Below are 115,343 nucleotides of genomic sequence, written 5' to 3' on the forward strand. Positions count from 1 at the left end.
AACCTTACCGACGCTTGACCTGCCATGCGATCAGGGCGCGTCGATCGCCAGCAAGCAAAGCCTCTGTATTCGGCCGCCAGCCATGGACGACTAACAATTCGGATCAAATCCGAGAGGTCACAAATGAGTGACAAATATGACTCGAACCGCGAGTGGCTGCCGGTGATCATGGCTGGTAGCAGGCACAATGGAGGGTGTGAAAAGCACGAAACGGGCAGTGCTGGGGGATGGCGCAAAAATGAAATCGAAGATGGTCATCGCGGTTTTGGCCACGGGCGCCCTGTTTCTGAGCGCGTGCACCGGGGTCAGCGATCAATCGGCGCCCAGCACGGCCGGTTCACTTTCGAGAGATGCCAGCACTTCCAGCGTCTCGGCATCCTCAGCTGCTACCGTTCCAGCCCTGCGGCCTACCGCGCCGGGAGCGTCGTCGGTGACCGCTTCGGCATCATCAACCACCACGGCATCATCAACTCCCCCTGCCACGCCGACCTCCTCTAGCCCGGCGGCCCCTGCGACCCCGCCGGTGCAATGGTCTTTCTCGCCCGCAGCAGATGCCGTAGATATCTCCCCGGTCGAGCCGGTGGTGGTGTCCGTTGCGGCGGGGTCGTTGGTGGCGGTGACCATGACCAATCCGAACGGCATAGCGGTGGAAGGCGTGCTGGCGGCCGATTCGTTGTCCTGGAAATCGACGACGCCGCTGGGTTACGGGAAGACGTACGCAATCGCCGCGGTGGCTGTTGACGCGGGTGGAGTTCAGGTGCCGCAGGCGTATAGCTTCAGCACCCTGACCCCCCGCAACAAGGCGCTCACCACCGCCTTCCCCACCGACGGAATGACGGTCGGTGTGGGCCAACCCATCGCACTATTTTTTGATGAGGGCATTGCAGACAAAGCTGGGGTTGAGAAGTTGATCTCGATCACCTCTGCTCCGGCGAACGTGGTCGGCGCCTTCTATTGGATGTCCGACAGGCAAGTGAACTGGCGGCCCCAGGAATACTGGCCCGCGGGCACGGCGGTCGAGGTTGCGGTTACTACCTATGGCAGGGACTTGGGCAATGGCATCTACGGCCAGGCTGATAAAAAATTCTCCTTCACCATCGGCCAGTCGAAGATCGCCACGGTGGATAACAACACTCACATGATGACGGTGAGCGTCGACGGCGCGGTGGTGAAAGAGATGCCGGTCTCGTTAGGCACCAACAAGTACCCGACCTACAACGGTGTCCACGTGGTAGCCGAGGCCTACGACAAGAAGATCATGGATTCATCAACCTGGGGATTGGTGGGAGCCGGGGCGTACCGAACAGAGGTTTTGTACGCGACGCGCATCTCTTCGTCGGGAGAGTTTGTCCACGCCGCACCGTGGTCGGTCTGGGCACAGGGCTCAGAGAACGTGTCCCACGGTTGCGTGAACGTCTCGACCGAAAATGCGCTCTGGTTCTACGAGAACTTTGGCTTTGGCGACATCGTCGATATCCGCAATACGGTTGGCCCGCCGCTGCAGGTCTGGGATGGCTACGGGGACTGGAACGTGCCGTGGGAAACCTACAGCCAAGGCGGCTTTCGCAGCTAGAGGCGCGGCTGCTCGGGGGTAGGCCGGTGGGGGATCAAGGCCCTGGGAAACTAGAATGATGAGTAGCGCGGGCCAGCCCGCCAGCGCCCACGCCAGAGATGGAATCCGATGAGCCTGACCTTGCCCGGTGAAGTACCCAATGTGGAACTACGAGATGGAAACCACATACCCCAGTTAGGGTTTGGCGTCTGGCAGATTCCCGATGACGAGGCGCAGGGTGTGGTGGAAACCGCCTTGGAAGTGGGGTACCGACACATCGACACCGCAGCTGTTTACGGCAACGAAGCGGGGGTGGGTCGAGCGCTGCGCCACTCGGGAATTGACCGTTCGGATGTTTTTGTCACCACGAAATTACGAAATATCAACCAGGGATATGACGAGGCAATGCGTGCCTTTGACGTCAGCGCCACCAAGCTGGGGATCGATGTCGTGGACCTGTATCTGATTCACTGGCCCCGGCCCGCTCACGATCTGTATGTCGACTCGTGGAAGGCGCTCGTCCGTCTTCAGGAAGAGGGACGAATCCGGTCAATTGGCGTGTCCAATTTCCACCAGTCGCATCTGGAAAAAGTGATCGCCGAAACGGGCATCACACCCGCTATCGATCAGATCGAGCTGCATCCCTACCTTCAGCAGCAGGCGATGCGGGAGTTCAATGCGGCCCACGGAATTGTGACCGAGGCGTGGTCACCGCTAGGGCAATGCAAGGGCCTGCTGGATGACCCCATCCTCACCGACATTGCCCGTAGAAACGGCGTGACAGCTGCCCAAACCGTTCTTAGCTGGCAACTCTGGCTCGGGAATGTGGTGATTCCGAAATCGGTGACGCCATCGCGCATCGAAGAAAACTTTGCTGCTGTTGCTGTCAATCTGCAGACCGCCGATCTGGCCGCTATCGGCAAGCTGGATCGTGGCCTCCGTTACGGCTTCGACCCCGAGATCGCTGAACACGACTGAGCCGAACACGACTGAGCCGAACACGACTGAGCCGAACACGACTGAGCCGAACACGACTGAGCCGTGGGGGCGCAGGCGCTACCGGGCAAGCTTCGTTGCCATCTGAATCAAATCTCGGCCGGGGCCGGACGGAGGTGTCGCCGTTCCCACCCACACCGCACGCAACGACCGCCGCAAACCCAGCCCCGCGATCTCCACGCTGACTAATCTGCCCGCTGCGACATCATCAGCAACGGCCAGTTCAGACAGCACCGCGGGGCCAGCGCCAGCCAGCACCGCAGCGCGCACGGCCGCGCTGGAGGATAGTTCGACGCCGGGGGTTGCGATTTCGATCCCTTCGCCGTGCGCAGCCGCCCACTCGTTGAGCGCGGTCACAAACGCATCACGCGTACCGGATCCACTTTCGCGCCATACCAGGGCGGTCGACGCCAACTGTCGTACCGTCAGAGCGTGCGCTGCCAGCGTCCACGGGTGGTCTGGCCGCACCACAAGCAATAGTTGGTCGAGCGCAACCACTGTGGACCGCAGCCCGGCAGGGAGACCGGGGCTCTCGATGAAGCCAATATCTGCTTCGCCGCACAAGACGGAGCGACACACTGCTGCGCTATTCTGTGCCGTCAATCGCACTCTCGTGGCGAGAAGTCCCAACCGCTGCTGGGATTCACTGAGCGCAACAAGCCACCGTGGCACCAGGTGCTCGGCCAGCGTTAAGCTGGCGGCGACATGCAGTTCAACCGCACGATCGGTGCGCAGGCTCATGATGGCTACGTCAAGCTGCTGTGCCACCTGTACCAGCGTGGACGACCATTGCGCCAATAGGACGCCAGATTCGGTAAGCGTTGAGCCGTGGCTCCCACGGGCGATAAGGGAAAGTCCGACGCGAGTTTCGAGCGCGCGCAGGCGCTGGCTTGCAGCCTGTTGGCTGATCCCCATGGCAGCTGCGGCTCCATTAATGGAGCCAGAACTGGCTACTGCCAGCAGAAGTTGCAGGCTGGGTACATCAGGAACTCGCGGGGAAAGCGGCACCGGTGCAGCGTACCGGGAACCTGGCGCGAGCATCGCTGCTGCCCGGACCGTCAGACCGGGATGAGACGGCTGACGCTAGGCCAATTTACCGACGATTACACGCAATGCGGCAAGCGCATAGCTCCCGAGAGTGGTTGGTGCGGATGATAATTCGGCCCCGTCCGCAGACACGGTGATGGCTACGCCATTGACGACCGTCACCGCGTACCCCACCGCCACTGCGGTAACAGCGCTCGTGCCGGCGAACCGGGTGGCGGGGAAGCCGGCGACACTTTCGTCGCTGGTGGTCACGTCGTCCAACGACAGTGACTGCGCGGTCACCATGGTCGCGATAGCAGCAGTCGGCGCGAGATTTGCCAGGTCGCCGCCCAAGTAGGTCTTGACAGACTCTGCCGTGATGGTCAGCCCGTAGCTGCCGGTGGCAGTGGTGTAGAGGCAGGCCCTCGTGCTGCCAATACTGATATCGCTTGCGCTATCGAAGTTTCCGGCCCCGATCGCGGTGGTGACGTCCGAGGGGGAGATGAGGCTACAGATGTTGCTGATGACGGCTGTGGACGCAGCGGGCGGCGGTCCAGAGGCTGAGGTGGGTGACTGAGCTGCACTGGATGACTCCGCTGCACTGGATGACTGCACTGGGACATCTGGCGGCGCCGTGATGCTCTCGCGTCCCGCGGCACTCGGGGCGGTTTGAGGCGAGATGTCCTCTAGCGCGGCAGGTGTCGTCATTTCAGCATCCGTCGACGCCCGGCCGAGCTCTGGAGGCTTCGAGGTGTCGCTGGCCGCGACAGACGGTACGGCGGTCATCGCAGTGTCAGCGGAAGGCGGCGCCTCGTCGGGTGTGGAGCAGCCCGCGAGCCAGGCGATGCAGCAGCCCGCCACCAGAGCAAAAACCTTCGTGCGGCCGACTGGCTGCATGTGCTAGCCCACCTTCGCGGCCGCCACGCCAGCGACAGCGATCGCGGGGCCTGCCAGGCTTGCCGGATCGACGTTCAATCCTTGACCGTCAAAAGTGACGACGATAACGGTAGCGCCGGACAGGAAAGAGATCGAGGCGTTTGGTGCGGTAGTGATGCTGTGGCCCGTAGTTTGCGCCGCCGGTATGGACCCCACCAGAATTTCTTTACTCATGGGATCACCGACGGTCAGTTCTTGGGCTGAAATGAAAGTGGCGACGGCTTCCTTCGGTGAAGCGGTTGCGACCTCGCCGCCGAGGTACCCCTGTGCGGGCTCGGCGGCGATGCTGATGGCAGATAGATTGGCGCCGGCGCCATAGATGCAATGTGGCATCTCTTCGCTGCCGATATCGGTGGCGTTCAGAAAGACATATTCACCGGTCACTGCGGAAACTTCAGCGGGGGTGATGAGCCCGCATAACCCTGTGGTGTCAACAACTGTGCCTGAGCCACCCGAGTCTGCGGAGCCAGCATCAGGGACTTGAACTGTTTGCGCGGGCGCGGCGTCCGGCGCTCCAGGCTGGGCGGAATCGACGGTCGGATCCGCTGGGGCCGCGCTGGCGGCGGCCGGACTTGCTGCGCTCGCGCCAGGGGCGGCGGTGGCACTGCCGGGGCTGTCCGAGGAACACGCGCTTGCTGCGAGAATTACCGCGGTACAAAAGGCTGTAAGGGCGATGCGGCCACGGGCGGGCGAGTGGCGGCGTGGAAGCTGCGTCATGAGGTCCTCGGTCTTCAGGCGTGAGGGTACGGGTCAGGGTCACGGCGACCGGCAACCAGTGTGTTTGACACTTTAAGTGACGTCCCGTGTACTGAGAGCGAATTGCAAAAAAAACTTTGCTGACAAGTCGAGCGGAATACCGCAGGTTTCCTGTAGGTCAGCCTGAGCTGGGTGTTCGAGTTCCTCGCAGACTCCAGCGTCAGCGACAATATGCGGGTAGCCGCCGCCTCGAACGACGCCACGGTGTTGTGAAGGCGCGCTGTTCACCACGCGTTGCACACGAAGAAATGAGAACGGCATGAGCACCTCGGGCGGTAATAAGGCAATCTTCGCTGCGTTGGCGGCGAACTTGGGTATTGCCGTCTTCAAATTCGTGGCCTTCTTATTCTCTGGCTCCTCGTCCATGCTCGGGGAGTCCATCCACTCGCTCGCCGACTCGGGCAATCAGGTACTCCTGCTGGTCGGCGGCAAGCGGGCCAAGCGCGCACCCACCCCGTTACACCCGTTCGGCTACGGTCGCGAGCGCTATGTCTACGCCTTCATCGTTGCCATCGTGTTGTTTTCAGTCGGTGGCTTGTTTTCGCTCTACGAGGGCATCCACAAAATTCAGCACCCTGAGCCGCTGGACAGGGTATGGATCCCGATCGCCGTATTGCTCGGAGCCATTGTGCTAGAGGGGTTTTCGTTCCGCACAGCGATCAAAGAGTCGAATTTGGTTCGCGGCAACGTGACGTGGTGGCAGTTTATTCGGCGCGCGAAAGCGCCCGAGTTACCCGTCATTTTGTTGGAGGATTTCGCAGCTTTGATCGGTCTGCTTCTCGCGTTGATCGGTGTAAGTGCAGCGGCCATCACCGGCAACGGCATCTTTGACGGCATTGGCACGGCCTTTATCGGGCTGCTGCTGGTGCTCGTGGCCATCGTCCTTGCCGTGGAGACGAAGTCGCTACTGCTCGGCGAAGGTGCCTCGAATGCGGACGTGAAGACCATTACCGATGCGGCCGAGGCCGGCGACTCGATCGAAAAGGTCATCCATATGCAGACCCTCTATCTCGGCCCGGACGAGCTGCTGGTGGCGATGAAAGTCGGTGTGCACTCCAGTGACACCGCTGCCGACATCGCCAGTGCCGTCAACGAAGTCGAAGCACGGGTGCGGGCGGCCGTGCCGATCGTCACGGCCCTGTATGTGGAGCCCGACATCTTTGACGCGCGCCATCGACCAACACTGCGTGCCCGGACACAGCCGCCTGCGACTGGGAGCCACTAATAGGGGCTGGTAGCCCATAAAAAACGGCGGTCCTTGTCAGGGACCGCCGTTTTTAAGTAGTTCGAAGCGATATCAGCCGTTAATGAGTCCGGCGGTGTGGCTCTTCGCGCGCTCGAAACGTGCGGTCACATCCGCCCAGTTGATGACGCTCCACCAAGCGGTGACGTAGTCAGCCTTCACATTCTGGTACTGCAGGTAGAAGGCGTGCTCCCACATGTCCAGCATCAGCAGAGGAACCTGGCCGAACGGAATGTTGCCCTGCTGATCGAACAGCTGGAACAGGTTAAGTCGCTGGCCCAGGGTGTCCCACGCGAGCACCGACCAGCCGGAGCCCTGGATGGCGTTGGCGTTGGCGCTGAACTGCTTCTTAAATCCGTCGAACGAACCGAAATACTCGTCGATGGCCGCTCCCAGTTCGCCATCGGCCTTGTCGCCGCCGCCAGCGGCCAAGTTTTGCCAGAAGACCGAGTGGTTGATGTGGCCACCGAGGTGAAACGCGAGGTTTTTCTCGAGGAGGTTGATGGTGGCAAAAGATTCCTTCTCCCGAGCCTCGGCAAGCTGCTCGAGCGCGGTGTTCGCGCCGGTCACGTAGGCGGCATGGTGCTTGTCGTGGTGCAGTTCCATGATCTTGCCGGAGATGAACGGCTCCAGCGCTGCATAGTCGTAGGGGAGTTCGGGAAGTGTGTATGGCGCCATGAAAATGATCTCCTTGGGCACGTTGATGGTGCGTTCGACTGACATTTTGAGCCTATACCGCGGTGGTGTGGGTCAGGCGGGGGCAGTGCCTACCCCCAGGTGGGGATCCAGATCCGCGCGGTGAGCTCGGCATTGGTGAGCGGATCGCCATTCAGGATGGGCCACATGAAAATGAAGTTTGCGACCACCACGGCCACATACAGGCAGACAATTGCCAGCGAGAGTGCGCGGCGCTCTACGCCCGCTTTTCGCTGGCCAAGCACATCGCCGAGAACGAGGGCGATCGTGATGATCAGGAATGGCGCGACGGGCGTCATATAGAAGAAATACATCTGCCGATCGAGGTTGAAGAACCAGGGGAGGTAGCCGGCGGCGTACGCCCCCACCGCTGCCGCATAGCGCCAGTCTTGCCTGCCGATAATTTTCCACAGCGCCCAGAACAGCACCGGTAGCGAGAGCCACCACATAGCCGGGGTACCGACGAGGAAGATGCGCTTGGCACAGTCGGCCACCCCGTTACAGCCCGTGGCGTCTGCGCCGCCGCTCACGTAGTACAGGACTGGCCTGGTGCTCATGGGCCACGACCACGGCTTGGATTCCCATGGGTGACGACTCGCAAACACCGCCGGTGTCACCAGCTTTGAGTGAAATTGGAGCATCTCCAGCTGCCACTTGGCCCACGACGTCAGGGCATTGCCCGTCAAGTGCCTGGCCCACGCGGTTTCGGAGGCGAACCACGCCCACCAGCTCCCGAGGTACACGGCGACCGGCACCACGGCCATGGACCACAGCGCGGGCACGAGGTCCCGGCGCACGACGGCCCGCGTCGAACGTGAGATGCCCGCGGACCGGCGCGCGCTGATGTCCCAGATCACGGTGATGACGCCAAAGGCGGCCACCCAGTAAATACCTGACCACTTGACGCCGGTGGCGCAGCCGAACATGACCCCGGCAGCGAAACGCCACCAGCGTGCTCCCACCCGGGGGCCGAATTTCGTCAGGGCAATGCTGCCGTCTTCCACAGCCTGCGCGAGCCGGGTTTTCATCAGATCGCGGTCGGCAACGATGCACGCGAAGCCGGCAACGACGAAGACGGCCTGGATCATGTCCAGGAGGCCGGTGCGCGATTGGACGTGCGATACGCCGTCGCAGATCAGCAGGATGCCGGCGAGGCCGCCGATCAGGGTCGAGCGCGTCATGCGGCGGACGACGCGGATCACCAGGAATACGCAGATCACCCCTGCCACCGCGGTGGCAAAGCGCCAGCCGAAGGCGTTGTAGCCAAACAGCTTTTCGCCAATGGCGATGATTTGTTTGCCCAGCGGCGGGTGGACCACCACGGGGTAGGCGTAGTTGTCTTCGTAGCCGCCGTTGGTCAAGACCTGGAAGGAGTTCAGTGCGTAATACTTTTCGTCGAAAATGGGGGTTCCGCCATCGGTCCGAAAACCCAGCTGCCAGAACCTGACGAGGACGGCAACCAGAGTCAGGACGCCGGTGACGATCCAGCCGCGACCCACGTCGGTGGGCATGTCGTCATGCCGGACCTTCGCTGCGCCGACGGGAGGCTCTAGTGCTGGCATTTGCCCAATCGCGACTACTCCGAAGGCCGGGTCGGTGGCCTCGCCCTCCGGTTGATCCGCGCTCAGTCCGTCGCCATCGGAATTGGCAGGTGCCGCGCCGAGGAGATCGGGATCGGCGGCGCAGGGAGCAACGGTCATAGTCAAGATCGTAGGGTGAACGGCGTGACTACTGGCGCCGAAACTACTGACCCCTCGCAAAAGCGTGGCGAACTGGTCCTAGCCGGGACGCCGTTAGGGCGGGTAAGCGATGCCTCCCAAGGCTTGAAAAATGCCTTGGAATCAGCGGATCTGATTGCCGCTGAAGACACGAGACGGTTACTCAGACTTGCCGCGGACCTTGGGATAACTCTGACTGCCAAGGTGGTGTCGTTCTACGAGGCGGTCGAGGAAATCCGAACCCCGATGCTTGTCGAGCGGATAGCCGGCGGCGCGCAGGTGGTGTTGGTGACAGATGCGGGAATGCCATCGGTGTCCGACCCCGGATACCGATTGGTCGCCGCTGTGGCAGCCGCCGGATTGCACGTGACAAGCGTTCCGGGGCCGAGCGCCGTAATCACCGCTTTGGCGTTGTCGGGTCTGCCAAGTGATCGCTTCACCTTCGAGGGTTTCCCGCCGCGTAAACCCGGCGAACGCAGACGTGCCCTCGGCGAGCTATCCGGCGAACTGCGGACGATGGTTTTTTTCGAGTCGGTGCACCGCATCGGCGAGTCCTTGGACGCGATGGTTGAGGCGTTCGGTGCTGCACGCCCCGCGGCGCTGTGTCGAGAGCTGACGAAGACTTATGAACAGGTACGGCGGGGAACCCTGGGCGAGCTCGCGACGTGGGCCGCAGAGGGGTTGCGCGGTGAAATCACCGTGGTGGTCGCCGGTGCCAGTGGCGACGTCGTGACCCAGCCCGCCGATGACGATCTTGCTGCCCAGGTTGATGCGCTGGTCGGTGGCGGCCGAACACGCCGGGACGCCGTTGACGAGGTAGCGGCGCGGCACGGGCTCAATCGCCGAACGGTCTACGCAGCTGCTACCGCCGCGAAAGCCGGACCCGGCAGCGCTGCTGCGGGCTACGGTGAACACGGAACTGCAAATTGTTGAAGGCCGGCCCAGAGGGTTCCCGGCACCGATTGATCTGAGGCGACTACCGATGTCTGAATTAAAAGCTCAACTGCGCGCGGACCTTACGGCGGCGATGAAAGCCCGCGACGAACTCACCAAGGCAACACTTCGCATGGTGATTTCGGCCATCACCAACGAAGAGGTCTCCGGCGCCACCGCCCGCGAGCTCACCGACCCCGAGGTGATGATCGTTTTAGCTCGCGAGGTCAAGAAGCGCAAGGAATCTGCCGAGGCCTTTTCCGCTGCGGGCCGCACCGAGTTGGCGGCGCGCGAGGTCGCGGAGTCTTCCGTGATCCAGGCCTACCTGCCCGCGCAATTGAGCGATGAGGCGTTGTCCGGACTGGTCGATGCTGCCGTGGCGGAAGTCGCCGAGCAGAGCGGCGGCGCGGTCACCATGAAACAGATGGGGCAGGTCATCAAAGCGGTCCAGGCACGAGCTGCTGGCCAGGCAGACGGCGGCCGTGTCTCCGGCGCGGTGAAAGCCGCGCTCGCCAAGATCTGATTTGCTCCTGCCCAGCAAGCCCACCCCGCATCCCGCCCAAGGAGTTGGTAATTTCCATGACCGCAGACCACAGAACTGAAAACGCAAAACTCGCCGACATCGGCGTTACCGGCCTTGCCGTCATGGGGTCAAATTTGGCCCGTAACTTCGCCAGCAAAGGCTTCGTTACCGCAGTTCATAACAGGACGAGCGCCAAAACGCGGGCACTGATTGAGCAGCACGGTGGCGACGGCGAATTCATCGCCAGCGAAACGACCGCAGACTTCGTGGCCTCGCTCGCCGTCCCACGAAAGATCATCATCATGGTGAAGGCCGGCGCCCCCACGGACGCCGTCATTGACGAACTTTCCGCCTTGCTGGAGCCGGGCGACATCTTGGTCGACGGCGGAAACTCGCAGTTCCTCGACACGCGTCGCCGCGAGGAAACCGCGCGCGAAAAGGGCATTCACTTTGTGGGCAGCGGGATCTCGGGCGGCGAGGAAGGTGCGTTGCTCGGTCCCTCGATCATGCCTGGCGGTTCGGCGCAGGCCTACGAGTCCCTGGGGCCGATCTTGGAGAAGATCTCCGCCCACGTCGACGGCGTCCCATGCTGCACCCACGTGGGTACCGATGGCGCCGGCCATTTCGTGAAGATGATCCACAACGGCATCGAATACGCCGACATGCAGTTGATCGCGGAGGCCTATCAGTTGCTCCGTACCGCTGCCGGCTTGACCCCGGTGGAGATCGCCGACGTCTTCGCAGAGTGGAATACCGGCGAACTCGAATCGTTCCTCGTGGAGATCACCGCGCAGGTGTTGCGCCAAGTGGACGCCGAAACAGGCTCCCCACTGGTCGATGTCATCCTTGATGCCGCGGGCCAGAAGGGCACCGGCACGTGGACGGTGCAGACCGCGTTGAATCTGGGCGTTCCGGTGTCCGGTATCGCCGAAGCGGTGTTTGCCCGCGGGCTCTCCTCGGCAGCGCACCAGCGTGCCGGAGCGCAGAAGATCGGCTTACCCGGCCCCAGCAGCCCCTGGGTCGTCGAAGACAAGGACGCGTTCATCGAGCAGGTGCGGTTGGCGCTGTACGCCTCCAAACTGGTGGCCTACGCGCAGGGCTTCGACGTCATCGCAGCGGGAGCTAAGGAGTACGGCTGGGATATCGACAATGGCGCCATGGCTCGCATCTGGCGCGGCGGCTGCATCATCCGTGCGGTGTTCCTCAACCGCATCACCGAGGCTTTTGACGAAGATGCGAGTCTGCTGTCTCTCCTTTTCGCGCCGTACTTCACGGAAGTGATGACGCGGGCGCAGGACGCCTGGCGCGCCGTGGTCGCTGGCAGTGCGCTCTCCGGCATTGCGACGCCGGGCTTCTCGTCGTCGCTGGCCTATTACGACGGACTCCGCGCAGAGCGCTTGCCGGCCTCCGTGATTCAGGGTCAACGCGATTTCTTCGGCGCCCACACTTACAAGCGCGTCGACAAGGAGGGCACCTTCCACACGCTGTGGTCGGGCGATAAATCTGAGGTCGAGGCCTCTTAGAACTAGCGGGCCCCGCCTGTCGAAGCAGCGGTCTCGGCAGGTGGGGACCAGCCAAGTTTGGGTACTCGGGGGTAGTCACCGACGACTAAACTCCGATCCATGACTCATGTACTTACCGCGGTGGCATGGCCCTATGCCAACGGCCCTCGGCATATTGGCCACGTTTCCGGATTCGGTGTTCCGTCCGATGTCTTCTCCCGCTACCAGCGGATGATCGGCAACGAGGTGTTGATGGTCTCCGGAACCGACGAGCATGGCACGCCGATTCTGGTGCAGGCCGACGCCGAAGGCGTGACTCCGAAACAGCTTGCGGACCGCTACAACCGCGTCATCGTCGAGGATCTGCAGAGTCTGGGTCTGTCCTACGACCTGTTCACCCGCACCACCACCACCAACCACTACGCCGTGGTCCAAGAGCTCTTCCGGACGGTGCACCGCAACGGCTATTTCGTCGCGCAGACAACGATGTCGGCTATTTCGCCCTCCACCGGGCGCACACTTCCCGACCGCTACGTCGAAGGCACCTGCCCCATTTGCGGCTATGCCGGCGCCCGCGGCGATCAGTGCGACAACTGCGGCAACCAACTCGACGCCATCGACTTGATTAACCCACGGTCCAAGATCAACGGCGAGGTGCCCAAGTTTGTGGAAAGCGAGCACTTCTTCCTCGACCTGCCCGCATTGGCGCAGGCGCTGGGGGAGTGGCTGCACACCAGGACCGACTGGCGTCCCAACGTGCTGAAGTTCTCGATGAACTTGCTGGCCGATATCAGGCCGCGGGCTATGACGCGCGACATCGACTGGGGCATACCGGTTCCGCTGGATGGCTGGCGCGATCGCGGCGACAAGAAACTCTATGTGTGGTTCGATGCCGTCATCGGCTATCTGTCGGCTTCTATCGAGTGGGCGCGCCGCTACGGCGTCGACGCCGACGAGTGGAAGCTGTGGTGGGAGAACAAAGATGCCCACCAGTACTACTTCATGGGCAAGGACAACATCACCTTTCACTCGCAGATCTGGCCTGCGGAGCTCCTGGCGTACAACGGGAAGGGTTCGCGCGGCGGGCAACCCGGGCCGCTGGGTGCACTCGATTTACCGACCGAGATCGTGTCGAGCGAATACCTGACGATGAGTGGCTCAAAGTTCTCCACCTCCCGGCAAAACGTCATCTACGTTGGCGATTTTTTGAAAGAGTTCGGACCGGATGCGTTGCGGTACTTCATTTCTGTCGCTGGCCCAGAGAACCAGGACAGCGATTTCACCTGGGACGAGTTTGTTCGCAGAACCAATTCCGAGCTAGCCAACGAGTGGGGCAACCTGGTCAACCGGTCGGTGTCAATGGCGCACAAGAACTTTGGGCAGATCCCAGCAATGGTGAATCCCACCGACCTCGATGTTGAGCTACTGCGTGCCTCCGAGCAGGCTTTCGCCACTGTGGGAGATCTGTTGGCGCGCAACCGCTTCCGCGCAGCGACTACCGAGGCGATGCGGGTTGTTGGCCTGGCCAACCGCTATTTATCCGAGACCGAACCATGGAAGCTTGGCGGGGATACCGAACGACAGGGCACGGTGCTGCACGCCGCACTGCAGGTGGTCGATGACGTCAAGACGCTCCTCACGCCATTCCTGCCACATTCTTCGCAGAAGATTTTCGAAACGCTGGGCGGCGAAGGAGTGTGGGCGGCCCAGCCGCGGATCGACGAGGTCGAAGATCTGGGCGACGAGATCGAAGGTGAGATGGGTTTCGAGGGCGGCAGCTACCCCGTCATCACCGGCGACTACAAAAACCAACAGGCCATCTGGAATCGTCGGGGCATCACCACTGGCGCGCCGCTGGCGAAGCCCAGCCCGTTGTTTGCCAAGCTCGAGCCGAGCCTTGGCGAAGACGGCCCCGAATGGGCGCCGATCGTCAAGGGCTGACGATGTCGATACCAGCGTCGGCGGATTCAGCTCGGGGCGTTCCGTTGCCTACCGAACCCGGCATTGACACTCGCAAGGCCGCCGACCCACCGGCGCCGTTAGAGTGCGAGATCATTGATGCCCACACACATCTCGATGCCTGTGGGTGTGTCTCCGCTGACGATATTGCGGCAGTGATGGACCGAGCGAAATCAGTCGGCGTCGTTGGCGCCGTGACCGTCGCGGACGACCTCGACTCCGCAATCTGGGCCGCGTGGGCAGCGACGCAGCACCCGAATGTCTACGCGGCGATCGGCTTACACCCCACCAGGGCAGACATGCTGGATACTGCAGCAAGGTCAACGCTGGAGAAGCTCGCTTGCCAACCCAAAGTGGTCGCTATCGGGGAGACAGGCCTGGACTATTACTGGGACGCAGCCGATCGCGCCGCGCAGCGGGAGGCATTCGCCTGGCATATCGACCTGGCAAAGCGCAATCAGAAACCGTTGATGATCCACGACCGCGAGGCCCATGACGATGTGCTGGAAATTCTGCGGGCTGAGGGCGCACCGGACGTGGTGATCTTCCACTGCTTTTCGGGAGATGCGGCGATGGCGCGGGTCTGCGTCGACAAGGGCTACATTTTGTCCTTCGCTGGTCCCGTGTCGTTCAAGAATTCTCGTGATCTGCAGGAAGCGGCGACGCTCATTCCGCCGGCGCAGATGATGCTGGAGACGGACGCGCCCTTCCTCACACCCCACCCTCAGCGGGGCAGGCGCAACGAACCGTACGCGTTGCCGTACACACTGCGGGCAGTGGCAGCACTTCGTAATGTGGATGAGAACGAGCTGGGTGCAGCTGTGATTGCGACCACCCGCCGGGTGTACGGGCTGGGCGGTTCTGAGCGGGGATAGCCAGCGAAGCGGACTCTCCGGGTAGTCCACAAGAGGGAAATTTCTCTCATTGCGGGATCAGCTGTTGCGGTCGCTGGACCTGGCCGTTACCGTCTTGTAATAACCGCCGGGATAGCGCGATCCGGTGCATCTGGAAATTTCCAGCAAAGCTTCGTGAAAGATCACCACCCAGTGGCGGGGGCCCTGGAGGGTGAATCACGTAGTCGGCTGGGAATGTTCCACCTCTGATTCTGCTCATAGGAACCAGCTCTGCTGGCCCCCTCTGCGTTGAGATGAGGCGCTCACTGCGATGCACCAGCCGCTTGCTCGGAGACATCAAGGCATGGATGTGAATTGACTTCTTACGCAGGAACCCCCGACAACCTCGATCCTCACCAAGATCTTGGTAACGAGCTTTTTGCAGGCACCGAGAATGTGCCGGCTGATCAGACACAAGAATTTCAGGCTGGCGTTGGCGCCGATCTAGCGACTGACGTTTCGGACGCTGACGTTTCAGACGCTGACGAGATGATTGAGGATGCGTCCGAATCCGAAGCGGTGGTCGCTGCCGAGCAGGACGGCCAAGTGAGTCCGGCACTCGCCGCTGGAGCGGTGGCCACCCTCGCACCCGTGAAGAAAAGCACACTCCGCAAGCCATGGGTCATTGCAGCCGCGGTATTGGTTCTGGCCCTGGCTAGCGTGGGCGGGACGCTGCTTGCCATGACCAAGAGCGTGACGATTAGCGTCGACGGGCAAGACCAATCGATCACGACGTTGTCCGGCTCCGTGAACGGCGCCCTCGAAGCCGCCGGTATTGCAGTTGCCGAGCATGACAGCTTGGCTCCGGCTGGCGAAGAGACTATTGCTGACGGATCCAAAATTGTGTTGAACAAGGGTCGCCTTCTTACCCTGACCATCGACGGCAAGCAGGTCCAGGTCTGGACCACCGCTCGCACCGTTGACGATGCGCTGGCACAACTAGGGCGAAACGCCGGCGACTACCAGCTTTCGGCAGATCGCTCGCGCGCCATCCCGCTCGACGGCCTCGCCGTCTCGGGCGACACCTTGCACGCCGTCACCATCGCCGATCGTGGCACCGCTAAGTCCATCACCACACCGGCGAAGACGGTTGCCGATGTACTCAAGGCGCAGAAGATCACGCTGGGTGCGAATGATCGGATCACCCCGGCGCTCGGTACCGCCATCAGCAGTTCTACCAAGATCAGCATTATTACGCTGCCGACCGTCACCATTACCGACGGAACAACTGCAGGTGCCCCGGCCGCATCAGAGGCAAAGGATGTCGCAGGCCTGTTGTCCGCAGCTGGCATCACCCTCGGCGCCGAGGACACGATCACTCCCGCGGTGGACACTCCGCTCACCGAGGGCCTTCAGGTTGCGATCACTCGCATTGCCACCACCCAGGTAGTAGTGGCAGAACCGATCGCGCAGCCAGCTGACGAGAGCGTGGACGACGAGACCTTGACCAAGGGCACCACCAAGGTCAAGCAAGCCGGTAAGGCTGGCGAAGCGGCTGTGACCTACAACGTCACCACCACCAACGGCGCTGAGACGGCTCGTGTCGAGGCCTCTCGCACCGTCACCACCGAAGCTTTGCCAACCATCACAAGTGTGGGGACCAAGGTGGTCGTAGCTCCGGCCCCAGTGCGCGTCGCCGCCTCGGCACCAGCCGCAGCAGCTTCTGCACCGGCAGCGTCTGAGCCGGCAGCGTCTTCTAACACTGGCGCCGCTCCGCAGAGTGCGAGCAGCTCGGGTGTCAACTGGGACGGCGTTGCAAAGTGCGAATCCACCAATAACTGGTCGATCAACACCGGTAATGGGTACTACGGCGGCCTGCAGTTCGACATCCGGACGTGGTTGGGTGCCGGTGGCGGACAGTACGCACCGCGTGCAGACCTAGCCACGCGCGAACAGCAGATTGCTATCGCGGACGTGCTGTACTCGCAGCGTGGCCTCCAGCCGTGGGCTTGCGGCTACGCAGGCTAGCAGCTCATTGAGTAATCGCTTCATCGCGGCGGGGCTCGGCATCATCCTGAGGGAGATGCCGGGCCCCGCCGTTTTTTATCCCATCCGCGGAATCTTTCGAAACAGAAGCTGTCGGGCGGTGCACACTTCGAACTTGCTAGCACTCTGGCGGAGCCGTTATGATTTTGTAATACAGCCGGGATGGGGAAGTCCTGGGTGCAGGTCGACGTGGTGCCACGGATTTTTGGGCATCCATCGACGATCTCGAAGGGTTGCATAGGCTAGGCGCAACCGGACCGAGCGCGCCCACCTCTGCTCGGAATCAGAAATGACCTGGAGCACCGTGACCCTGCCTGACCAGCACTCGAACACCCCTGCGGCGCAGGCTGCCCCGTCGCTCGAGGGCGCAGACATCGCAACGACGTCTCCGGTAGCGAAGCCCTTTTGGCGCCGCCTCCGCAAACCTGCTTTGATCAGCGCGGCAGCACTCACCCTGTTACTCGGCGCGGGCGCCGGCACGGTGATGGCGATGACGAAGACCGTCACGATCACCGTGGATGGCGAGTCCCAGCAGGTCAAGACCCTCGCGGGATCTGTGACAGGCGCGCTGCAAGCGGCGGGCCTGACGGTCGCCGAGCATGATTCCCTAGCCCCCTCCTCCGATGTCGCCATTACCGACGGATCCGCGATTGCCATTAACCGGGGCCGGGAGCTGACGCTGACGATCGATGGCAAATCGGTGACCGTGTGGACGACCGCAAAGACAGTTGACCAGGCAATGGCGGAGATCGGGCGATACCCGGACGACTACAAGCTTTCGGCTGACCGATCCAGGCCGATCCCGCTGGATGGCCTCAGCGTCACCGCGCAAACATTCCATGCGGTAAGCACCGTGGACGGTGCAGGGGTGGCAAAAAATTATCGGACCGTAGCAACCACTGTGGGAGCCCTGCTGGCCGAGCAGGGCATCGCGTTAGGTCCACTCGACACCGTCACCCCCGCGGCCACCAGTGCGCTGACGGACGGCATCACGGTCCAGGTGACCAGGACAACGAAGTCGCGGGTCGTTGTCTCAGAAGCTCTTCCGCAACTCCCCGACAGCACCGTGGACGCACCGGATCTAGCCGTCGGCACCAACGAGGTAATCGCCACCGGCGCAGCAGGGAGCACTGATGTCACCTTTGAAATCACGTCGGTGAACGGTAAGGAAACGAGCCGCACCGAAGTTTCCCGCGCCACCACGTTGGAGCCCACAGGAACCGTCACCAAGGTGGGTAGCAAACTGCCGTACGAAGAGGTCGGCAAGAGAGTCTTCTTCCACGACACGGAGTTCGGGGTCAACTGGGACGGGCTCGCGATGTGCGAATCCACGAACAACCCCAAGGCCGTCGATCCGACAGGCTCCTGGTACGGCATGTTCCAGTTTGATTTCGCCACCTGGGCGACGGTTGGTGGATCGGGTAACCCGGCTGACGCGCCAGCGACAGAGCAACTGATGCGCGCCAAATTGCTCTACCAGTCCCGCGGTCTAGAGCCGTGGCTATGTGGATGGGCTGCCTAAGTCGAGGGTGATCATTGCTGATTTTCGCCGGGAGTGCCGGTGCGTGTCAGGATATCTTGCGTGACAGATCCCAGCCTTAGCGCCCCGGTTTCCCTCCTCGGCGCCAGCAGGATCCGGGAGCTAGCCACGGAGCTAGACCTCAAGCCCACGAAGTCGCTCGGCCAAAACTTCGTGCATGACGCGAATACCGTTCGACGTATCGTTGCCAGCGCTCAATTGCGGCCCGAGGATGTGGCGCTCGAGGTCGGTCCCGGGCTGGGCTCCCTCACCCTGGCGTTAGTTGAGGCGTGCCGCGCCGTCAGTGTGGTGGAGATTGACCCCCGGCTCGCAGCGCGCCTCCCCGCTACGGTGCTAGAGCTCGCCCCGCAGTACGTGGACCGACTCCATGTGGTGCTCGCTGACGCTCTCGCGGTCAAGGCCGAGCAGTTCCCCGAACCCCCCACCGCGATGGTGGCAAACCTGCCGTACAACGTGTCGGTGCCCGTGTTACTACACCTGCTCTCGGAACTGCCATCGATACGGCGGGTGCTGGTGATGGTGCAAGCCGAGGTGGCAGACCGCCTCGTCGCCGGTCCAGGTTCGAAAACCTATGGCAGTCCTTCGGTGAAGACCGCCTGGTACGGCGTCGCCAAGCGCGCGGGTTCGATCGGACGGAACGTGTTCTGGCCAGCACCGAATGTCGACTCGGCGCTGGTGGCGTTCGATCGTCATACGACACCGACCGACGGTGACCGGCTGGCGGTCTTCAAGGTGGTGGACGCCGCATTCGCGCAGCGGCGCAAGACTTTACGGGCCGCTCTCTCCGGTTGGGCCGGGTCGCCCGCACGCTCCGAGGAGATTCTCCGCGCCGCCGGCGTCGACCCGGGAGCCCGCGGCGAAACACTCGACTTTCGAGCATTCAGGGCTATTGCACAGGCGGCCCAGAAGTGACACCCGGCAGCGTGCGCGTGCGCGTTCCAGCGAAGATCAACCTCCACCTGGGGGTCGGCGAGGTTCGGCCCGACGGTTTCCACGAACTTGTCACCGTCTTCCATGCTGTCGACCTGTATGACAAGTTGACAGTGGCTAACGGCAAAGGTCTTCGCGTGCGCACCGTCGGCATTGCCGGCGCGCCAGCGGATGGCGACAACCTCGCGGGCCGAGCAGCCTTGCTGTTGGCCGCCCACGCTGGAATCCCCTGCGACGTGCGGATCGAGATTGTCAAGACCATCCCGATCGCTGGCGGGATGGCCGGAGGCAGCGCCGATGCGGCTGCAGCACTGCTGGGTTGCGCCCAGTTGTGGAATCTGGAGCTAACCCGTGCTGAGCTGGCCGGGTTCGCGGCCGAACTCGGAAGCGATGTACCGTTTGCGTTGACTGGCGGCACGGCGGTGGGGACGGGCCGAGGCGAGCTCATTGCTCCCGTGCTTGGTAAACACCCGCTGCATTGGGTCCTCGCGATATCGGACGGTGGGCTTTCCACTCCTGCCGTCTTCGCGGAGTTGGACCGGTTACGCGCTGCTGGCGATGTGCCGCGGGTGGGCGGCGTCACAGCGCTACTGGCCGCGCTTGTCTCCGGTGATCCTGGACTGCTGGCGAGCCACCTCGGCAACGATATGCAAGCCGCCGCGGTGTCGCTGCAACCGCACCTACGCCGCGTGCTGTTCGCCGGAACCCAAGAGGGCGCGCTCGCGAGCATCGTGTCCGGCTCGGGCCCCACGGTCGCCATGCTGTGCAGAAGTGCGGAGCATGCTGCCGAGGTGGGAATAAACATTGCGGGCCTGGGTATTTGCAAATCGGTCCGAGTGGTGTCCGGACCGGCGCCCGGCGCCCGGATCATCAGCGATAATGAGAAGTCAGCTTAGATCTGCCGGTGCACCTAGCCGCCAGCAATCACCGTTTCACAACCAAAGGATCTCCTTTTCCGATGGCCACCGCCGCCAATCTCGTCAACCTTGAAGCCGTCACCGTGAACCTCGTTCACCGAACGTTGCTCGACCGCATTTCGCTTGGCGTTCAAACGGGCGACCGAATTGGCGTTCTCGGACTGAATGGCTCGGGCAAAACCACGCTGTTGCAGGTGCTGGCAGGCCTCAAGCAACCCGACTCCGGCCGGGTCGCCACCGGTCGTGGAACTCGCGTGGAGGTGGTCACCCAGAAGTCGGCGCTGGCCCCCGGAAGTACCGTCAAGGACATCGCATTGGGATCTTTCGGCGACGCCGAACACGCTTGGGCGTCGGACTCGTCGGTGCGCTCCGTGCTCGACGGCCTGGGGTTGGGCGGTATTGGTTTGGATTCGCCCGTCGACAGCCTGTCCGGTGGTGAACGCCGCCGTGTTGCTCTGGCGGCTGCCCTGGTAACGGATGCAGACCTGCTCATCCTTGACGAACCCACCAACCACCTCGACATCGAAGGTGTTGCTTGGCTTGCGTCGCACCTGGTGGCGAGGAAGGGCGCTCTCGTGGTCGTCACCCACGATCGGTGGTTCCTCGATGCGGTGGCAACGCTGACGTGGGAAGTGGTGGACGGGGACGTCCACATTCGCGAAGGTGGTTACTCCGACTGGGTTTTCGCCCGCGCGGAGCGGCTGCGCCTTTCCGACGCTGCGGAGGAGCGCCGACAGAACCTGGCGCGCAAGGAACTCGCGTGGCTGCGCCGGGGTGCGCCGGCCCGTACATCCAAGCCGAAGTACCGCATCGAAGCAGCCGAAGTGCTGATCGCCGATGTGCCCCCGCCGCGAAACACCGTGGAACTGCAGGCGTTTGCCCGACGACGTCTCGGCAAGGACGTACTGGACGCCGAGGGTATTACCGCGGGCGTCATCGCGTTGGACGGCAATGAGCGCATCCTGCTCGATGACGTGACGTGGCTGATTGGCCCGGGTGATCGTTTCGGGATCGTCGGGGTCAACGGTTCCGGAAAGTCCACACTGCTGAAGGTCCTGCTGGGATTGCATCCGACCAAGTCCGGGATTATCAAACGTGGCCAGACCGTGCGGATCGGGTATTTGTCGCAGGAGGTGCACGAACTCCCCACCCAGATGCGGCTGATCGAGGCTGTCACCGAAGTGGCCAGAATGGTCAACCTCGGCGGCAAGGATCTGACGGCCGGGCAGCTGTGTGAAAGGTTCGGTTTCACCAACGAGCAGCAGTGGACCAGGGTCGGGGAGCTCTCGGGTGGGGAGCGCAGGCGCCTGCAAATGCTGCGCATTCTGATGGACGAGCCAAATGTGCTTGTTCTCGATGAGCCCACCAACGACCTCGACACCGACACACTGTTGGCGTTGGAGGATCTGCTGGACGCGTGGCCCGGAACACTGCTTGTTGTTTCGCACGATCGGTACCTGATCGAGCGCGTCTGCGACAACGTCGTGGCACTCATGGGCGACGGCAAGATCAGCCAGCTGGTCGGCGGGGTCGAAGAATATCTGCGACGCCGCGAGGGCATGGCTGGGATGCAGGTGCGCGTGTCCGCGGGGGCGGCGCCGGAACCTGCGGGCCCAGGGCTGGATGCAGCCGCAAAGCGGTTGCTGCGCAAGGATCTTCAAAAGCTGGAGAAACGTCTGGAGTCGCTGGATCGCAAAGAAACTGAGTTACTCGGAAAGCTGGCCGTGGTGGGCGCTGACTACGCCAAGGCGGCCGAGCTGAACGCGGAACTCGCGCTCACCCGCACTGGCAAGGACGAGACGGAAATCGAGTGGATGGCAGTGTCGGAACAGTTGGAGAGCGACTGACCCAGTTGCGGGGGAGCGTGGGCGCTAGTAGGTGAGGCTGACGAGTCGGTCAATGTCTGCCCGCAGCGGCGACGACGTACTTGCGCCCCGCACCGTGGTGGCCAGTGCGCCCGCGCAGCACGCGAAGCGCACCGCCTGGAGGGGCGATTGCCCTTCCGCCCACGCCACGGCGAACGCACCAGCAAACCCGTCGCCGGCGCCGGTGGTGTCAATGGGATCGATATCGGGCACCGGAACCTGAAACGCTGCGCCGTCAGGTCCGCGGTACCGCGCCCCGGCGCCGCCCAGGGTGACAATGACGTGTGCGACGTGGTCAGCGGCGCTGCCGATCTCTCGCGCTTCACCCTCGTTGACGATCAAAATTGTGGTGGCGGCGAGCAGTTCCGCGGATAAGTTCTGCATCGGTGACGGGTTGAGAAGTACTGGGACGCCTGCGGTCTGAGCGGCTTGCGCTGCGGCGACCACCGTCGTCATTGGGATTTCTAGTTGGCAGACCAGCATGGCCGAAGAGGCAATGGCGGCGGTGTCGCTGTCTGCGAGACTGGTCATGGCGAAGTTTGCGCCGGGCACCACGACGATGGTGTTTTCCGCGCTTTTGTTGACGGCAATGGCTGCGATGCCACTCGGACCGGGCGCTGTGCGCAGCAGGCTGCAATCCACCCCGGCAGCGTGAAGGTTGGATCGAAGTTCGGCGGCGAAACCATCAGAACCGACCGCCCCGATGAAGGTGACGGCGCCCCCGGCCTTAGCTGCAGCAATGGCCTGGTTGCTTCCTTTGCCGCCGGGAATCGTCTGGAAACTGTTACCCAGTAGCGTCTCTCCGGGTTCGGGCAGTGCATCGGTTGTCACCACCAAGTCCATGTTGACGCTGCCCACCACGGCGATAGCGGGGGCGGTGGGGGGAGGGGTCGTCATGGGATTTCGCTCCGGGGCTGGTGGGGACGCTCTGGATGTGCTGATGTGGGTTCAGCCCAAGAAGCGGAACCCCGCACCTATCCCATCACGCCCACGCTGCGGTCTCGCACCCGCAGTCTCCCGCCCCTACCCCGCAACCACACGCCCCTACCCCGCAGCCACACGCCAATACCCCGCCGTCTCCCGCCCCTACCTCGCCGAGCGGTGGCCTATGACGCATTTGCCTGCCCCATACTCGCGATAGCCCACCGCTCGGCGAACGAAGACGGCGACCGAGCTCGGCAGACGAAGTCGGCGAATCTCGGGCGACAAGGCACCGCTCGGCGAAAGGAAGCCTCCGGGTGCGCCCCGCGCACCCGGATAGGCCCCGCGCGATGAGACGCAGGGCAGGGCCTTGCGGCCATTAAAGTAATCGGTATGAGCACCTTCATCTCCGCGATCTACTCCGCTGCCGCCGGGGGAGCGGGCATCGTCACCGGGGAGCCGCGTGCCGCCCTTCGCACCTCGTGGGCAGATATCCACGAACTGGCGCTCCGGGGAGCAGCCGCGTTGGTGGCCGACGGTGTGAAGCCCGGCGAGGCCGTCGCTATCTTGGCGGCCGATCCGCTGGAAGTGGCGCCTGCCGTGCAAGCTGTCTGGCTCGCCGGCGGGTCGGTGACGATGTTGCATCAGCCGACGGCGCGGACTGATCTGGGCAAGTACGCTGCCGGTACCCTGCAGGTGCTGAAGGTGATCAAGGCCAGTCGGGTAATTGTGGGGGAGCAGTTCTCCGACGTCGCCCAGATGCTCGACGGCACCGGTGTGCGGGGCTTGCTCGCAGCCGACATCGCTAGTCACCCGGAGCGTTTGGCCTCACCGGTGGAAGTGGACGAGGACGCGACGGCGCTGCTGCAGCTGACGTCGGGCTCGACCGCTGCGCCCAAAGCCGTTCGTATCTCGCATCGCAACGCCTGGGACAACCTGACCGCACTCGCTCGACGCGCCCAGGTCGACCCCGCCACGGATGTTTTCGTCTCGTGGTTACCGCTGTTCCACGATATGGGGATGGTCGGTTTCCTGACCCTGCCGATGGTGATGGGGTTGGAACTGGTCAAGGTGACACCGATCGACTTTTTGCGGTCGCCGCTGCTGTGGTTCGAGCTGATCTCCAAATACGGCGGGACACACACGGCTGCACCGAATTTTGCATACGCCCTGGCTGCCAGGGTGCTTGCCAATGCGGAAAACCTGGACCTTTCGTCATTGCGCTTCGCATTCAACGGAGCCGAGCCAATCGACGTCGACACGGTCGACCGGTTCTTGGCCGCCGGAGCGCATCTGGGGTTGCCCTCAACCGCAATGGTCCCGGCTTATGGAATGGCCGAGACAACCTTGGGCGTGAGCATTCACGTTGTGGGACAACCCGTGCGTGTGGACATCATCGACGCGCACGAATTGGAACAGAACCGACGCGCTGTTCCGGCGCAGCCGGGGTTGGCCCCTGACGGGACCGAGACCACCCGATCGTTTCCAACATTGGGACCGCCACTCGACGGCCTGGAGGTCCAGGCCCGGGATGACGACGGCAACATATTGGGCGAGCGCGAAGTCGGCACATTGTTTATCCGGGGAGTAGCTGTCACCGACACCTACTTGACAGGGGACGGGGCTCTGCCGACGCAGGGCAGCGACGGGTGGCTCGACTCCGGCGACCTCGGATACCTCACAGATTCCCTGGTGGTGGTATGTGGCCGTGTCAAAGACGTCATCATCATGGGCGGCCGCAACATCTATCCGACCGATATCGAGCGCGTGGCCGCGGGGGTGGATGGTGTTCGCGCTGGCAACGCCATCGCTGTCCGGTGGACAGCGCCAAGTGGTCGGGAATCCTTTGCGGTGGCAGTGGAATCACGGCTGGCCGAGGATCCGGAGCAGGTTGAGCGCATGGCGCGCGAGATTCGGACCGCGGTCACCACAGCGATCGGTGTCCGGCCGGCGCAGGTGCGCGTGTTGCCCGTGGGGTCGATTCCGAAAACGCCGTCCGGCAAGCTTCGCAGAGCGGCCGGGGTCGCGCTGATCGACTGACGACTCAGGATCAGGTCCCGTGCACCTTGTTCTGAGCGTCGACAAGACCCAGTTGCACAAGGTCTTCGACGGCATCCGCGGCGAAGGCTAACTCGAGGTCAAGTTCCTTGCGCTCGGCGGCCGAGAAATCTTTCAGCACATAGTCTGCCGGGTCTTGACGCCCCGGCGGGCGACCGATCCCGAACCTGACCCGTGCGTATTCCTTCGAAGCCAAACTGGCCGAGATCGACTTCAGGCCGTTGTGTCCGCCCTCGCCGCCGCCAGCCTTGAGCCGGATGGTGCCAAAGGGAAGGTCCAACTCGTCGTGGATAACGATGACGTCGGCGACGCCGACCTTGTAGAACCGCGCCAGCGCTGCGGTGGCGCCGCCCGAGAGGTTCATGTACGACTTGGGTTTCGCGACGACGACGCGATTACCACCGAGCCGTCCCTCGCAGATGTCGGCCCCGGACTTGTGAGACTTGAAGGGGGAGCCGATGCGGGATGCCAACAGCGCTGCCGCCATAAAGCCGACGTTGTGTCGATTCCCGGCGTAACCGGGTCCAGGGTTCCCGAGGCCGATAATCAGGGACAGTTCGCTGGGCATGGGGTCCTTAGAAGATCAGGGATAACCACAGCGGGGCGTGCCCGAGCCGGATGTCCGGACCGAGCACACCCCGTTAGGAAAAAAAGATCAGGCTTCTTCGGCAGGGGCTTCGGGAGCAGCGAGATCGGTCTCGCCTTCCATGTCCTCGGCTGTCGGCGCTGCGGAGACCGCGACGACGAGGGCTTCGGGATCGCCAGCCAATGTTGCGCCCGCGGGCAGCTCGATCTGGCCAGCGAGGATCTGGGTGCCAGCCTCGAGGCCTTCGATGGACACTTCGATGCTGTCCGGAATATTGAGCGCTTCGACTTCGATTGAGAGGGTGGTCTGGTCGGTAAGGACCAAGGTTCCAGCCGCTGCTTCGCCGGTTACGTTGACGGAGATGTCAACGGTAACCTTCTCGCCCTTGCGGACGAGGATGAGGTCGACATGCTCGACGTAGTCGCGTAGCGGGTGCCGGATGACGGACTTCGGCAGCGCCAACTCGTCGCCGCCATCAATACCCAAGGTCATGACGGTGTTAGCGCCGCCACGGATGGCGCGGCCGAACTCGCGTGCGTTGAGTGCGAAGTGGCGGGGCTCGCTGCCGTGGCCGTAGAGGACTGCGGGAATTTTGCCGTCGCGGCGGGTGCGACGCGAGGCGCCCTTGCCGAACTCGGTGCGGACTTCAGCGGTAAGGCGAACTTCGGACATCGGTTATCTCCTATGCGAGAGGCCTCTCGGGGTGAATCCCCTGGGGTGGGCCTGCTGGGGTGGATCTTTGGCTCAACCTCGACGAACGGCACGGGGAGCGAATCCACCCTGTCGATAACGGCTAACCCAGTACTGGATTGCCCTCGCCGAGGTACTGCCACGACATTACCGCAGCGGTGTTGATCGGCCAAAACCGTTCGGTAAGCCCACGTGTGGCAAGCTCGCATCCGGTGCCAGCTGACTGCGGCGAGGCTCGTCTTGATCCCGAGAAGGCGCCACCTGGGAAAGGGGAGCACTGCAATGTTGTGCCAGTTGACGCTGGACCGTACCGGTCCGACCCCCCTCTACCTCCAGCTCGCACGGTTTTTCGAAGAACTGATCGCTCGCGGGGAGCTTGTGCCGGGTGAGCGCATCGATACCGAAGTCGTGATTGCTCAGACGCTCGGGCTTTCCAGGCCGACGGTGGCCCGGGCTATCAATGAGTTGGTAGACAAGGGATTATTGCTGCGCCGCAGGGGATTTGGGACCGAAGTGAGCAACGCGGTGGAACACCGCGAGGTGGAACTCACCAGCCTGTTTGAAGACTTGGTGCGGAACGGCCGCAAACCTCGCACGCAGGTGCTGGCGATCGAATGCGATGTGCGCAACCCCAAGGCTGCGCTGCTGCTGGGGCTTGATTCGGACTGCCCACTGGTACACCTGAAGCGCTTGCGGCTGGCCGAGAATCAGCCCATTGCGGTAATGGACAATTGGCTGCCGATGTCGTTTGCGGACCTTACGCAGGCGCAACTCACCGAGGACGGTCTGTACGGCGTGTTGCGGGCCAGAGGTTCGGGGCCAGCGATGGCGCGCCAGCAGATCGGGGCCAAAGCAGCGGGGGTGGAGGAAGCGCGTTTGCTCCAGGTACGTCGCGGAACCCCGTTGATGACGATGATGTCGCGGGCCTATGACGCGTCAGGCGCGGTGGTCGAGTGCGGGCGCCACGTGTACCGAGCAGATGTGTACTCGATCGAAGTGATGGTGCAATCCGATCGGACGTAAGGGGGGACCAGTACTACGGGACCAGTTGCTTCAGTGCACCGACGAACGCCTCGACATCGGCGGTTGTGGTGTCCCACGAACACATCCAGCGGACCTCGCCGGTAGCCATATCCCAGTCGTAGAAACGGAAATGCTCACGCAGCTTGTCGGGTACCCCCGCTGGCAAAATTGCAAATACCGCATTGGCCTGCGGCTGCCGCGTGATGGTGACGCCTTCGATGCCATCGACGGCATCTGCCAGGTGGCGCGCCATCGAGTTGGCGTGCTGGGCGGATCGCAGCCACAGGTCGCCTTCCAAGAGGGCAATGAACTCTGCGGAGATGAACCGCATCTTTGACGCCAGTTGCATGTTCATTTTGCGCAGGAATTTGAGGCCACTTGATGCGCCAGGGTTGAGCACCAGAATGGTCTCCCCGAACAGCAGGCCGTTCTTGGTGCCGCCGAAGGACAACACGTCGACGCCGGCGTCGGTGGTGAATGCCCGCAGCGGAACACCAAGGGCAGCAGCGGCATTGGCGATCCGGGAACCGTCCATGTGGACGGTGAGGCCCAACGAATGTGCGTGTTCGCAGATTGCCGTTACCTCGGCCACGGAGTACAGGGTGCCGAGTTCGGTGGACTGGGTAATCGAAACCACCTGCGGCTGTGCGCGATGCTCGTCGCCGAATCCCCAAGCCTGGGCATCGATCAGCTCCGGAGTCAGCTTCCCGTCCAGGGTGGGCACCGTCAGAAGTTTGATGCCGGCCACCCTCTCGGGAGCCGCGTTTTCGTCGGTGTTGATGTGTGCGGTTTCAGCGCACACCACTGCGCCCCAGGGCGACAATAACGATTGCAGCGAAAGAACATTCGCGCCGGTGCCGTTGAAGACCGGGAACGCCTCTGCCTGGGCGCCGAAGTGGGCGCCAAAGATCTCTTGTAACCGTGCCGTGTACACATCGGCGCCGTAAGCCACTTGGTGGCCACCGTTGGCGGCCCCGATGGCAGCGAGAACCTCCGGATGGACGCCCGCGTAATTATCGGATGCGAAGCCGCGCTCTTGGTCGTTATGCAGTTTCTTCACAGGGTGAATCCTTCCATCAGAGCCGCCTCCGGTTTACCGGATTGGGAGCCTGACCGGTGAGCAGGAGCTTCGCAGTTCTGAATGCGGTGTTCCGTGAGCAGAATGCGGTGTTCCGTGAGCAAAAGGTCAGGAAATGAGCGAAATGGCGGCGCCGTTAAGTTCGGCTGCGGGGCGAGACCATAAACCGACCACGGTTCGGGCCAATTCGCGGGTGTCGGTGAAGCCCGGAAACGACTTCTCTGGCTGCGCGTGGCGGTCAGCCTCCGTGACGAGCGCCTTGATCACCAGCGTGAGCGCCGCAGCAGTTTGTTCCGTCGGAGCCGTTCGGTGTCCAGATTGTGCAAGCCGGAACGAATCGGCCACGGCGCCCATCCACGCCTGCGCCGCCGCCTTCGCCGCTGCGTAGTTCGCGTTGCCAGCGGTGGGGGCTGCCGCGGCGGTGGCTCCGACAATGACGACGCGGGCCGAATCCGAATGCAGGAGTGCAGTGTGGAACGCTCTGGTGACGTTTCGCAGGGTAGCGACAAGCGCAGTGACCAGAAATTCCCAGTCGGCGTCGCTCTGGCCGACCAACCCGCCGCCTCCTCGCCATCCACCAACGAGGTGGATCACTCCGTCGACGGGGCCGATGCTGTCGGCCAGAGCGGTGACGGCAGCGAAATCTGCCAAATCGCAGACCTGGGTGGTGAGGAGCGGATGCCGGACCTGCAAGTCGGCTAATCGAGATACGTCCGACGCGACAGCAATCACAGACGCGCCGTTGTCGATCAACTCAGCACAGACTGCCTGCCCCGCAACCCCTGTCGCGCCCGTCACGACAACCACCCGGCCGGCGACCGGCGTGCCACGGGTGGGCGAGCCTGCTGGCGCGGTGATCATCCGGTGATCCCAGCGGTGGATTCGACTACGCCTGCGAGCTTGCGGGACAACGCTTCGTAGAACATGGACAGCGGGAACTCGTCCGGCAGCACGGCGTCCGTCAACCCCTTGGGCGGGCCATCGAACGGGAGCGCTGCGGGACCCTGCGCCCACGTCGAGGCTGGGTTGGGGGTCAACACGGTGGCAACCAGCTCGTACGCAGCAAGCCAATGGGACGTTTTCGGCCGGTCGATGGAGCGCCAATACAGATCTTCGATGCGGCGACCCAGTTCGAGCACTGCCTCGGTGACGTTTTCCCAATCAATGCTCAGGCGGTTGTCGGTCCAGTGCAGCACGTGATGCTGATGCATCCAGGCGAAGAGCAGCTGCCCGCCCAGCCCGTCGTAGTTACGCACCCGGCTGCCGGTGATCGCAAAGCGGAAGATGCGGTCGAAGATGATTGCGTACTGCACGAGCCGGGCGTGCGGCACGCCAGAAGCTTCGAGCTTGACCGATTCCTTGAATGCCGTCAGATCGCAGCGCAGTTCCTCCAGCGAGTAGAGGAAGTAAGGCATCCGCTGCTTGATCATGAACGGGTCGAAGGGCAGGTCGCCGTGCATGTGGGTGCGGTCGTGGATCAGGTCCCACATCACGAAGGTCTCTACCGCCAACTGCTGATCCTCCAGCAACCGCGCGGCGTCCGGTGGCAGTGCCAACCGGGTGGTTGCGGCGGCAGAGCTGATGACGGTCCGGAATCTGGCGGCCTCGCGGTCTGCGAAGATTCCGCCCCACGTGAAGGTCGGGACCTCGCGCATGGCAATGGTTTCCGGGAATAGGACCGCGGAGTTGGTGTCGTAACCGGCGGTGAAATCCAGGAACCGGATGGGGACGAAAAGCTTGTTGGAGTAGTCGCCGGCTTCCAGCTCGGCGATGAACTCGGGCCACACCACGTCGAGCAGAACAGCTTCGAAAAGCCTGTCGGGGCTGCCATTTTGGGTGTACATCGGGAAGACTACGACGTGTTGTAGGCCGTCAACGCGATGCTGTTCGGGGTGGAACGCGAGAAGCGAATCCAAGAAGTCCGGGACGGTAAATCCACCGTCAGCCCACCGCGCGAAATCTGCGACCAAAGCGTGCAGGTAGTCGGCGTCGTGCGGGAAGGAGGGAGAGAGCAGCTCGATTTCGGCGGTGATGGCGGTGACCGCGGCTGCTGCCCCTTCGTGGTCGGACGGGACGGAACCGTCTGAGATCTGGAAGGTGCGGAGCACCGTGACGGCGGCTTTGAGGCGGCGCCAGCCTTCGTGGTGGGCATTGACCACGCCCGGGCTGGCAGCGCCTTCGTGAGTGCCGCCGCCGCGGGCTGCCCAGGTCACCGCGTTGAAGATGAGCTGTGTTGCGGAGTCATCACTCTCGGCTTCCGGATCAACAGCAAGGACGGCTACGCGGCCGGATCCAAGAGTGCCTATCGCGCCAGCAACAGATCCCGGGGTCTGCCCGGTTCCCGCCCCGCGCAGGATCGCGGCGCTGCCGGAGCCAGTGGCCAGTGTTGCAGTTGCCCGTAGGCGAGCGGGGCTGACTTTGGCGAGCAGATTCTGATTGAACGGCGCGACGAACCGCAGGGGAGCGGTCTCGTTATCGGCGTCCACAAGTCCGGCGCTGACAGCGGAGTCCGAGCCGAGCGGGCCGATCTCGATGTCAGCCAATGTGGCAACCGCGGTTGCGGCGGCATTGATAGCCGCCCCTCCCACGACGACCATCCCCACGCCACTCGTCACCAATTCCCGAAGGCCGTCAAGGTCTGGGTCACCGGGCATCACCACAATGACGTCAGCGTCAATTGCCGACGTCACGACCGGGTAGCCCCTGGCGAGCAGCATGCTGCGCACGCCTTCGGTGCCGTTTCCTCCAACGCGGGGATGGGCGAACATCACCTTCGGGAAAACGGCGCTGTGGTTCGTCATCTGATCATCTCCTCGTTACAGAAATCCACCTTCGGAACACTTCGAATTGTGGAATGGGTGGTGCTGAAATTTCGCGGCAAGTCGACAAGATTCGCCAGGGAATCTCTACTGTACCGGAAATTATGCGGCGAAATCTTCCTTGTGCCATAGATTATGCTGTACGACGGATCTGATCACGACCGCAAAAAGCCCCGGGGCGCGGACGTCTCGGGGCTTTGTCGCGGGAGAGGCGCTGCTACTCCAGGTCAAACAGCGACGTGACAGATCCATCCTCGAACACTTGGCCAATGGCGGCCGCGATCAGCGGCGCAATGGAGAGCACCGTCAGCTGCGGGAAGTAGTGCTCGGGGGGGATGAAGAGGGTATTGGTGAGGACGACCTCGCTGGCGCCGCAGGTAGCGAGGCGTTCGGCGGCCGGATCGGAGAGGACCCCATGGGTAGCGGCGATGACGACGTCTTTGGCGCCGGCCTCAAAAAGCCGGGTAGCTGCTTTGGCGATGGTCCCGCCGGTATCAATCATGTCGTCGACCAGAATGCAGAGCCGCCCTTCGACCTCACCGACGACGCGGTTGGCAACCACCTGGTTCGGTTGGTGTGGATCGCGGGTTTTGTGGATGAAGGCAACGGGGGTACCGCCGAGGCGCGCCGCCCACTTCTCCGCCGTGCGGACACGACCGGAATCCGGCGAAACCACCGAGATCTGCTGACCGACGTATTTGGTAGCGATGTAGTCGCCGAGCAACGGTTGCGCCACCAAATGGTCGACGGGCCCATCAAAGAATCCCTGAATCTGGTCGGTGTGCAGATCGACGGCCATTACCCGGGACGCACCAGCGGTTTTGAGTAAATCGGCGATGAGGCGAGCGGAAATCGGCTCGCGGCCGCGGTGCTTTTTGTCTTGACGCGCGTACGGGTAGAACGGGAGCACAACGGTAATCCGCTTGGCAGAGGCGCGCTTGAGAGCATCGATCATCAGCAGCGTCTCCATCACCCACTTGTTCAACGGCGCGCCACACGACTGAATCAAAAACGCGTCAGAGCCGCGAACCGACTCGTTCGAGCGAACGAAGATCTCGCCGTTGGCGAAGTCGTATGCCGTTTGTTCGGTGACGTCGACGCCCAAATGCTCGGCGATTTCGTCGGCGAGCTGGGGAAAGCCCCGCCCCGAGAACAGCATCAGGTTCTTCCGAGTGTTAATCGAAATATGGTTCACGCTGGGGCGTCCTCTCCAGGCACTGCGGTGGCATCAAGGGTGACATTCGGATCTAGGGCGCCGGCTGCGCGGGCTGACTTGGCCATCGGTGTGTCCGGATGACGCCGCAATACCCACGCTTGGCTCGCAGTTTGCCGACTGCGCGCTATCCCGAGGTCGCCGGGCTGCACGCTCTCACTGATCGCGGAGCCAGCCGCGGTGTAAGCGCCGTCCCCGATGGTGACGGGGGCGATCAGCGTGGTGTGGGTCCCGACGAAAGCTCGCGCTCCGACGACGGTCGGGTACTTGTGGACGCCGTCGTAATTCGCCGTAATGGTCCCGGCTCCAATATTGGAATCGGCGCCGATCGTGGCATCACCAATATAAGAAAGGTGCGGCACTTTGGAGCCAGCCCCGATCGTGGTGTTCTTGACCTCAACGAACGCGCCGACCTTTGACCCGGCGCCGAGCACCGCGCCCGGCCTGAGGAAGGAGAACGGGCCAACGGAAGCGCCGGCTCCGATCACCGCGCCGGTGGCTTGGGTCCGCACGATGGTGGCGCCGTCTTCGACAATGCACGCCGAAAGTGTCGTGTCGGGCCCGATGACGCAGTGCGAGCCAATCACCGTCCCAGCCTCCAGACAGGTGTGGGGTTTGATCTGGGTGTCGGGGCCGATCTGGACGCCCGCATGTATCCACGTAGTGGCCGGATCCAGGATGGTGACACCGCTGAGCTGTGCCCGACGAACTAAGCGCTCATTGAGTTGACGAGCCATCTCGGCGAGTTGAACGCGATCGTTCACCCCCTCGGTTTCCGCGGCATCGTCGGCGACCAGCGCTCCCACCTTCCGGCCGTCGCCGCGCGCGATGGCGACTACATCGGTGAGGTAGCGCTCGCCCGAATTGTTGGCCACTGTCAGCCTTGTCAGCCCGTCGGCGAGCACAGCGGCGTCAAAGGCGTACACGCCGGAGTTGATTTCAGTAATGAGTTGCTGCTCGGAGTCGGCATCTTTTTGTTCGATGATCGCTGCCAACTCACCGGCCGCATCGCGAATAATCCGCCCATAGCCGTAGGGGTTTTCCACCATGGCGGTCAGAACGGTGACCGCGTTGCCCGATAAGGAATGGGCGCGAGCGAGCGCCTGAAGAGTCTCGCCGCGCAGCAATGGCACGTCGCCGTAGGTAACGATGACAGTGCCGGACAGTTCCTCGGCGACCGCCAAGGCGCAGGCAACGGCATGGCCGGTTCCCAATTGCTCGTGCTGGATCGCCACGGTGATGTCCGGGGCTGTCGTTCGGAGGAATTCGCCGACCACTTCGCGCCCGTGGCCAATGACGGCAATGAGGTGCTCCGGTTTCACCGACTTCGCGGCGGCAAGGGCGTGTCCCAGGAGCGATCGGCCGGCAACTTCATGCATTACTTTGGGCAACGCTGACTTCATCCGGGTCCCGGCGCCGGCGGCAAGAACCACCACTGCGGAGACCTGCGGAGAATCGCCGGAAGAAGGTGAGCTGCTGGCGTGTGGTTTTGGCGTTTCGGCCACCGGCATGCGGATGTCCCTTGTGACGTTGGCGATCTCGGCGATGTTCCGAGCTTCCGGGTGACGAGTACGGGGCCTACGCCCTAACCTCAGCCGGGCCACGCCCCGGCAACTCTAGTCGGGATTAGTCGGGCTGGGAACCCGCGGGATGACTCTTCTGTGCTCCGCCGCCAGGACTCGAACCTGAAATATCTGAACCAAAATCAGAAGTGTTGCCAATTACACCACGGCGGATTGTCGTATCGGGTGCGTGTACATCATTCCATGCCGGGAGGGGCGGTTGTGTCCACTTTCCGGGCAGCACTAAGTCCGGTGCAGCGAGAGGCCAGTGCAGGAGGGCCCGGTGTCGCCGCAGAGAGCCGGGTTCCCGCGCTCTGGCTCCGCGCTCCATCCGGCGTAGGATCACGCGTGCACCCTCTCTTACCTCGCACCCCCGCACAGTGAGTTGGGGGCTTCTTGCGTGTCCGGCGCCAGTGCTGCGCCGGTTGAAAGGGACATTGTTCTTACTATGACTTCACCCGCATTGTCCGGCCTCCTGACGGCAGTTCTCCGTGACGAATTCTTTGCCGACATCGTCCAAGCAGCCGGAACGCCCAGTTTTCACATCACGGGCCCCTCGGCCACCCGCCCCTTTGTGGCCGGCGTTCTCGCCTGCGATAAAGAAGCCGGCGGCGCTGGTGTGCCCGTTCTGGTGGTGACGGCCACCGGCCGTGAAGCGGAGGCACTCACCGCGGCCTTGGGCGATCTGCTGGGCGATGAACACGTGATGATTTTTCCGTCATGGGAGACCTTGCCCCACGAACGATTGAGCCCGCGGGCCGATACCGTGGGGCGTCGGATGGCGCTGCTGCGCCGGCTTGCCCACCCGGAGGAATTCCCCACCGGCCTACCCAAGGTGATCGTGACAACAGTCCGGTCCATGATCCAGCCGATGGCACCCCATCTTGGTGAGCTCGAGCCGGTAAAGATTGTTCTTGGCCAGGATTGGGAGCTCAGCGAACTGGTGGAGAACCTCGTAACGCTGGCCTACAGCCGGACCGAACTGGTCAGTAAGCGCGGCGAAATGGCCGTCCGTGGCGGGATTCTCGACATTTTCCCGGCTACTGCTGAACACCCGTACCGGATTGAATTCTTCGGTGACGAGGTCACCGATATTCGCACCTTTGCCGTGACTGACCAACGGTCCCTCGAAGCCGTGACGACGATGACGGCCCCGCCATGCCGCGAGATTCTCTTGACAGCGCAGGTTCGCGAGCGAGCCAAGCAGCTGTCAGCAACGGCGACGGGCGACGCCACATTGGCCGAAATGCTTGACAAGCTGGCATCGGGAATCACGGTGGAGGGGATGGAGTCGCTGATCCCCGCTCTGGTGGCCGGGAAGATGGTGATGTTGCCCGAACTGATCCCCGCTGGCACCCACGTCATCCTGGCCGACCCGGAGAAGATCCGGTCCAGAGCGGTGGACTTGGTCCGGACCGGGCAAGAATTTCTGACAGCCTCGTGGATGGCCGCAGCAACCGGCGGCAAAGCGCCCATCGACCTTGGTGAATCGGCGTACCGAGACCTCGAGGAAGCCTTCGATGCCGTCCGGGACAACGAGTGCCCACTATGGCGGCAAGCGCCCTTCGGCGACGGGGAGATCCCCACCACCCCCGTCATCAGCGCTGCCCCGGCATACCGCGGCGAGTTTGAACCAGCTATGGACCATGCGCGAGAGCGAGCTGCGGCTGGCGGCGTCACCGTCATCGTCGTTGCGGGCTCCGGCACCGCGATTCGGGCTGTCGAGCGGTTGGCAGAGGCTGACCTGGGCGCCAGCCTGGCTGCCGATGGCATCATCACCGAGCCGAAAGCGGGTGTCGTCACCGTCGCTCGTGGCCGACTGGAGTCTGGTTTTGTGTTGCCGCGCAGCCACTTTGCGATTATCACCGAATCGGATCTCACTGGCACCCGCGGGGTGGGCGCCGACGCTGGCAAGGCGAAGATGCCCTCCCGCCGGCGCAACGCCGTAGACCCGTTGGCGCTCAAGCCGGGCGACTACGTAGTGCATAACCAGCACGGCATTGGCAAGTACATCGAGATGATGCAACGCACCGTGGGCGGCGCCGTTCGCGAGTACCTCGTCGTGGAATACGCCCCCGGCAAACGCAACCACCCGGGCGATCGACTTTTTGTTCCCACCGATGCCCTCGATCAGCTATCCCGCTATGTCAGCGGTGAAGCGCCCACGCTCAACAAGCTGGGCGGCGCCGACTGGGTGAAGACAAAAGGTAAGGCACGCAAAGCCGTTCGGCAGATTGCGGCGAAACTGGTACAGCTCTACGCCGCGCGAGCCTCGGCCCCCGGGCACGCCTTCGGACCGGATACCCCCTGGCAACGTGAGCTCGAGGATGCGTTCCCCTACACCGAGACCCAGGATCAACTCGCCGCGATCAACGAGGTCAAGGCGGACATGGAAAAGGCCGTTCCGATGGATCGGGTCATCTCCGGCGATGTCGGCTACGGCAAGACAGAAATCGCGGTCCGCGCCGCTTTCAAAGCGGTACAGGACGGCAAGCAGGTCGTCATCCTGGTGCCGACGACTCTACTGGCGCAGCAGCATCTTTCGACCTTTGGCGAACGGATGGCGGCCTTCCCTATCAACGTGAAGGGGCTATCGCGGTTTACCGAGGAACGCGAATCCAAACAGACGATCAAAGGCTTGGCAGACGGCACCGTCGACATCGTGATCGGGACGCATAGGCTTCTGCAACCTTCCATCGTTTATAAGGACCTCGGGTTGGTCATCGTCGATGAAGAGCAGCGGTTCGGTGTCGAGCACAAAGAGCACATCACCGGATTGCGCGCCCACGTGGATATGTTGACTATGTCGGCCACCCCGATCCCGCGCACGCTAGAGATGAGCTTGGCGGGGATCCGCGAAATGTCGACCATTCTCACCCCACCGGAGGAGCGGCACCCGATCCTGACCTATGTCGGTGCCTACGACGACAAGCTGGTAGCCGCCGCGATCCGCCGCGAGGTACTGCGGGAGGGCCAAGTCTTCCTTGTCCACAACAAGGTCTCCGATATCGACAAGGTAGCCAGCCGGATCAGGGAACTTGTTCCGGAAGCCTCGGTGGCAGTGGGGCATGGGCAGATGGGCGAGCACGCACTCGAAAAGGTGATTGACGGATTCTGGGCGCGCGAATTTGACGTTCTGGTTTGCACCACCATCGTCGAGACCGGACTGGATATCTCCAATGCCAATACCCTGATCGTGGATCACGCCGAGGTGCTCGGGCTCTCTCAGATGCACCAGCTGCGGGGCCGCGTGGGCCGCGGGCGAGAGCGCGGATACAGCTACTTCCTCTACCCGCCGGACAAGACGCTCACCGACACCGCGCACGACCGGCTCGCGACCATCGCGCAGAACTCGGACCTGGGGTCAGGTATGGCAGTGGCGATGCGCGACCTCGAGATCCGCGGCGCTGGCAGCATCCTCGGCGCCGAACAAAGCGGCCACATAGCCGGCGTCGGCTTCGACCTCTACGTTCGCTTGGTCTCTGAGGCCGTCGACACTTTCAAGAAAGAAGCGGGCGCCGCAGCGGGGGATCCAGAACCGGTAGAGGTGGCCGAAGTTCGAGTAGAACTACCCGTCGATGCCAACATTCCCCACGAGTACATCCCTGGGGAACTACTGCGACTGGATGCCTACCGCAAAGTTGCGGGAGCGGGTACCCACGACGAGATCGAAGCCGTCCGCTCCGAGTTGGTCGACCGGTTTGGACCACTGCCAGCACCGGTAGAAGCGCTCTTGGCGGTTGCCGCCCTGCGTCAAGCGGCCCGCGAAGTGGGCGTCACGGAAATTGCAATGATGCCCAAAGGCATCAGATTCTCTCCTGTCGATGTCCCCGAGTCTGTTCAGATGCGACTGGCGCGGGTGTATCCCGGCTCTACCTATCGCCAGACCTCGCAAAATCTGCTGCTGCTGACTCCGGGGGAATCGAACCGGGTGGGAGCGCCGGCGCTGCGCGACAACGCCATCTTGGCGTGGGCGCATCACGTGCTCGCTGACCTGAGCCCGGCCCGGGTGCGGTAAGCCCGGCTGTGGCCTTCGCGATCAGCCGGGGTTTTGAGGGCTTACAGCGCCCCGGTGATTGTCAACAGCAGCGTGCGACGTAGCTCCGGGTCGGGCGGCGATCCTGGGCCGGCTTCGTCCGAGACTGGGCTTATCGCCAAGGCTGCACGACGAGAGCGGATCGGCTGAAAGCGCCGGAGCCTGATGCAAGGTAGACGCCTCTACTAAGGCCGCAACCCCGCGGGTGTCGGCACGGCTAGGTAGGGGATCGATAGAGAAGACTCGTCCCACGCCAGCGCCAGGACACGAGGTGTCCCGCCGAAAAGACCTACACGCCTATGGCAAGCTGACCATGCCGCCGGTGTCGGCGCTCACGCCAACTAAAAGAGGTCGCCATGGTCGCTAGTCTTCGCCAACAGCTGGGTCAGCGCTGCGCTCCCGGTAGCCGTGTGCGCGCAGGCGCGGGGATGCGGAAAAGCGCGGTGGCGTTGGTAGTGCTGCTGTTTGGCGTTGCGGGCTGCACGCCTTCGGTCTCCGCTGCGGCAGTGGTTGGTGGTAAGGCAATCAGCACCCAGGACATCGATGCGCGGGCCAAGCTGGTTTTGGAAATGGTGACTAAGGATAAAGCCAGCGACCGCGGCTCCGAAAGCTCGTTGGTGACCCTTTCGCGCAACGAGGTGACAACCGGCATCAGACATCAACTCTTGGTGCAAACCGGAGCCTCTGCGCCACTGGACACGGCGTACGTCAGTGACGTCATTGCCAAACTGGGCGGAGAGCAGGCGGTGGCCAACGCGCTGTATGCGGTGGACGCGGCCGACTTGGTGGCCCGTTCGATGGATCTAGCCGACCAGTACAAGTTGTTGACCGACGCCGTCGCCGCCGGGGTGGCAGTGACGATCCCCACCGTTAAATTCGATTTGGTGCAGTACAAAACCGTGGCGCAGGCGCAGGCGGCCAAGTCCACCTATTCCAACGCTCCCGCCACCTTTGCAGCGGCTGCCGCACAGGGCGCCTCGCAGCAGGCGGGACAGGTGGGTTTTGAAGCGACCCCTTTGACGCTGCCCACGCTGGTGGGAGTTGGGCTGTTCTCGGCTCGACCGGGCGATTTTTTGATAGTTCCCCAAGGGGCCTCCGCGGTCCTGGTCAACGTGACTGACGTCGGTTCTGCTGTGGGGCCAGTGTCGCCGGAGAATTTTGCCAAGCTGAGCGCCGGCGGCGTGGTGGCCATGGCTGGTCTTTATCTCGCGGAGCGCACCACTGGCATCAGTGTTGAAGTGAACCCCCGTTACGGTTCGTGGGATTCCCGAATGATGCAGGTCGTCGCAGCGCCAGGGCGCGCCTAAATCGCCCTTATCGCCACTGCGTCTACGGCGAAAACCCGCTGCCCTCTCGATTTCAGGTTCCCTAATGGCCTAGTGTCATAACTGTATGTGTGCGTATCGAAGATGTACGCCCACGTGGGTGAAGATGAGCTGCTGTGCGCTTGATGCAACCCTCGAAGAGCGGATCCACTGTCCTCAATGCCCTATTTAATCTGGCATAAGGCTGAGTTCGGGCGCCCTCCCGTGCTGCGGGCGGAGTTCGGTTGACGAGTACGGACCGTCAGTCTTCGCTACTAATGGTAGTTCTTTGGATCGAGTTTCCTCCTAAGGGGGGAATTAATGTACCGTTGATTCATCGGCGGTTGCTTTGAGTATTAATCGAAGAAATCGTCACCCAAAAGCACCAGCGGGATGCCCCGGTGGTCGTAGACGGAGAGAAGCGACGATGAAGAAGCTGGTAATTATGGTGCTCGCATCTATGGCTGCACTGATCAGCCCCGCAGTGGCGGGTGCGCAAGCCCTGACCGAGTCGGCAGCGGCTGAAGGCAGCGTCAACGTGGGCTCGACGGGGTTCCTGGCCCGCCCGGCGCTTTTGGGATTGACTATGGGCGCCACTTTGTGGTTTGCCATAGCCCTCCTCGCGGTTGTGTTCGCGATGGTCGCTCTGAGCCGGAGCAGGTCGGCATTCGCCCGCGCTGACAGCGTGCGGCCGGCCGGGTCACTAAGCGAGCGCTGATGTCGCTCCTCGATCACCGCGGTGTATCAAAAACAAGCATCGTGAGACCACCTCTCAGCCAGGCCGCGCCACACCGCTCCCGCAACGCCGGCGGCTCTGTAGCTACTTCGTCAGCTGTTCCAGCGCCTTCTCGGTCTTACTCCCGCCCAGCTGTGGCAGCTGCCCCGGCTCCCGAGTTCGACTGGCGTCGGGCGTATGTGCGTCGTCTGTTGGCCACGGACATGCTTGTCATCGTCTGGGCCATTGCGGGCGCGCACCTACTGCGCACGTCGATGCGGTCGGCATCGCCGATAGTTGACCCCTTTGGTTTCGACTTCCTCGCTGCCAGCGCTCTCGTAGTGGGACTGTGGGCACTTTTCCTGGCGGTTCTCAACTCCAGGGACTCACGCGTGGTCGGATTTGGATCTGAAGAGTACAAACGGGTCCTGAATGCAACATTTATCGTATTTGCGCTGGTATCGATGTCGGCGTATCTGTTCGGCTTGGATATGCCGCGGAGCTACCTGCTACTCGTGATGCCCGCCGGCCTGCTCGGTTTACTCCTCGGCAGGTATGTCTGGCGACGGTGGCTGCATCTGCAACGAGATCGCGGAATGTACTCGGCAAATGTACTTGCAGTAGGCAACCTGGAAACCGTGAGCCAACTCGTCTCGGAATTACGTCGCTCACCGCGCGCGGGCTATCGCATCGTTGGTGCGTGTGTCACCCAAGGCAGCAAAGCCGCAGATGCTGCCCGCTCCGCGGTGCAATCTAACCGCTTTGTCGAGGGCGTGCCGGTTTTGGGATCACTCGATCAGATCGTCAGCGCGGTGCGTCTGGTCAACGCTGACGTGGTCGCGGTCACGGCCACGTCTGCCTTCGGGCCGGCGGCGGTTCGTAAATTGAGCTGGGATCTAGAAAAACTGCCAACCCAGTTGATCTTGGCTCCAGCTTTGACAGATATTGCAGGGCCCCGCATTCACACCCAGCCTGTTGCAGGTCTTCCATTGATACACGTGGAGCGCCCCACCTACAGCGGGCCCACCCGAATTTTGAAGAAGGCTTTCGACGTAGTCGGCAGTATGACGCTGTTGCTGATTTTCAGCCCGTTGATGTTGGGGCTGGCGATGGCGATCAAGACGGGCAGTCCCGGGCCGGTCTTTTTCCGTCAGGAGCGCGTCGGTGTTGACGGTGGTCGCTTCAGGATGGTCAAGTTCCGCTCGATGCGCGTGGACGCAGAGGCGCTCCTGGCGGACCTAAAAGCGGAGCAGCGTGATGCCGGGAACGACGTCCTCTTCAAAATGAAGGACGACCCCCGCATCACGAAGGTCGGTAAGCTCATCCGCCGATACAGCCTCGACGAACTTCCGCAGCTGCTCAATGTTCTCAAGGGCGAGATGAGCTTGGTGGGACCGCGTCCCCCCTTGCATCCGAAGTGGCGATGTACCGCCATGATGTTCGCCGTCGACTCCTCGTGAAACCAGGAATGACGGGCCTGTGGCAGGTCTCGGGCCGCTCGGATCTGACCTGGGACGAAAGCGTGCGCCTCGACCTCTCGTACGTTGAGAACTGGTCCATCACGGGTGACTTGGTGATTTTGTTCAAAACCGCCAAAGCGGTCATGTCTTCGAGCGGTGCTTACTAAAGCTCCGGCCGTGGAGGTCATTCCACGCACTGCCAAGAAAATAGCGGCCCCTACCTCAATCCAACATCAAATCCAACATCAGATTCGAGTCTGCACCGAGAGAGAATCACTCAGTGTCTGCTCAATGTCACTGAACGTCATCGCGTTCACTACGCAGAGCTAGCGTCGGGGCGCGCCTCTATGGCAGTATCGGTGAAAACGTCTCCCTGACCACCCCACATGGACTATCTGGCGCTTAACTCTTCGAAGGTGCCGGACGGAACATGGAGGTCGCCAACAGCGCCGCTAGTACCGCTACGCGGACAGCCCGTACTCCCCGGGCCGCGCTCCTTGGTGGTCCGAATGTGGGTCGTCAAGCAGGCAACGAGATACGCACTCATGGGCGTAACAGAAACTGAGGCATGTACGTGCGAGCGAGATGGCTACACACTGCAATTGCGGCAGTAGTGACGATAACGGTATTGGGCCCGGGACCAGGTGCCGTGGCCGAAACACCGGATATCCAGCAAAGCGCGCCAACGCAGGGCACCAATGAGCAGGTAGCCGAGTATTGCCTGCGCCCCGTGGCAGATTTGCTCCCCGCGGGCTCGCAGTGGTCGTGGCAGTTCGATAAGGATGCCCCTCCCTCCACTTGGTCGGCCCAGGGATTTGACGATTCAGCATGGTCAGTGGGGCCAGCGCCGCTCGGATTTGTGGCCAAGGGGATCGCCACCGATGTTTCTGCGAAAACGACTCGACCGGGACCGCGAGTTGCTTACTTCCGGTCGAAGTTCGAAGCGCCGAAGCTGCCGCAGGGCGCTTCCATTGTGGTGAACACGGTGGCCGATGACGGACTCATTCTGTACGTCAATGGTCAGGAGATCGGAAGATCCAACGTGATCAGCGGCCCAGATTCCCACGATCTTTTCGCCAGTTCGTCTTTCTTCGGGCCGGTGACCTACACGATCCCCGCGTCCCTACTGCGCGTGGGCACCAACGACATCAGCGCCTCCGTCCACCTGAACTTCCGGGCGACACGAGCGATCTCCTTCGATGCTCGGGTGCAGATTCTGACCCCCGACTTCTCCACGCCCCCACAATCTGAGGCTTGTCCGATAGCCGCAACTGAGCTGCTTGCCGCTGGTTCGACATGGTCGTGGCAGTTCAAGACTTCGGCGCCGGGCGGTAACTGGGCCGGAGTTGGGTTTGACGACTCGGCCTGGTCGACAGGCCCCGCGCCGCTGGGTTTCGCGGCGAAAGGTGTCGTCTCCAACATCGCCCCTAAGGGTGTGCGTCCTGGGCCACGGGTAGCTTATTTCCGGAGTGATTTCACAGCGCCCGCGCTCTCCGGCACCGAGTCGGTAGTGGTCAACACTGTCGCCGACGACGGGGTGGTGATGTACGTCAACGGGGTCGAGGTTGGCCGCTCGAACGTGATTGCTGGCCCGGACTCGAACATGTTGTTTGCCAGTACGTCCTACAAGGGACCCGTTTCCTTCGATATCCCCGTAGCGCTCATCCACGAGGGCCAGAATACGATCAGCGCGTCAGTCCATCTGAACTATCGGGCCACGAGGGCAGTGGCCTTTGACGCTGAAATCGAAATGTTGACGCCTGCTGCGGCTCCTCCCGCGGCGCCGACCAGCCCCACACCGGAATCTGTCGCACCTTCCCCGGAAGCCAGTGCGTCAACTGAGCCGCCAACTACAGCGCCCGCAACCACTACGCAGATCAACGAAACACCTACGTCCAGTGCCGCTACGGCCTTGACGTCGGAATCGCCTCTGAGTGAAGCCGTGCCCCAGACTGGCGCTCAGACGACTGGCGCTCAGACGACTGGCGCTCAGACGACTGGCGCTCAGACGACTGGCGCTCAGCCCCCAGTCTCTGCGGTTCCTGCCGCGCCGGCAGCTTCGGCAACGTCACCGGAAACTATCCAGGTCAGCGGGGCGAGTTCAGCTGCCCCCTCGACCACTATCTCCTTAGTACCCGCCACCAGTTCCACACTGGGGGCGCCGCCACCGGCAGATCCGGCGGTGCTGGCGAATTGGGGCGCCCCGGTATTTCGGGACGAGTTCAACGCCACCACGGTGGACTCGACCAAGTGGCGCGTTCGCGACAAAACTCGCCTAGCCTACGATCAGGCGATTATTTCAGCGTCCCAAGTCAAGGTGGCTAACGGCAACCTCAGTATTGCCACCCAGTGGCTTGCCAATCCTGTTCTCGGCACGGAACGCCCGAGGTACTTCAATACCGGGTACATCGACACCATTGGGCTATTTTCGCAGCGTTACGGGCGATGGGAAATGCGTGCGAAGCTGCCGTTGGTGACGGGGGCCTCAAGAGGCATCTGGCCCGCCTTCTGGCTTCGAGACTCTCGCGGGTTGGGTGAGATCGACATCATGGAGGCGATCGGCGCTCCCCACGACCAGATGGGGTCGCAACCCGAGGGCACCTTTTCCAGCACCGTGCATCAGTCCACCAACCACGAAGCTGGCACAGTCAGAGTCAGCACTTTGAATAAAAAACTTCCGACTGTAATAGGCGGCTACCACACGTGGGCGCTGGAGTGGGACCCTGCGGGGATGCGCTTTTATTACGACGGTGCGCTGGTGTGGGCGCCGACTACCAAAGACAACCCGTGGTTCAACACCGCGTTTACCGATGCAGGGGTCAATATTCGCATCGATACACAGGTTGGGTTTTGGTGGATGGGGTACGCAGATCCGCTCCACAAGGAATGGACTACCGATGCGTCCTACGATATCGACTACGTCCGGGTGTGGAAATACAATCCTTGACAGTGAGGGCGGCCTCGGAATAGTTGCAAGTGGCCCACTTGTGATGTGATCGATTCGGCGAATGCGAGTGCGTGTAATGGTGGGGACGGCCGCAGATTCCGCGGATAAATTGTCGTATTCAGCGGCCGTCAGACAGCTCGCCCATGCGCAAAAGCCGGGGCTGGGAGTTCCGGCGTACACGCGCTGGGTGAATAGGCGGATGGCAAAGTATGTCGCGGCCCTCGCCTACCGCTGGGGCTTGACACCCAATATGGTGAGCGTCATTAGCGCAGCGATATCAGCGGTCGGAATCACGGTTCTTGTGCTGATCCGGCCTACCTGGTGGAGCGGGGTGGCTGCCGCTGTGCTCTTCGCGTTCGGGTATCTTCTCGACTCTGCAGATGGTCAGGTAGCCCGCTTGACGGGTCGATCGGGTCCGGCGGGGGAATGGGTCGATCACGTGGTTGACGCGATCCGGATTCCAGCCATCCACCTCGCGGTCATGGTCGGAATCTTTCGGAGTGCAGGTCTGCCGGATTGGACGCTGGTGCTGCCGATTCTGTACTGCCTCCAAGCGGTAGGGCTGTTTATGAGTCAGATTTTGGCAGAGCAACTTTCAAAGTTCCATGGGCTCGCAGTGACCGCGCCGGGGACCGGGCGGCGCCAATCCTTCGTGCTGATCCCGACGGATACGGGAACTTTTTGCTGGCTGTTCGTGGCCTGGGGCAATCCACAGTTATTTCTCTGGCTCTACGCGGCGATGCTGGTTGTGAACTCCGCGCATGCAGCGATATCCATGCGACGCAAATACAAGAAATTGCTTCAAATAGGCAGTCCCACAGCCGGGTAAATCAGTTCCGTCCAATCGTGATCCCTCTAGCAGCGAAGGACTTCTCCTCGTGACTGCACCTGTTAACCCACCTCTGGTGAGCGTGATCATTGCTACTCGCGGGAGGCCCGAACTGTTGAGGGTGGCGGTGCGAGCCATTCTTGCCCAAGACTATGAGGGTCCTATCGAGTTGATCGTTGTGTACGACAACATTGAAATCGATCGGCTTGGCGATATCGAGGTTCCAGCGCGGCGGAGCCTGACCACGATCTCCAACGCCCGGACCCAGGGTCTGGCCGGTGGGCGTAATACCGGCATCGAAGCTGCTCACGGCGAATACGTAGCGTTTTGTGATGACGATGACCATTGGTTGGCCCCGAAGCTATCGCGGCAAATGGCCATCTGGGAATCTGACCCACACGCCGCCCTCGTCGGGTCCGGCATTCGGATCCACACCGAAAAAGGCGAGCATGTTCGCCTTCCGCCCCGTCGGGTGATGTTCGCCGACTTGCTCAAGTCCCGGATTACCGAACTGCACCCTTCCGGGTTTTTGATGCGACGGTCCGGCTTGGTTTCGGGGTACGGGTTGGTGGACGAGGAGTTGCCGGCGTCCTACGGCGAGGATTATGACCTCCTACTTAGGGCCGCTCGCACTGGTCCCGTGCTCAGTGTTACCGAGCCGCTGGTAATCGTTAACTGGAACCGGCCCTCCTTCTTCTCCGGCAAATGGGAGGGGATCGCCGCAGGGCTGACCTATCTCTTGAACAAGTTCCCAGAATTCGAGACCAGTCCCGCGGGCACCTCGAGGATCGCCGGCCAGATCGCCTTTGCACATGCAGCGCTGGGTAATCGACCGGCGGCGAAGAAATGGGCCAGACTGGCAATCGGTGGTGACCGACGTCAATTGCGCGCCTACGCTGCCTACGCGGTGGCGGCGCGTCTGGCTCCGGCGGGCCTGATGGTTCGACTCGTCAACCTTCGCGGCCGCGGACTGTAAGCAACCCGGAACATCAGAGAGGGTTCTGCCATATGCCGCTTCTCAGCGTCCTATTGCCAGTAAAGAACGGCGACCAGACCATTGAAGGCGCCGTACGTTCCACGTTGCGCGGGATGCCCAAAGATTCGGAACTGGTCGTATTCAATGATGGCAGTACCGATAGAACTGTCAGCAAATTGGCTACCATCGTCGATTCCCGGCTCCGGATAGATAGTTCCGACGAATCTCGGGGCGTGGCTATGGGGTTGAATCATTTGCTGGAAATCACCGACAGTAAATATGTGGCCAGAATGGACGCTGACGACTACAGCCTGCCGTGGCGGTTCATCCAACAGCTCCACGCCTTGCGCTCTGGAACCGATGTGGTCTTTACCCACCGAGTTGACTGGCGACCCGAGCGAAAGCGTGTCACACCGACGGCCCCGCTCGCGATCAGCGACCGCGCTTTCCCGTACTACCTGATGTTGTCGAATCCGGTTGCTCATTCGACAATGGCCGCGTTGCGGCAAACGGTGGTCTCGGTGGGTGGCTACCGAAACGTACCCAGCGAAGACTACGATTTGTGGCTCCGCCTTGCCGCAGCCCGCGCGGACCTGCGAAGGCTTGCGTTGTGGGGTTTGGCCTATCGACTGCACCCGAGCCAGATCACCGCGTCGACCGAGTGGCGCCACAGGTCCTGGTCGGATCCCCTTATCGCAGAGGCTTTCTCGTTGCTCTCTGTACAAAGATTGGGGGAGCCCTCTCGCCGGTTGGTCGCTATCGGTGCGGACCAGGCGACACCACAGGCGGACCTGCTGCGCGAACTGGGGGAGTTCGGACGCCGATTCAAGGCGGCAATCCACCATCTTGAGCGTCCCGAACGCTACCTGGTGAAACGAAAACTTGCGCAAAGAATCACAGACGTTACGACGGCAGTAATGAATCGGGCTGCAGTTTTGTGAGCTGGTTGGCGCTCGCGATGCGGGGGCGGATGAGTACGCCAGCGCAGATCATGACAATGCAGAGCCCTGTTCCGATGATGCCGTAGAAGACTATTTCCACCAGCGAAACGACGATGGCGGTGTTCATTGCCAACCCAATTCCGCTGTGATGCCTGCGGGTTCTGACTACGGCCCAGATTAACGCCCCTACAAAAAACGCAGCGGCCGGAAATCCGTGGGAGAACAGGACCATCCACAATTGTCCCTGCGTCCCTGCCGAAGGGATGCCGGCGGATACGGACGGCCGGGGCGCTCCGTAGCCGAAGATCGGGGACTCCAGCGACCGTGCCAAAGTTTCGCCGTACAGGCTGGCTCGATCGGCGGTGGTACTGCTGGTATCCAACCGTTGCGTCAGTCTCTCGGAAATTGGGAGCACTAGGAAGGCCAGACCGACGAGAACTCCCAGCCCTAGCAGCCCGGAGATGACCCGAAATCTCCCCACGGCAACCGAGCGGATCGCAATGTAGAGCGCCGCGACCCCTAGTCCGACAAACATGCCGCGGTTCAGGGTGAGGAAAGCTGGCACCAAAGAAAGCGGGAGTGCCGCGAGCAGCCACCAGAATTTCCACGTACCCCGGACCGCAAACATGTACGCAATGACTATGGGCGTCAGAATCGAGTAGGCGTTCCCCCATGCGTTCGTGTACAGGAAAGGGGCGCTGGGTCGGGGGTCGAACATGAAATATGACTCGGGGTTGAACTGCGTGACGCGTCTGAAGGCCATTTCTCGCACGAGGTCGTTGGTCAGCAATGATTGCGGCAAAATGAATGCCAGGGGAGTCTTGAAAGACAACAGTGGCGCGAACACACCCAGGTATCCGCCCGCGGTGATAACCAGCCAAAAGCTGGTTAAGACACCTGCTGCGTACTGAACTGTCACAGCAGCGCGAGCGTTGTAGACATAGATAAAAACCACGGTGGCCGCCAGATACAGCGCCGCACGATAGACGAACCCGATCAGCCGGGGAAAGCTGTCGATTTCGATGACAGAGGCGACCATGCAGATGATGAACAGCAGCCAGATTCCGAGTCCTCGAGGCACCCGGACGGAGCGGCCGCGGAGCAAATAAAAGCTCATCAGGATCGCCGTCACCGGCCAGATCATGTCGCCAAGGCCGAGAACCCACCACAGTGGATAGCCGGCGAGGGGCAATGCGAGCGGCCAAGTGGGAAAGACACGCGGGTGGGACGGTGAATCGAGGAAACTTGTGCCGCCCAGGTTTTCACTGCCCACGACTGTGCGTGCCAGCGGGCCAGTGGTGGTGTGGGGTTTCACGTCATCAGTTTGTACCTCTTCTGGCGCGCTGGCGAATCTGTTGCCCGTTACCCCGCGGACGTAAAAGCGATGGGGCGGGCGACAGAATACGGAGGAGTACAGAACGCGCCCCACAGCTTCTGAGGATGACCAGACAGCGCGTCTTAATGAGGGACAATGGAGGACGACGCGAAGCTGGGCGAGTAAGGCTGACGGCGTTCGATATCAGGGAGCAGGGTGATATGGGCCAGCAGGATGAACGCAACGAGGTTCGCGTGGGGGAGTATGCCGCCATTTTGTCCTCGCGCTGGCGTGTGCTGGCAGTCCTTTTTGTGGCGGGCATCGTCGTTGCTCTCGGCTATCTCGTCTTTACCCCCAGCGCTGTCACTGCATCTACGCAAGTCAACGTCTTCGTGATCTCAACGGATCCGTTTAATCCATCGAAGTCCGCTTCGGGGTTGCTCGACGGTGCGACAGAGGAGCAAATCGCAACCTCTTATGTCGTGAGTTCGCTTGCGGTGCAACAGATGTCTACTAGCCGGTCTATTGGTGAGGTCCGTGACCACCTAGAGGTGACAACAGTTCCCGCCGCCACGGTGCTGCAATTCAACTACACCGATTCCACTGCTGAGCAGGCGCGCTCAGGCGCGGATGCACTGGCAGCTGCGTATCTCAACTTTCGAGCCACCGAGGCGCAGGGGCGCGTCAACACTACGGTGGACGCCATCGACAAGCGGGTGGCCGAGCTTCGCAAGTCTCTGACCGAAACCAACACTCGCGCCGGTTTTGCCGCGCCCAACAGCACGAGGGCCAACCAGGCAGCGAGCGACCGTGAGCTTGCCACCAGTGAAATCAACAGTCTGCTCACCCAGAAAAGCACCCTCGAGCGGATAGACACCACTGGTGGTTCCGTCCTCTCGCTTGCAGCCGAGAACGCCGTAGTGAGCGCCCCGAACGCAGCTACCGTCCTAGCGACCGGGGGCATAGCAGGGTTAATTTTAGGTGTAATCCTGGCGTTTGTGGTCAATGCTGTTGACCGGCGACTGCGCAGCCGGCGAGATGTCGAACGCGCTACCAGGAGGCCGATACTGGCAGAATTAACGTTGCAAGAGGGCACATTGCCCGCCTTTGGTGCTGATCACGAGGCTTTACGCCTTGCTCGCGAGCGCATCATTTCCACGATGCCGAACAGCGTCGGCGTGATCGTCTTGTTCGAGGCCACCGGCGCGAAACTCTCGGACGTAGGTTTGAACCTTGCACTGGTCCTGTCGCAGGGAGGGCGCGAGGTTGACCTCATTATCCCAGCGGCGGCGACCAACTCGATCGACCGGATCATTGTCGCGCTCGACCTGATGCCTGCCGAGGGCGGGCAAGGCCGCCTGTTCCGGTCCGACAAGGCCCCCTCGCTCAACTTGTTATTTTCGGCTGCGGGTACCGACTTTTCCGACGCGGATCACATCTTGACGGATGAGGTCAAAGGCCGCATTGCGCGCAACCGCGCTGACCGCTTGATGGTCTTGGTGCTGCCCTTCGACACCGAACACGCGACTCGCATTGCCACGCAGCGTCTGTGCGACGCCTTGGTGGTGGTGATCGAGAAAGAAGCCGCGACATCGACGTCAATTTCTGATCTGGTAACGGAGTGTGAGCAGGCGGGGGTAGTGGTGCTCGGCTCGCTGATCGTTCCGCGGGGGCGTATTTGCAACTCGGTTGCGCCGAGCCACGCCGCTATTCGAGCCTCGAACTTGGCGCGTTCGGTGGCCCATTATCGGTCCGAGGCCGTCGCGCAGGCGCTGTTGGAAAATCACCACGACACCAGTCCCGAGGACACCGATATGTCTTCAGGCAGAGCAGCGGTCAACCATGGCTCTTTTGGCGACCGCGCCTTGGGCGACCGACCCCGTGACCATGATGACTTTGATTACCAAGCATTCGACGACAGCTCTTTCGGGGGAGAGGTGGCCCATCACCCGCCCGCTGAAGCCGCGACACCGGACCCCAGAGCAGACGAGACTGAAGACCACAGACCCGTCATGGCGGCATCAGCTGGCGCATCTGAAGCGGGTGATGCTGAAGCGAGTGATGCTGAAGCGGTTGATGCTGAAGCGGGTGATGCTGAAGCTGGGGATGCCGAAGCGGGTGATGCTGAAGCGGGTGATGCTGAAGCGGGTGATGCTGACCCGCAGCCAGAGGCCATCCGGAGGCCATCGAACGGACCCACCCCCACAACGTCGAATACCCGACGAGTATCCGGTCGTAGCCCGGCTGGCGGTAGGTCACCCCGGAAGCGCCGCTGATGCACGAGAAGAATAAATCTGTTGAAGTAGTCGGAGTCCGAGTGGACAACTTCACCATGGATCAACTAGTCGACCAGCTGTTGGATTGGACAACGCTGCCGGGTCTCCATATTGCTGTGGGCGTCAACGCGCACGTGTGTAACCTAGCCGCAAAGGATCAAGCCTTTAGGGACCTTGTCCAGGCCTCAGATCTCAATTACGCAGATGGGCAATCGGTGGTGTGGGCAGGTCGCTTGTTGGGCGGCGATGTTGGCGAAAGAATCGCTACCACTGATCTCGTATTTCCGTTAGTCCAACAATGCGCCGCACACAGCAAACGTATTTTTCTTTTCGGCGGCAAGCCGGGGGTAGCAGAACTAGCTGCAGCACGATTGCAAAAATTTGCCCCCGGCCTTCAATGCAGCACTTCGGATGGCTACGTCAGTAAAGAAAACATGCCAGCCCTGATCGACAAGATCAATAATTTCGGCACCGACGTTTTGTTGGTGGGTCTCGGAGACCCGTTGCAGCAGGAGTGGGTTGCCAACTCCCGTGGCCAGCTGTTGGTTCCGGTTGCGCTTACCTGCGGCGGCCTTTTTGATTGGACCAGCGGCCACAATAAGCGCGCGCCCCGATGGATGATTGCGGCAGGTTTGGAGTGGCTCTGGCGGCTCGCACTCGAGCCCCGACGATTAGCAAAGCGCTATGTGGTGGGCAATCCCGCCTTCGTCTTCAGGTTGGTCAAACAAATACTGTCGAAAAAGTTCCAGGACTGATATCTCGCTGTTGCCGGTTCTTAGCAATCAGCGTTATCTGGGAACGTGTGCTCGCTGAGAATCCATTTGTTGTCAATGAACTTCATAACGTAGATGTTGAGGCTCCGTGCGGGGGTTCCAGCGTTATCCAGCGGAAGATCCGAGTCGTCAAAAATGCGAACAGAGGACGAATCCAAGCACACCTGAATCTTCATGCTGGGGGGATCCGCATTCAGTGCGACATCCGAGATAGCCAATGACGCGATAGTAGGAACACCCTCCTGACGCCAGCCGTTATTGGCGAATTCAGCAGCATTTGCTTGGAGTTCGCCCAGCAAAGCGCCAGTCGCTATGGTGCTCAGCGAAGCAGTGTCGCCAGTGCCGTTGACCAAGTCGACCGCACTGCCCAGCACGTCGCCGACCATCGCCGACGCCTGGGGAGTGTCGGGGGGTTGGAAACATTCGGTGGCGCCGCCACTGTGGTCGATTCGCTCGACGCTGGATTGGCTGGGGCTGCCGACGCTTCGACTGCTGGTGACCCTTCGACGGACGTCACGGAGGCGGGGGCTGACGCCGATCCGCCGCCGATCTCGGTGGGAATGGATTCGACTGTAGTGAGAGCGGAATTGGTCGCCAGCGAACTTGCTGCCTCGGTCGGCGCAGTGGTATCTGATGACGTCGCGGAATAGGTCACGACCGTGGGGGTGCTATCTGCGGAATCACTTTTTTTGTTACTGACCACGATCACCACCACTACTGCAGCGACAACCACCAGTGCGGCGGAAGCGGCAATAGCAATGGTCTTTGAAGTGGAGCGGCCAGGAGCTCGATGGGAGGCTCTGGTCTGCTCCTCAGCCTTTTCTGGAATCTCAGGATTGACCGCTGCATCCAAGGGCGGATTTTCCTCGTCATAGTCCATCGTGATGCTCCGTACCGTTGGTGTATCGCAGGGGGATTACGGCACTACTATCCCAGAAAACTAATTTTTACTTCCTCGCCGCAGCCTGCCGGGCGAGGCGAGGCGAGGAAGAGCCATGTCGAAGACGGTTGACGCCGAGGACTCACAGAGAGGTTCTGAGTCCGGAAGTCTTGCACGGGGGGGACTCGCGAGCTTCGGCGGCGCAGCCATCAGCGCTGTGATGGGGTTTGCTCTGACTTTTGTTTTAGCTCGTGGTCTGGGCGAAGCTGGCTCGGGTGTCGTGTTGCAAGCGACGGCGATATTCGCGATCACCGTCAGCATTGGCAAGCTCGGGATGGATTCGGCCGCAATTTGGTTGATGCCGAGGTTGTTGGTCGACGCACGTTCGGAGATTCGTTCCGCGGTCAACTTCCTGTTTGCGATCAGTGCTGCCGCCGGGATTCTGGCGGGAATTTTAATTTCACTCGTGGGTCCGGTAGTTATCGGTGATTCTGCAGTTGAGTCTCGAGAATTAGGCTCTTCGCTGGTTGCCCTGGGCTGGGCAGTTCCAGTTGCAGTGCTTGTCCTGGTAGCTCTGGCCGCAATTCGCGGACTCGGCAAGTTACTGCCGTACGTAGCAATTGGGAGCATCGCGCTTCCGGCGGCGCGTCCAATCGCTGTGCTTCTGAGCCTGTGGTTTGCTGGCTCGGCGTTGGCAGCCGTCTGGGCGTGGGCGGCCCCGTTGCCGTTTGCGCTTGTGGGCGCTCTTGTTCTGCTCGGAGTACAGATCCGCAAGCTCACTGCAGGCACCGATCGCGGCCGCAGAAAGAACTGGCCCAGTCGCGAGCGACGTTCGCAGATCTTAGGTTTCGCTCTGCCGCGGACACTATCCGCGGGGCTGGAGCAATCCCTGCTGTGGCTAGACCTCATCCTGGTAGGCGCGCTAGCGGGGGCGTCGGCGGCTGGCATTTATGGCGGCGCGAGTCGATTCATCGCCGCGGGCTTGATCGTCGACACAGCTTTACGGGTAGTGGTCTCACCGCAGTTCAGCTCTCTGCTTCATCGCGGTGACATCCCCGGCGTGCAAAGGCTTTACGGGACTGCGGCCACGTGGCTTGTGCTCTTCAGTACTCCTATTTACATCGTGCTTGCCATCTACGCGCCGACAATCCTCGGTTGGCTGGGTCCGGGATTCGCGGCTGGCTCACATGTTCTTGTCATCCTGTCGGTGGGCGCAGTAATTACGTTTGCGGCGGGGAATATTCATTCCGTGCTCTTGATGAGTGGCCGCAGTGGCTGGGCGGCTTTCAACAAAGCCATAGTCCTTGCCGTCAATGTTGCTGGCAACCTGGTCCTCGTCCCCGTGATGGGAATCGAGGGGGCGGCGTTGAGCTGGGCGGCAAGCATGATGATTGATGCCTGCATGGCCGCCTTCGAGGTCCACCGTTTTCTGGGAGTCAACGTGGACGCTTCTGCAGTGGCGTACGGGCTGCTCGTGCCCAGTATGTGTGTGGGGATCCCAGCAGGTGTTTTTCGAACCTTTTATGGATCACACAATTGGACGCTGGCTCTGAGCGTCGCTCTCGGCGGGGTGCTTCTAGCAGTGTGGTGCCGTCTGGATGCGCACAAGCTCAAGCTCAGCGATCTCCGGGCGAGGCCAGGACGAGGATAGTCTGCACGTTTGGGGGCATCACTGTTGATTCCTGTGAGCAAACGGTAACTCTCTGTCCGTATTGCGCAAATTGACACGATTGCTTATGCTCCATTTGGGTGGTAACAACCTCACAGCATGCACATGCTGTAGCAAGACTGCCCCCGAAGACAGGATGGAGCGCAGCGTGCGATTACGAAAGTTCGGACTAGCAAGTGCTTTGATGGCCGCTGCCGTAGTGGCCCAAGGCTTTTTCTCGGTGTCCGCCTCGGCTGACGCCGTGGTAGCCGACGGGACGAGCGCCGACCGCGCTGCCCCCTCCTGTTGGGACATTAAGCAAAACATCCCGTCGAGTGTTGATGGCCCGTACTGGCTTCAGACCCCGGCACTACAAGCACCACAACGCTTCTACTGCGATATGACTTATGACGGCGGCGGCTGGGTGATGATCGGTAAGGGTCGCAACGACTGGCAGGACAACTACCTGGGCCAGGGCGATCCGGCTGATCTCTTGACACCGAATCGATCCCCCGCAGGCTTCGGCATGGTTCAACTGGATTCCCGGACTGTTGATGGGTTGCTCAACAAAACCCGCGTCGACTCACTCACCGACGGAGTTCGTGTTCTGCGCGCGAAGGACCCGAGCGGCAGTACATGGCAGAACGTGACTTTCGGATGGGCCAATCGGGATCGCTGGGTCTGGACCGTTCCGGCCGGTCACTCCACGCAATGGTTTGAATTTGATAAGAGCGGCAAGGTCAACGGCGGCGCCACAGCCAACTTCGGCCTGGATAGCGGATACCTGAGATCCACCTTCAGCTACACCCTCTCGCAGAAGTGGGTTGCTGGCTTTGCTTACGGCCCTAGCGTCACCACCGGGTCGAATAACGCGAGCACCTTCATGTGGTCGGCGCTCGCAAACGGTGGATCACCCATTCCCTACGCCGAGGTCTACGTTCGCCCGAAACTGCGCGCGGCCGACGTGAGCTACACGGCTATCCCTGACGCAGGCACCGAAGCCACTGCGCAGAAAGCTGTGGCGAGCTCGTACTCGCTGCCAGGGAGTTGGGGCGTCATTGGGCGTTTTAATGGTCGGACGGCAGAGGGCAACTCGGAGGTCCAGTCTTTCGGACAGATCGGCGACGTTGTCTATGTCGCAGGTAACTTCCAGTTTGTTCAAAAGGGAGCCAACGCGACAGGTGCGAACAAAGTAGAGCAACCAGCCCTGGCAGCATTCAACTCCACCACTGGCGATTTCATCCCCACGTTCAAGCCGACCTTCAATGGCCAGGTCAAGTCGGTCCTCGCATTACCCAACGGCAAGCTCCTGGCAGCTGGCGAATTCACTATCGCGAACGGACAGCCCGCGAAGGGCACCGTCCTTTTGGAGCCCGACACGGGAAAATCAGTCAGCTACTGGAATCTCCAGATCGAAAACCGTGTTTCCGGTGGAGCATTGACCATTCGCGACATTTCGATTTCTGGTGATTACGTCTACCTCGGCGGGGCCTTCACCCACCTGACAGGTGGCACACGCACCACGGCGATCTACTCCCGCAATGCCGCCCGCATCCAGTGGGCCACGGGGACGCCGGACAGCGGTTGGAACCCTGAGTTCAACGGAACCATCATGGATACAGATGTGAGCCCCGACGGCACGCGGATGTACGCCGCGGGTTACTTCACCAGCTCGAAGGGGGTGCCCGCACTGAAAGCGGCCGCGGTGCAGACCGTTTCCGGCGCCCCCCTGGCTACCCCCACATGGGCCCCCGTGTGGAGCAGCAATGGAGCCAATTACCAGCAGGCAATCCGCGCGGTCAACGACAAGGTGTACGTCGGAGGGTCAGAACACTCGATCTTCGGCTTCTCATCAACGACCTTCGCCAAGGTCAACGGCACGACCATGCACGGTATCGGCGGTGACTTACAAGCCATCGATACCTCGGGGACTGTCGTTTATGGCGGATGCCACTGCGGAAGTTGGGCCTATCAAAACTCTCTTACCTGGCCAGACCCCGGGTACAACTGGAATCAAGCTGACAAGATCCAGTGGATCGGTGCATGGGACTCCGCCACGGGTGAATTCATCCCCAGCTTCAACCCGCCAGGACTGTCCAGCGCTAACGCAGGTGTGTGGGCGATTTTCGTCGCCAAGGATGGAACCGTTTGGAGTGGCGGCGATCTGACGGGAACTCGCACGAGTCCCACGGCCAGCCAATGGGCTGGTGGCTTCGTGAGATTCCCCTTGAACGACCACACTGCACCAAGCGCACCCACGGGACTTCGCAGCACTGGAACCACACCGACGACCGTGAATCTGGCGTGGTCCGGGTCTACTGATGCGGCAGGCCCAGTCACCTACGAGATCCTCCGCAACGACAGGGTGATCGCCACTACCACCACTTTGACCGCGACCGTTTCCGTAGTGAGCAGCGCAGATCGATTCTTTGTTCGAGCCATCGATGCGAGCAACAATCGCTCTGCCAGCAGCGCGGTGCTCGGAACTCCGCCACCGCCGGACCCTCAACCGCAGCCCGGAGATCCCAATCTCATCCCTGCCGGCTCGCAGTGGGCTTATCGGAATCAAGCAGCTGCCCCCGCAGCTGACTGGAAGGCGACATCTTTCGATGACAGCACGTGGACCGTGGGTGCTGCGCCCTTGGGCTTTGGAACCACCGGATTGCTTACCAACATCGACGTTCCGGCGCCAACCTCAAATCGCGCGGCGGTCAATTACTTCCGACGTTCGTTCACTGTTCCCAACGCATCAACTGTTCAGTCGCTCACGTTGACCACACTGGCTGATGACGGCGAGGTCGTCTACGTCAACGGATCCGAAGTGGCACGTACCAGAGTGTCAGCAGGAGCCGTCGGCAATACGACCTACGCCAACGCCTCGATCTCGACGACGGCCGCACGCGCCACTCCTGTCGTGATCCAGGTTCCTGTGGAACTGCTCGTCAACGGTAAGAACACCGTCGCGGTAACTACGCACCTGAACTACAAGTCCACATCGAACATGAGCTTCGAGCTTTCGGCTGTGGCAACGTACAAGACGCCTGTTGTGCCGCCGGTTGTGCCGCCGGTTGTCCCGCCGGTTGTGCCGCCGGTTGTGCCGCCGGTTGTCCGCCGGTTGTGCCGCCGGTTGTGCCGCCGGTTGTGCCGCCGGTTGTGCCGCCGGTTGTGCCGCCGGTTGTGCCGCCGGTTGTGCCGCCGGTTGTGCCGCCGGTTGTGCCGCCGGTTGTGCCGCCGGTTGATCCGCCGGAAACGGTGGTAAGTGCGGGAGACCAGTGGTCATATCTTTACAATCCGGCCGGCCCGGCCGCCGACTGGAGTGGCACCGCCTTCGATTCCAGCAGTTGGTCCACCGGAGCGACACCGATCGGATTTGGAGCCACCGGTATGGCGACCGATATCAATGTGCCGGTAGCCAATCGGACACCAGTGGCGTATTTCAAAAAAACCGTGAACATCACGGATGCCCCCAGCGTCATGGGATTCACCCTCACAACCGTTGCCGACGATGGCGTTGTCGTCTACGTGAACGGCACCGAAGTGGGACGCACTCGAGTGTCAGCCGGACCGATCACCAACGCGACGTATGCCAATGCTGCGGTGAATACCACCGCTGCGAACGCCGCGCCAATAGTGATCAACGTTCCAGTCGACCTTCTGGTCAGCGGAGCCAACAGCATTTCCGTTTCAACACATTTGAATTACAAGAGCACGCCTAATATCAGCTTTACCATGTCGGCATCTCTCATACGCTGATTTTTCTGGGTGCCGGCTCCCACGTCATGCTCGTCGGAGCCGGCACCGAGTAAACCTGAGGACAACAATGAACCTGCGCGAGGACATCAGAGTTAATCGAGGTCAGAGCAAGGGGCAGTTTGTAGTGGTCTGCTTTCGCATCGCGCATCGTCTGAGGACCCCACTAGATGTGCGACCACGGATCTATGCCATCGGAGTGGGTATTGCCTACAGACTCCTCGTTGAGTGGATCTTGGGTGTCGAGATTCCGTGGAAGACCCGCATTGGCCCCGGACTCCGGATCTTTCATGGGGTGGGCATCGTCATCAACGATCGCACCGTTATTGGTAGCAATGTGTCCATCCGCCAAAACGTCACCCTTGGTAATAAAGGAGCAACCGGTCCCTGCCCCACGATTGGCGACAACGTGCAACTCGGAGCAGGGTGCATTGTGATCGGTGGAATCACCATCGGCGATGGAGCCGTCGTCGGGGCTGGCGCGGTGGTGACGAAAGACGTGCCCGCTGGCGCGACCGTCGTCGGAAATCCTGCGCGCATTCTCTAGTACGCCCCTTGAATAGGCCTCAGGTCTAGGTGGCGCTTGGCTGCCCATAATTCCTGAAGGTACCCGGTGCTTGCTTACCGTAGGCCGGACATAACAGGTGGTTACCGATGCTCGCTGCAGAAAGTCTCATTCGAGTGAATTAAGTGGATTTGATAGGATCCAATGCTCTCTTTGAGTGATAATGAATATGGCATAAGAGGCTGTTGCGACACTAAGGTGGTCGCGAATCCTCGCTTCGAGGGTAATAGCACCGAAGTTGTCACTCCCTTGATCTCGACCTGAATTTGCTTCGTGCATACGGCTAGCAGTGAAGGAAACTCCACCATGCGCATTGGTTACGCCCCTGGCGTCTACGACTTGTTCCACATTGGTCATCTCAACATCCTCAAGCACGCCAAGAGTCAGTGTGATTTCCTCATCGCTGGGGTCGTATCCGACGAAATGTCGCTACTGACCAAGGGCAAGTCGCCGGTGGTGCCTCTGTGCGAACGCCTCGAAATCGTCAGCAGTATCAATTATGTCGATCGCGCTGTGGCTGAAGTCGTTCCGGAGAAGCTGGACACCTGGCGGTCCGTTCACTTCGATATCATTTTCAAGGGCGATGATTGGCGCGGGACTACTAAGGGCGCCAAGCTCGAAGCGGACTTTGCCGCTGTAGGTGTAGAGGTGATGTATTTTCCCTACACGATGCATACCTCCAGCTCGTTGCTGCGCAGATTTATTGCCGGTTCGGTCTCCCATAGCGATCATGAACTGAGTACCGGAAGCTGACCGTGGCAACTGCTCGCCCCAATTCGGCGACGCGGGAACTCGGTCCGGCGAAAGGTACATCCATCGTGAAGGCTGCTGGTTACCGGGTGAGGTGGCTACTCATGGTGGTGGCGGTGATAGCGGTGCTGTGCATCGTCCTTTCACCCAACCGCCCCGCCGCTGGCGCACAGTCACATCTGCGAGCGTGGCTTGACACCGCCAACAAGGGGTGGCTTCCTCCTTTCATCACCTTTGAGCTCGTCGAATTTCTTGCAAATGTCGTCATGTTCGTACCCATTGGCGTCCTGGGAATACTGGTGGGTGGCCGAGGGTGGCCGGCGCTGATCTCGGGAACGATGTTCTCGGTCCTTCTTGAATTGTTTCAGGCATTGTTGCTTCCGGGGCGTGTGGGCTCGGTTGTTGACGTAGCCGCAAACACGATGGGAGTGCTCTGCGGCGTATGCGTCGTGGCTCTCTGGCGTACGAGGTTTCGACGACCAAGCGATTCAGATGCCCTGCGGCACCCTGACATCTCACTGGGCGGCTCGGAGGCGAGCCGCCCGGTGAAATAATGAGGTATGGCTGCCTCGGAAATTCCCGTTCACTTGCCCGCTTCGCCAGGAGTGGCGCCAGCAACCGGCTCCTCTTCTGTGAATGTGGTGGGTACCTCGTTGTTGGCCGCGGTCGCGGTGATGGACCGGCTACGGTCTGCCGGTGGATGCGCCTGGGATGCGACGCAGACAAGCCAATCGTTGTTGCGGTACCTCGTCGAGGAGTGCTTCGAACTCGTCCAGGCAATCGAAGACGATGATGCTGTGGCAATTCAAGAGGAGCTGGGGGACGTGCTCCTGCAAGTGCTGTTTCACTCACGCATCGCTGCCGAGCGCCCGGGTGGATTTGACATCGACGACGTGGCGAAGGGACTTGCCGACAAGCTGACGAGGCGCCATCCGCACGTCTTTGCTCCTGAGAGTGGCGTGCCCTTGGCCGGGGACACGGCCGTGCATCAGCAGTTTCGTTGGGACGAGCTCAAGAAGGCCGAAAAGGGACGCGATTCTGCTCTAGCTGGAGTCGCGATGGCTGCTCCGGCCACAGCTCTAGCTGGCAAGCTTGGTGCAAGAGCAGCAAAGTCATCGCTCAATGTGCCACTGCCGGATGGCGACTCGCTCGCCGCCCAGATATTTCGGCTCGCCTACGAAGCCGGAGCGAACGGTGACGATCCGGAAACGGCTGTCCGCGCGCTCGCCAAGGCTCACGCTGAGCGGATGCTTGCAGCTGAGCGCACGCTCAAGGCTGAGCGTGCGCCCGACTCCGAGAGTACGAACAGACCGGAAAACGCGACTGACGCGGCGCTCTGAATAGGCGTCAAGCGTTGTCACCCGGAAGGGTGACCCCGATCTGACGCCGAATCTCATCAACGGTCTCGAGGATCTGAATGGTCTCCGTGGAGGGCAGCAATTCTGAGTGCGGGGCTCCGGCTGCGATAAGTCGGGCAACTTCTGCTGCCTGAAAGCACAGGCCGGAATTGCCGGTGAGATGGTTAGCATCCCAGGTGAGCGTTGAGCCATCCCGCGAAATCAATGACACTGAGGCGGGATTGTAGAACAGGCCGGGGATTTCAATCCGTGCTGCGGTACCCGAGATTGACGCGGAGGTAGGCGTTTTGGCGTACGAGGTGGTGTTGACGAGTGCCTGGCTTCCACCCGGTCCGCCCAAAATCACCGATACTTGACCATCAACCCCGGTGAAAGCCTTGTGGCCGCTCGCGATGATGCTGGTGGGGTTCCCCAATGCGAAGGAGGCGAACGACAGTGGGTAGATCCCCAAATCCAGCAGTGCGCCGCCGGCCAGCGCGGGGTTAAATATGCGGTGGTTGGGGTCGGGAGCAAAGTACTGGCCATGGTCTGCGAAAAGCGTGGTGACCTCACCCAATGCGCCGTCAGCAAGCAATTGCCGCACCACGTCGATATGCGGCAAGAATCTTGTCCACATGGCTTCCTGAACCACAACGCCAGCACGTTCTGCGGCCGCGACCACTTCTCGAGCCTGGCGTGCATTTTGCGTAAACGCCTTCTCCACCAGTACGTGCTTTCCCGCATTAATCGCTAGCAGCGCGTGCCGATGATGTTCGGAGTGTGGGCTTGCGACGTAGATGACGTCAACATTTGGATCCGCTACGAGCTCTTCGTAGCTTCCGTGCGCGGCGTCAATTCCGTGCGCTGCCGCGAAAGCGGTGGCCCGATCGAGGGAACGAGAGCCCACCGCGGTAATTTTCTGGTTCGTGTGCTCGTTGAGAGCTCGACAGAAGCTGCCCGCGATTCCTCCGGGCGCCATAATTCCCCAGCGCTGAGGTGGTGCGGCGGCTGGGTCGGGGGTACGTGGAAGCGGTAGCGAGCGCGGGAAGGGCGGGGGAGTTGCTGTCGTCATCGTTTCTCCGTGTGGGAAGTAGCTTTTGTCCGACCCGGCACCGGTTGAAACCGAGATCGGAACCGTCGAGTTCTCACTGACAGTAGGTCACTGGCCCGACAGAGACACGACACGCGACAGGCTGGAGGCGCGACACGCGACGGGCTGGGTTATCCACATTGTGACTGCCCCGGCGAGTGGTGGCGGTCTCGGCTCTTGTATCAATGCACCTGTCCGCCCAGTTCCAGCTTCAAATAATTGCACCGGCCACTGTCGGACGGGGGTTTTCACCTGTGGACATCACGGGGATAGCCGGGGGGAAAGCCGGGACTGCCGGTGGATGGTGTGTGGACTGTTTGGCCCGATCGGCAACACGCCGAAAATCGATATCTTGGGGTCTTGTCTATCTTCGACCCCAAGATGTACTGTTTTAGCTAGTGAACCTGATGCGAAATGGCAGAGTAAACCAGAGGCGCTAGCAAGGCGCAGTACCTGGCTCAGCGCTGTTAACCAAGCTGACGAACATACATATTCTGGCGATCTGCGGCGAACTGCACCTGAACCTCACCCCTGTTCCAACAGGAGGGGTCGCGAGGGGCGTTCAGCAGCGGAGGACCCAGGGTGCGGACGCTAAGACCTCCCGGTCGACTGCGTTGGCAGACCATTGTCGGTGGTGCCATGGACACTCTTTTCATGAGTACTTCCCAGGACGCGAGTCCTCGACAATCCGGTTCCGCCGAGAAGGTTTTTACTAGCTCGCAAGGAGAGCACATGGCCCCGCATGTGACCACTGCTGATGTCAGCAACGTCAGCACCAATGACAATTACCCAGAGCAGCCGTTCCGCATCGGAGCCGACTCGGGTAAATCCGCAACGAGCATGACGGTGGTCCGTCGTAATGGCTCCACGGCTCCTTTCGACACCAGCCGAATCGCGATCGCGATCACTAAGGCGTTCATCGCCGTCGAAGGCGATTCCGCAGGCACGTCCTCCCGGTTGCGCGCGCTCGTGGTGGAGCTGACTGAGCAAGTCGCTTCCACGCTGCAGCAGCGCTACGGCGTCGAGCGTCATGTCAACCTTGAAGATGTGCAAGACCAGGTCGAACTGGCGCTGATGCGGGGTGGCCACGCTAAGGTTGCGCGCTCCTACATCCTCTACCGCGAGGAGCACCGCCGCTCACGTGAAGAAAGACTGCTCAGCGAACATTCCGGTGAGGCAGTGGTCGAAGCGACACTCACCGTTGTCTTAGCCGACGGCAGTCGTATTCCACTGGATAAGGCCCGTCTGCGGACCATCATCGACGAAGCCTGCGAAGGCTTGACCGATGTAAACCCGGGCGCTGTTTACGCAGGTACCTCGTCCAACTTGTACGACGGGATCAGCGCTAAAGAACTGGGGCTTGCTCCGATCATGGCAGCACGGGCCATGGTGGAAACCGAGCCAAACTATTCGTTCGTCGCTTCGCGGCTGCTGAACGACACCCTCCGTACCGAAGCGCTGACATATTTGGCTGGCACACCCCGCCAGGCCAGCGCGAAGGATATGGAGCAGATCTACCCGACCTACCTCACCGACTACATCAACCAGGGCATCAAGCTCGGTCAACTGGATCCGCTGCTGGCAGAATTCGATCTGACCCGCCTCGGGCAGGCAATCGACAGCGAGCGCGACGGTCAGTTCACCTTCCTGGGCCTGCAGACTCTGTACGACCGTTACTTTATCCACCACCGCGAGACCCGCTACGAACTGCCGCAGGCGTTCTTCATGCGGGTGGCGATGGGGCTGGCCCTTCGCGAGGTCCAGCGCGAAGAGCGTGCGATCGAGTTCTATCAGTTGCTCTCCAGCTTCGACTTCATGTGCTCGACTCCCACCCTGTTCAATGCGGGAACCACGCGGCCGCAGCTGTCCAGTTGCTTCCTCACCACGGTTGCCGACGACCTTGACGATATTTTCCAGTCGATCAAGAACAACGCTCTCCTTGCCAAATTCTCTGGCGGTCTTGGCAACGACTGGACCCCTGTCCGCGGTATTGGCGCACACATCAAGGGCACCAACGGCTCCTCCTCTGGAGTCGTTCCCTTCCTGAAGATCGCCAACGACACGGCTGTAGCGGTTAACCAGGGTGGCAAGCGTAAAGGCGCCGTGTGTGCATACCTGGAGACCTGGCACATCGATGTCGAGGAGTTTCTCGACTTGCGCAAGAACACCGGTGACGAGCGACGCCGTACCCACGACATGAACACGGCGAACTGGGTGCCGGACGAGTTCATGCGCCGCGTCGAGTCTGACGGCGTCTGGACCTTGTTCTCCCCCGACGAAGTCCCTGATTTGCACGACACTTATGGGCTAGCGTTCTCTGCTAAGTACGCGGAGTACGAGGCGAAAGCTGCTCGTGGCGAAATGACGGTCTTCCGTCAGATCAAGGCCGTGGATCTGTGGCGCCGAATGCTCACCATGTTGTTTGAGACCGGCCATCCGTGGATTACCTTCAAGGACCCGTGCAACCTGCGTTCCCCGCAGCAGCACGTCGGCGTGGTGCACTCTTCGAACCTCTGCACGGAGATCACCCTCAACACATCCAAGGATGAAACCGCGGTCTGCAACCTGGGTTCGGTCAACCTTGCAGCGCACACCACGTCCGCGGGTTTGGATGTGGAACGTCTTCGCCGCACGGTGACCACCGCTGTCCGCATGCTGGACAACGTCATTGACATCAACATGTACACAATCCCATCTGCGCGAAAGTCGAATCTTCAGCACCGACCAGTGGGCTTGGGTCTCATGGGCTTTGCCGATTCCCTCTACAACCTCGGGATCGCCTATGCCTCTGACGCCGCGGTGGAATTTGCCGACACGTCGATGGAGCAGCTTTCATATTTCGCCATTGAAGCAAGCTCGGATCTGGCTGCCGAGCGCGGCCGCTACGGGTCCTTCGAAGGCTCGTTGTGGAGCAAGGGAATCCTGCCGATTGACTCGGTAGAAATCCTGCGCGAGCACCGAGGTGGCGACTTGGACCAAGACAACACCAAGCGTTTGGACTGGGACACGCTGCGCACCAAAGTTAAGAACCAGGGAATGCGCAACTCCAACGTGATGGCGATCGCTCCCACCGCAACGATTTCTAACATCATTGGCGTCGCTCAGTCCATCGAACCGACGTACCGCAACCTGTTCGTCAAGTCGAACATGAGTGGCGACTTCACCGTAGTCAACGAACATCTGGTTCGAGTACTGAAAGCACGCGGGCTGTGGGACGAAGTGATGGTTGCCGACCTGAAGTACTTCGACGGCTCACTGTGGCCCATCGACCGAATTCCGGCCGACATCAAGGAAATGTTCTCCACGGCCTTCGAAATTGAGGGTTCTTGGCTGATCAAGGCCGCGTCACGCCGGCAGAAGTGGATTGACCAAGCTCAATCCTTGAACCTGTATGTAGCTCAGCCCAACGGTCGCAAACTTGACGAGATTTACCGCATGGCCTGGCACACAGGTTGCAAGACCACCTACTACCTGCGGTCCACTTCGGCAACGCACGTGGAGAAATCGACGCTGGTCGGCACCGACGGAAAGCTCAACGCCGTTCAGGCAACAAGCGCGCCTCAGCAACAGCCAGTAGCCAGTGCCGTGATGCCTGCTGCTATTCAGCAGGTAGAAGCTGCGCCCACCGCAGTCACGCCTGCGGCTGCTGCCGCTCCCACTCCGAGCATGATGGATGTGGAGTTCACGCCGGGCGGGCTTGCCGGTAGCGACGTCTTGGCCTGCTCCATCGAGAATCCCGAGTGCGAAGCCTGCCAGTAAGTAGCTTCACTTCTTGACCATCAACCATTCCACTAACTACTCCATCAAATGTGACATTAGGAGACGACAATGACGACTTTCGCAACATCCTTTGGCAGCGATACAGCGGCCTCTTTTACCGACGTGGAGGGCGACTCAGCCCCAGCAGTTGCGGCAAGTGGCCTCGGCGCCATTGATACCGCCGGCGGCCGGGTCTCGGTCAGCGAAAAGCGGATGATCAACGCTCGAGCTGATGTCAACCAGCTCCTGCCCTTGAAGTACCACTGGGCATGGGAAAAGTACTTGGCCGGATGCAACAACCAGTGGATGCCTACCGAAGTTTCCATGCAGGCAGACATTGCGCTGTGGAAGTCACCGAACGGCCTCACCGACGCCGAACGCCAGATGCTCAAGCGCAACCTGGGCTTCTTTGCCACCGCAGAGTCGCTCGTAGCAAACAACATCGTTCTCGCTGTCTACCGCCAGCTGACCAACCCAGAATGCCGCCAGTTTCTATTGCGTCAAGCTTTTGAAGAAGCGGTCCACACCCACACCTTCCAGTACATCTGCGAGAGCCTGGGCCTGGACGAGGGTGAGCTATTCAACATGTACCGGGAAGTGCCCTCCATCACGGAGAAGGACGCTTGGGCCCTGCAGTACACCAAGAACCTGGAGGATCCTTCGTTCAAGACAGGCGACATCGAATCCGATCGGGCGTTCCTGCGCGATCTGGTGGCGTTCTACGTGATCTTTGAAGGTATGTGGTTCTACACCGGATTCGCTCAGATTTTGTCCCTCGGACGCCGTAACAAGATGGTCGGAATCGCCGAGCAGTACCAGTACATTTTGCGCGACGAGTCGATTCACCTCAACTTCGGTATCGACGTGATTAATCAGATCAAAATCGAGAACCCGGAACTGTGGTCAACAGAATTCGCCGCCGAAATTTCCGGCATGTTGGCCAAGGCCTGCGAGCTCGAGATCACTTATGGCCGCGAGACTTTGTCGACCGGCATGCTCGGCCTTAGTGCTGCACAGTGCGAGCAGTACATGCACTTCATCACCAACCGTCGGTGCGTTCAGATTGGTTTGCAGCCTTTGTTCGAGGACACCGAGAACCCGTTCCCGTGGATGAGCGAGATGATGGACTTGAAGAAGGAAAAGAACTTCTTTGAAACCCGCGTCATCGAGTACCAGACCGGCGGCGGCCTTGAGTGGTAGTTAGTTTCTCATTACACAGAAGGGCCCGGCCCACTCGGACAAAATCCGAGTGAGCCGGGCCCTTCTGTGTTCCTGCTAGGTGGTGGCGACCGCTGGTGGTCTCAAGATAGAAATAGATCACACAGACGCACTTTTTTCAGCGGCTAACCGGGACAGTCTGAGTGACGGGGTCGAGTTTCCCGGTCTTCTTCGCCCACACCTCGAACCACACGGTGAAGAACGGCGGGATCGACGCGGCCAAACTCAGCAGAGTCGTCCACAACGACCAGCGCTGACCGCAAGCGGTCAGCAGGGCCAACACGACATAGGCCACAAAAACGGCGCCATGTAAGGCCCCAAATACCTGAACCCCCACCTCGGTGGTCTTGGCGATCCACTTGAAGTACATACCGATCAAGAGGCCGAGCCAAGTGAGCGATTCAACGAAGGCAAGGACGCGGAATGTAGGAACGATGCGCGAGGTCATGTGGCCATTGTCCCAATCCAAGCCATCGGAAGCAGTCCTTTGTGACGCAGCTCAAGCATGCTGTTTGCCTGGCTCGCACCAGCGAGGCCGAACAACTGGTCACTTCAGAACCGAGGGGTAGCCGACCCAGCACAACGGCCGAATAATGAAAAGCACGTGGGCGCAGGAGTTCTCGCGTGGCTGAGTCATGAACTGATCGATTCCGCTCAAAGCCCGCTCCGGGTTCGTCGTTCGCCCGCAGGCCTATCAGGGGCGCGAGCGTTACCGGGGCTGCGTCGGTAGACGGCTAACTCCAGCATCTGTATAGTGATCTGGTAGGTCATGAGTGTCAGCGACAAGCCCCAGCTCGCTGGACGGCAACCCTCCACACGCGGTGGGGTGCCCTGGGTGATGACCCGGCGGTTGGCCGTACGTTAGCCACACGCAAGCGCGGCCCATCGACCGATGGGTCCAGTTGACGCTACGAAGGAGCGCCGCTGTGTTTTGTCGAATGTTTTGCTGTCGCTGACTTAAGCCGCTGTTTTTTGCGCTGATCCGCGACACCGCCCCACTGCGCTGCACGCGCGAAAACCCTCTCACCGCAAGCCCTTTGGGCTTTTGCCGTCGACGGCTCGCGAGGCTTCGCACGCTTTTGCCCACCCAAAAAACTTCTTTCCTCTGGAGACTTCCATGAGTAACACCTGGTCTTTTGAAACTCGCCAAATTCATGCTGGACAAGCACCGGACCCCACCACTAAATCGCGCGCCCTGCCGATTTATCAGACGACAGCGTTCGCTTTCGACTCCTCCGCCCACGGACGCAAACTGTTTGCGCTGGAAGAACTCGGCAACATCTACACTCGCATTCACAACCCCACAACAGCTGCCGTCGAAGACAAAATTTCCTCTCTTGAGGGCGGCGTCGGCGCGCTACTGACAGCGTCCGGCCAAGCCGCCGAGACCCTGGCATTGCTAACGATCGCTCAGGCCGGCGACCACATCGTGGCCTCGCCGCGGCTGTACGGGGGAACCTATAACCTGCTGCACTACACGTTGCCGAAATTCGGTATCACGGTTGACTTCGTCACCGACCCAGACGATCTCGACTCCTGGCAGCAGGCGGTGAGGCCGAACACGAAGGCTTTTTACGCCGAGTCAATTTCTAACCCTCAGCTCGATGTCCTTGACTTCGAGGGGGTTTCGACCGTGGCGCATAGCAACGGGATCCCGCTGATCGTCGATAACACTGTGCCCTCACCGTATCTCATTCGTCCAATCGAGCATGGTGCAGATGTCGTGGTGCACTCCACCACCAAGTACCTCAGTGGTCACGGCGTGGCGATGGGTGGGGCCATTATCGACTCGGGCAACTTTGACTGGACCGCTGACCCAGAGAAGTTCCCCGGCTTCAACAACCCGGACCCGAGCTACAACAATTTGACGTGGGGCACCGACCTCGGGCCACACGGCCTATTTGGCGTCAACGTCGCGTTCATCTTCAAAGCTCGGCTGCAGCTGATGAGGGACCTCGGTCCGGCAACCACTCCGTTCAACGCGTTCCTTCTCAATCAGGGAATTGAGACTTTAAGCCTGCGGATGGATCGGCACACCAGCAATGCCACCGCGGTGGCCAGATTCCTTGAGGGGCACGGCGCCGTCTCCTCTGTTTCCTACCCGGGACTTGAGTCCAGTCCGTGGCACGACAAGCAACTTAAGTACTCCCCGCGTGGCGGCGGCGCCATCGTGTGCTTCGAGATTGAGGGCGGTGCTGCTGCGGGTGAGGTCTTCAGTGATTCGCTGGAGCTCTTCACCAACTTGGCCAACATCGGCGACGTTCGATCGCTGGTAATCCACCCGGCCTCGACGACCCACTCGCAGTTGTCGCCGGAGGAGCAAGCCACCACCGGAGTTACGCCAGGACTTATCCGCCTTGCTATCGGCACGGAGCACATCGACGACATTCTGGCCGATCTGACGGCAGGGTTCGCGGCGGCAACCTCGGCGGCAACCGTCGCCGAGCTGCCACAGGACTCCGTTCCGGCTGCCGCCGGGGTCTGAGGCAAAGTCATGTATCGAGTGCGGACCTTGGCATGCTGATGAGTGTGGTTCATCGCGCCGGCGGTGCCTCCGGAAACGCCGGCGGTGCCTCCGGAAACGCCGGCGATGCCTCCGGAAACGCCGGCGATGCCTCCGGAAACGCCGGCGATGCCTCCGGAAACGCCGCCGATGCCTCCGGTCGCGCCGGCGAAGCCCGTCCCGCATTACCCGCGGCTCGGGTCACCATCAGTGGTGACCCAGCCGGCTTGGGCGCCGCCGGTCTTCTTGACGGCGCCCAAGCCCGTTCGGGTGTGAACGTGCCCGCCAGCGCTATCTGGCATGGCGGTTCGCCGTCAGCGTGGCGGCAGTTCGCCGATGTCGGTGATCTGGATTTGGAGAACGGTGGGGTTCTTCCTGGCGTCCGAGTGGCCTTTGAATCTTGGGGAAAGCTCAATGCTGCCAGGGACAATGCCATTCTCGTGCTCCACGCTTTGACCGGTGACGCTCACGTGGTAGGTCCCACTGCAGCTGGGCAGCCGACCCCAGGATGGTGGGACGGACTGATCGGCCAAGGGGCCGTTCTAGACACCGATAAGTACTTTGTGATCGCACCCAATGTGCTCGGCGGGTGCCAAGGAACGACCGGACCATCGTCAGTTGCAGCAGATGGGCAGCCTTACGGTTCTAGGTTTCCGGCAGTTACTATGCGCGACTTGGTGAGTGCCGAAGCGGCGTTGGCGGATGTGTTGGGAATTAAGACATTTCACGCGATCATCGGCGGTTCGATGGGCGGCATGCGAGTGCTTGAGTGGGCGGTGAGCTTCCCGGATCGGGTCAAAGCCGCAGTCGCGATTGCTGCATGTGGCTACGCCAGCGCGGACCAGATCGGTTGGACGACACCACAACTCGCGGCAATCCGCTCGGATCAGAACTTTGCGGGCGGTGATTACTACGACCAGGCTTGGCCGCTTGCCGGGATGGCAATTGCACGTGAGATCGCCCACATGACCTACCGCAGCGGGTGCGAGCTGAACACTCGTTTCGGACGAGACGCGCAGGAGGGAGAGGACCCTGCGACCGGCGGCAGATTTGCTGTGCAGTCCTATATCTCCTATCACGGGGCGAAGTTGGGCCGCAGGTTCGATCCCAACTCCTATCTCGTTCTGACCGAAGCAATGAACTCCCATGACGTGGGTCGCGGGCGCGGCGGCTTGCGTGCAGCTTTGGGCAGGATCACTGCTGACCTGACGGTCGCTGTCGTCGATTCCGACCGTTTGTTCCCGCCGGAGTTGGGGGCGGAGATAGCCCTGGCACCACGCGCGAAGCCGCTCGTCACCATGCGGTCGGAATACGGGCACGATGGGTTTTTGATCGAAGCTGATCAGGTGTCCAAGGTGGTCGCCGACGCAATCGAGGCGCCGCAGATTACTCTGGTCCGGCCGTTCAGCGGAGCTGCCTCGACCACCGCTTGGGCCTGATGCCCTTCGTTCGTTCGCGCCCAACGCGTCGTATGGTGAAGTGATCGGTTCCCGACGAGGGCACCGCGGTAACCAACGACGTTTGCCGTAGTTCACAGCGCGCTAAGGAGCAGCATGACCCTTCGTTTCGGGTACAAGGCATCGGCCGAGCAGTTTGATCCCAACGAGTTGCTGGCCTATTCGGTGGAAGCCGAACAGGCCGGTTTCGACTCGGTGTTTATCTCCGATCACTTGCAGCCATGGCGCCACGAAGGTGGCCACGCCCCGGCAGCGCTGCCATTCTTAGGCGCGCTCGGTGCCAGGACCAGCAAAATCATCATGGGAACGTCCGTCTTAACACCGACCTTCCGCTACCACCCGGGCGTTATTGCGCAGGCATTTGCCACCTTGGGGGTGATGTTTCCCGGTCGCGTCATTCTCGGTGTCGGGTCTGGGGAAGCGCTGAACGAGGTGCCGCTGGGTATTCCCTGGCCTGATGGCAAGGAGCGCTTTGCGCGGCTGAAGGAAGCCATCACCTTGATCCGTACCCTGTGGTCGGAGGACCGGGTGACGTTCGAGGGTGCCTTCTACCAGACCCATAACGCAACCATTTACGACCGCCCAGAAAAACAAGTTCCCATTTATATCGGTGCTTCCGGCCCGGCTGCAACGAGGATGGCGGGGCGCGTAGGAGACGGCTTCATCACCACCTCCGGCAAGGCCGACACGCTGTACAGCGATATTTTGCTGCCAGCCCTGAACGAAGGCGCGATGAAAGCGGGCCGGTCTCTGAGCGACCTCGACCTGTTGATGGAGACGAAGGTCTCGTTCGATCACGACCGCACCCGCGCCATGGAAGACACGAAATACTGGGCGGCACTGGCGCTTTCGCCGGAGGAGAAGATGGGGGTCGAAGACCCCATCCAGATGCAGCGGCTTTCCGTCGCACTGCCGGTGGAACGGGCCGCATCGCGGTGGATCGTTTCGACCGATCCAGACGAGCACGTCCAGCGAATCCAGCATTACCTCGACCTCGGCTTCCGCCACCTGGTCTTCCACGCGCCGGGCCCGGACCAATCAAGGTTCCTCAAGCTGTACGGCGAGGAAATTCTGCCCCGACTGCGGAAACTGGACTACTGATATTTCTGCCTAACACTGCGGTTGTAGAGTCAAGAGAAGTTATCTCCAGTGCTGCCCGAGCAGGCGTCGAACACCTGCAAGGTAAAACCGTCGGGCGGCGCTGGGGCCTGGGGACACCCCAGCCCGCATGATGTGCCCGTTGTAGGTGGCCGATCACGTTAGCTTTTGATCGGCCGTCGACCGAGGAGTTCGGCGAAACCTGCTGGTCCGCTTAACTTTTCGCAACGAACGGCGTTCTTCCATGACTGATCTTGGCCTTCCGCAATTTACTGCCCCCCCGGTGCTGTTCGGATCTGCCCCCGTGGCCACCGCTTCTTCGATGCGCCGCGCCTTGCGCAGGGCTGCTGACGGGGTGGCACTGGATCGCACCGAAGCTGCGATTGCGCTGCAAGCTCGCGGTGAAGATTTGATGAAACTCTCGGCATCCGCGGCTCGCGTTCGGGATGCGGGTTTACTCGCGGCTGGCAGGCCCGGCGTGATCACCTACTCAAAAAAAGTGTTCATACCGCTGACCAGGCTCTGTCGAGATCGCTGTCATTACTGCACGTTTGCCACCACACCGGGGCGCGTGGAATCGGCCTACCTGTCTCCGGACGAGATTCTGGCGATCGCGGAGCAGGGGCGCCAACTCGGTTGCAAGGAAGCTCTGTTCACCCTGGGCGACCGCCCCGAGGAGCGCTGGAATGCCGCATCGAAGTGGCTCGACGAAGCCGGTTACGACACCACCCTCGACTATGTGCGGGCGATGTCAATTCGTGTGCTCGAGACCACCGGGCTCCTCCCGCACCTCAATCCTGGAGTGATGAGCTGGGAGGAAATGGCGCGGCTGAAGCCGGTCGCCCCCTCGATGGGGATGATGCTGGAGACAACGTCAACAGAGATTTTCACCGAGAAGTCCGGCGCACATTACGGTTCCCCGGACAAGGAACCCGCCGTGCGGCTGCGGGTACTCGATGACGCCGGGCGTTCGTCGATTCCGTTTACCACCGGAATCTTGATCGGGATCGGCGAGACGTTGTCCGACCGGGTGGACGCGATCTTTGAAATTCGGAGCGTCGCGCGGTCTTATCGCGGCGTTCAAGAGGTCATCATCCAGAACTTCCGTGCCAAGCCGGACACCGCAATGGCGCACACACCGGATGCCGAAATCACCGAGCTGCTCGCCACCGTCGCTGTTGCCAGGCTCATTTTGGGCTCGAAGATGCGCATTCAGGCCCCGCCAAACCTGATCGGTTCCGGCGACGCGGTGTTCAAGGCCGTGATCGACGCGGGGATCGATGACTGGGGCGGCGTTTCGCCACTCACCCCGGACCACGTCAACCCGGAGCGGCCGTGGCCGCAGATTGACGACCTGGCGGCGCGCACGGCAGCGGCGGGCTTCACCTTAGCCGAGCGGTTGACGATCTATCCGGAGTTCGTGAAAGCGGGGGAGCCGTGGCTGGACCCGCGGCTACGCGCGCATGTCGACGCGCTCGCTGACCCTGTCACGGGGCTTGCGCGCACTGACGTGATTGCAGTGGGCAGGCCGTGGCAGGAGCCGGAGGAGACGCTGTCGTCATCGGGCAGGACCGATCTCGCGACGTCGATCGATACCGACGGGCGCACTGGCGACCGGCGTTCGGATTTCTCCGACGTGTACGGGGACTGGGACGCGTTGAAGGAGAAGGTGCAGGCGCAACGTTCTGCGCCGGAGTCGACGAGTTCTGAGGTAGCAGCAGCATTGCGAATAGCGGAGAACGACCCTGGGTCCCTTGACGGGGCAGAGGCTCTCGCGCTCATGACGGCTACGGGGGTTGACCTGGAGGCGGTGTGCTCACTCGCCGACGACGTGCGCAAAAGCGTCAACGGCGATGACGTCACCTACGTCGTCAATCGCAACATCAACTTCACCAACGTGTGCTACACGGGGTGCCGGTTCTGCGCTTTCGCCCAGCGTCGCAATGACGCCGATGCGTACACCCTGTCAGTGGATGAGGTCGCAGAGCGCGCAGAGGTGGCCTGGTCCCTCGGCGCCACCGAGGTTTGTATGCAGGGCGGAATTCACCCGGACTGGCCCGGCACCGCGTACTTCGACCTGGTCCGCGCGATTAAGGCCCGCGTCCCGGATATTCACGTGCATGCCTTCTCGCCGATGGAGGTGGTGAACGGGGCTACCCGGGCCGACATGTCCATCCGGGAATGGCTGTCTGAGGCCAAAGCCGCTGGGCTGGGCTCGATACCGGGCACCGCCGCCGAAATCCTCGACGACGAAGTGCGATGGGTGCTGACCAAGGGCAAACTGCCGACCAAGTCGTGGGTCGACGTCATCAGCACGGCGCACTCGCTGGGCATCCCGTCGTCGTCAACGATGATGTACGGCCACGTCGATACGGCTGAGCACTGGGTCGCGCACATTGCTTTGCTGCGTCGTTTGCAAGCAGAAACGGGCGGGTTCACTGAGTTCGTGCCGCTGCCATTCATCCATACCAATGCGCCTATTTACCTCGCGGGCCTGGCACGCGCCGGGGCCACCTTCGAGCAGAGTCGAGCCGTCCACGCCGTCGCGCGGCTAATGCTGCACGGCTCGATCGACAACATCCAGACCTCGTGGGTCAAGCTCGGGCCCGAGGGCACGGCGACGATGTTGAACGGCGGGGTCAACGACCTCGGGGGCACCTTGATGGAGGAGACTATTTCGCGGATGGCCGGTTCCGAATTCGGTTCCTTCCAGACCGTCGAGCAGCTGCGGGCTATCACCGAGCCAATCGGGCGTCGCGCTATCCAACGCACCACGACGTATGGCCGCGCAGATTCCGAAAGAATAGAGGCAGCAAGTCATTTCGTGGGGCTTGCAGCGCTGAATCAGACGTCGACTGGCGCCTCGTGCGGCGCAGCCGACGGTTCCGGTAATGGCGAGGGTGCAGCTTCCGGACCCACGCTCTTGACGCTCGGATCGCGCCTGTAGGCGCTGCAAAAAAAGGGCCACTAGGCTCTCGGTAAACAAGGTAGCCGGCAGCCGCGGCGCGGCACCTGACCGGGCCTGCGGCGCCCCGCTAGGCTAAGACCGCGGTTATCAGACCTGCCAATTTTGCGTGTCTAAATGCATTCAGCAGCGGCCGACTAAGCTTTCATCGTTACTAATCCTGCAAAAGAAGGGATGCGCCGTGGCGGCCATCGAACTCATAGGAGCACGCGAGATCCTGGATTCCCGGGGCAACCCCACCGTCGAGGTGGAAGTTGTTTTGGAGGATGGTTCGCTCGCGCGGGCGGCAGTTCCCTCCGGCGCTTCGACCGGCGAGCACGAAGCCGTCGAACTGCGTGACGGCGACATGGGTCGCTACCTGGGCAAGGGTGTCCAGAAGGCAGTCAACGCTGTTCTCGAAGAGATCGGGCCGGAACTGATCGGCATCGACGCCGTCGAACAGCGCGTCATCGACCAAAAACTGATTGACCTGGATGGCACCTCTGACAAGAGCCGCCTCGGTGCCAACGCCATTTTGGGTGTCTCCCTCGCCGTCGCCAAGGCTGCGGCCGAGTCAGCCGAGCTTGAGCTTTTCCGCTACCTAGGTGGGCCAAATGCGCACATCCTGCCTGTCCCGATGATGAACATCGTTAACGGTGGTGCCCACGCGGATACCGCCGTCGACGTCCAAGAATTCATGATCGCTCCTATTGGCGCGGAGTCCTTCCGAGAAGCCCTCCGCTGGGGCGCCGAGGTCTACCACTCGTTGAAGTCGGTGTTGAAGAAGAAGGGCCTCTCGACCGGTCTGGGTGACGAGGGCGGTTTCGCGCCATCGCTGACCTCCAATCGTGCCGCGCTTGACCTGATCCTCGAAGCGATCGAGCAGGCTGGCTACACCGCCGGTAGCCAGATCGCTTTGGCGATGGATGTGGCGGCCACCGAGTTCCACTCCGAGGCCGGGTACCTGTTCGAAGGCAGCCACAAGACGAGCGCGGAAATGAACTCCTACTACGCGTCCTTGGTCGCCGACTACCCGATCGTCTCCATCGAAGATCCGCTGTCCGAGGACGACTGGCAGGGTTGGATCGACCTGACGAGCCAGCTCGGCGATAAGATCCAGATCGTTGGCGACGACCTGTTTGTCACCAACCCGGATCGGCTCGAAGAGGGAATCAGCCGCGGCGCCGCCAACTCGCTGTTGGTAAAGGTCAACCAGATCGGCACCCTATCTGAGACGTTGGACGCCGTAACCTTGGCCCAGTCGAACGGGTACCGCTGCATGATGAGCCACCGCTCGGGCGAAACAGAGGACACGACCATCGCCGACTTGGCCGTGGCAACCTCTTGTGGACAGATCAAGACCGGCGCCCCCGCGCGGTCCGAGCGCGTTGCCAAGTACAACCAGTTGCTTCGCATCGAGGAGAACCTCGGCGATGCCGCCCGTTACTTGGGCGACTTGGCGTTCCCGCGGTTCCAGCAGGGCTCCTAACAGCAGCATGAGTCAGACACCAGGTCGTCGCCCGCCGCGCACCAGCTCCAGGCCCGCAAGGTCGGGAGCCGGTGCGCGTACGGTGCGGTCTGGTGACGTGAACTCGACGGGCGGGCGGGTTCCCAGGTCTGCCGTCCGGCCGAATGCAACCAGACCTACCGCAGGCGGAGTGAGCGGACCCGGGCGCCGCACTCGAGCGGCCAACACACCGGCTGCCCCGCTCGGTGGCCCAGCTGCACGAAAGCCGTTGAAGTCAAAGCTGCTTCGGCAAGTAGCCATCCTGGGGTTGGTTCTAGCGGCCGTTGCGCTCTCGCTTGGCTATCCTCTCCGGGATTACCTCGACCAGCGCGCCGAGCTCGCCGCGGCAGTAGCCCAGCGACAGGCCTTGGAGCAGACTGTGGCGAACTTGGAACTCCAGCAGGCTGCGTTGGCGGATCCGGATTACATCAAAGCGGAGGCAAAAAAACGTCTGCAGTACGTCATGCCAGGGGACACGGTCTACGTTGTCCAAGCTCCCGTGCTGAAAGTCGCACCGGAAGCGGCTGCCGGAGCACCCGTGGCAACGGCAACGACGCAACCCTGGTATTCGACGTTATGGGGCACGCTCTCTTCCCCAGGGGGACAGCCGGGCGATCAAACACCAGTTTCTGATGCCTCCGCCGCCCCTGATGCCCCCGCCACCCCCGGCGCTGGCGGATGATCGACAAGAATGAGAACGTGACAACCCCTACGCCCCCACCAGTTCCACCCAGTTTCGGCCTTCCGCCGAGGCTCGAAGCGCCAACAGAGGCAGATTTCGCCGCGTTGGCGATCGAACTGGGCCGCCCGGCGCGTGGCGTGAAGGCCGTGGCTTTTCGGTGTGGGCACGGCATCCCCGCGGTCGTGCAGACGATGCCGCGGCTCGAGGATGGCACGCCGTTTCCCACCATGTTTTATCTGTGCTGCTCCGTCCTCAACTCCACCATCGGCAGGATGGAATCGGGCGGGGTGATGAAGGAAATGAGCGATCGGCTTCTGCTCGACGCAGATCTTGCTGCTGCTTATCTCGCGGCGCACGAGTCCTACCTTGCTCAGCGCAAAGCCCTTGACGACCTCGGAATAGCGGTCACAGCCGGGGAATGCCCACCCGGGTCAAGTGCTTGCACGTCCTAGTGGCGCACTCGCTGGCAGTCGGACCGGGCGTCAATCCCTTAGGTGATGAGGCAGTAAACATGCTCGCCGAATATTCTCGCGGCGAGAGCGCCTGCGCGTCATTTGGCTAGCTCCTCGATTGCTGGGACTTACCTCAGCTGTTTGTCGGGGTGATTCACGGACTCAGGGTCGGGCTTGGCACGTTTGATTTCCACACCACCCATGACGGCGACTCCGTTGACCCGCAGCACCGGTGCGTTGGGCCCACAATCGCAGTGCGATTTGTCATCGAACGCGCCCATGATGCCGATGCCGCTGCAGATGACCCGGACATCTTCGGGAACAGTGATCTCTACCCCTCCCATCAGCGCAACAGCGGTGATGGTGACCTCGCCGCTGCTGAATTGCGCGTGGGTAACGTCGATTTCAACGCCACCCATGAGAGCTACCGCGGTGAGTCTGGCTGGCATCTTCCATCGTCCGCGAATGGTGCGGCCACCCATCACGGCGATTGCAGTCTTCAGCACCGGGTAATTGCCCCCGACCCGGCTCAGGCCAGGGGAGGGCGTTTGAGCCACCGCAGCACCGACCGCTGGCCACAGGTGACCATGCTCGGGAAGGTCAGTCGTCAATGGGACCAAAGCGCTCAGAGTGCGTGCAGCGTAAACGGAGGCGAGTCGCTCCGATAGTTCGTCTACGCTCAGCCGACCCTCGGCCATTGCCGTATTGAGTGCGTGCGCCACCCGCTCCCGGTCTGCGTCGGAGGCACGCAAGTCGCCTGGCGGGGTGATGGGGGTATCGGTCATGGTGGCATAGCCTACGGTGGGCGCTCGCTCAGGTTTTGGGTACTCTATGGTCAGACCACAGGGGTTGCGTGCGGCGGGGGGACATCAATGGCGACCACCAAGTCCTATCAGGTGGTCTTGACCCAAATTGAAACGGACTTGGCCGCGGGCCGGCTCGACGTGGGGGACGGTTACCGGCGGAACGCATTTTGGCGCTCCGTTACGGCGTTTCGCGCGCCAGCGTCCGCGAGGCCATTCGTGTCCTCGAAGCCATGGGGGTGATTCGGACCAGCGCGGGTTCGGGACCGGAAGCGGGCGCAGTCGTCATCGCGGAGCCCGCCGCCCCCATGGGGTCAGCGTTGCGTTGGCATCTGGCAAGTCGTCACTTGCCTGTCGGCGATATCGTCGGCGCACGAGTGCTTATCGAATCGTGGGCGGTGAAAGAAGCGAGCGTTTTAGTACACGCTGAGCCCGCCCTATTGGCACCTGCACGAGCGTTGTTAGCCGCCATGGACGATAGCGCGCTCGCTCCAGAAGCATTCCTCGCACTCGACGCCGCGTTTCACGTGATGCTGGCCGAGCTTGCCGGCAACACCGTCATCACTGCGGTGATGACGGCTATGCGCGAGGGTATTCAGGCCTACGTGACCGCGGCCGTCGCTGCCTATCCTGACTGGTCGTCGATGGTCGCTAGGCTGCGCGCCGAGCATCACGCAGTGGTGGCGGCGATGGCTCTGGGCGAGGGTGACGAAGCAGCGGGCGAAGTGAGGCGCCACATCGCGGGTTTCTACGCCGAAACCGGTGTCAGCTACTAAGTTTTGACGCAAGTAAAAAGGTCGAAAGCACCTGTCGCCCATAAGCCGCATATGCTTTGTCACGTGCCCTCGAGTCCGTGGGTTTGCGACTCGACGATAGGGTCGACGTGCTTGAAAAGGTATTCCATCTCAAGGTTTTGGTGACAACACACGGAGGCGCACGATGACGAGGGTCGCGGCAATTGACTGTGGGACCAACTCCATTCGATTGCTTGTTGCTGATGTCATCAACACCCCAGCGGGTTTCACTCTGGTCGACGTACACCGCGAAATGCGTGTCGTCCGGCTAGGGGAAGGTGTCGACCAGACCGGAGTGCTGCAAACCGGGGCAATTGACCGGACGTGGGCAGCGCTTTCGGACTACACCGCGATCTTGCGCGCCTCGGGTGCGACGTCGGTGCGCATGGCGGCCACCTCGGCGACCCGAGATGCCAGCAACCGGAACGATTTTGTCGAAATGGTTCGGCGCACGTTGGGCCAAGACCCTGAGGTGATCACCGGCAATGAGGAGGCCGAGCTCTCCTTCCGGGGTGCCATTGGGGGAGTGGCGGCATCGGGCGGGCCGTACATGGTGGTCGACATTGGTGGCGGCTCAACGGAAATGGTGATTGGAACCACGAATAACGTGCAGGTAGCTCTCGCCGGCTCCGCCAGCGTGAACATCGGCTGCGTAAGACTCACAGAGCGGCTTTTGCATTCAGACCCGCCCACCGAAGCCGAGATTGATCAGGCGCGGCAGCTCGTGACGCATGTGCTGAGTGAAGGTCTGGATTCGCTTCCGGTCGCTTCTATAAAAACCCTGGTTGCAGTAGCTGGGACGGCCACCACGGTGGCAGCAGCCGCACTGCACTTACCCACCTACGATCCGGCCAAAATTCATTTGCAACGCATCTCCGCTACCCAGGTATCAGAAGTGGCGACGCTGATGTTGGGCGCAACCACCGCCCACCGAGCCGCTTTGGGATACATGCATCCGGGGCGCGTAGACGTGATCGGCGGCGGTTCGCTCATCCTCGACACCCTGGTGCAGTTGGTTCAAGACCGCGTGCATTTGGATCAGATCACGGTATCTGAACACGACATCCTTGACGGCCTAGCGCTTTCGCTGGGGCAGTAACGTTCTGCCCGCCGGGCTGGGGGCGGTGGTTGTCGTGGCCGGAGGCAGTGGTTGGCGAGTTACTGTCGCTGGCATCCCACCGACTAAGCTGACACCGGCCGGTTCACCGGCTTTGGCCCCTGTATCCCAATGGCAGAGGAAGACGACTTAAAATCGTTTCAGTGTCGGTTCGAGTCCGACCAGGGGCACTCACATTCGGGGCGGCTAGGTTGAGCGTCATGACTTGGGACGAACTCCTCGGCTCACCACTGCGATGAGGACAACGATCGCCGTGATGAGTAGGCCCGCGCCGATGATGGGCTGCGCTGAAAACGAAGCGATCCCGAGCACGACGAGAACGAGTCCGAGGACGAGGAATAGATTTCGATTGCTTTCGTTTGCGTTCCGATTCATGCCCTGGACTTTGCCCGATCACGCCCATGACGAACCCGAAATCGGGTAAAGGTCTCAGTAGCAGTGAGGTATCACGAGTGGAAGTGGAGCGTGGTGGCATGCAAATAACCAGAATAGTTCGGGTCGCTGCGTTGGTGGCGGCAGTGGCCGTCCTCGGCGCGTGCAGCACCGGATCTGATGGGATTTCTTCGTCCACGATTTCATCACCGACATCCGCACTCTCAACCAGCGCCCCGGACACGACTGTCTCGTCCTCAATCAGCGCTCCAGACCCGACTGCCTCGTCGCCCAGCACCGCTAGTTCAGCGCCTGTCAGTGCCGACGCGGGGACTATGAGCCAACAGGCGTCTGTGCCTGCGGCTAGCCCGACGGTGGCAGCCCCGAGGTCTTCCTCTCCCTCGTCGAGGACCAACTTTGGGGTCACGTACGTCAGCGTGACCGGCGATTGGACGGGCGATCAGCTCTTCACTAAGCCGCGCTCTGACGGCAGTCCGGTTGCACCCGGGTTGTATGGATCGGGTGTGAGCGCACAATTTCAAAGCCCCTCGGGGAACATTGCGTGCCAAATACAAGTCGATACGCCAGAAGGCTCGTCAGACGGCGTGGTCTGCGACATTAGAGACCACGCTTACGTGAATCCAACGCCTCCTACCGATGTGACATGTGCATCCAACTACGGCCAAACCGTGCAGATCCTCCCAACCGGAGTGCGGGTCGAGTGCTCGGTATCCGATGGCGCCTATCGGCCAGGTGGGGAGGGTCTGCCGTTGCCGGCCGGTTCCCAACTCGATTTTGGGGGCGTCACGTGTCTGTCAACCGAATACGGCATCCGGTGCCTCGATAATGCGAGGCAGGTTGGTTTCATGATCGGCAGAAACATCCTCGCCGAAATAGCTCCCTAACGAAGAGGCCGATCAGGGCACCCACATTTCAACGAGTGGGGTTCTGAGTGGGTATAGCGCACTGCAGACTCCAGACGTTGCTCATCGGCGAGCAGGCTGTAGGTCAAGATCGCGTTGCCCTTGCTGGAGATGGTCGAACCGGCCAGCGTCAGCCGCGTCGTAGGGTCGGTGGGTTCGAAGAGGCGCTTTCCGGCCCCGGCAATCACCGGGTGCATCGTCAGAGTCAGCGAATCCAGCAGACCCGCAAAAATGAGTTGGCGAGCCAGCGAAATACTTCCGCAGACAGCGATGTCGCGACCCTCGGACTGCTTGAGCGCCGTCACGAACTCCACAAAGTCGCCTTCTATCAGCGTCGAGTTCTCCCAGGACAACTCGGGGCTGAGTGTTGTTGAGGCAACGAACTTCTGGACGGGGTTGATGAAGTCGCCGAACTCATCATCCGCCGTCGGCCAATACTCCGACCACTGTTCGTACCCGAGTCGGCCGATCAGGACGGTGTCTGTCTCGGTGATCATCCCCGTCATGGCTTCGCCGACCTGGTCGTCGAAGCTGTCGAACTGCCAGAGGTGGGGCGCCTCCACGACGCCGTCGAGACTGTAGAACAGACCTGCAACAACTTTGCGCATACTGCTCAGCTCCTTCAAGAGCGGGGAGGAGGGTCAACTGCCCAAGAAGAGTACAGATCGCTTCACGCCGCTAGTGGACTGCTCCTATCCCGAGTGTCCCACTGGTGAATCCGCCTTCGGAGAGGCAAGGTTGGTCTATGAACGCTGATAGCGCAGAGTCCTCCTCCTTTCCCGATGCGGACTACCTCGGAAACCCCCAAGTGCTGGCCGAATGGGACCTTCGCTACACCGACCACGAACGGATGTGGAGCGGGAACCCCAATGGCTCGCTCGTTGCTGAGACCGCCGGGCTGACGCCGGGGCGGGTCTTGGACGTGGGATGCGGGGAGGGCGCCGACGCCCTGTGGTTGGCGCAGGCAGGGTGGCAGGTAACGGCGCTGGAAGTCTCCGGTGTGGCGTTGGAGCGAGCTGCTGCGCACGCTCGGGAGGCAGGCGTCGATATCACCTGGATACACGCTGGGCTCGCCGAAGCCGGCCTGGCGCCCGCGTCATTTGATCTGGTGTCCGCGCACTATCCGGTGCTGCAGCGCACTCTCGACGCGGCTGCGGAACATGCGCTCTTGGACGCTGTCGCGCCGGGCGGCACGCTGCTGGTGGTCCACCACGCCGGGATGGAAGAAGCGCACGCGCACGAGGGCGACTTCGACCCCGCCGAGTACGTCTGGCCAGCTATGGTCGCAGCGATGCTCGACGAGAAGTGGGTGGTTGAACTCGATGAGCTTCGGCCGCGACTTGTTCCGGAAGGTGGCAACGGCGCTCACCATAAAGACGACATCATTCTGCGGGCGAGAAAGTTGTGCTGATCGCAGTTGTGGTGCGCCGGCCACCAGTTTCACTGACAAACGCGAGGGTGGTTCGATGAGCGGTAAAAGCGAGAACTTCACGCTGGAAGGCGGTGTCGCCCGCATCGTGCTCACCGAAACCGAACGGGGCGCGCCGATTAACCCCGCTTCACTTGCGGCACTTGCCCACGGGATTGCCCTGGCCCGCAAGGCGGATGCGCGGATCGTGGTGCTGAGTTCAGCAGGCAAAGCGTTCTCTGTGGGCGGGGATATCAAGAGCTTCGCTTCTGCTACCGACCCCGAACCGCAGGTGCGAGAAACTGCCCAGATTCTGCACAACATCATTCTTGAATTGCATGGACTCAACGCCATCGTTATCAGTGTGGTGCAGGGCGTAGCCGCGGGAGCTGGATTTCCACTGGCGGCTGCGGCCGACATCGTGTTGGCGGCGCGATCAGCGCGATTCACGTTTGCTTACAGCAAGATCGGCTTAACCCCAGATGGCGGCAGCACGCTGCTGGCCGCCACCCTCGGCTTACATCGAACATTGCAGTGGGCCTTGCTCAATCCGTTGCTCACGGCCCAGGAACTCTGCGACGCAGGGCTTGTCGCGGCCGTCTATCCCGATGACGAACTCGAGGCAGGGTTGGCATCGACGATTCAGACGCTGTTGCAAGGCTCGCGCTCGGCGCAGGTCAGCGCGAAGAGGTTGATCCGGAACCAAGCAATCAACAACGGGCGGCAGGCCTTGGATGCGGAGACAGCGGCAATTGCCGCCGCCGCTGCCAGCCTCGATGGGTTGGAGGGTGTTCGCGCCTTTGTCGGAAAGCGTCCACCGAACTTTCTGAGCTGATTGTCGCAAAACCTATGCTGTGAAAGGACTCTCCCATGCGCGACGCGGTCATTGTCGAGGCAGTTCGAACAGCTGTCGGCCGACGCAAAGGCTCTTTGGCCCACGTGCATGCCGCTGACCTATCAGCTGTGGTTCTTCGAGCGCTGATCGGGCGCACGCACCTAGACCCGGCGCTGATCGACGACGTCATTTGGGGGTGCGTGACGCAGTCGGGCGATCAGGGCGCCAATATCGCCCGCACAGCGCTGTTGTCGGCTGGCTGGCCCGAGACGGTGCCAGGCGTCACGATTGATCGGCAGTGTGGTTCTTCCCAGCAGGCCATCGGTTTCGCTGCCGCCGGGGTGATCGCCGGCCACTATGACTTTGTGGTGGCGGGGGGCGTCGAAACGATGACGCGCACTCCGATGCTGAGCAACCTGCAGGGCGGAGATCCCTTTGCAGGGAAGGGATTTTCCGATCGCTACGGCCTTGCCCCGAACCAGGGCATCGGCGCGGAGATGATCGCACAGCGATGGGGTTTATCCAGAACCCAGCTCGATGAGTTCGCTGCTGCTTCCCACCAGAAGGCTGCTGCGGCGCAGGATTCGGGCGCTTTCGACGCCCAGATTGTCGCCGTGCCTACCGAACAAGGCGACTTCAGCAGGGACGAGGGAATAAGGCGTGGCACATCATCGCAGTCGCTGGCCGGGCTGAAAACAGTTTTCGCCGACGATGGGGTGATCCATGCGGGCAATGCATCCCAAATCTCGGATGGCAGTGCAGCTTTACTGATCACTACAGGTGAACTCGCAGCGGTCCATGGCCTCACGCCCATCGCGAGGGTGCACACCGCGGTGGTGGCGGCAGCTGACCCGATCATCATGCTCACCGCGCCTATTCCGGCAACGGTCAAAGTACTGCAAAAAAGCGGTATCAGTCTTGATCAGATCGGCGCCTTCGAAGTTAACGAGGCGTTCGCCCCCGTTCCGCTGGCGTGGCTTGCCGAAATTGGAGCCAACCCCGAACTCATGAATTCGCTGGGCGGGGCGATCGCTCTCGGGCACCCGTTGGGCGGCTCGGGCGCCAGAATTGCGACGACCCTGATCCACCACATGCGCGACAACGGCATCGCCTACGGACTGCAGACCATGTGCGAAGGCGGCGGCATGGCCAACGCGACCATCTTCGAACTCCTCTGAGCACCGGATTGCTGTCAGGCCCGCGTAGTCGGCCGTGGGATGCTGCTGAGGGATCCAAATTCGGAAACACACATGAAAAGGGACCAGCAGTGCGTCGGAACCTGAGACACAACAGGCCAGTGCTTGTGCTGTTGGCCATCACGTCCGGCGCGGTCGACGCCATCGCTTTCCTTGGACTGGGCGGAATTTTTACGGCCAATATGACGGGAAATCTAGTGCTGCTCGGGCTTGTAGGACGGCCGGACTACCAGCGCAGCGCCATTCATGCAGCGGCGGCCTGTGCGGCCTTCGCGCTCGGGCTCTACCTTTCTTTTCGCAACGGACGACCCCAGCCGGGCAAGCCGGAACCCGGGCCCTACCCGCTACTCGTTTTGGTTGCCCTGATGCAATCTGCGATTTGGGTGACGTGGATGCTGGAATCGGCGACGCCCAACGAGATGACCCAAACGATCATTCTGATCACTTCCGCGATTTCAATGGGCGTTCAGACGGCGGCTTCGAGGCGTATTGCGGGGCATTCCGGGATTACCACCACCTTCGTCACCGGAACGCTGACCTCGCTGATCGAGGATGCGGCCAACTCTCGGCACCATGCGACGGTGGCGCGGATTTTCGTCATCGGCGCCCTTTCGATGGGGGCGCTGCTGTGCTCGTTGCTCCTCGCCTACGCACCGATGTTTGCGCCAGCACTGCCAGTTCTGGGGGTGGTGGCCGCGATTGCGGTGAGCCTGCAGCGGGGTTCCGCGGCCGCTGAGCTTCCATCCGAGCAAAAGTAGGAAGTCTGATGAAACAACGTCAGCAGGACGCGCAGTGCCCCTGCGGAACCGGCTATACGTACGGGCAGTGCTGCGGCCCGCTGCATCAACAACACACAGTCGCGACGACGGCGGAGCAGCTGATGCGCTCCCGCTACAGCGCTTTCGCGCTGGGCCTGGCCGACTACCTGCGCTTGAGTTGGCATAGCGCCACCAGGCCAGCAGAGATCGACCTCGATGCACGCCAACGGTGGACGAAGCTGGAGATTCTGGATACCAGCGGCTCTAGTTTGCTTGAGTCGGCGGGGACCGTGCGATTTCGCGCCACGTACCGCCTGGGACGGGAAACGGGCTGCCTTGTGGAAAACAGTCGGTTTGCTCGCGAGGGCGGCCAATGGCGGTACGTCGACGCGGTGAGCAGCCGTTGAAGTTCGTGCCGGGAACGCCGGATACCGGCTATAGAATTCAACCGCACCGAAGGAGGCTCGCTTGTCCAGCACTGGCAACAACATGACGCACTGGGGCTCGTACACCGCAACGGTGACGGGCAACAGGATCACTGCCATCACCGGACACCGTGACGACCCCGACCCATCGGAGCTGCTAGGAAATATCGCCTCCACGGTCACCCACCGTTCCAGGGTTACCAAACCGTCGTTTCGCCGCGGCTGGTTAGAAAACGGCCCCGGCCCGGCGGACCGCCGAGGGAGCGAAGAGTTCGTCGAGCTTGAATGGGATGAAGCACTCGACCTCCTCGCCGCCGAAATTGATCGTGTTCGCACCGACCACGGCAATAAGGCCATTTATGCGGGCTCATACGGGTGGGCCAGCGCTGGAAGGTTCCACCACGCGCAGAGCCAGCTGCACCGATTCCTGAAGCAAGCCGGGGGTTATGTGGCCGGCGTGAACTCGTACTCAACCGGCTGCTCCGAAGTAATTTTCCCGCACTTGTTGGGTAACACCTTTGAGTTGTACCGGAAGCACACCCACTGGCAGCAGCTCGCCGACAACACCGACCTGATAGTCGCTTTCGGCGGCATCCCCACCAAAAACATGGCGGTTGTCCCGGGCGGAATTACGGTACACAATGCTCGCCCCGGCATCGCAGAGGTGGTTGCGGCCGGCACCAGAATTGTGGCGGTGACCCCGATCAAACCTGATCTTAAGGGCGCTGAATCAGCGGACTCCCAGGTGGAATGGTGGCCCATAGTTCCAGCCACCGATACTGCAATGATGCTCGCGCTCGCGCATACGCTGATCGTCGAAAACTTGGTGGATGAAGGGTTTATCGCCACATACACAGACGGATACGACGAGTTCGCTCATGACGTGCTCGGCCTGAGCACGGGCGCTCCAAGAACAGCGGAGTGGGCGGAGTCGATCACCGGATTCCCCGCAGACAAGATTCGAGAGCTCGCCCGAAACATGGCCGCTGGCCGCACGTTTATCACCGTTGGCTGGTCGCTTCAACGCTCCAAGTACGGAGAGCAGCCGATGTGGGCGGCGCTGAACCTTGCGTGCTTGCTCGGCCACATTGGTTTGCCCGGAGGCGGTTTCGGCCACGGCTACGGGTCCATGGGCGATGTGGGCGCGGGCCGCGGAATGACGCCTCTGCCAGCATTCCCTCAGGGCCCCAACCCCATCGACGATTTTATCCCCGTGGCCAGGGTGAGCGACATGCTGCTCAACCCCGGTGGGGAGTTCGAATACAACGGCGAAATCCGGCGGTACCCGGATGTCAAAATGGTGTACTGGGCGGGCGGCAACCCTTTCCATCACCACCAAGACCTGGACAGGCTTGAGCGCGCGTTCAGCGCGGTGGACACCGTAGTGGTGCATGAGCCGTATTGGACCTCATCGGCCAAACATGCCGACATCGTTCTGCCCTGCACGCTTTCCGTAGAACGGGAGGATATCGGTGGCAGCAGGCAAGATAGCCATGTCATCGCGATGCACGCCCTCCTCTCGCCGGTGGGTGAAGCGCGCGACGACTTCGCTATCTTTACTGACCTCGCCGACAGGCTCGGGTTCGCACAACAATTTACCGAGGGCCTGTCCCCGCGCGAATGGTTGGAAAAGATGTATTCCACGTGGGCGGTAGAAGTTGGTGGATCACAACCGACGGAGCTGCCGAACTTTGAAACATTCTGGCAGGACGGGGATGTGCGAGTTCCGGGCGCTGACAGCGCGCGAGATCACGTGATGTTCGGTCAGTTCCGAGCCGACCCGGTGGCACACCGGCTCCCGACCCCGAGCGGCTTGATTCAAATCTCCTCGCCCGTCGTCGCCTCCTTTGGTTACGACGACTGCCCGGGACACCCCACCTGGCTCGAACCAGAGGAGTGGTTGGGATCGCCGCTAGCCCAGAAGTTCCCGCTCCATCTGATCGCTGATCAACCGGCTGGACGGCTGCATAGCCAACTGGACATGGGCGAAATCAGCATGGCCCACAAAGTGTCCGGTCGGGAACGGATGAGGATGCATCCCGATAACGCCAAAGAAAGAGGCATCACCGATGGCGATGTGGTGCGCGTTTTCAACGATAAGGGCGAGTGTCTGGCAGGCGTGCAGGTCACCGAAACGATCAGGCGCGACGTGGTACAGCTTCCGACGGGGGCGTGGTTCGACCCTCAGATTCTCGACGGCCGCAGAATCTGTGCACACGGAAACCCGAACGTGTTAACCACCGACCAGGGCACTTCGCGCCTAGCGCAAGGGTGTTCCGGAGCCCATGCGCTCGTTCAGGTCTGTCTCCTCGGGGTGGCGCTACCGCAGGTTCAAGCCTTCGAACCACCGGTTATCGTCTCCAGGAAGCGAGATTAGGCGACGGTCCACGTCACCGGGTTGTCGTAGTAGGGACCGTCGTAGGAGCCGTTCCACTCGAGCTTGACGACCTTGGCGCGATCGTCACCTTCGTAGATCGTGCAGGTCGTGTAGGAGTCCCCGAGGACATACGCGTCGGTGTAGTAGTCGCCCTTACAATCGTCGGAGCCGTACGCCGTACTGTAGTTCAGCTCGCGCCCCTGATCGGTAATTATTCGGATATCGCTCTCCACCGAGGAGTACTGAAAGGTCAGCGGTCCCGCCTCTTGCTTGACAGTCACCCTCACCACCCACGGCAGCAGACCCACCGTGGTCGCCGGGTCGACACCGTACTTCACCCAATCCTCGGCGGTGCCTTGCACGATGCTGAAACCGGTAAAGGTGAAGATCCCGGTATCAAAATACTCGATTCGCAAAGTGGCCGGATCGGTCAGCTTGAGGACGGCGCCGGGGGGTGTCTGGCCTTCGCTGCCCTCCGGCGGAAGGCCCGATCCGTCATCCGAGGCAGACGATTGTGGATCAGACGACTCCGTCGTTGGCTCGGAAGTCGGCGAGTTAGAAGTTGTCGTTTGTGTGGTGCCCGCTGTAGCGCTCGTAGAACCGGAGGAGCTCGAGGACTTCGATGGGGTGGCACTGGTGGGGCTGGAGATTGTCTTTGAGGTGGGGACAGCCCCGGGTTCAGCAATAGCCGTGCCGCCGACCTCACTGGCACAGGCCGACACGATCAATAAACCCAGTGCTCCCATTGCCACCCACCACCGTTGGGCGAAACGGGTGCTGGTCAGCCCGCGGTAGGTGCGTTGACCAAAATTCGGACTGAATTTTGCCTGCGACATGTGAGCGTCTCCTCGTCGTTGCGGCCGTGCCGCCCGGAGTTGTCTGAGCAGGTGGCTGGGCCAGTATTCATTCTGAGTGATTACCGGATCGTGCCATACCCGAACTTCACACCTAGGATGGAGGGGTGGGGGAACCTTTTGCCCCCGTGCATGCGTTGTCTCAATAGCATCACCCAGCTCAGGCCGAATCGGTCCATGGAGGAAAATACAGTGGCAAATAAGAGCACCAACCCAGCGCTGCGGAGTTTCACGACTCCCGCCGCATCTGCGGCGACCCTGCAGGACATGTACAACCAGCCGTCGTTCACCCCGCCCACATCGCCAGCGGCGCAGCGGTATTTGACGGTCGACGACGTCGTTGCCAAGACGGCAACGGTAGTGATCGTGGCCCTGCTGTCTGCTCTGGCAACGATTTACTTGCAAAAATCGGCCATCGTTCCCGGGATCTACAGCCTGGTAATTCCAGCCGCCATCGTCGGATTCGTGCTCGCGTTGATCGTCATCTTTAAGCGCTCGAGCAATCCGGCGCTGATTCTGGCCTATGCCGTGGCTGAGGGCGTATTCCTCGGTGGCATCACCGGAATTTTCGAAGGCATCAGGGGTTTCGAGGGAATCGGATTCCAAGCCCTCGCCGCCACCATGGGCGTATTTATTGGGATGTTGGTCGTCTATAAGACCGGGGCGATCCGCGTCACCCCGAAGTTCACCAAGATGATCATCGGTGCCATGATCGGCATCGTTAGCCTCCTCATCGTCAATCTAGTGGCCAGGCTGCTCGGCTTTGATATGGGCGTGCGTGACGGCGGAACGCTCAGCATCATCATCTCGCTGGTCATCATCGTGGTCGCAGCGCTGAGTTTTTTGCTCGATTTCGATGCCATCGAAGGTGCCATCAAGCAAGGCGCCCCGGCCACCATGGCCTGGTATTTCGCCTTCAGCCTGATGGTGACGCTGGTCTGGCTGTACCTGGAGATCTTGCGCTTACTCAGCTATCTGCGATCCAACTAACCCTTCCCAGCCAGCCAAAACGCGCGGCTACCGTGCGCACTCGATGGTTAGTCCTGTGACAAGACCAGACTCGCAGCTCTCCGACATTGTTCGGCGGCTGCGGGTCTGGTCTTTGTCGTCATGGAAGTTCAACGGCAGGGCCGGTGCGCTGAGGGATCGGTTGCAAACGCTCGCTGATTTGACCGCGGGGCGCCTGGGACGCAGCCCACTGCAGGTGCCGGACGTGGGCGCTCATGCCCTCGTCGATCAGTTGATTGTTCTCGTCGCGGACGCGCACGATGCAGGGGTTCCGCGCGCCGAAATCGACGAACAGCTCCACCGCGTTGCTAGCGAACTCGGCCTTGTGGGGAATGGAGCGATAACCTAGCGGGGATTCGCTCCGCGCCTCGACGTCGAGCGTCACCCAGACTCACGCCACACACCTGCACATCATCCATATCGTCTTCAAAAGGGGAATTACTGTGCGCTACGCCAACTCCGTCATCGAATTGGTCGGCGGGACGCCACTGGTTCGCCTTAACTCGCTGGCCACCGGGCTCAAGCCGCTGATCCTGGCGAAGGTGGAATACGTGAACCCGGGCGGATCCGTGAAGGATCGGATTGCACTCAAGATGATCCTGGCCGCGGAGGCCTCCGGCGAGCTCCAGCCCGGTGGCACCATCGTCGAGCCAACAAGTGGAAACACCGGCGTGGGGCTCGCTCTGGTCGCGCAGCAACGTGGCTACAAGTGTGTCTTCGTCTGCCCGGACAAGGTCAGCGAGGACAAGCGGAATGTCCTACGGGCCTACGGCGCCGAGGTGGTGGTATGCCCGACCTCGGTCGCGCCGGAGGATCCCGACTCCTACTACAGCGTCTCCGACCGACTGACGCGCGAGATTCCGGGCGCCTGGAAGCCTAACCAATATGCCAACCCCAGCAACCCGGCCTCGCACTACGAGTCGACGGGGCCTGAGATTTGGGCTGATACGGATGGCAAGGTCACCCACTTCGTCGCTGGTGTCGGCACCGGCGGCACCATTTCCGGCACTGGTCGGTACCTCAAGGATCAATCCGGCGGCAAAGTCCAGGTGATCGGCGCCGACCCGGAAGGGTCCGTCTACTCGGGCGGCACCGGACGTCCTTATCTCGTCGAAGGCGTCGGCGAAGATTTCTGGCCGGATGCCTACGACAAGACAGTCACCGATCGCATCGTCGCGGTCTCAGATGCCCGCTCCTTCGAAATCACCCGTCGCCTCGCGCGCGAGGAAGGCTTGCTGGTCGGCGGCTCTTGCGGGATGGCTGTCGCGGCCGCGCTGGAGGTTGCTAAAGATCTGACCGAAGATGACGTCCTCGTGGTCATCCTTCCCGACGGCGGGCGAGGTTACCTGTCCAAGATCTTCTCTGACGGATGGATGTCGTCTTACGGGTTCCTCAACGAGCACGTGGCAGAAACCGCCGATACCGTTCTGAAGTCGAAGTCGGGCTCCCTCCCCGCGCTGGTCCACACACACCCCGGCGAAACCGTGCGTGACGCAGTGCACATCCTTCATGAGTACGGCGTATCTCAGATGCCGGTAGTGAACGCAGAGCCACCCGTCATGGCCGGTGAAGTGGTCGGATCGGTGACTGAACGGGACCTCTTGACGGCGCTTTTCACCGGCAAAGCCTCCATGACGGATTCGGTCAAACTGCACATGGGCCCGGCGTTCCCGCTGATCGGGGCTGGTATGGGCGTGGCCGAGGTGCGAGCGGCACTGGAGAACACCGATGCTCTGATGGTGATCGACGACGGTAAGCCGGTGGGGGTCCTGACGCGAGCAGATCTGTTGAGCTACATCGCCCACTGATGTAAGAGCCAACCGCGATCAGGCCAGCGCGCACAGTAGTGCCGGAGCCGGATAACCTGGGTGTTATGACCATTGAACCCGTTGATTCCTTTGCCACCCGCGCCATCCACGCCGGTCAAGATCCCGAGCAGGTGACCGGAGCAGTGGTGGTCCCGATTTATCAGACTTCCACATTCGCGCAGGATGTGGCCGGGGAGACCAGGGCGGGGTACGACTATTCCCGAGCCGGCAACCCCACGCGTACGGCGCTCGAGACGGCCCTCGCGTCGCTCGAGGGTGGCAAATTCGGATACGCCTTCGCCTCGGGGATGGCTGCGGCCGATACCGCGCTCCGAGCGATGATGAAGCCCGGAGACCATCTCATTATGGCCAACGACGCCTACGGCGGGACCTTTCGTTTGATCGACAAGATCCTGAAGCCCTGGGGGATTAGTTATGACGCCGTGCCGCTGGCTGATCTGGACGCAGTGCAGGCAGCGCTGCGCCCCGAGACCAAGTTGATTTGGGTGGAGACGCCGACCAACCCGATGCTCGGGATCGCCGACATTGCCGCGCTAGCCGAAATGGCCCATGCCAGCGGCGCAAAGCTCGTGGTGGACAACACTTTTGCGACCCCTTACCTGCAAACACCGTTGGGGCTCGGCGCTGACGTGGTCCTGCATTCGACCACCAAATACCTCGGTGGCCACTCGGATGTGATCGGTGGCGCTCTGATCACCAACGATCCGGAATTGGGTGACGCTTTCGGATTCTACCTCAAGTCCATGGGCGGTGTCGCGGGGCCGTTCGATTCCTGGTTGACGCTGCGCGGCATTAAAACTTTGGCCGTGCGGATGGACCGACACTGCGACAACGCTGAGGAGATCGTCGAGATGCTGCTGCAGCATCCGAAGGTAGGCACGGTCTACTACCCGGGGCTGGAACAACACCCGGGCCATCAGGTTGCTGCGGGACAGATGCTGCGCTTCGGTGGGATGGTGTCCTTCACCGTCGTCGGCGGTCTGGAAGAGGCGGTCAAGGTGGTTTCTCGCACCCGGTTGTTCACGCTCGCGGAATCGCTGGGCGGGGTGGAGTCGTTGATCGAGCATCCCGGTTTGATGACGCACGCCAGTGTCGTTGGTTCTGATCTGGAGGTGCCGTCAGACCTGATTCGGTTGTCGGTGGGAATTGAAGCTATCGAGGATCTGCTGGCCGACTTGAAAGACGCACTCGACTAGTGCGAACCGGACGAATCGGGTTTCAGGCAGAATAATAGGAGTACCGCGCTCGCAACGTCGCTGCGCTGAAAGGGGTGTCATCCATGGAACTCGTTACTGTGCCGGAAATTCGTGCGGCTGCGGAGTTGCTGAAGCCGATCATTCGGTACACCCCCATGGAGTCATCGCGTCCACTTGAGCTCAAGGTGGGCGGTCCTGTGCACTTGAAGTGCGAGAACCTGCAGCGCACCGGCTCCTTCAAAATTCGCGGCGCGTACACCAGAATCTCGCGGCTCGACGAGTGCGAAAAGGCCGCTGGCGTGGTGGCCGCATCCGCTGGCAATCACGCACAGGGGGTGGCTTTGGCGGCGTCACTTCTCGGCATGCACTCGACGGTGTTTATGCCGGTGGGGGCGTCGATCGCCAAGTTGGCCGCCACCCGAGCTTATGGGGCTACGGTGCACCTCACGGGCGCCAACCTGGATGAGGCGCTGATTGAGGCGCGGGCGTTCGAAGCTGAACACGGCGCCGTGCTCGTGCACCCATTCGACCACCCCGACGTGCTGCGCGGACAAGGGACCGTGGGACTTGAAATTTTAGAACAGCTGCCCACAGCCGCGACCGTCGTCGTGGCGATGGGCGGCGGCGGCTTGATCAGCGGCATGTCTGCTGCCCTGAAGGGACTGCGCCCCGACATCAAGGTGATCGGGGTTCAGGCAGAAAAGGCTGCTGCGTGGCCGGAGTCGTTGTCTGCGGGTCACCCCGTACGGCTCACCCAGATGTCCACCCTGGCGGATGGCATCGCGGTAGGGGAGCCGACGGCCCTGACCTACCGCCATGTCACCGAGTTTGTGGACGAGATTGTCACTGTTAGCGAAGACCAGCTCAGCCAGGCAATGTTGCTGTGCTTGGAACGGGCGAAACTTGTCGTCGAACCGGCGGGCGTGGCGGCCATTGCGGCCATCATGGCGCAGCCGGAAAGTTTCACCCCTCCCGTCGTCGCCGTCCTCTCCGGCGGCAATATCGACCCACTGTTGATGCTGCATGTTGCCCAACATGGACTGGTGGCTGCGGGTCGGTTCTTGACGCTTCAGCTTGATATTCCCGACCGCCCTGGTTCTCTGGCGCGTTTGGTCGCGTTGGTAGGGGAGATGGGCGCCAATATTGTGGACGTATTCCATTCCCGCCAAGGCTCGACCCTTGCGTTGGGTGATGTTGAAGTGAACCTGCGGTTGGAATGTCGCGGCGCCGACCACGCGCAGCAGCTCGCCGAGGCGGTTTCGGCGGCGGGGTTCACCATCCGCCAGCGCGCGTGAGTCTGGCGCTGTCTCTGGCCACCCTTGGTCGATTACCGCCGCGGGATGGATCAGCTGCGGTAATCGACCTCTCAGACGGTGCGTTCAGCCGCTGAAGGGGTGCGCTTCGATGATGACGACTTTCTGGGTTTTGCCGTTGGGCAGTGTGTACTCGCGGGCTTCTCCGGTGCTGGCACCGAGAATTGCTTGGCCCAGCGGTGACTGGGGGAGTACACCTGAAGCTCGCCATGGGCGCCTTCTTCGCGGGATCCGACCAGGAAAGTTTCTTTGTCGGTGCCGCCATCGTCATACGCAATGGTGACAACCATGCCCTGCTCGACGACCCCGTCGTCGGGCGGTGCGACGCCGACCTCAGCGTCGCGCATCAGTTCTTGGAGCTGGCGGATACGGTTCTCCTGCTTGGCCTGCTCGTCGCGCGCAGCGTGATAGCCGCCGTTTTCTTTCAGGTCGCCTTCTTCGCGTCGCGCGTTGATTTCGGCGGCGATAATGGGACGCTCGGCAACCAGAGAGTCGAGCTCGGCCTTCAATCGATCAAAGGCATCCTGGGTCAGCCAAGTAACGGCTTTTCCGTTCATCGCACACTCCTTTGCGCACCTACGCGATCAGCCCCGCACCGGGTGTGGTGAAGGGTGGTGAGAAATCAGGGTTTGCATCGCAGCGGGGGGCGGACTTCGCACACCGAAATCTTCGCAAAAGCCCCACTACAAACACAGACGGCCCCGCTGACGGGGCCGTGGATCTGTACCCAAGGGTAACACGCAGGCTCCTTGCAGCCATGCGAGATGGCGGAAGACGCGTGAAACTGAGCCAGAAGGGGGCGCTGCGCACTCGCGAGTACGACTCCGGCTTGGACTCGTCATTTCGGGTCCAGCAAGCGCAGCAGGCAGAATAGGAGGGGCAGAATGGTAGGACTGGCTCGATTCGGGTAACGCCCCGTCACGACGCCATACTCCAGCCCTCCATCAGTACGAAAAAACCTATATCGCACTGGAACTAGCAGGAAGTTGTCCACCTTGAGTGACCGGAACGAAAGCGCCGCAGCGGCACCTTTGCGGCTGATGGCCGTACACGCACATCCCGACGACGAGTCGAGCAAAGGCGCGGCCACCCTGGCCAAGTATTCTGCCGACGGTATCGGTGTGATGGTTGTTTCCTGCACAGGGGGTGAGCGGGGCGACTTGCTGAACCCGCGTTTCAAGGACCTGCACCTTGACATGGAGGGCATTGCTGAACTGCGCAGGGAGGAAATGGCGACGGCAGCGCAGATCCTAGGCGTTGCCCATGAGTGGCTCGGCTACGAAGACTCGGGGTACCACGAGGGTGATCCCGCGACTTGGGATCTGCCGGAGAACTGCTTCGCCCACCGTGATCCCGAGGAGGAGATCGAGGCGCTAGTCCGCATCATTCGACGATTCCGGCCACAGGTTATGACCACGTACGACGAATCCGGTGGGTATCCGCATCCGGATCACATCCGTTGCCACGTGGTATCGCTAGGAGCATTCGAGGCCGCCGGTGACCCCGCGCGTTTCCCCGACGCCGGCGAGCCGTGGACAGTATCGAAGCTCTATTACAACGTCGGCTTCTCGATGAAGCGGATGATCGCGATCAATGACGCGGTCGTTGCTACCGGGGTCGTGTCACCCTATGCGGACTGGATCACCCGGTTCACGGAGAACCCGCGCCCGGATCCCTACGAGCGCGCCACCACGCACATTGATGTGGCCGATTATTTTCAGCATCGTGACGACGCGCTCAAGGCGCACGCGACCCAGATCGACCCGGATGCGCATTGGTTTGCGGTGCCGCACGAGCTTGAAAAGCAGGTCTGGCGGACCGATGACTACGAGTTAGCACGTGCCAGTGTTCCGACGTCGGCCCCGGAGAACGATCTCTTCGCGGGGGTGCGGGAATGACGCTGCATTCGGTGCTATCTCAGATTTATCTGGCGGCGCCGCAACCCGGGGATTTTGACCCCAACTCGGGGAAGGGGCCCGAATTCGGCAAGGCAGCACCAGTAGCGCTCCTGATCGTCGTGATTCTCGCAGTCGCTCTGTACTTCCTCATCAAGTCGATGGGGCGACAGCTGAAGAAGGTTCCCCCGGCCTTTGAGGCGAGCGAAGCCCTACCGCAGGAGCAGGCAACAGAACCCCATGAAGTCGGCGGAGCTACCTCTGATTTCCCGGAAGAACCGCCCGGGAATCGGTAAGACCCCTAACCGCCGTAGCGTAGTTGCATGGCCAACAGACTGCACGGTTCCACCTCGCCTTACCTCGCTCAGCACGCCGACAACCCGGTGGACTGGTGGCCCTGGTGTGAGGAGGCGTTTGCGAGCGCGGCGGACCGGGACGTACCGATATTGCTGTCCGTGGGGTACGCGGACTGCCACTGGTGCCATGTCATGGCCCACGAATCGTTCGAAGATACCGACATAGCGGAACTGATCAACTCCGGTTTCGTCGCCATCAAGGTCGATCGGGAAGAGCGACCTGATATCGATGCCATCTATATGTCGGCCACCCAGTCGTTGACAGGGCGTGGCGGCTGGCCCATGACGGTGTTCCTCACCGCGTCCGGTCACCCGTTCTACGCGGGCACCTACTACCCTCCGACACCCCACGCAGGGTTGCCGTCGTTTACGCAGTTGTTGACGGCCATCTCGAAAACCTGGACGGATAATAAGGCCTCCATTTCGCGTGCGGCGCAGTCCATCACGCAGGCATTGCGCGACGCCAATCAAGCACTGCCCGCCGGCGAGGTGACGAATGAGATGCTCGACGATGCCGCCGCCACGATTGTGGGCAGCTTCGATCAGGTCCGGGGCGGCTTCCGTGGCGCTCCAAAGTTCCCGCCGTCGATGACACTCGAGTTCCTGTTGCGGCATTACGAGAGAACGAACTCTGTGGACTCACTGACAGCAGCCACCCGCACGCTGGAGGCGATGGCCCGTGGCGGAATCTACGACCAGCTGGCGGGTGGTTTTGCGCGCTATAGCGTGGACGCCGACTGGGTGGTGCCACATTTCGAAAAGATGTTGTACGACAACGCTTTATTACTCCGGGTGTATGCCCACCATGCGCGGTTGACGGGCTCTTCGCTGTCCGCGAGGGTGTGCGATGAAATAGTGCAGTTCCTTCTGTCCGATTTGCGGACGGAAAATGGAGCATTCGCCTCCGCGCTGGACGCCGACACCGATGGTGTCGAGGGTCTTACCTATGTGTGGACCCCTCGCGAACTCGACGACGTTCTCGGAGAGGCAGACGGCGCGTGGGCAGCCAACCTGCTGGAGGTAGGTCCGGTGGCCACATTTGAAGACGATTCCTCGGTGCTGCAACTGTTAACTGACCCGGACGACGCACATCGGTGGGCCGATGTTCGAGCCCGGCTGTTGCTGAGCCGGTCGGGTCGGCCGCAGCCGAGCCGGGACGACAAAGTGATTATGAGCTGGAATGGGTTGGCAATAGCCGCATTGGCCGAGGCGGGTTCGGCTCTCGACCGCCCCGAGTGGATCGAGGCAGCGAAAGTTGCCGTGGCGGCACTATTTTCGGCGCACCGGACAGGTGGACGCTGGGTACGGAGTTCGCGGGACAGTGTGGCTGCCGATGCCTCTGCGGTGCTGAGTGACCACGCTGACCTCGCCGATGGCCTTGTGGCTCTCTACCAGGCAACTGGACAGATCGATTATCTTACGGCCGCTGGCGAGTTGCTCGATCTCATCCGCGAGCACTTCACGGACGGGGAGGGCGGATATTTCGACACCGCCGATGATGCACCGGCTTTGGTGATTCGGCCCCGGGATCCTACCGACGGAGCGACTCCGGCGGGAGCATCCGCCGCCGCCGACGCTTTGTGTGGCTACAGCGCGTTGACCAGTGACACAGCACTTCGTGAGGCGGCAGAGATGGCGCTGCGTGGCGCAGCCCTGTTAATCAGCCGGCAGCCGCGTGCTGCAGGGCGGTGGCTGTCGACGGCCGAGGCGATGCTCACTGGCCCCCTGCAGGTGGCCATTCTTGGCTTGCCCGGCCCGGAGCGGGAAGAACTGGCCGGTGCCGCCCGGCGAGCGGCACCAGGTGGGTCCGTCATTGACGTCGGGAGTGTCGATGACGCGGCCGATTCCGGTCGGCCCCTCCTGGCTGGCAGGGACTGCGTTAACGGGAAACCCACGGCGTACGTGTGTCGGGGATTTGTCTGCGATAAGCCTGTAACCACTGTCGGCGACCTTGCGGATCTATTGAGGCACTAGATCACCCCCGCTGGCATCTCTATTTATGCAGCTCAGAGTCTTTCTGATCAGAGGGTTGACAGTGTTCCCGACATTGCGGGAATGATTACTCACCTCTTGCAGTTGTAAAGTATGTAAGCATGTAATCATAGGAGCCTCCGCCGCTGTGACGGAGGCACGACATGCTTCGCCATTGAAGGAGAACAACTGTGAGACCCCTATTTGCAGGAACAGATCAATCAGCTACCGGCGTCAACGAAGGCCCCTTTGGCGGGCACGGCGGCCGGGGCTTCGGCGCGGGCAAAGGCTTTGGCCCCCGAGGGCGCGGGGCCGGAGGGCGCGGTGCCGGGGGTCGGGGTGCCGGGGGTCGGGGCCCGGGCGCCGATGGACCCGACGCCTCGGATGCGGCTGGCTGGTTTGCTGGCCGGTTGCCAGATGGCTGGTTCGTTAGCGCACCCACCGTTTCTGTCGACCGCGACGAAATCACCGTCGTCGGCGAACTCGCCCCGCCCTCGTCCGGCGCCGTTGATGCTTCGGCAGATGCCGCGGCTCTAGCGGCGGCAGAGGATGGCCGCATTGCGCGCTTTCGGGAGGAAACCCGAGAAGAGCGAATCGACATCGCCCGGCAAGCCGAACATCGCTATGGGCGACACATTTCGTGGGGGGCTCGGATCGGCGCCACTGAACAGCTCTTCACCACGCTGTCGGTGCCAGTGATGACGCGGCTGCGGCAGTCCGATCGGCAGGTTCTTGACACCCTGATCGACGCGGGCGTCGCCCGGTCTCGCTCCGAAGCTTTAGCCTGGGCCGTTCGTTTGGTCGGCGAGAATGCCAGCGTCTGGCTGGGAGAACTGCGTGGCGCGATGGAAGAGGTTTCGAAGCTGCGCGATCAAGGACCCAAGCTCAGCTAATCGGGCAGGCCCTCATGCGTCAAAAAATATGCGGTGTCCCCCCAGCGCGGGGGGCACCGCATTTTTGCGCGACTAGTTCGACAGCAGGATGATCCACACCGCGACGCAGTGGCACAGGGCGGCAAGCGATACGCACGCGTGGAAAAACTCGTGGTAACCGAACACCCCGGGCCACGGGTTGGGCTTACGGATGGCGTAAAGGATTGCGCCGACGGTGTAGAAAAGCCCGCCGGCACACATCAGAACGACCGGAGCCACTCCGGCGTACTTCAACAGATCCGGGATGATGAAAATCGCGACCCAGCCCAGCGCGATATACACCGGTACCCCCACCCAACGCGGGGAATGCGGCCAGCCCATCTTCAGTACAACGCCTGCGACGGCGCCAGCCCACACCACAATCAACACCCAGCGGCCAGTAGTGGACGGCAGGGCCAATAACGCAAACGGCGTGTAGGTGCCCGCGATGAACAAAAAGATCATCGAGTGGTCGGCGCGCTTCATCCACGTACGCGCCCTGGGCGAAACCCAATTGTGCCGATGGTAGGTAGCGCTGATCGAAAAAAGCCCGATGATGGTGACGGCGTACACCGCACATGCGAGAGCTGCCTTCGTCCCATCGGTGCTGGCGGCGACGACAACGAGGGCTATTCCGACAACGACGGCAACGATCGCCGAGTAGAAGTGAATCCAGCCACGCGCCCTCGGCTTGAGGCCTGCTGGGGCAAGTTCTCGGGTGTCTGTCACGTGGTCAAGGTTACAGGCCAGCACACTCTCGCAGGGTGTGATGAGCAGCGTCACCACGCATGATGTCCCAACCCCGCACGCTCGGACCGCTGTTTCTCACACGCGCAGAGCGCAGCGGCGAGTAAGGTCCGCTGCGTGAGATGGCCCGCTCTGCTGTACCGCGTGTACGAATCCAAACTCACCCACGACCTGATTGGGGCGCAGCGTCCGCATCACGTGGGGGTGATGCTCGACGGCAATCGGCGGTGGGCGCGAAAAGCTGGACTCACCGATCCGAACGACGGCCACCGGGCCGGCGCTGCCCACATCACGGAACTGCTGCAGTGGTGCCAGCAAGCAGAGATAAGCCTGGTGACTCTGTGGCTCCTGTCTACTGACAATTTGCGGCGCCCGTTGGACGAGCTGGAGCCATTGCTCGAGATCATCACCGATGTGGTCGACGAGCTTGCCGCGCCGGGTCAGCCTTGGAAGCTACGTATCGTTGGCGCTTTGGAACGCCTCCCAGCCCAAATGCAGACGCGACTGTCGGCCGCAGAATTACGCACCGAAAGCCGGACAGGTGTGCAGGTCAATGTCGCAGTGGGATACGGCGGCCGACAGGAAATTGCGGATGCGGTGAAGTCGCTGCTGCGTCACAAAGCTGATGAAGGGCTCACCGGCGAAGAACTCTTCGCCGAACTTGACGTCGACGCTATCGGCGAGCACCTCTACACCTCGGGTCAACCGGACCCGGACCTGGTGATCCGGACGTCGGGGGAGCAGCGGCTGGGCGGTTTCCTGCTGTGGCAGAGCGTGCACTCGGAGTTTTGGTTTACTGATGCGTATTGGCCAGATTTTCGCCGCGTTGATTTTCTTCGCGCACTGCGCGACTACGCCGCCAGGCACCGCCGGTTCGGCACCTGAGTGCGAAGCACTGCCCGGGCAGATCCCTGCGGCGTAACGTCTGGGAGGTGAATCTGGTAACGGAATACCTCAAACTTGGACTTCGATTCGACCGCGTCGTCGAAGGTTACGTCGATGCCTATTTCGGTGATCCGGCACTGAAAGCGCAGGTGGCAGGTGAGGAACAACCCGACCCAGCCGAGCTGGGGCGGCAGGCGGCGCAGCTGTCGGCCGAGGTGGCCAATACCGATCTGACCCCTGACCGCGCGGCCTTCATCACCAGCCATTTGGACGCACTCGCGGTCGGCGGTGCGGTCTTGGCAGGTGAGAATCTTTCTTTCATCTCCGAGGTGCACTCGTATTTTCAGGTCGAGATTGCCGAGATCCCCACGCAGGATTACGAACAGGCGCACCAGGACGTCTCGGATTTGATCGGGGGCGTCGGCGATCTCGGCGACCGGCTGAGCGCGCTGCGAGCCCAAGAAGCCTGCCCGCCGGAGCTCGTCGAAAAAGCGGTGGCCACCCTCGCCGCGGCGCTTCGTGAGCGGGTCGTCGAACCCACGGGCTTGACTGGTCTGGACGAGCATATTGGCTTCGAAATCGAACGTGATGTTGCGTGGAGTGGATTTAATTACTACCTGGGCAACTTCACCTCGCGGGTGGCGGTAAACGCCGATATCGGCCACCGCATGAGTCAGCTTCCCGTGCTGGTTGCCCACGAGTGCTACCCCGGGCACCACACCGAACACTGCCGCAAAGAGTCGCTGTTGGTGCAGCAGGCAGACCAGCAGGAGCAGACCATCTTTCTGGTGAACACTCCGCAATGTCTGATGGCCGAAGGGCTTGGAGACCTAGCGTTGACAGCCGCGGTGGGACCGGGCTGGGCCCGTTGGGCCCAAGGTGTGCTCGCTGGCATCGGCCCAACATACGACCCGGACCTCGCCGAAGCTCTGGAGATCGCGCTCCGACCGTTGAACACCGTCCGGCAGAACGCGGCAATCATGTTGCACGACAAAGGAACCGACCCAGATGTAGTCATTGCGTACATGAAGCGGTGGCTGATGGTGGACGAGGCCCGAGCGCGCCAGATGCTCAGATTCATGTCGGATCCGCTGTGGCGCGCCTACACATCCACCTATGTGGAAGGGGAGCGGCTACTGCGGCCGTGGCTTGAGGCTCGGCCGGTTGGGCAGAGCGCACTTACCCGGTTCCAACGGTTGCTAGACGAACCGCTGACCCCGTCTGTGGTGCAAGCGGAGATGCGTGCCCTGGCTCACTGAGGTTGCTGGTCACACGGGTTTCCCATTCCACCCCCATCTGCCTCCGGCCGTGATCTGATGTGCTCAGGGACAATGGTCGGTGACAGGGCCAGCATCCGTGGGTCGTCACTTCGTGGTGATCTGACATGCGCAGAACCCATCGGTGGTGCGCGAGGTAAGGGGAACACGCTATGGCTGATCAGGCCCGACTGTTGGTAGTAGACGACGAACCGTCGTTGCAGGACATTGTTGCCACCTCAATGCGTTTCCTGGGGTACGAGGTGAGCACCGCGGCTACAGGCCGGGAGGCGGTCAAAGCAGCGATCGCGCAGAATCCTGACCTGGTGATTTTGGACGTGATGCTGCCCGACTTTGACGGACTGGAAGTGATGCGGAAGATCCGGGCCGCGGGCGTTGATGCCGGGGTGCTGTTCCTCTCCGCTCGCGACACCCCCGCGGACAAGATCGCCGGACTTACGGCCGGCGGTGACGACTACGTGACCAAACCCTTTGGGCTGGAGGAGCTTGCGGCTCGCGTAGCCGCAGTGCTCCGACGCGTGCGGCCGGACGACGACAGCTCGGTGGTGCTCCGCGTCTCCGATCTTGAGCTGGACGAGGAGACCTACCAAGTCACGCGCGCGGGTCAGATCATCGACCTCGCTCCCACCGAATATAAGCTTTTGCGTCACATGATGATCAACGCAAACGTCGTACTATCCCGGCAACAATTGCTGGACGCGGTCTGGGGCACCGACTTCTATGGCGACGATTCCGTGGTCGCAACCTACATTTCTTATCTCCGACGCAAGATCGATTCCGGGGCCGAAACGCCGCTGCTGTTCACACACCGCGGCTTCGGATACGTGCTGCGTGGCCAACGAAAGTAGGGGTCTTGGCCGGGGCGGCGACGACCCTGCGCCTGCGGTGCCGCTGGGCGCGGCGTCGTCAGAAATGTTTTCATCCCTCGGGTCTGGACCTGTCGATGGGGAAGCAGAAGACTTTCCCGCAGGGGGACCCAACACCGCGCCGATCCCGATCATCATCGACGCGCTTGGTTCGGATTCTGCTTATTCGTTCAACCCGCCGAACGAGAACGTACTTCCCAGACGCCGCTGGTCGCTGCGGGCGAAACTTATTGGGTTGGTAATTGCGGTAGCCGCGGTGGCCTTGATAGTGGCCGATATCGCGCTGCCCATCGTGGTCCGAGCTTCGTTGATGAGTAGCCGCGACGCCAACCTCACCGCGATGATCGCCTCCCTCCCACCGACCGTCTCATCGCAAAGCTTGCAACGATCCGCGTCGAATAATCCACTGCGCGGAGAGATCGGCTGGACAGTGATCCAGCGCGGCGGATTGGTGCTCACTATCCCCACCGCAGACGGCGCCGAGGGCCCCGTCATCGGTAATGCCGACGTGAGTTCGCCCATCACCTTGAAGGCGGCAACGGGCGAACCGTACCGGGCGCTGTCCCTGTTGCTATCCGATGACGGCATGCCCGTGACCCTCGTGGTGTGGTCGCCCATCGAAGATATCGAATCCACGTTGGACAAACTGGTAGTGGCTGAGCTGGTGATTTCGGTCGGGTTGCTGATCCTCCTAGGGGCGGCAGCTTCGTTGCTGATCAGACGCGAACTCAAATCGTTGGAAGAGATGGCGATAGCTGCCGACCAGATCGCTGCCGGAGACATCAACCGTCGAGTTGATGCCGCCCACTCCGGGGTCGAGGTGGAGCGCCTCGGCAATGCCTTCAACGACATGCTGGATGGGATTAGCGCGTTATTGGATGAACGGCAGGCCGCCGAAGCGCGCCTACGACAGTTTGTTGCCGACGCCTCCCACGAGTTGCGCACCCCCGTGGCGGCCGTGCGCGGCTACACCGATCTTTACGCCGCTGGCGCACTCCCCGAAGATGCCGCTGTCGCACGTGCCATGCAGCGCATGGGTTTTGAGTCACGGCGGATGGCCGCGCTGGTCAATGACTTGCTGACGCTGATGCAGGCCGACGCCACCGAATCGATGCACACGGAGTCGGTGGACCTTGCAGAATTATTGACCGGAGTGGTGGACGATGCAGCTGCGATCGACCCGAGCCGGGTATGGCGGATGGCCGGTCTCGGCGCAGGCAGCCCCGGGTTCGGGGCGGGCGGGTTGGGGGCTCCCGGGTTCGCGGCCGGGGGCTTCGCAGCACAGGTGCCCAGGGTTTTGGGGGACAGACTCCGGTTGCATCAACTCTTCGCCAACCTCCTCGCCAATATCCGGACCCATACGCCGGCGGGCACCGCCGCAACGGTGGCCATCATCCCGGCGGGACGCAGTGTCGTGATCGAGGTCAGTGACAACGGCCCGGGAGTCGGAACTGATTCGCTAGCAAAGCTTTTCGACCGCTTCTACCGAGAGGATGCGGCGCGGAGCAGGGAAAGTGGTGGGGCTGGCCTGGGCCTTTCCATTGTGGCCGCTATCGTCAAAGCCCACGGCGGCACAGTGAGTGCCGCGCACGCCCAAACAGGTGGGCTGGCTGTCAGGGTGAAGTTGCCGCTCGCGCCGGTCAGTTCCCCCCTGTGACGGCCATTTTAGACGCGCCGCACCGCTGATCATTTCGACACCAAACGTTCACACATTCGTTGCGTGTCTTCGCCTTTGGCCGCGATAGGGGCGCGTAGCGTCTCGACTCACGGGCCGCGGGGAAGCGACCTGGACGGGAGGTTTCGATCGTGAAATGTGGTCAGCCACAGTTTGCGAGGGGGCCGGCATCCGGCCGCCGCGGTCGCAGCTGAGCCTTGGTGGTCAGCGGCGGGCGTGAGGAACTTCCCGAAAACTTCGAGGTTGCCGGGTGCGTGATGCCGCACCCGCGGGAGATAGCCCGTGTCCCTAGACCGAGCGGTACATACGTCACATCCAGCCAACACTTCACCTGCCCGTGGGAACCACCCCGAAGCGTCGAAAACGATGCAACCCCCACACGGGAGGAGGCAAACCTACGTCATCGATACCTCGGTGCTGCTCAGCGATCCCGCAGCGCTTACCCGTTTCGCCGAGCACGAAGTGGTGCTGCCGCTCATCGTTATTAGCGAGTTGGAGGCAAAGCGGCACCATCCCGAACTTGGCTATTTTGCACGGGAAGCGCTGCGATTGCTCGACGATCTCCGGATTGAACACGGCCGGCTAGACGCCCCGGTTCCGATGGGAGTGGATGGTGGCACCCTGCATGTCGAGCTCAACCACACGGACCCGTCGATCCTCCCGCTCGGGTTTCGAAACGATAGCAACGACTCTCGAATCCTCGCGTGTGCACTCAACCTCGCCGCAGAGGGCCGCGCAGTCACCTTGGTGACCAAAGATATGCCCTTGCGGGTCAAGGCATCTGCGGTTGGACTGCCCGCGGACGAGTACCGCGCCCATGACGTCGTCCCCTCCGGCTGGACAGGCACCACCGAGATTGAAGTGGGGTCACATGTTCTGGATGCCCTCTTCGCAAACAGCGTTATCGACCTCGACGAGGCGCGAGAGTTGCCGTGCCATACGGGGTTGAAGCTCATTACCGCTTCCGGCTCGGCGCTGGGTCGGGTGACTGCGGGTAAGCAGGTTCGGTTGGTGCGTGGAGAAAGGGAGGCCTTCGGGATTCGCGGCCGCAGCGCCGAGCAGCGCCTCGCACTCGAGCTGCTGATGGACGATGAGGTTGGCATTGTGTCCCTCGGCGGGCGCGCGGGTACCGGTAAGTCGGCACTTGCGTTGTGCGCGGGCCTCGAACTTGTGCTCGAACGCAAGGCGCATCGCAAAGTGGTGGTCTTCCGGCCGCTGTACGCGGTGGGCGGTCAGGAACTGGGGTACCTGCCGGGCAGCGAAAGCGAAAAGATGGGTCCATGGGCGCAGGCGGTGTTCGACACACTCAGCGCCGTGGTGTCGCCGGCCATCGTCGAGGAGGTGATAGCTCGCGGCATGCTCGAGGTTCTTCCACTCACCCACATTCGCGGACGATCACTGCACGACTCATTCGTCATCGTCGACGAGGCACAGTCACTGGAGCGAAATGTGTTGCTCACAGTGCTTTCTCGGATGGGCACGAACTCTCGCGTGGTCCTCACGCACGACGTGGCGCAACGGGACAATTTGCGGGTCGGACGTCATGACGGAATCGCCGCCGTTGTCGAGACGCTGAAGGGGCACCCGTTGTTCGCGCACATCACGCTGACCCGGTCGGAACGTTCGCCGATCGCCGCGCTCGTCACCGAGTTGCTGGAGTTTCCGGAAGTGGGCTGAATCTGCTGCCCAGCTGGCCGGATTTGTCTGGGTGGTCCGCACGCGACGGCGGAAGCGGACACTTCCCATGCTCTACCGTTGGCAGGTAGCTCACTCTAGGAGGATTCTTATGCAGCGTGGCCGTATCAGTGCTTCTTTACTGGCGTTGGCGACCTGCGGTGCCTTCATCGTGGTGGCCAACTCACCCGCTTTCGCTGGGGCGGATGCCGTGACGGTGCGTCCTGCTGCCGTAGCAGCGACGCCAGTGACTTCCACAGACGCAGCAGACATGCGAACCCTGACAGCCGAGAGCGTCATCACGCTGACGCCATCTGGAGCGACCATTGCCGTGACCGGTGCGGGCTTTGACCCCGCCAACAACGTCTACGTGGCGCTGTGCAACAAATCGGCGGCAGCGGAAACCCCACTTCTCAATTGCCTCGGAGGGTCAATTCCAGACGCCAACACCTCCAAGGCGTGGGCAACGGTGTCCAACGATCCGGCGCTGGGGAACCGGGTTGCATGGACGGGCAAAGGGTTCACCGCCAACATTGTCCTCACCAGCCCTGACGGGGTCGGGCCCGTGTGCGGCGACGCCGACTGCGTCATTATTGCCCGGACCACGGGAGACCCGGCGAAGCGAGCAGCCGACTTACTCATTCCAGTCACCTTTGCATCAGATGCTCCGCCTGCAAGCTCCCCTGCCAGCACTGCCAGCACTCCCGCGAGTACCAGCGCGCCGAGAACGAGCACGCCGACGCCCACAACAGAAACCACCCCCACCACGATTGATCCGCCGTCGGCTCCGCTGACAGTGGGAGCGCAGTCCGTGGTCAGTCCGGAGGTGGCCGTTGGCGGTACCCAGACCGTTGTCTTCGCCCAGTTCAAGCCGGGAGAGCAGGTCGGCGTCACCGTATTCTCAACTCCTGTCGCTCTCCCCCCGGTTGTTGCGAGCAGCGCCGGGGTTGTCACCATCACGTTCCCCATCACCAAAGATTTGCTGCCGGGACTGCACAGTGTTCAGGCGGTCGGCGTCGAGTCAGGAACAGTCGGAACCGCGGAGTTCACCGTAGTGGCCGCCGCAGCGCCCAGCACCACAAGCGCTGTCACCACATCGGAGCCAACAAGCGCCAGCGTTGCCCCGACCAGCTCAGCCGAGGTCAGCACACAGAGCGCGACATCAGAAAGCGCGGTAACCACTGCGGAGTCCACCGCGGCGGTAGCAGCTCCGGACCAGAAGTCGGGCAGCAATCTCGCCTGGCTGTGGGTCGTCATCATTGTGGTGTTGATCGTCGGCGGGGTGACAGGCGCGGTGTACCTATCCCGACGTCGGGAATCCATCCTGGTCGCCGAAGAGGAGGATAAGAACCTCCTCTTGGCCGAAGCCAGGGTCAGCAGCGAGCCGGAACCGCAGACGCTGCTCGAGGAATCGCCCGAAGAGGCAGCCGCTTACGGATACTCCGGTAGCGACTTCCATCTCTTGTCCGGTCATAACCACTCCGACGGCCCGGCGCTGTATTCCGGCCAAGGTGGGTACACCCCCGATGTCACAACGCAACGCATCCAGACGCCACAGCACCCCGGAGCGGGCGCGTCACCGACCGATGAGCCGACCGCGTGGTTCCCCGCGCCCGCTCAGGACCAGCCAGCAACCCCGCAGATGCCGTCATCCGCGCGGCAGCCGATTTCGCCCGACTCTGGGCCAAGTACGTCGCAGTGGCGACCGGCCTTTGATGAAACATCGGGAGACGGTGCTTTCAGCCCGGCCGACTCTGGCTCTGGCACTGAATCTGACTCTGGCGCTGAATCCGATCCTGGTGCGTACGCTGTCCACGCCGATGACGCTGGACCCGAGGGAGCTACATCGGTCTGGCAGGTTCCACCGACGCGAACAAGTGGCGAGGCCGATCCACCCTCGGCCGCACCGGTTTTAGATGATTCTGACGACGGGCACGGTACGACTTCCTGACACCTGACTTCGGTCAACCCGCGAGATACCGCGTCCCCACGCGACAGCGATACGGCGTCCCCCCGCGACCGCGATACGGCGTCCCCCCGCGACAGCGGGGCCGGCCACTGAAAAGTGACCGGCCCCGCTTCTCTTTCGCTCTCGGGGTGCGGCGGGGCGAGGGCTTTACGGGTGCGTCATTGACAGAACATCCAAAGCCGCGTCGAGTTGGTCGGCGGTCAATGTGCCATCTGTGACGTGACCACGTTCCAGAACCACCGTTTTGATGGTTTTGTTCTGTTTCAGAGCCTGCTTTGCGATGGAGGCGGCCTCCTCGTAGCCGATGTACTTATTCAGCGGCGTCACGATTGACGGGGACGACTCCGCATATGCCAGGCAACGGTCAACGTCGGCGACGATCCCGTCGATGCACCGGTCCGCCAACAACCGGGAGACATTGGCGATGAGCCGGATCGACTCCAGGAGGTTGCGCGCCATTACCGGGAACATCACATTGAGTTCGAAGTTCCCCTGAGACCCGGCGAAAGCGACGGTGGCGTCATTCCCGATCACCTGAGCGGCGACCATCAGTGTGGCCTCCGGGAGAACAGGATTAACTTTCCCCGGCATGATGGAGGATCCGGGTTGCAGGTCCGGCAGGTGGATCTCCGCTAAGCCCGCACGAGGCCCCGAACCCATCCATCGAATATCGTTGCAGATTTTGGTGAGTCCGACAGCGATAGTGCGCAGTTGGCCTGAAGTTTCGACCAGACCGTCGCGAGCGCTTTGGGCCTCGAAGTGGTTGCGCGCCTCGGTGAACGGCAGGCCCGTAACGCTAGCCAACTCGCTGATCACCTTTGCGGAGAAGCCCGGGGAGTGTTGATGCCGGTGCCGACCGCTGTCCCGCCCAGTGGCAGCTCGGCCAGCCGCGGCAGCGACGACTCAAGGCGCTCGATGCCGTAACGGACTTGAGCCGCATAGCCACCGAACTCTTGGCCCAGGGTTACCGGGGTGGCATCCATCAGGTGTGTGCGACCGGATTTGACCACGGTTGCCCACTCTTCGGCCTTTCGGCCTAGCGCGCGGGAAAGGTAGTCAAGTGCCGGGATCAGATCCCGTACGACGGCCTCTGTCGCTGCCACGTGGATAGATGTCGGGAAAACGTCGTTGCTAGACTGTGAAGCATTCACGTGGTCGTTGGGGTGGACTTTTGGGCCTTGCGGGGTGGCTGCGGAAGCGGACTCGTTGGCCAACGTCGCAATCACCTCGTTGGTATTCATATTGGAACTGGTGCCGGAACCGGTTTGGAACACGTCAATCGGGAATTCGCCATCCCAGTCGCCATCGGCCACGGACGTTGCAGCCGTGCTAATCAACGTTGCAACATCGCCTGAAATCACCCCCAGCTCGGCGTTGATCTTGGCTGCCGCTGCTTTGATCAGGGCCAACGCTCTAATCTGAGATCGCTCCAGACCTCGTCCCGAGATAGGGAAGTTTTCTACGGCTCGTTGAGTTTGAGCCTGATACTTTGCGTCGCGAGGCACGCGCACTTCACCCATGGTGTCGTGTTCGATGCGGAACTCGCCATTGTGTTCTGCCATGGAAACGACGTTATCGCTTCGCGGGGTCCAACGTCGCCATCGGGTAGCCGTGTGATGGGTCTCAGCCTCGTTGAGAGGGCTACACGCCACGGATGAGGAGGGTCTGCAGCGCTCGATCGGTTCCCGGTGCGAAGTCAGAGCGGTCAGCTCCACCCCGCCGGTCGCGGATCGTGCAACCATAGAAGGCGTGGCTGACCGACGTAATGCGACCATGCGCGACATGGGTGTAGCAGTGGCTGTTCTTGTGGTGGCGTTACTCCTGGTGGTGGGAGCGATGGGGGGCTGGTCCTTTCAGCCCGGCGGACCCGCGGAGGGTGAGACGCTGACCGCCGATGTCACCGACGGGTTTAGCCGCGCAGGTGCGACCTTAGAGTTCGCCACCGTGGTACCAAAAGGGTTGCCCTCGAATTGGATCGGGAATTCCTTTTCGATCAACAATCCAGCTACGGGCGCCCAGGGCGCACCGCTGGCACGCGGCGGTTGGGTACTCCCGGACGGTCGGTTCATCACGTTGGTCGAGTCGCCAGCGGCTGGGCCTGTGGTGGTCGCTCAAGAAATTGGACAGGGCCTCAGCGGTAGCGGACAAGTCCAAGCCAGCGGATTGAAATGGGATGTTTATCCCGGTCAGCGCACCGAAGTCGCGTGGGTTACGGCGGTGGGCGGCGTGACCTTGATGATCACCGGATCGGCAGATATCACCGCGTTCCAGACATTGGCCGCAGCTGTGGTCAAGCAGTAGGTCTAGCTCTGGCTCTGCGCCGCTTGGGTAAGAGCCGTGTCCACTCGTTGCCGTGCCCCATCGAGGAACGTGGCGCAGGTCCGAGCGAGTGCCTCTCCCCGCTCCCACAGCGTCAAAGACTCATCCAGCCCGAGCCCCCCGGCTTCGAGCGTGGCCACGACGCTCGCCAACTCGTCGCGGGCTGCCTCGTAGGACATCGCGGGTTGCGGAGCATCCGCTCCGCTGAGAGGCGCAGCGGCTGGGGCTGTCCCCGAAGTGTCGACTGTTGTTCTAGGTGAGCTCATCGGTATTCCTCAGGTTTCGAAGCGGGACAAAACACGTGTGGATTTAGTCGGATGTTGCGGAGGTATTCCGGGAGTCGGAGTCTTTGGTACCTGATGGGGTTGTCGGCATCTCTGGCCCGGAACTGATTGCTAGCACCGCTCCGTCGGCCACGCGTACCCTCAGCGCGGAACCGGCCGGGGCCTGTGACGTATCCCGAAGGACGTGACCAGCAACCTGTACCACCGCGTACCCACGTCGCAATGTTGCGGCCGGACCCAACGCGCTGAGCTGCGAAAGCCGTTGCTCCAGAACGGATTGCTCGCGTTCGATGGTCCGCGAAACGAGCGAACGCGCTCGCACCGTGAAGCGTTCCACTTGGTCGGTGCGCGCGTTGATGGGACCGTGCGGATCGGCCAGGACGGCGCGAGATCGCAACCCGTTGAGTTTTGCGGTCTCAGTGCTGACCCACCCCGTCAGGCTCCGACGTGCTCGGAGCCGGAACTGTTCAATCTGTCGGAACTCGGCGACGGCATCGGGGACTACCCGCTTACCGGCGTCAGTAGGAGTAGAGCAGCGAACGTCGGCGACATCATCGACGATCGGGTGGTCTGGCTCGTGGCCAATGGCGGAGACCACTGGGGTTTTGCAGGAGGCGACTTCCCGGCACAAAGTTTCGTCGGAGAACGGGAGAAGGTCTTCGACTGACCCACCGCCACGGGCCAGAATAATGACCTCCACGTCGGGATCTGCGTCGAGTTTGCGCAGACAAGCGATTATCTGGGGGACTGCGCTCGCTCCCTGCACCGTGGGGTTCTCGACACGAAAAATTACCGCGGGCCATCGTGCGCGGGCGTTGACCAGGACATCTGATTCTGCGGCACTGGCTCGCCCCGTGATGAGTCCGACAACTTGAGGCAAGAAGGGCAGCTGCTTCTTGCGGGACGGCAGGGCCAGACCCTCCGCCGCCAACAATGCCCGCACCCGTTGCAGCCTCGCCAGGAGTTCGCCGAGCCCGACGGGGTGGATCTCGCTCACCCGGAAGGAAAGTGATCCCCGTGCCGTGTAGTACTCGAACTTCCCAAACACCACAACCCGGTCACCTTCTTCCGGTGGCTGGGTGAGTCCGGCGATGACGGTTTTGAAGCAGGTGACTTGCAGGGACATGTCCGCCGACGCGTCACGAAGGGTCAGATAGGCAATCGAATTGTTGGGGCGGATATTAGCTTGCGCGATTTGGCCCTCAATCCACGCCGCCGGCGCCCTCGCGATGTGCTCGGCCATCCGTTGGGAAAGCGCCCGCACCGGCCAAGGGTTTTCCCGACTCGTACCGGCGGCTTTGTCCGGCACGGTAGGTCGCTCCGCCTGGGAGGTCATCGGCACACTCAGCTGTTCGCGAGCGTTGCGAGCCTGTTGGTCAGCAACGTGAGAAATGCCGGGCGTGCCTTATGGCCATGCTCGAAAGCGAGCAGGGATGCCACGTCGTCGGCCGCCATCGCCTTGAGTTCTGCCTTAAGGCCCGCGAGCGGCAAGGTCGCGGCGTCCACTCCCGTCGCGGTCTGGATACCGGAGAGCCTTACGGCGGGTTCGCCGTCGAGGACTGCAGACGCATCGCCCAGAGTTTTAGCCGCCGCTGGCTTTTTTCGGGTGGCCGCCGCCGAGGTTGTAGCCGCAGCACTCTTCCGAGGTGTGGTCTTTGGAGCTGTGGTCTTTGGAGCTGTGGTCTTTGGGGCTGTGGTCTTTGGGGCTGTGGTCTTTGGAGCTGTGGTCTTTGGAGCTGCGGGATTCGGACCTGTGGCTATCAGATCTATGGCGTCCGGTGAATCAGCGTCATCTGCTCCAATGGCATCGGCCAGGGCTACCGCCACCGAATCCCAGTGGGCAGCCGACTGGGGGTCGGCCGCTGCTACTTCGTCTTCGTCGTCGATGGTGGACCAGGCGGTGCGCTCTGGCGGTGCCTTATCAGACCCGCTGAGCATGGATAGCGCTTGATCACCTCGAATTGCGAGTTCGGATAGCTCCTGATTGAGGGTGAATGTGAGCTTTGCGGCACGCCCGACGAGGCTGACACCCACATTGGGAAGCTCGGCGGGAAGGCGGCGGATGGCATCTACCGTGTCGGAGACGACGCCAGCTGCAATTCGAAGCACGAATGGAAATGATGTGGCCATGAGGATAAGCCTGCCTCATGGCACCGACATTGTGTGCAATAGGTGAGATCCAACGCTGCACAGAGAGCAACCGCGCCTGCCCTGTCGTCCCTACAACTACCATCGGGAGTATGACTTCCCCACTTCGCCGTGTCCTGCTCGCTGCCCCTCGTGGCTACTGCGCGGGGGTTGACCGTGCGGTCGTCACTGTGGAGAAGGCGCTGGAGCAGTACGGCGCGCCCGTGTACGTCCGCAAGGAGATCGTGCATAACAAGCACGTGGTCAGCACGCTGCAACGGCGCGGCGCGATCTTTGTTGATCAGACGGACGAGGTGCCAGAGGGGGCGCTGGTGGTGTTCTCAGCGCATGGTGTTTCCCCAGCGGTACACACCGAAGCTGCCGAGAGGGACTTACGGGTAATCGACGCCACATGCCCGCTGGTGACCAAAGTGCACAAAGAGGTCGTCCGTTTCGCAGGCGAGGGCTACGACATCGTGTTGATCGGACACAAGGGCCACGAAGAGGTGGAAGGTACCTACGGTGAGGCCCCTGATTCGATCCAGATCGTCGATACCGCAGCCGATGTTGAAGCGGTGCAAGTCGCGGACCCGGCGAAGGTGATTTGGCTGTCCCAGACAACGCTCAGCGTCGACGAAACGATGGAAACGGTTGGCCTGTTGCGTAAGCGGTTTCCGCTGATGACAGCGCCGCCGAGCGACGATATTTGCTATGCCACGCAGAACCGCCAGGAAGTGGTGAAGCAGATAGCTTCCGATTGCGATTTGCTGCTGGTGGTGGGCTCTCGGAATTCCTCAAACTCGGTGCGTCTCGTGGAGGTCGCGCTTGATGCCGGCGCCCGGACTTCTTATCTCGTGGATTACGCCCATGAGATCGACGAGAAATGGTTGGAAGGTGTGAGCACGATCGGCCTGACCTCCGGAGCCTCAGTGCCAGAGGATTTGGTGGAGGGGGTGCTGGAATGGCTTGCCGAACGTGGATTCGAGGATGTTGAAGTCTTTACGGCCGCGAAAGAAACGCTGACCTTTTCGTTGCCGAAGGAGTTGCGCAAGGATCTGCGGCCAGCAGCCGAGATCCGGGCTGCCACCTCGTAGCTGAGAGCTTAGTAGTGGGTGCTCACGGGCCGAGCTCTGCTTCCGTGAAGTGGCTGGGCAATAAACCGGATCATGCCCAGAATCAGAGCTGCGACCGTAGCCATCACCATCGCGGGGAATGCCCCCACCAGCTTGATTCCGAGATCAAGAACCCCACCGCTGGAGAAAATCAGGGTACAGATCAGCAAGCTCGTGGCAACGACGAGTGGCGGCTGCACCATCGGAGTGAAGATCGAGCGCCGCTGCACGGCGAGCACGGAGATCACTGCGCCGAGGATCGACAGTGTGCGGGACGGCCAGCCCAGTTCGTTGTTGGCGCCAATGTCGTAGGCGGTGCCGCCCACCGTCAGGATTGCGGCGATCAGGACGGCGCCCCACCACGGAACGCCGCGCGCGGTGGTCACTACGCAGGCGTGGGCTTGGTCGAGTCGGCGGTGCGGTGTCAGGCTCACGGGTCCACGGTATCGCGAGCTGGGCGATTTCGGGGTCAGATCGCTCTCGGAGGCTCGTTCACCAATTCAACGGCTTGAGGTTGACGCGGGGCGATCTCCACTTGGGAAAGCAAGGGGATCTCTACTGGGGCAACTCCGAGATCGGCAAATTTTCTGGCAGTGACCAGAACCCTGGATTCCAGCGAGGAAACCGTCGAGTTGTACGACTGGACGGCCTTTCCCAAGCTGACGCCGAGTTTGTCCAGATGTTCGCCCATGGTGGAAAGGCGCTTGTAGAGGTCCGCTCCGAGGGTGTGAATCTGGGCCGCGCTGGCACCTAGTTTCTCTTGGCGCCAGCTGAAGGCGACAGTGCGTAGCAAGGTGATGAGTGTGGTGGGGGTGGCGATCACGACGTTGCGGGAGAATGCGTAATCGAGCAGTCCTGGGTCGCGCACGAGCGCTGCGTCGAGTAAAGGTTCGCCGGGGATGAACATGACGACGAATTCTGGCGCCGGCTGAAA

General features: G+C 61.7%; 96 protein-coding genes, 2 tRNA genes, 3 pseudogenes and 1 riboswitch (1 of these 102 running past the window's edge). Of the genes and pseudogenes, 70 read left to right on the forward strand and 31 right to left on the reverse strand.

Annotated elements, in window-relative coordinates:
- Nucleotides 1-312: 312 nt before the first annotated feature.
- Nucleotides 313-624: a hypothetical protein gene (locus EH165_RS15315; protein ID WP_164479102.1), complete on the reverse strand. Its 312-nt coding sequence runs from the start codon at nt 622-624 to the stop codon at nt 313-315.
- On the opposite strand from EH165_RS15315, the gene EH165_RS03250 reads away from it, so the two are divergent.
- A complete protein-coding gene (locus EH165_RS03250) occupies nt 617-1,573 on the forward strand; it encodes a L,D-transpeptidase (RefSeq protein WP_239020677.1) in 957 nt (318 codons plus the stop codon). The two genes, EH165_RS15315 and EH165_RS03250, sit on opposite strands and share 8 nt — an antisense overlap.
- Before the next feature lie 108 nt (nt 1,574-1,681).
- Nucleotides 1,682-2,530, forward strand: a complete 849-nt coding sequence (locus EH165_RS03255) for an aldo/keto reductase (RefSeq protein WP_206426076.1) — start codon at nt 1,682-1,684, stop codon at nt 2,528-2,530.
- A gap of 78 nt (nt 2,531-2,608) precedes the next feature.
- On the opposite strand, the gene EH165_RS03260 is transcribed toward EH165_RS03255, so the two are convergent.
- From EH165_RS03260 to EH165_RS03270, 3 genes are all read right to left on the reverse strand, one after another.
- Complete coding sequence (locus tag EH165_RS03260; RefSeq protein WP_124798008.1) at nt 2,609-3,556, reverse strand: LysR family transcriptional regulator; 948 nt, start codon at nt 3,554-3,556, stop codon at nt 2,609-2,611.
- 75 nt (nt 3,557-3,631) lie between these two features.
- Entirely contained in the window at nt 3,632-4,471 is an 840-nt protein-coding gene (locus EH165_RS03265) for a hypothetical protein (protein WP_124798009.1), read from the reverse strand.
- 3 nt (nt 4,472-4,474) lie between these two features.
- Nucleotides 4,475-5,227 (reverse strand): hypothetical protein, encoded by a 753-nt coding sequence (locus EH165_RS03270; protein ID WP_124798010.1) that lies wholly within the window; start codon nt 5,225-5,227, stop codon nt 4,475-4,477.
- Between the two features lie 298 nt (nt 5,228-5,525).
- Here EH165_RS03270 and EH165_RS03275 point away from each other — a divergent pair, with 298 nt between their 5' ends.
- Nucleotides 5,526-6,491, forward strand: a complete 966-nt coding sequence (locus tag EH165_RS03275) for a cation diffusion facilitator family transporter (protein ID WP_124798011.1) — start codon at nt 5,526-5,528, stop codon at nt 6,489-6,491.
- 72 nt (nt 6,492-6,563) lie between these two features.
- On the opposite strand, the gene EH165_RS03280 is transcribed toward EH165_RS03275, so the two are convergent.
- Nucleotides 6,564-7,187 carry a superoxide dismutase gene (locus EH165_RS03280; RefSeq protein WP_124800271.1) on the reverse strand — a complete coding sequence of 208 codons (624 nt, stop codon included), beginning with the start codon at nt 7,185-7,187 and terminating at the stop codon, nt 6,564-6,566.
- An 89-nt stretch (nt 7,188-7,276) separates the two neighbouring features.
- On the reverse strand, nt 7,277-8,767 hold the full coding sequence (locus tag EH165_RS03285; RefSeq protein ID WP_422392125.1) for a dolichyl-phosphate-mannose--protein mannosyltransferase: 1,491 nt from the start codon (nt 8,765-8,767) through the stop codon (nt 7,277-7,279).
- Between the two features lie 162 nt (nt 8,768-8,929).
- Between EH165_RS03285 and rsmI the strand changes: the two genes are divergently transcribed.
- The 10 genes from rsmI to EH165_RS03335 all read left to right on the forward strand — a co-directional run bounded on the left by rsmI (nt 8,930) and on the right by EH165_RS03335 (nt 21,953).
- Nucleotides 8,930-9,856, forward strand: a complete 927-nt coding sequence (gene rsmI, locus EH165_RS03290; RefSeq protein ID WP_124800272.1) for a 16S rRNA (cytidine(1402)-2'-O)-methyltransferase — start codon at nt 8,930-8,932, stop codon at nt 9,854-9,856.
- Nucleotides 9,857-9,905: 49 nt separating this feature from the next.
- Nucleotides 9,906-10,379: a GatB/YqeY domain-containing protein gene (locus EH165_RS03295; RefSeq protein WP_124798013.1), complete on the forward strand. Its 474-nt coding sequence runs from the start codon at nt 9,906-9,908 to the stop codon at nt 10,377-10,379.
- Between the two features lie 56 nt (nt 10,380-10,435).
- On the forward strand, nt 10,436-11,902 hold the full coding sequence (gndA, locus tag EH165_RS03300) for an NADP-dependent phosphogluconate dehydrogenase (RefSeq protein ID WP_124798014.1): 1,467 nt from the start codon (nt 10,436-10,438) through the stop codon (nt 11,900-11,902).
- Nucleotides 11,903-12,001: 99 nt separating this feature from the next.
- Complete coding sequence (gene metG / locus EH165_RS03305; protein WP_124798015.1) at nt 12,002-13,822, forward strand: methionine--tRNA ligase; 1,821 nt, start codon at nt 12,002-12,004, stop codon at nt 13,820-13,822.
- Between the two features lie 2 nt (nt 13,823-13,824).
- The gene (locus EH165_RS03310; RefSeq protein WP_124798016.1) at nt 13,825-14,715 is read left to right on the forward strand and encodes a TatD family hydrolase; all 891 of its coding nucleotides are present in this window, start codon (nt 13,825-13,827) and stop codon (nt 14,713-14,715) included.
- 333 nt (nt 14,716-15,048) lie between these two features.
- Complete coding sequence (locus EH165_RS16405; protein ID WP_124798017.1) at nt 15,049-16,701, forward strand: ubiquitin-like domain-containing protein; 1,653 nt, start codon at nt 15,049-15,051, stop codon at nt 16,699-16,701.
- 307 nt (nt 16,702-17,008) lie between these two features.
- Nucleotides 17,009-18,241, forward strand: coding sequence for a resuscitation-promoting factor (locus EH165_RS03320; protein ID WP_124798018.1), 1,233 nt, complete (start codon nt 17,009-17,011; stop codon nt 18,239-18,241).
- A gap of 60 nt (nt 18,242-18,301) precedes the next feature.
- Nucleotides 18,302-19,171: a 16S rRNA (adenine(1518)-N(6)/adenine(1519)-N(6))-dimethyltransferase RsmA gene (gene rsmA, locus EH165_RS03325; RefSeq protein ID WP_124798019.1), complete on the forward strand. Its 870-nt coding sequence runs from the start codon at nt 18,302-18,304 to the stop codon at nt 19,169-19,171.
- Complete coding sequence (locus EH165_RS03330; RefSeq protein ID WP_124798020.1) at nt 19,168-20,085, forward strand: 4-(cytidine 5'-diphospho)-2-C-methyl-D-erythritol kinase; 918 nt, start codon at nt 19,168-19,170, stop codon at nt 20,083-20,085. The genes rsmA and EH165_RS03330 overlap by 4 nt, the downstream gene beginning before the upstream one ends.
- 62 nt (nt 20,086-20,147) lie before the next feature.
- Nucleotides 20,148-21,953: an ABC-F family ATP-binding cassette domain-containing protein gene (locus EH165_RS03335; RefSeq protein ID WP_124798021.1), complete on the forward strand. Its 1,806-nt coding sequence runs from the start codon at nt 20,148-20,150 to the stop codon at nt 21,951-21,953.
- A gap of 24 nt (nt 21,954-21,977) precedes the next feature.
- On the opposite strand, the gene EH165_RS03340 is transcribed toward EH165_RS03335, so the two are convergent.
- A complete protein-coding gene (locus EH165_RS03340; protein WP_124798022.1) occupies nt 21,978-22,868 on the reverse strand; it encodes a ribokinase in 891 nt (296 codons plus the stop codon).
- A 417-nt stretch (nt 22,869-23,285) separates the two neighbouring features.
- On the opposite strand from EH165_RS03340, the gene EH165_RS03345 reads away from it, so the two are divergent.
- Entirely contained in the window at nt 23,286-24,932 is a 1,647-nt protein-coding gene (locus tag EH165_RS03345) for a fatty acyl-AMP ligase (protein ID WP_124798023.1), read from the forward strand.
- A 10-nt stretch (nt 24,933-24,942) separates the two neighbouring features.
- Here EH165_RS03345 and pth read toward each other — a convergent pair whose 3' ends face one another.
- Nucleotides 24,943-25,518 (reverse strand): aminoacyl-tRNA hydrolase, encoded by a 576-nt coding sequence (gene pth / locus EH165_RS03350; protein ID WP_124798024.1) that lies wholly within the window; start codon nt 25,516-25,518, stop codon nt 24,943-24,945.
- 87 nt (nt 25,519-25,605) lie between these two features.
- Complete coding sequence (locus tag EH165_RS03355) at nt 25,606-26,208, reverse strand: 50S ribosomal protein L25/general stress protein Ctc (protein ID WP_124798025.1); 603 nt, start codon at nt 26,206-26,208, stop codon at nt 25,606-25,608.
- Nucleotides 26,209-26,508: 300 nt separating this feature from the next.
- On the opposite strand from EH165_RS03355, the gene EH165_RS03360 reads away from it, so the two are divergent.
- Nucleotides 26,509-27,249: a GntR family transcriptional regulator gene (locus EH165_RS03360; protein WP_124798026.1), complete on the forward strand. Its 741-nt coding sequence runs from the start codon at nt 26,509-26,511 to the stop codon at nt 27,247-27,249.
- A 13-nt stretch (nt 27,250-27,262) separates the two neighbouring features.
- Here EH165_RS03360 and EH165_RS03365 read toward each other — a convergent pair whose 3' ends face one another.
- The 6 genes from EH165_RS03365 to EH165_RS03390 form a co-directional block, all read right to left on the reverse strand.
- Nucleotides 27,263-28,309, reverse strand: coding sequence for a threonine aldolase family protein (locus EH165_RS03365; RefSeq protein ID WP_239020680.1), 1,047 nt, complete (start codon nt 28,307-28,309; stop codon nt 27,263-27,265).
- Nucleotides 28,310-28,435: 126 nt separating this feature from the next.
- Entirely contained in the window at nt 28,436-29,188 is a 753-nt protein-coding gene (locus EH165_RS03370) for an SDR family NAD(P)-dependent oxidoreductase (protein ID WP_124798028.1), read from the reverse strand.
- Complete coding sequence (locus EH165_RS03375; protein WP_124800273.1) at nt 29,185-30,486, reverse strand: DUF6421 family protein; 1,302 nt, start codon at nt 30,484-30,486, stop codon at nt 29,185-29,187. Before EH165_RS03375 ends, EH165_RS03370 begins: the two co-directional genes overlap by 4 nt.
- Nucleotides 30,487-31,363: 877 nt before the next feature.
- Entirely contained in the window at nt 31,364-32,341 is a 978-nt protein-coding gene (locus EH165_RS03380; RefSeq protein ID WP_124798029.1) for a ribose-phosphate diphosphokinase, read from the reverse strand.
- Nucleotides 32,338-33,870 carry a bifunctional UDP-N-acetylglucosamine diphosphorylase/glucosamine-1-phosphate N-acetyltransferase GlmU gene (gene glmU / locus EH165_RS03385; RefSeq protein WP_124798030.1) on the reverse strand — a complete coding sequence of 511 codons (1,533 nt, stop codon included), beginning with the start codon at nt 33,868-33,870 and terminating at the stop codon, nt 32,338-32,340. Before glmU ends, EH165_RS03380 begins: the two co-directional genes overlap by 4 nt.
- Nucleotides 33,871-34,023: 153 nt before the next feature.
- Nucleotides 34,024-34,095, reverse strand: a tRNA-Gln gene (locus EH165_RS03390).
- A gap of 274 nt (nt 34,096-34,369) precedes the next feature.
- On the opposite strand from EH165_RS03390, the gene mfd reads away from it, so the two are divergent.
- The 9 genes from mfd (at nt 34,370) to EH165_RS03430 (ending at nt 47,129) form a co-directional block, all read left to right on the forward strand.
- Nucleotides 34,370-37,939 carry a transcription-repair coupling factor gene (gene mfd, locus EH165_RS03395; protein ID WP_124798031.1) on the forward strand — a complete coding sequence of 1,190 codons (3,570 nt, stop codon included), beginning with the start codon at nt 34,370-34,372 and terminating at the stop codon, nt 37,937-37,939.
- A gap of 446 nt (nt 37,940-38,385) precedes the next feature.
- Nucleotides 38,386-39,264, forward strand: a complete 879-nt coding sequence (locus EH165_RS03400; RefSeq protein ID WP_124798032.1) for a hypothetical protein — start codon at nt 38,386-38,388, stop codon at nt 39,262-39,264.
- A 424-nt stretch (nt 39,265-39,688) separates the two neighbouring features.
- Nucleotides 39,689-39,979 (forward strand): hypothetical protein, encoded by a 291-nt coding sequence (locus EH165_RS03405; protein WP_124798033.1) that lies wholly within the window; start codon nt 39,689-39,691, stop codon nt 39,977-39,979.
- Nucleotides 39,980-40,020: 41 nt separating this feature from the next.
- On the forward strand, nt 40,021-41,436 hold the full coding sequence (locus EH165_RS03410) for an exopolysaccharide biosynthesis polyprenyl glycosylphosphotransferase (protein WP_206426078.1): 1,416 nt from the start codon (nt 40,021-40,023) through the stop codon (nt 41,434-41,436).
- Between the two features lie 8 nt (nt 41,437-41,444).
- Nucleotides 41,445-41,603: a sugar transferase gene (locus tag EH165_RS16635; protein WP_338418500.1), complete on the forward strand. Its 159-nt coding sequence runs from the start codon at nt 41,445-41,447 to the stop codon at nt 41,601-41,603.
- Between the two features lie 482 nt (nt 41,604-42,085).
- Nucleotides 42,086-44,383, forward strand: a complete 2,298-nt coding sequence (locus tag EH165_RS15625; RefSeq protein WP_206426080.1) for a glycoside hydrolase family 16 protein — start codon at nt 42,086-42,088, stop codon at nt 44,381-44,383.
- A gap of 61 nt (nt 44,384-44,444) precedes the next feature.
- Nucleotides 44,445-45,212, forward strand: coding sequence for a CDP-alcohol phosphatidyltransferase family protein (locus EH165_RS03420; protein ID WP_206426081.1), 768 nt, complete (start codon nt 44,445-44,447; stop codon nt 45,210-45,212).
- A 49-nt stretch (nt 45,213-45,261) separates the two neighbouring features.
- Nucleotides 45,262-46,188 carry a glycosyltransferase family 2 protein gene (locus tag EH165_RS03425; protein ID WP_124798035.1) on the forward strand — a complete coding sequence of 309 codons (927 nt, stop codon included), beginning with the start codon at nt 45,262-45,264 and terminating at the stop codon, nt 46,186-46,188.
- A 32-nt stretch (nt 46,189-46,220) separates the two neighbouring features.
- Complete coding sequence (locus EH165_RS03430; protein ID WP_124798036.1) at nt 46,221-47,129, forward strand: glycosyltransferase family 2 protein; 909 nt, start codon at nt 46,221-46,223, stop codon at nt 47,127-47,129.
- Here EH165_RS03430 and EH165_RS03435 read toward each other — a convergent pair.
- Entirely contained in the window at nt 47,092-48,444 is a 1,353-nt protein-coding gene (locus EH165_RS03435; protein ID WP_124798037.1) for an O-antigen ligase family protein, read from the reverse strand. The two genes, EH165_RS03430 and EH165_RS03435, sit on opposite strands and share 38 nt — an antisense overlap.
- Nucleotides 48,445-48,569: 125 nt before the next feature.
- On the opposite strand from EH165_RS03435, the gene EH165_RS15335 reads away from it, so the two are divergent.
- Complete coding sequence (locus EH165_RS15335; RefSeq protein ID WP_164479107.1) at nt 48,570-50,720, forward strand: hypothetical protein; 2,151 nt, start codon at nt 48,570-48,572, stop codon at nt 50,718-50,720.
- Nucleotides 50,720-51,475: a WecB/TagA/CpsF family glycosyltransferase gene (locus tag EH165_RS03445; protein WP_124798038.1), complete on the forward strand. Its 756-nt coding sequence runs from the start codon at nt 50,720-50,722 to the stop codon at nt 51,473-51,475. The genes EH165_RS15335 and EH165_RS03445 overlap by 1 nt, the downstream gene beginning before the upstream one ends.
- Before the next feature lie 20 nt (nt 51,476-51,495).
- Here the strand turns inward: EH165_RS03445 and EH165_RS03450 are convergent, their stop codons facing one another.
- Nucleotides 51,496-51,879 carry a hypothetical protein gene (locus EH165_RS03450; RefSeq protein ID WP_124798039.1) on the reverse strand — a complete coding sequence of 128 codons (384 nt, stop codon included), beginning with the start codon at nt 51,877-51,879 and terminating at the stop codon, nt 51,496-51,498.
- A gap of 27 nt (nt 51,880-51,906) precedes the next feature.
- Here EH165_RS03450 and EH165_RS15340 point away from each other — a divergent pair, with 27 nt between their 5' ends.
- From EH165_RS15340 to EH165_RS03485, 8 genes are all read left to right on the forward strand, one after another.
- Entirely contained in the window at nt 51,907-52,143 is a 237-nt protein-coding gene (locus EH165_RS15340; protein WP_164479108.1) for a hypothetical protein, read from the forward strand.
- A 345-nt stretch (nt 52,144-52,488) separates the two neighbouring features.
- On the forward strand, nt 52,489-54,024 hold the full coding sequence (locus EH165_RS03460) for an oligosaccharide flippase family protein (protein ID WP_124798041.1): 1,536 nt from the start codon (nt 52,489-52,491) through the stop codon (nt 54,022-54,024).
- A 166-nt stretch (nt 54,025-54,190) separates the two neighbouring features.
- Nucleotides 54,191-57,280, forward strand: coding sequence for a fibrinogen-like YCDxxxxGGGW domain-containing protein (locus tag EH165_RS15630; RefSeq protein ID WP_206426082.1), 3,090 nt, complete (start codon nt 54,191-54,193; stop codon nt 57,278-57,280).
- A gap of 125 nt (nt 57,281-57,405) precedes the next feature.
- Complete coding sequence (locus EH165_RS15350) at nt 57,406-57,774, forward strand: hypothetical protein (RefSeq protein ID WP_164479017.1); 369 nt, start codon at nt 57,406-57,408, stop codon at nt 57,772-57,774.
- Between the two features lie 67 nt (nt 57,775-57,841).
- Complete coding sequence (locus EH165_RS16410) at nt 57,842-58,318, forward strand: serine O-acetyltransferase (RefSeq protein ID WP_124798043.1); 477 nt, start codon at nt 57,842-57,844, stop codon at nt 58,316-58,318.
- 324 nt (nt 58,319-58,642) lie between these two features.
- Nucleotides 58,643-59,089, forward strand: a complete 447-nt coding sequence (locus tag EH165_RS03475) for an FAD synthase family protein (protein ID WP_124798044.1) — start codon at nt 58,643-58,645, stop codon at nt 59,087-59,089.
- Nucleotides 59,090-59,091: 2 nt separating this feature from the next.
- Entirely contained in the window at nt 59,092-59,640 is a 549-nt protein-coding gene (locus EH165_RS03480; RefSeq protein ID WP_124798045.1) for a VanZ family protein, read from the forward strand.
- 6 nt (nt 59,641-59,646) lie between these two features.
- A complete protein-coding gene (locus tag EH165_RS03485; protein ID WP_124798046.1) occupies nt 59,647-60,426 on the forward strand; it encodes a nucleoside triphosphate pyrophosphohydrolase in 780 nt (259 codons plus the stop codon).
- Between the two features lie 7 nt (nt 60,427-60,433).
- On the opposite strand, the gene EH165_RS03490 is transcribed toward EH165_RS03485, so the two are convergent.
- Nucleotides 60,434-61,495, reverse strand: coding sequence for a Gfo/Idh/MocA family protein (locus EH165_RS03490; protein ID WP_124798047.1), 1,062 nt, complete (start codon nt 61,493-61,495; stop codon nt 60,434-60,436).
- A gap of 858 nt (nt 61,496-62,353) precedes the next feature.
- Here EH165_RS03490 and EH165_RS03495 point away from each other — a divergent pair.
- Nucleotides 62,354-65,272 carry a ribonucleoside-diphosphate reductase subunit alpha gene (locus tag EH165_RS03495; RefSeq protein WP_422392126.1) on the forward strand — a complete coding sequence of 973 codons (2,919 nt, stop codon included), beginning with the start codon at nt 62,354-62,356 and terminating at the stop codon, nt 65,270-65,272.
- A gap of 69 nt (nt 65,273-65,341) precedes the next feature.
- The gene (locus tag EH165_RS03500) at nt 65,342-66,472 is read left to right on the forward strand and encodes a ribonucleotide-diphosphate reductase subunit beta (protein ID WP_124798049.1); all 1,131 of its coding nucleotides are present in this window, start codon (nt 65,342-65,344) and stop codon (nt 66,470-66,472) included.
- Between the two features lie 136 nt (nt 66,473-66,608).
- Here the strand turns inward: EH165_RS03500 and EH165_RS03505 are convergent, their stop codons facing one another.
- Nucleotides 66,609-66,938: a DUF3817 domain-containing protein gene (locus EH165_RS03505; RefSeq protein ID WP_124798050.1), complete on the reverse strand. Its 330-nt coding sequence runs from the start codon at nt 66,936-66,938 to the stop codon at nt 66,609-66,611.
- A gap of 317 nt (nt 66,939-67,255) precedes the next feature.
- A riboswitch (SAM riboswitch) is annotated at nt 67,256-67,374 on the forward strand.
- 233 nt (nt 67,375-67,607) lie between these two features.
- On the opposite strand from EH165_RS03505, the gene EH165_RS03510 reads away from it, so the two are divergent.
- From EH165_RS03510 to EH165_RS03540, 7 genes and pseudogenes are all read left to right on the forward strand, one after another.
- Nucleotides 67,608-68,975: a bifunctional o-acetylhomoserine/o-acetylserine sulfhydrylase gene (locus EH165_RS03510; protein WP_124798051.1), complete on the forward strand. Its 1,368-nt coding sequence runs from the start codon at nt 67,608-67,610 to the stop codon at nt 68,973-68,975.
- Between the two features lie 44 nt (nt 68,976-69,019).
- A complete protein-coding gene (metX, locus tag EH165_RS03515) occupies nt 69,020-70,432 on the forward strand; it encodes a homoserine O-acetyltransferase MetX (protein WP_239020681.1) in 1,413 nt (470 codons plus the stop codon).
- A gap of 114 nt (nt 70,433-70,546) precedes the next feature.
- Nucleotides 70,547-71,551 carry a glucose-6-phosphate dehydrogenase (coenzyme-F420) gene (fgd, locus tag EH165_RS03520; RefSeq protein ID WP_124798053.1) on the forward strand — a complete coding sequence of 335 codons (1,005 nt, stop codon included), beginning with the start codon at nt 70,547-70,549 and terminating at the stop codon, nt 71,549-71,551.
- A gap of 241 nt (nt 71,552-71,792) precedes the next feature.
- A complete protein-coding gene (locus EH165_RS03525) occupies nt 71,793-74,495 on the forward strand; it encodes a bifunctional FO biosynthesis protein CofGH (protein WP_124798054.1) in 2,703 nt (900 codons plus the stop codon).
- 199 nt (nt 74,496-74,694) lie between these two features.
- Entirely contained in the window at nt 74,695-75,981 is a 1,287-nt protein-coding gene (eno, locus tag EH165_RS03530; RefSeq protein WP_124798055.1) for a phosphopyruvate hydratase, read from the forward strand.
- Between the two features lie 169 nt (nt 75,982-76,150).
- A complete protein-coding gene (locus EH165_RS03535) occupies nt 76,151-76,681 on the forward strand; it encodes an FtsB family cell division protein (protein WP_164479109.1) in 531 nt (176 codons plus the stop codon).
- Nucleotides 76,678-77,243: pseudogene (locus EH165_RS03540) on the forward strand (DUF501 domain-containing protein). The gene EH165_RS03535 and the pseudogene EH165_RS03540 overlap by 4 nt, the downstream one beginning before the upstream one ends.
- Before the next feature lie 18 nt (nt 77,244-77,261).
- On the opposite strand, the gene EH165_RS03545 reads toward EH165_RS03540, so the two are convergent.
- Nucleotides 77,262-77,918, reverse strand: a complete 657-nt coding sequence (locus tag EH165_RS03545) for a DUF1707 SHOCT-like domain-containing protein (RefSeq protein ID WP_124798057.1) — start codon at nt 77,916-77,918, stop codon at nt 77,262-77,264.
- Nucleotides 77,919-78,106: 188 nt separating this feature from the next.
- Between EH165_RS03545 and EH165_RS03550 the strand changes: the two genes are divergently transcribed.
- From EH165_RS03550 to EH165_RS03560, 3 genes are all read left to right on the forward strand, one after another.
- Nucleotides 78,107-78,712, forward strand: coding sequence for a FadR/GntR family transcriptional regulator (locus tag EH165_RS03550; RefSeq protein ID WP_239020683.1), 606 nt, complete (start codon nt 78,107-78,109; stop codon nt 78,710-78,712).
- A gap of 163 nt (nt 78,713-78,875) precedes the next feature.
- Complete coding sequence (locus EH165_RS03555; protein WP_124798058.1) at nt 78,876-79,829, forward strand: Ppx/GppA phosphatase family protein; 954 nt, start codon at nt 78,876-78,878, stop codon at nt 79,827-79,829.
- 115 nt (nt 79,830-79,944) lie between these two features.
- Nucleotides 79,945-80,017: transfer RNA gene (locus EH165_RS03560), tRNA-Leu, on the forward strand.
- A gap of 28 nt (nt 80,018-80,045) precedes the next feature.
- Here the strand turns inward: EH165_RS03560 and EH165_RS15355 are convergent.
- Nucleotides 80,046-80,222 carry a hypothetical protein gene (locus tag EH165_RS15355; protein WP_164479110.1) on the reverse strand — a complete coding sequence of 59 codons (177 nt, stop codon included), beginning with the start codon at nt 80,220-80,222 and terminating at the stop codon, nt 80,046-80,048.
- 26 nt (nt 80,223-80,248) lie between these two features.
- Here EH165_RS15355 and EH165_RS03565 point away from each other — a divergent pair, with 26 nt between their 5' ends.
- Nucleotides 80,249-81,124 carry a hypothetical protein gene (locus EH165_RS03565; RefSeq protein WP_124798059.1) on the forward strand — a complete coding sequence of 292 codons (876 nt, stop codon included), beginning with the start codon at nt 80,249-80,251 and terminating at the stop codon, nt 81,122-81,124.
- Here the strand turns inward: EH165_RS03565 and EH165_RS03570 are convergent.
- Nucleotides 81,121-81,750 (reverse strand): dihydrofolate reductase family protein, encoded by a 630-nt coding sequence (locus EH165_RS03570; RefSeq protein WP_124798060.1) that lies wholly within the window; start codon nt 81,748-81,750, stop codon nt 81,121-81,123. The two genes, EH165_RS03565 and EH165_RS03570, sit on opposite strands and share 4 nt — an antisense overlap.
- A gap of 137 nt (nt 81,751-81,887) precedes the next feature.
- Here EH165_RS03570 and EH165_RS03575 point away from each other — a divergent pair, with 137 nt between their 5' ends.
- The 6 genes from EH165_RS03575 (at nt 81,888) to EH165_RS03600 (ending at nt 88,141) form a co-directional block, all read left to right on the forward strand.
- A complete protein-coding gene (locus EH165_RS03575; RefSeq protein WP_124798061.1) occupies nt 81,888-82,553 on the forward strand; it encodes a class I SAM-dependent methyltransferase in 666 nt (221 codons plus the stop codon).
- A gap of 55 nt (nt 82,554-82,608) precedes the next feature.
- A complete protein-coding gene (locus EH165_RS03580) occupies nt 82,609-83,385 on the forward strand; it encodes an enoyl-CoA hydratase/isomerase family protein (protein ID WP_124798062.1) in 777 nt (258 codons plus the stop codon).
- Between the two features lie 35 nt (nt 83,386-83,420).
- Nucleotides 83,421-84,563: a thiolase family protein gene (locus tag EH165_RS03585; protein WP_124798063.1), complete on the forward strand. Its 1,143-nt coding sequence runs from the start codon at nt 83,421-83,423 to the stop codon at nt 84,561-84,563.
- Between the two features lie 89 nt (nt 84,564-84,652).
- A complete protein-coding gene (locus EH165_RS03590; protein ID WP_164479111.1) occupies nt 84,653-85,339 on the forward strand; it encodes a YoaK family protein in 687 nt (228 codons plus the stop codon).
- An 8-nt stretch (nt 85,340-85,347) separates the two neighbouring features.
- Nucleotides 85,348-85,746 carry a YchJ family protein gene (locus tag EH165_RS03595; protein ID WP_124798065.1) on the forward strand — a complete coding sequence of 133 codons (399 nt, stop codon included), beginning with the start codon at nt 85,348-85,350 and terminating at the stop codon, nt 85,744-85,746.
- Between the two features lie 61 nt (nt 85,747-85,807).
- Nucleotides 85,808-88,141 carry a molybdopterin-dependent oxidoreductase gene (locus EH165_RS03600; RefSeq protein WP_206426083.1) on the forward strand — a complete coding sequence of 778 codons (2,334 nt, stop codon included), beginning with the start codon at nt 85,808-85,810 and terminating at the stop codon, nt 88,139-88,141.
- On the opposite strand, the gene EH165_RS03605 is transcribed toward EH165_RS03600, so the two are convergent.
- Complete coding sequence (locus EH165_RS03605; protein ID WP_124798066.1) at nt 88,138-88,977, reverse strand: hypothetical protein; 840 nt, start codon at nt 88,975-88,977, stop codon at nt 88,138-88,140. The genes EH165_RS03600 and EH165_RS03605 overlap by 4 nt on opposite strands.
- Nucleotides 88,978-89,187: 210 nt before the next feature.
- On the opposite strand from EH165_RS03605, the gene EH165_RS03610 reads away from it, so the two are divergent.
- From EH165_RS03610 to ilvA, 5 genes are all read left to right on the forward strand, one after another.
- Nucleotides 89,188-89,985 carry a Bax inhibitor-1/YccA family protein gene (locus EH165_RS03610; RefSeq protein ID WP_239020684.1) on the forward strand — a complete coding sequence of 266 codons (798 nt, stop codon included), beginning with the start codon at nt 89,188-89,190 and terminating at the stop codon, nt 89,983-89,985.
- A 55-nt stretch (nt 89,986-90,040) separates the two neighbouring features.
- A complete protein-coding gene (locus EH165_RS03615) occupies nt 90,041-90,352 on the forward strand; it encodes a hypothetical protein (protein ID WP_124798068.1) in 312 nt (103 codons plus the stop codon).
- A gap of 94 nt (nt 90,353-90,446) precedes the next feature.
- A complete protein-coding gene (locus EH165_RS03620) occupies nt 90,447-91,811 on the forward strand; it encodes a cystathionine beta-synthase (protein WP_124798069.1) in 1,365 nt (454 codons plus the stop codon).
- A 65-nt stretch (nt 91,812-91,876) separates the two neighbouring features.
- Nucleotides 91,877-93,028 (forward strand): cystathionine gamma-synthase, encoded by a 1,152-nt coding sequence (locus EH165_RS03625; RefSeq protein ID WP_124798070.1) that lies wholly within the window; start codon nt 91,877-91,879, stop codon nt 93,026-93,028.
- Between the two features lie 83 nt (nt 93,029-93,111).
- A complete protein-coding gene (ilvA, locus tag EH165_RS03630; protein ID WP_124798071.1) occupies nt 93,112-94,323 on the forward strand; it encodes a threonine ammonia-lyase in 1,212 nt (403 codons plus the stop codon).
- An 84-nt stretch (nt 94,324-94,407) separates the two neighbouring features.
- Here the strand turns inward: ilvA and greA are convergent.
- Nucleotides 94,408-94,898, reverse strand: a pseudogene (greA, locus tag EH165_RS16745) (transcription elongation factor GreA).
- Between the two features lie 438 nt (nt 94,899-95,336).
- On the opposite strand from greA, the gene mca reads away from it, so the two are divergent.
- The 4 genes from mca to EH165_RS03655 all read left to right on the forward strand — a co-directional run bounded on the left by mca (nt 95,337) and on the right by EH165_RS03655 (nt 99,456).
- Nucleotides 95,337-96,239, forward strand: coding sequence for a mycothiol conjugate amidase Mca (gene mca / locus EH165_RS03640; protein WP_239020685.1), 903 nt, complete (start codon nt 95,337-95,339; stop codon nt 96,237-96,239).
- On the forward strand, nt 96,236-96,532 hold the full coding sequence (locus EH165_RS03645) for a hypothetical protein (protein ID WP_124798072.1): 297 nt from the start codon (nt 96,236-96,238) through the stop codon (nt 96,530-96,532). The genes mca and EH165_RS03645 overlap by 4 nt, the downstream gene beginning before the upstream one ends.
- 27 nt (nt 96,533-96,559) lie before the next feature.
- The gene (locus tag EH165_RS03650; RefSeq protein WP_124798073.1) at nt 96,560-98,566 is read left to right on the forward strand and encodes a thioredoxin domain-containing protein; all 2,007 of its coding nucleotides are present in this window, start codon (nt 96,560-96,562) and stop codon (nt 98,564-98,566) included.
- 188 nt (nt 98,567-98,754) lie between these two features.
- A complete protein-coding gene (locus EH165_RS03655) occupies nt 98,755-99,456 on the forward strand; it encodes a hypothetical protein (protein ID WP_206426084.1) in 702 nt (233 codons plus the stop codon).
- A gap of 72 nt (nt 99,457-99,528) precedes the next feature.
- Here EH165_RS03655 and trhA read toward each other — a convergent pair whose 3' ends face one another.
- Nucleotides 99,529-100,203: a PAQR family membrane homeostasis protein TrhA gene (trhA, locus tag EH165_RS03660; protein ID WP_124798074.1), complete on the reverse strand. Its 675-nt coding sequence runs from the start codon at nt 100,201-100,203 to the stop codon at nt 99,529-99,531.
- 135 nt (nt 100,204-100,338) lie between these two features.
- On the opposite strand from trhA, the gene EH165_RS03665 reads away from it, so the two are divergent.
- The 6 genes from EH165_RS03665 to EH165_RS03690 all read left to right on the forward strand — a co-directional run bounded on the left by EH165_RS03665 (nt 100,339) and on the right by EH165_RS03690 (nt 108,549).
- On the forward strand, nt 100,339-101,106 hold the full coding sequence (locus tag EH165_RS03665; RefSeq protein ID WP_124798075.1) for an isoprenyl transferase: 768 nt from the start codon (nt 100,339-100,341) through the stop codon (nt 101,104-101,106).
- A gap of 47 nt (nt 101,107-101,153) precedes the next feature.
- Nucleotides 101,154-102,365, forward strand: coding sequence for a DUF885 domain-containing protein (locus EH165_RS03670; protein ID WP_124798076.1), 1,212 nt, complete (start codon nt 101,154-101,156; stop codon nt 102,363-102,365).
- Between the two features lie 170 nt (nt 102,366-102,535).
- On the forward strand, nt 102,536-103,231 hold the full coding sequence (locus tag EH165_RS03675) for a response regulator transcription factor (RefSeq protein ID WP_124798077.1): 696 nt from the start codon (nt 102,536-102,538) through the stop codon (nt 103,229-103,231).
- Nucleotides 103,215-104,906 carry a sensor histidine kinase gene (locus EH165_RS03680; protein WP_164479112.1) on the forward strand — a complete coding sequence of 564 codons (1,692 nt, stop codon included), beginning with the start codon at nt 103,215-103,217 and terminating at the stop codon, nt 104,904-104,906. The genes EH165_RS03675 and EH165_RS03680 overlap by 17 nt, the downstream gene beginning before the upstream one ends.
- Nucleotides 104,907-105,290: 384 nt before the next feature.
- Nucleotides 105,291-106,601: a PhoH family protein gene (locus tag EH165_RS03685; RefSeq protein ID WP_124798079.1), complete on the forward strand. Its 1,311-nt coding sequence runs from the start codon at nt 105,291-105,293 to the stop codon at nt 106,599-106,601.
- A 109-nt stretch (nt 106,602-106,710) separates the two neighbouring features.
- Nucleotides 106,711-108,549: a YML083C domain-containing protein gene (locus EH165_RS03690; protein WP_124798080.1), complete on the forward strand. Its 1,839-nt coding sequence runs from the start codon at nt 106,711-106,713 to the stop codon at nt 108,547-108,549.
- Between the two features lie 165 nt (nt 108,550-108,714).
- Here the strand turns inward: EH165_RS03690 and EH165_RS16750 are convergent.
- Nucleotides 108,715-110,129: pseudogene (locus EH165_RS16750) on the reverse strand (class II fumarate hydratase).
- Between the two features lie 187 nt (nt 110,130-110,316).
- On the opposite strand from EH165_RS16750, the gene EH165_RS03700 reads away from it, so the two are divergent.
- Nucleotides 110,317-110,868, forward strand: a complete 552-nt coding sequence (locus tag EH165_RS03700) for a DUF4245 family protein (RefSeq protein WP_124798081.1) — start codon at nt 110,317-110,319, stop codon at nt 110,866-110,868.
- A 2-nt stretch (nt 110,869-110,870) separates the two neighbouring features.
- Here the strand turns inward: EH165_RS03700 and EH165_RS03705 are convergent, their stop codons facing one another.
- From EH165_RS03705 to EH165_RS03715, 3 genes are read right to left on the reverse strand one after another with little or no spacing between them, the layout of a single operon-like run.
- Nucleotides 110,871-111,152 carry an exodeoxyribonuclease VII small subunit gene (locus EH165_RS03705; protein WP_206426085.1) on the reverse strand — a complete coding sequence of 94 codons (282 nt, stop codon included), beginning with the start codon at nt 111,150-111,152 and terminating at the stop codon, nt 110,871-110,873.
- Between the two features lie 43 nt (nt 111,153-111,195).
- A complete protein-coding gene (gene xseA / locus EH165_RS03710) occupies nt 111,196-112,506 on the reverse strand; it encodes an exodeoxyribonuclease VII large subunit (protein ID WP_124798082.1) in 1,311 nt (436 codons plus the stop codon).
- A gap of 8 nt (nt 112,507-112,514) precedes the next feature.
- A complete protein-coding gene (locus tag EH165_RS03715; protein ID WP_124798083.1) occupies nt 112,515-113,300 on the reverse strand; it encodes a lipid droplet-associated protein in 786 nt (261 codons plus the stop codon).
- Nucleotides 113,301-113,410: 110 nt separating this feature from the next.
- Between EH165_RS03715 and EH165_RS03720 the strand changes: the two genes are divergently transcribed.
- Nucleotides 113,411-114,391 (forward strand): 4-hydroxy-3-methylbut-2-enyl diphosphate reductase, encoded by a 981-nt coding sequence (locus EH165_RS03720; protein WP_124798084.1) that lies wholly within the window; start codon nt 113,411-113,413, stop codon nt 114,389-114,391.
- Between the two features lie 8 nt (nt 114,392-114,399).
- On the opposite strand, the gene EH165_RS03725 is transcribed toward EH165_RS03720, so the two are convergent.
- Nucleotides 114,400-114,843: a DUF6542 domain-containing protein gene (locus EH165_RS03725; RefSeq protein WP_124798085.1), complete on the reverse strand. Its 444-nt coding sequence runs from the start codon at nt 114,841-114,843 to the stop codon at nt 114,400-114,402.
- 35 nt (nt 114,844-114,878) lie between these two features.
- On the reverse strand, nt 114,879-115,343 hold the end of the coding sequence (locus EH165_RS03730) for a DNA recombination protein RmuC (protein ID WP_124798086.1). It continues 633 nt past the right edge of the window; the window shows 465 of its 1,098 coding nt (coding positions 634-1,098); its start codon lies beyond the right edge, outside the window; its stop codon occupies nt 114,879-114,881.

The organism is Nakamurella antarctica, assembly GCF_003860405.1.
Classification (GTDB): Bacteria; Actinomycetota; Actinomycetes; order Mycobacteriales; family Nakamurellaceae; genus Nakamurella; species Nakamurella antarctica.

Bases quoted from the DNA above. Each gene is read 5' to 3' on its own strand.
- EH165_RS15315 (WP_164479102.1), bottom strand. From the start codon at position 624: ATGGTCACCGCCACCAACGACCCCGCCGCAACGGACACCACCACCGGC.
- EH165_RS03255 (WP_206426076.1), top strand. From the start codon at position 1,682: ATGAGCCTGACCTTGCCCGGTGAAGTACCCAATGTGGAACTACGAGAT.
- EH165_RS03265 (WP_124798009.1), bottom strand. From the start codon at position 4,471: ATGCAGCCAGTCGGCCGCACGAAGGTTTTTGCTCTGGTGGCGGGCTGC.
- EH165_RS03270 (WP_124798010.1), bottom strand. From the start codon at position 5,227: ATGACGCAGCTTCCACGCCGCCACTCGCCCGCCCGTGGCCGCATCGCC.
- EH165_RS03275 (WP_124798011.1), top strand. From the start codon at position 5,526: ATGAGCACCTCGGGCGGTAATAAGGCAATCTTCGCTGCGTTGGCGGCG.
- EH165_RS03280 (WP_124800271.1), bottom strand. From the start codon at position 7,187: ATGGCGCCATACACACTTCCCGAACTCCCCTACGACTATGCAGCGCTG.
- EH165_RS03285 (WP_422392125.1), bottom strand. From the start codon at position 8,767: ATGCCAGCACTAGAGCCTCCCGTCGGCGCAGCGAAGGTCCGGCATGAC.
- EH165_RS03295 (WP_124798013.1), top strand. From the start codon at position 9,906: ATGTCTGAATTAAAAGCTCAACTGCGCGCGGACCTTACGGCGGCGATG.
- gndA (WP_124798014.1), top strand. From the start codon at position 10,436: ATGACCGCAGACCACAGAACTGAAAACGCAAAACTCGCCGACATCGGC.
- metG (WP_124798015.1), top strand. From the start codon at position 12,002: ATGACTCATGTACTTACCGCGGTGGCATGGCCCTATGCCAACGGCCCT.
- EH165_RS03310 (WP_124798016.1), top strand. From the start codon at position 13,825: ATGTCGATACCAGCGTCGGCGGATTCAGCTCGGGGCGTTCCGTTGCCT.
- EH165_RS03320 (WP_124798018.1), top strand. From the start codon at position 17,009: ATGACCTGGAGCACCGTGACCCTGCCTGACCAGCACTCGAACACCCCT.
- EH165_RS03335 (WP_124798021.1), top strand. From the start codon at position 20,148: ATGGCCACCGCCGCCAATCTCGTCAACCTTGAAGCCGTCACCGTGAAC.
- EH165_RS03340 (WP_124798022.1), bottom strand. From the start codon at position 22,868: ATGACGACCCCTCCCCCCACCGCCCCCGCTATCGCCGTGGTGGGCAGC.
- EH165_RS03345 (WP_124798023.1), top strand. From the start codon at position 23,286: ATGAGCACCTTCATCTCCGCGATCTACTCCGCTGCCGCCGGGGGAGCG.
- pth (WP_124798024.1), bottom strand. From the start codon at position 25,518: ATGCCCAGCGAACTGTCCCTGATTATCGGCCTCGGGAACCCTGGACCC.
- EH165_RS03355 (WP_124798025.1), bottom strand. From the start codon at position 26,208: ATGTCCGAAGTTCGCCTTACCGCTGAAGTCCGCACCGAGTTCGGCAAG.
- EH165_RS03360 (WP_124798026.1), top strand. From the start codon at position 26,509: ATGTTGTGCCAGTTGACGCTGGACCGTACCGGTCCGACCCCCCTCTAC.
- EH165_RS03370 (WP_124798028.1), bottom strand. From the start codon at position 29,188: ATGATCACCGCGCCAGCAGGCTCGCCCACCCGTGGCACGCCGGTCGCC.
- glmU (WP_124798030.1), bottom strand. From the start codon at position 33,870: ATGCCGGTGGCCGAAACGCCAAAACCACACGCCAGCAGCTCACCTTCT.
- mfd (WP_124798031.1), top strand. From the start codon at position 34,370: ATGACTTCACCCGCATTGTCCGGCCTCCTGACGGCAGTTCTCCGTGAC.
- EH165_RS03400 (WP_124798032.1), top strand. From the start codon at position 38,386: ATGCGGAAAAGCGCGGTGGCGTTGGTAGTGCTGCTGTTTGGCGTTGCG.
- EH165_RS03405 (WP_124798033.1), top strand. From the start codon at position 39,689: ATGAAGAAGCTGGTAATTATGGTGCTCGCATCTATGGCTGCACTGATC.
- EH165_RS16635 (WP_338418500.1), top strand. From the start codon at position 41,445: ATGACGGGCCTGTGGCAGGTCTCGGGCCGCTCGGATCTGACCTGGGAC.
- EH165_RS03420 (WP_206426081.1), top strand. From the start codon at position 44,445: ATGCGAGTGCGTGTAATGGTGGGGACGGCCGCAGATTCCGCGGATAAA.
- EH165_RS03430 (WP_124798036.1), top strand. From the start codon at position 46,221: ATGCCGCTTCTCAGCGTCCTATTGCCAGTAAAGAACGGCGACCAGACC.
- EH165_RS15335 (WP_164479107.1), top strand. From the start codon at position 48,570: ATGACCAGACAGCGCGTCTTAATGAGGGACAATGGAGGACGACGCGAA.
- EH165_RS03445 (WP_124798038.1), top strand. From the start codon at position 50,720: ATGCACGAGAAGAATAAATCTGTTGAAGTAGTCGGAGTCCGAGTGGAC.
- EH165_RS03450 (WP_124798039.1), bottom strand. From the start codon at position 51,879: ATGGTCGGCGACGTGCTGGGCAGTGCGGTCGACTTGGTCAACGGCACT.
- EH165_RS03460 (WP_124798041.1), top strand. From the start codon at position 52,489: ATGTCGAAGACGGTTGACGCCGAGGACTCACAGAGAGGTTCTGAGTCC.
- EH165_RS15350 (WP_164479017.1), top strand. From the start codon at position 57,406: ATGGCGACCGATATCAATGTGCCGGTAGCCAATCGGACACCAGTGGCG.
- EH165_RS16410 (WP_124798043.1), top strand. From the start codon at position 57,842: ATGAACCTGCGCGAGGACATCAGAGTTAATCGAGGTCAGAGCAAGGGG.
- EH165_RS03475 (WP_124798044.1), top strand. From the start codon at position 58,643: ATGCGCATTGGTTACGCCCCTGGCGTCTACGACTTGTTCCACATTGGT.
- EH165_RS03485 (WP_124798046.1), top strand. From the start codon at position 59,647: ATGGCTGCCTCGGAAATTCCCGTTCACTTGCCCGCTTCGCCAGGAGTG.
- EH165_RS03490 (WP_124798047.1), bottom strand. From the start codon at position 61,495: ATGACGACAGCAACTCCCCCGCCCTTCCCGCGCTCGCTACCGCTTCCA.
- EH165_RS03495 (WP_422392126.1), top strand. From the start codon at position 62,354: ATGACGGTGGTCCGTCGTAATGGCTCCACGGCTCCTTTCGACACCAGC.
- EH165_RS03500 (WP_124798049.1), top strand. From the start codon at position 65,342: ATGACGACTTTCGCAACATCCTTTGGCAGCGATACAGCGGCCTCTTTT.
- EH165_RS03505 (WP_124798050.1), bottom strand. From the start codon at position 66,938: ATGACCTCGCGCATCGTTCCTACATTCCGCGTCCTTGCCTTCGTTGAA.
- EH165_RS03510 (WP_124798051.1), top strand. From the start codon at position 67,608: ATGAGTAACACCTGGTCTTTTGAAACTCGCCAAATTCATGCTGGACAA.
- fgd (WP_124798053.1), top strand. From the start codon at position 70,547: ATGACCCTTCGTTTCGGGTACAAGGCATCGGCCGAGCAGTTTGATCCC.
- EH165_RS03525 (WP_124798054.1), top strand. From the start codon at position 71,793: ATGACTGATCTTGGCCTTCCGCAATTTACTGCCCCCCCGGTGCTGTTC.
- EH165_RS03545 (WP_124798057.1), bottom strand. From the start codon at position 77,918: ATGACCGATACCCCCATCACCCCGCCAGGCGACTTGCGTGCCTCCGAC.
- EH165_RS03555 (WP_124798058.1), top strand. From the start codon at position 78,876: ATGACGAGGGTCGCGGCAATTGACTGTGGGACCAACTCCATTCGATTG.
- EH165_RS15355 (WP_164479110.1), bottom strand. From the start codon at position 80,222: ATGAATCGGAACGCAAACGAAAGCAATCGAAATCTATTCCTCGTCCTC.
- EH165_RS03565 (WP_124798059.1), top strand. From the start codon at position 80,249: ATGACGAACCCGAAATCGGGTAAAGGTCTCAGTAGCAGTGAGGTATCA.
- EH165_RS03570 (WP_124798060.1), bottom strand. From the start codon at position 81,750: ATGCGCAAAGTTGTTGCAGGTCTGTTCTACAGTCTCGACGGCGTCGTG.
- EH165_RS03575 (WP_124798061.1), top strand. From the start codon at position 81,888: ATGAACGCTGATAGCGCAGAGTCCTCCTCCTTTCCCGATGCGGACTAC.
- EH165_RS03580 (WP_124798062.1), top strand. From the start codon at position 82,609: ATGAGCGGTAAAAGCGAGAACTTCACGCTGGAAGGCGGTGTCGCCCGC.
- EH165_RS03585 (WP_124798063.1), top strand. From the start codon at position 83,421: ATGCGCGACGCGGTCATTGTCGAGGCAGTTCGAACAGCTGTCGGCCGA.
- EH165_RS03595 (WP_124798065.1), top strand. From the start codon at position 85,348: ATGAAACAACGTCAGCAGGACGCGCAGTGCCCCTGCGGAACCGGCTAT.
- EH165_RS03605 (WP_124798066.1), bottom strand. From the start codon at position 88,977: ATGTCGCAGGCAAAATTCAGTCCGAATTTTGGTCAACGCACCTACCGC.
- EH165_RS03625 (WP_124798070.1), top strand. From the start codon at position 91,877: ATGACCATTGAACCCGTTGATTCCTTTGCCACCCGCGCCATCCACGCC.
- ilvA (WP_124798071.1), top strand. From the start codon at position 93,112: ATGGAACTCGTTACTGTGCCGGAAATTCGTGCGGCTGCGGAGTTGCTG.
- EH165_RS03645 (WP_124798072.1), top strand. From the start codon at position 96,236: ATGACGCTGCATTCGGTGCTATCTCAGATTTATCTGGCGGCGCCGCAA.
- EH165_RS03650 (WP_124798073.1), top strand. From the start codon at position 96,560: ATGGCCAACAGACTGCACGGTTCCACCTCGCCTTACCTCGCTCAGCAC.
- EH165_RS03675 (WP_124798077.1), top strand. From the start codon at position 102,536: ATGGCTGATCAGGCCCGACTGTTGGTAGTAGACGACGAACCGTCGTTG.
- EH165_RS03685 (WP_124798079.1), top strand. From the start codon at position 105,291: ATGCAACCCCCACACGGGAGGAGGCAAACCTACGTCATCGATACCTCG.
- EH165_RS03690 (WP_124798080.1), top strand. From the start codon at position 106,711: ATGCAGCGTGGCCGTATCAGTGCTTCTTTACTGGCGTTGGCGACCTGC.
- EH165_RS03705 (WP_206426085.1), bottom strand. From the start codon at position 111,152: ATGAGCTCACCTAGAACAACAGTCGACACTTCGGGGACAGCCCCAGCC.
- xseA (WP_124798082.1), bottom strand. From the start codon at position 112,506: ATGACCTCCCAGGCGGAGCGACCTACCGTGCCGGACAAAGCCGCCGGT.
- EH165_RS03715 (WP_124798083.1), bottom strand. From the start codon at position 113,300: ATGGCCACATCATTTCCATTCGTGCTTCGAATTGCAGCTGGCGTCGTC.
- EH165_RS03720 (WP_124798084.1), top strand. From the start codon at position 113,411: ATGACTTCCCCACTTCGCCGTGTCCTGCTCGCTGCCCCTCGTGGCTAC.